The sequence below is a fragment of the Rhodococcus sp. IEGM 1330 genome, assembly GCF_033142445.1.
Taxonomy (GTDB): domain Bacteria; phylum Actinomycetota; class Actinomycetes; order Mycobacteriales; family Mycobacteriaceae; genus Rhodococcoides.
In genome coordinates this window covers 746,336-861,678 of record NZ_JAWLSB010000001.1, presented here as the reverse complement: position 1 = coordinate 861,678, position 115,343 = coordinate 746,336, and the positions used below count along the sequence as shown (strand labels likewise).

The 115,343-nt window shown below is 65.1% G+C and carries 115 protein-coding genes and 1 riboswitch (2 of these 116 running past the window's edge); of the genes, 31 read left to right on the top strand and 84 right to left on the bottom strand.

Going from position 1 to position 115,343, the window contains the following annotated elements; genetic code table 11:
* The 7 genes from R4P57_RS03975 to R4P57_RS03945 form a co-directional block, all read right to left on the bottom strand.
* Positions 1-1,095, bottom strand: the beginning of a protein-coding gene (locus tag R4P57_RS03975) for an NADH-quinone oxidoreductase subunit G (protein ID WP_317801530.1). It extends 1,374 nt beyond the left edge of the window; 1,095 of the gene's 2,469 nt are visible here — the first part of the coding sequence; the start codon lies at positions 1,093-1,095; its stop codon lies beyond the left edge, outside the window.
* Complete coding sequence (nuoF, locus tag R4P57_RS03970; protein ID WP_317801529.1) at positions 1,092-2,393, bottom strand: NADH-quinone oxidoreductase subunit NuoF; 1,302 nt, start codon at positions 2,391-2,393, stop codon at positions 1,092-1,094. The genes R4P57_RS03975 and nuoF overlap by 4 nt, the downstream gene beginning before the upstream one ends.
* Position 2,394: 1 nt before the next feature.
* Entirely contained in the window at positions 2,395-3,288 is an 894-nt protein-coding gene (gene nuoE / locus R4P57_RS03965; protein WP_317801528.1) for an NADH-quinone oxidoreductase subunit NuoE, read from the bottom strand.
* Positions 3,285-4,583 carry an NADH dehydrogenase (quinone) subunit D gene (gene nuoD / locus R4P57_RS03960; protein WP_317801527.1) on the bottom strand — a complete coding sequence of 433 codons (1,299 nt, stop codon included), beginning with the start codon at positions 4,581-4,583 and terminating at the stop codon, positions 3,285-3,287. Before nuoD ends, nuoE begins: the two co-directional genes overlap by 4 nt.
* Positions 4,583-5,245 (bottom strand): NADH-quinone oxidoreductase subunit C, encoded by a 663-nt coding sequence (locus R4P57_RS03955; protein ID WP_411742284.1) that lies wholly within the window; start codon positions 5,243-5,245, stop codon positions 4,583-4,585. Before R4P57_RS03955 ends, nuoD begins: the two co-directional genes overlap by 1 nt.
* Positions 5,242-5,796, bottom strand: coding sequence for a NuoB/complex I 20 kDa subunit family protein (locus tag R4P57_RS03950; RefSeq protein ID WP_032397855.1), 555 nt, complete (start codon positions 5,794-5,796; stop codon positions 5,242-5,244). Before R4P57_RS03950 ends, R4P57_RS03955 begins: the two co-directional genes overlap by 4 nt.
* A 71-nt stretch (positions 5,797-5,867) precedes the next feature.
* A complete protein-coding gene (locus R4P57_RS03945) occupies positions 5,868-6,227 on the bottom strand; it encodes an NADH-quinone oxidoreductase subunit A (RefSeq protein ID WP_032397854.1) in 360 nt (119 codons plus the stop codon).
* A 291-nt stretch (positions 6,228-6,518) separates the two neighbouring features.
* Between R4P57_RS03945 and R4P57_RS03940 the strand changes: the two genes are divergently transcribed.
* Entirely contained in the window at positions 6,519-7,232 is a 714-nt protein-coding gene (locus R4P57_RS03940; RefSeq protein ID WP_317801526.1) for an aquaporin, read from the top strand.
* 1 nt (position 7,233) lies between these two features.
* Here the strand turns inward: R4P57_RS03940 and R4P57_RS03935 are convergent, their stop codons facing one another.
* Both R4P57_RS03935 and R4P57_RS03930 read right to left on the bottom strand, forming a co-directional pair.
* Positions 7,234-7,683, bottom strand: coding sequence for a hypothetical protein (locus tag R4P57_RS03935; protein ID WP_317801525.1), 450 nt, complete (start codon positions 7,681-7,683; stop codon positions 7,234-7,236).
* A gap of 79 nt (positions 7,684-7,762) precedes the next feature.
* Positions 7,763-8,419: a hypothetical protein gene (locus R4P57_RS03930; RefSeq protein WP_317801524.1), complete on the bottom strand. Its 657-nt coding sequence runs from the start codon at positions 8,417-8,419 to the stop codon at positions 7,763-7,765.
* Between the two features lie 100 nt (positions 8,420-8,519).
* On the opposite strand from R4P57_RS03930, the gene R4P57_RS03925 reads away from it, so the two are divergent.
* Entirely contained in the window at positions 8,520-8,795 is a 276-nt protein-coding gene (locus R4P57_RS03925) for a hypothetical protein (RefSeq protein WP_317801523.1), read from the top strand.
* 9 nt (positions 8,796-8,804) lie between these two features.
* On the opposite strand, the gene R4P57_RS03920 is transcribed toward R4P57_RS03925, so the two are convergent.
* Positions 8,805-9,236 carry a hypothetical protein gene (locus R4P57_RS03920; protein WP_317801522.1) on the bottom strand — a complete coding sequence of 144 codons (432 nt, stop codon included), beginning with the start codon at positions 9,234-9,236 and terminating at the stop codon, positions 8,805-8,807.
* Between the two features lie 64 nt (positions 9,237-9,300).
* Between R4P57_RS03920 and R4P57_RS03915 the strand changes: the two genes are divergently transcribed.
* Together R4P57_RS03915 and R4P57_RS03910 are read left to right on the top strand one after the other, a co-directional pair.
* Complete coding sequence (locus R4P57_RS03915; protein ID WP_317801521.1) at positions 9,301-10,065, top strand: 2-phosphosulfolactate phosphatase; 765 nt, start codon at positions 9,301-9,303, stop codon at positions 10,063-10,065.
* Between the two features lie 97 nt (positions 10,066-10,162).
* Positions 10,163-10,906 carry a polyprenol monophosphomannose synthase gene (locus tag R4P57_RS03910; protein WP_314144094.1) on the top strand — a complete coding sequence of 248 codons (744 nt, stop codon included), beginning with the start codon at positions 10,163-10,165 and terminating at the stop codon, positions 10,904-10,906.
* Between the two features lie 19 nt (positions 10,907-10,925).
* Here R4P57_RS03910 and R4P57_RS03905 read toward each other — a convergent pair whose 3' ends face one another.
* Both R4P57_RS03905 and R4P57_RS03900 read right to left on the bottom strand, forming a co-directional pair.
* On the bottom strand, positions 10,926-11,711 hold the full coding sequence (locus tag R4P57_RS03905; RefSeq protein ID WP_317801520.1) for an SDR family oxidoreductase: 786 nt from the start codon (positions 11,709-11,711) through the stop codon (positions 10,926-10,928).
* Positions 11,708-12,382 (bottom strand): lysophospholipid acyltransferase family protein, encoded by a 675-nt coding sequence (locus R4P57_RS03900; protein WP_317801708.1) that lies wholly within the window; start codon positions 12,380-12,382, stop codon positions 11,708-11,710. Before R4P57_RS03900 ends, R4P57_RS03905 begins: the two co-directional genes overlap by 4 nt.
* A gap of 53 nt (positions 12,383-12,435) precedes the next feature.
* Here R4P57_RS03900 and R4P57_RS03895 point away from each other — a divergent pair, with 53 nt between their 5' ends.
* On the top strand, positions 12,436-13,008 hold the full coding sequence (locus R4P57_RS03895; protein ID WP_317801519.1) for a TetR/AcrR family transcriptional regulator: 573 nt from the start codon (positions 12,436-12,438) through the stop codon (positions 13,006-13,008).
* Here the strand turns inward: R4P57_RS03895 and R4P57_RS03890 are convergent.
* From R4P57_RS03890 to R4P57_RS03875, 4 genes are all read right to left on the bottom strand, one after another.
* Entirely contained in the window at positions 12,989-14,275 is a 1,287-nt protein-coding gene (locus R4P57_RS03890; RefSeq protein ID WP_317801707.1) for a pitrilysin family protein, read from the bottom strand. The two genes, R4P57_RS03895 and R4P57_RS03890, sit on opposite strands and share 20 nt — an antisense overlap.
* A gap of 67 nt (positions 14,276-14,342) precedes the next feature.
* Positions 14,343-16,604 carry a polyribonucleotide nucleotidyltransferase gene (locus R4P57_RS03885; protein ID WP_317801518.1) on the bottom strand — a complete coding sequence of 754 codons (2,262 nt, stop codon included), beginning with the start codon at positions 16,602-16,604 and terminating at the stop codon, positions 14,343-14,345.
* A gap of 395 nt (positions 16,605-16,999) precedes the next feature.
* Positions 17,000-17,269, bottom strand: coding sequence for a 30S ribosomal protein S15 (gene rpsO, locus R4P57_RS03880; RefSeq protein WP_027496764.1), 270 nt, complete (start codon positions 17,267-17,269; stop codon positions 17,000-17,002).
* A gap of 124 nt (positions 17,270-17,393) precedes the next feature.
* The gene (locus R4P57_RS03875; protein ID WP_317801517.1) at positions 17,394-18,362 is read right to left on the bottom strand and encodes a bifunctional riboflavin kinase/FAD synthetase; all 969 of its coding nucleotides are present in this window, start codon (positions 18,360-18,362) and stop codon (positions 17,394-17,396) included.
* A 103-nt stretch (positions 18,363-18,465) separates the two neighbouring features.
* Between R4P57_RS03875 and R4P57_RS03870 the strand changes: the two genes are divergently transcribed.
* The 4 genes from R4P57_RS03870 to R4P57_RS03855 are packed head-to-tail and all read left to right on the top strand — an operon-like array spanning position 18,466 to position 21,912.
* On the top strand, positions 18,466-19,428 hold the full coding sequence (locus R4P57_RS03870; protein WP_411742283.1) for a metal ABC transporter substrate-binding protein: 963 nt from the start codon (positions 18,466-18,468) through the stop codon (positions 19,426-19,428).
* Positions 19,425-20,282 carry a metal ABC transporter ATP-binding protein gene (locus R4P57_RS03865; RefSeq protein ID WP_317801516.1) on the top strand — a complete coding sequence of 286 codons (858 nt, stop codon included), beginning with the start codon at positions 19,425-19,427 and terminating at the stop codon, positions 20,280-20,282. Before R4P57_RS03870 ends, R4P57_RS03865 begins: the two co-directional genes overlap by 4 nt.
* Before the next feature lie 3 nt (positions 20,283-20,285).
* A complete protein-coding gene (locus R4P57_RS03860) occupies positions 20,286-21,158 on the top strand; it encodes a metal ABC transporter permease (RefSeq protein WP_317801515.1) in 873 nt (290 codons plus the stop codon).
* A 1-nt stretch (position 21,159) separates the two neighbouring features.
* Complete coding sequence (locus R4P57_RS03855) at positions 21,160-21,912, top strand: metal-dependent transcriptional regulator (RefSeq protein WP_411742282.1); 753 nt, start codon at positions 21,160-21,162, stop codon at positions 21,910-21,912.
* A 14-nt stretch (positions 21,913-21,926) separates the two neighbouring features.
* Here R4P57_RS03855 and truB read toward each other — a convergent pair whose 3' ends face one another.
* From truB to R4P57_RS03840, 3 genes are read right to left on the bottom strand one after another with little or no spacing between them, the layout of a single operon-like run.
* Positions 21,927-22,859, bottom strand: a complete 933-nt coding sequence (gene truB, locus R4P57_RS03850; RefSeq protein ID WP_317801514.1) for a tRNA pseudouridine(55) synthase TruB — start codon at positions 22,857-22,859, stop codon at positions 21,927-21,929.
* A 35-nt stretch (positions 22,860-22,894) separates the two neighbouring features.
* The gene (locus R4P57_RS03845) at positions 22,895-23,560 is read right to left on the bottom strand and encodes a 4'-phosphopantetheinyl transferase (protein WP_317801513.1); all 666 of its coding nucleotides are present in this window, start codon (positions 23,558-23,560) and stop codon (positions 22,895-22,897) included.
* Positions 23,557-24,480, bottom strand: a complete 924-nt coding sequence (locus tag R4P57_RS03840; protein ID WP_317801512.1) for a metallophosphoesterase — start codon at positions 24,478-24,480, stop codon at positions 23,557-23,559. Before R4P57_RS03840 ends, R4P57_RS03845 begins: the two co-directional genes overlap by 4 nt.
* Positions 24,481-24,722: 242 nt before the next feature.
* Between R4P57_RS03840 and R4P57_RS03835 the strand changes: the two genes are divergently transcribed.
* The 4 genes from R4P57_RS03835 to R4P57_RS03820 are packed head-to-tail and all read left to right on the top strand — an operon-like array spanning position 24,723 to position 27,847.
* The gene (locus R4P57_RS03835; RefSeq protein ID WP_243593314.1) at positions 24,723-25,121 is read left to right on the top strand and encodes a molybdopterin-binding protein; all 399 of its coding nucleotides are present in this window, start codon (positions 24,723-24,725) and stop codon (positions 25,119-25,121) included.
* A 10-nt stretch (positions 25,122-25,131) separates the two neighbouring features.
* Positions 25,132-25,929: a molybdate ABC transporter substrate-binding protein gene (gene modA, locus R4P57_RS03830; RefSeq protein ID WP_411742281.1), complete on the top strand. Its 798-nt coding sequence runs from the start codon at positions 25,132-25,134 to the stop codon at positions 25,927-25,929.
* On the top strand, positions 25,926-26,756 hold the full coding sequence (locus R4P57_RS03825) for an ABC transporter permease (protein WP_317801511.1): 831 nt from the start codon (positions 25,926-25,928) through the stop codon (positions 26,754-26,756). The genes modA and R4P57_RS03825 overlap by 4 nt, the downstream gene beginning before the upstream one ends.
* Positions 26,753-27,847 carry a sulfate/molybdate ABC transporter ATP-binding protein gene (locus R4P57_RS03820; protein WP_317801510.1) on the top strand — a complete coding sequence of 365 codons (1,095 nt, stop codon included), beginning with the start codon at positions 26,753-26,755 and terminating at the stop codon, positions 27,845-27,847. Before R4P57_RS03825 ends, R4P57_RS03820 begins: the two co-directional genes overlap by 4 nt.
* Before the next feature lie 7 nt (positions 27,848-27,854).
* Here R4P57_RS03820 and R4P57_RS03815 read toward each other — a convergent pair whose 3' ends face one another.
* From R4P57_RS03815 to rimP, 8 genes are all read right to left on the bottom strand, one after another.
* Positions 27,855-29,183, bottom strand: coding sequence for an MATE family efflux transporter (locus R4P57_RS03815; protein WP_317801509.1), 1,329 nt, complete (start codon positions 29,181-29,183; stop codon positions 27,855-27,857).
* Positions 29,180-30,178 carry a bifunctional oligoribonuclease/PAP phosphatase NrnA gene (locus R4P57_RS03810; protein ID WP_317801508.1) on the bottom strand — a complete coding sequence of 333 codons (999 nt, stop codon included), beginning with the start codon at positions 30,176-30,178 and terminating at the stop codon, positions 29,180-29,182. Before R4P57_RS03810 ends, R4P57_RS03815 begins: the two co-directional genes overlap by 4 nt.
* Position 30,179: 1 nt before the next feature.
* Positions 30,180-30,644: a 30S ribosome-binding factor RbfA gene (gene rbfA, locus R4P57_RS03805; RefSeq protein WP_317801704.1), complete on the bottom strand. Its 465-nt coding sequence runs from the start codon at positions 30,642-30,644 to the stop codon at positions 30,180-30,182.
* 103 nt (positions 30,645-30,747) lie between these two features.
* Positions 30,748-31,038 (bottom strand): DUF503 domain-containing protein, encoded by a 291-nt coding sequence (locus R4P57_RS03800; protein WP_068050194.1) that lies wholly within the window; start codon positions 31,036-31,038, stop codon positions 30,748-30,750.
* Between the two features lie 154 nt (positions 31,039-31,192).
* Positions 31,193-34,099 (bottom strand): translation initiation factor IF-2, encoded by a 2,907-nt coding sequence (gene infB, locus R4P57_RS03795; protein WP_317801507.1) that lies wholly within the window; start codon positions 34,097-34,099, stop codon positions 31,193-31,195.
* Between the two features lie 97 nt (positions 34,100-34,196).
* Entirely contained in the window at positions 34,197-34,529 is a 333-nt protein-coding gene (locus tag R4P57_RS03790) for a YlxR family protein (RefSeq protein ID WP_317801506.1), read from the bottom strand.
* Between the two features lie 96 nt (positions 34,530-34,625).
* Positions 34,626-35,633, bottom strand: a complete 1,008-nt coding sequence (nusA, locus tag R4P57_RS03785; protein WP_121870110.1) for a transcription termination factor NusA — start codon at positions 35,631-35,633, stop codon at positions 34,626-34,628.
* Positions 35,630-36,205: a ribosome maturation factor RimP gene (gene rimP, locus R4P57_RS03780; protein ID WP_317801505.1), complete on the bottom strand. Its 576-nt coding sequence runs from the start codon at positions 36,203-36,205 to the stop codon at positions 35,630-35,632. Before rimP ends, nusA begins: the two co-directional genes overlap by 4 nt.
* A 168-nt stretch (positions 36,206-36,373) precedes the next feature.
* On the opposite strand from rimP, the gene R4P57_RS03775 reads away from it, so the two are divergent.
* A complete protein-coding gene (locus tag R4P57_RS03775) occupies positions 36,374-36,877 on the top strand; it encodes a hypothetical protein (protein WP_317801504.1) in 504 nt (167 codons plus the stop codon).
* Positions 36,874-37,314 carry a ferritin-like domain-containing protein gene (locus tag R4P57_RS03770; RefSeq protein ID WP_317801503.1) on the top strand — a complete coding sequence of 147 codons (441 nt, stop codon included), beginning with the start codon at positions 36,874-36,876 and terminating at the stop codon, positions 37,312-37,314. Before R4P57_RS03775 ends, R4P57_RS03770 begins: the two co-directional genes overlap by 4 nt.
* On the opposite strand, the gene R4P57_RS03765 is transcribed toward R4P57_RS03770, so the two are convergent.
* Entirely contained in the window at positions 37,277-38,731 is a 1,455-nt protein-coding gene (locus R4P57_RS03765; protein WP_317801502.1) for a DHA2 family efflux MFS transporter permease subunit, read from the bottom strand. The genes R4P57_RS03770 and R4P57_RS03765 overlap by 38 nt on opposite strands.
* A gap of 82 nt (positions 38,732-38,813) precedes the next feature.
* Here R4P57_RS03765 and R4P57_RS03760 point away from each other — a divergent pair, with 82 nt between their 5' ends.
* Entirely contained in the window at positions 38,814-39,422 is a 609-nt protein-coding gene (locus R4P57_RS03760; protein ID WP_411742280.1) for a TetR/AcrR family transcriptional regulator, read from the top strand.
* A 9-nt stretch (positions 39,423-39,431) separates the two neighbouring features.
* On the opposite strand, the gene R4P57_RS03755 is transcribed toward R4P57_RS03760, so the two are convergent.
* Both R4P57_RS03755 and R4P57_RS03750 read right to left on the bottom strand, forming a co-directional pair.
* Positions 39,432-41,156: an acyl-CoA dehydrogenase family protein gene (locus R4P57_RS03755; protein WP_317801501.1), complete on the bottom strand. Its 1,725-nt coding sequence runs from the start codon at positions 41,154-41,156 to the stop codon at positions 39,432-39,434.
* A gap of 75 nt (positions 41,157-41,231) precedes the next feature.
* Entirely contained in the window at positions 41,232-42,983 is a 1,752-nt protein-coding gene (locus R4P57_RS03750) for a proline--tRNA ligase (RefSeq protein WP_317801500.1), read from the bottom strand.
* A gap of 70 nt (positions 42,984-43,053) precedes the next feature.
* Between R4P57_RS03750 and yaaA the strand changes: the two genes are divergently transcribed.
* Together yaaA and R4P57_RS03740 are read left to right on the top strand one after the other, a co-directional pair.
* Positions 43,054-43,797, top strand: coding sequence for a peroxide stress protein YaaA (gene yaaA, locus R4P57_RS03745; protein WP_317801702.1), 744 nt, complete (start codon positions 43,054-43,056; stop codon positions 43,795-43,797).
* The gene (locus R4P57_RS03740; protein WP_317801499.1) at positions 43,794-45,002 is read left to right on the top strand and encodes a DUF2786 domain-containing protein; all 1,209 of its coding nucleotides are present in this window, start codon (positions 43,794-43,796) and stop codon (positions 45,000-45,002) included. The genes yaaA and R4P57_RS03740 overlap by 4 nt, the downstream gene beginning before the upstream one ends.
* A gap of 67 nt (positions 45,003-45,069) precedes the next feature.
* Here the strand turns inward: R4P57_RS03740 and R4P57_RS03735 are convergent, their stop codons facing one another.
* The 12 genes from R4P57_RS03735 to mqo form a co-directional block, all read right to left on the bottom strand.
* Positions 45,070-45,486 carry a hypothetical protein gene (locus tag R4P57_RS03735; protein WP_317801498.1) on the bottom strand — a complete coding sequence of 139 codons (417 nt, stop codon included), beginning with the start codon at positions 45,484-45,486 and terminating at the stop codon, positions 45,070-45,072.
* Positions 45,487-45,498: 12 nt separating this feature from the next.
* Entirely contained in the window at positions 45,499-45,972 is a 474-nt protein-coding gene (locus R4P57_RS03730) for a type IV toxin-antitoxin system AbiEi family antitoxin domain-containing protein (RefSeq protein WP_317801497.1), read from the bottom strand.
* A 182-nt stretch (positions 45,973-46,154) separates the two neighbouring features.
* A complete protein-coding gene (locus tag R4P57_RS03725) occupies positions 46,155-47,642 on the bottom strand; it encodes an MFS transporter (RefSeq protein WP_317801701.1) in 1,488 nt (495 codons plus the stop codon).
* A gap of 7 nt (positions 47,643-47,649) precedes the next feature.
* Positions 47,650-48,930: a uroporphyrinogen-III C-methyltransferase gene (gene cobA / locus R4P57_RS03720; protein ID WP_317801496.1), complete on the bottom strand. Its 1,281-nt coding sequence runs from the start codon at positions 48,928-48,930 to the stop codon at positions 47,650-47,652.
* Positions 48,897-50,579, bottom strand: a complete 1,683-nt coding sequence (locus tag R4P57_RS03715; RefSeq protein ID WP_317801495.1) for an ATP-binding cassette domain-containing protein — start codon at positions 50,577-50,579, stop codon at positions 48,897-48,899. The genes cobA and R4P57_RS03715 overlap by 34 nt, the downstream gene beginning before the upstream one ends.
* A gap of 53 nt (positions 50,580-50,632) precedes the next feature.
* Positions 50,633-52,300, bottom strand: a complete 1,668-nt coding sequence (locus R4P57_RS03710; RefSeq protein ID WP_317801494.1) for an alkaline phosphatase D family protein — start codon at positions 52,298-52,300, stop codon at positions 50,633-50,635.
* 37 nt (positions 52,301-52,337) lie between these two features.
* Positions 52,338-52,715 (bottom strand): cobalamin biosynthesis protein, encoded by a 378-nt coding sequence (locus R4P57_RS03705; protein WP_317801493.1) that lies wholly within the window; start codon positions 52,713-52,715, stop codon positions 52,338-52,340.
* A gap of 12 nt (positions 52,716-52,727) precedes the next feature.
* Positions 52,728-54,122, bottom strand: a complete 1,395-nt coding sequence (locus R4P57_RS03700; RefSeq protein ID WP_317801492.1) for a cobyrinate a,c-diamide synthase — start codon at positions 54,120-54,122, stop codon at positions 52,728-52,730.
* Complete coding sequence (cobO, locus tag R4P57_RS03695; protein WP_317801491.1) at positions 54,116-54,736, bottom strand: cob(I)yrinic acid a,c-diamide adenosyltransferase; 621 nt, start codon at positions 54,734-54,736, stop codon at positions 54,116-54,118. Before cobO ends, R4P57_RS03700 begins: the two co-directional genes overlap by 7 nt.
* Positions 54,737-54,746: 10 nt before the next feature.
* The gene (locus tag R4P57_RS03690; RefSeq protein ID WP_317801490.1) at positions 54,747-56,693 is read right to left on the bottom strand and encodes a magnesium chelatase subunit D family protein; all 1,947 of its coding nucleotides are present in this window, start codon (positions 56,691-56,693) and stop codon (positions 54,747-54,749) included.
* 40 nt (positions 56,694-56,733) lie between these two features.
* A riboswitch (cobalamin riboswitch) is annotated at positions 56,734-56,883 on the bottom strand.
* A gap of 50 nt (positions 56,884-56,933) precedes the next feature.
* Positions 56,934-57,410 carry a GNAT family N-acetyltransferase gene (locus tag R4P57_RS03685; RefSeq protein WP_317801489.1) on the bottom strand — a complete coding sequence of 159 codons (477 nt, stop codon included), beginning with the start codon at positions 57,408-57,410 and terminating at the stop codon, positions 56,934-56,936.
* A gap of 11 nt (positions 57,411-57,421) precedes the next feature.
* Positions 57,422-58,942, bottom strand: coding sequence for a malate dehydrogenase (quinone) (mqo, locus tag R4P57_RS03680; protein WP_317801488.1), 1,521 nt, complete (start codon positions 58,940-58,942; stop codon positions 57,422-57,424).
* 191 nt (positions 58,943-59,133) lie between these two features.
* Here mqo and R4P57_RS03675 point away from each other — a divergent pair, with 191 nt between their 5' ends.
* Positions 59,134-60,174: an alpha/beta hydrolase gene (locus R4P57_RS03675; protein WP_317801487.1), complete on the top strand. Its 1,041-nt coding sequence runs from the start codon at positions 59,134-59,136 to the stop codon at positions 60,172-60,174.
* Positions 60,171-61,556 (top strand): mycothione reductase, encoded by a 1,386-nt coding sequence (gene mtr / locus R4P57_RS03670; protein ID WP_317801486.1) that lies wholly within the window; start codon positions 60,171-60,173, stop codon positions 61,554-61,556. Before R4P57_RS03675 ends, mtr begins: the two co-directional genes overlap by 4 nt.
* A 6-nt stretch (positions 61,557-61,562) precedes the next feature.
* On the opposite strand, the gene R4P57_RS03665 is transcribed toward mtr, so the two are convergent.
* Positions 61,563-62,129: an alpha/beta hydrolase gene (locus R4P57_RS03665; RefSeq protein ID WP_317801485.1), complete on the bottom strand. Its 567-nt coding sequence runs from the start codon at positions 62,127-62,129 to the stop codon at positions 61,563-61,565.
* A gap of 106 nt (positions 62,130-62,235) precedes the next feature.
* On the opposite strand from R4P57_RS03665, the gene R4P57_RS03660 reads away from it, so the two are divergent.
* From R4P57_RS03660 to R4P57_RS03650, 3 genes are read left to right on the top strand one after another with little or no spacing between them, the layout of a single operon-like run.
* Complete coding sequence (locus R4P57_RS03660) at positions 62,236-62,598, top strand: GntR family transcriptional regulator (RefSeq protein ID WP_317801700.1); 363 nt, start codon at positions 62,236-62,238, stop codon at positions 62,596-62,598.
* Positions 62,595-63,512: an ABC transporter ATP-binding protein gene (locus tag R4P57_RS03655; RefSeq protein ID WP_317801484.1), complete on the top strand. Its 918-nt coding sequence runs from the start codon at positions 62,595-62,597 to the stop codon at positions 63,510-63,512. The genes R4P57_RS03660 and R4P57_RS03655 overlap by 4 nt, the downstream gene beginning before the upstream one ends.
* Positions 63,509-64,204: an ABC transporter permease gene (locus tag R4P57_RS03650; protein WP_317801483.1), complete on the top strand. Its 696-nt coding sequence runs from the start codon at positions 63,509-63,511 to the stop codon at positions 64,202-64,204. The genes R4P57_RS03655 and R4P57_RS03650 overlap by 4 nt, the downstream gene beginning before the upstream one ends.
* Here R4P57_RS03650 and R4P57_RS03645 read toward each other — a convergent pair.
* A complete protein-coding gene (locus R4P57_RS03645; RefSeq protein ID WP_317801699.1) occupies positions 64,188-65,717 on the bottom strand; it encodes a cobyric acid synthase in 1,530 nt (509 codons plus the stop codon). The two genes, R4P57_RS03650 and R4P57_RS03645, sit on opposite strands and share 17 nt — an antisense overlap.
* Before the next feature lie 40 nt (positions 65,718-65,757).
* On the bottom strand, positions 65,758-66,633 hold the full coding sequence (map, locus tag R4P57_RS03640; protein WP_317801482.1) for a type I methionyl aminopeptidase: 876 nt from the start codon (positions 66,631-66,633) through the stop codon (positions 65,758-65,760).
* A 138-nt stretch (positions 66,634-66,771) separates the two neighbouring features.
* On the opposite strand from map, the gene R4P57_RS03635 reads away from it, so the two are divergent.
* The gene (locus R4P57_RS03635) at positions 66,772-67,644 is read left to right on the top strand and encodes a helix-turn-helix transcriptional regulator (protein ID WP_317801481.1); all 873 of its coding nucleotides are present in this window, start codon (positions 66,772-66,774) and stop codon (positions 67,642-67,644) included.
* 21 nt (positions 67,645-67,665) lie between these two features.
* Here the strand turns inward: R4P57_RS03635 and R4P57_RS03630 are convergent, their stop codons facing one another.
* The 5 genes from R4P57_RS03630 to dxr form a co-directional block, all read right to left on the bottom strand.
* Complete coding sequence (locus tag R4P57_RS03630; RefSeq protein WP_317801480.1) at positions 67,666-69,480, bottom strand: penicillin-binding transpeptidase domain-containing protein; 1,815 nt, start codon at positions 69,478-69,480, stop codon at positions 67,666-67,668.
* Positions 69,481-69,562: 82 nt separating this feature from the next.
* The gene (locus tag R4P57_RS03625; protein ID WP_317801479.1) at positions 69,563-70,399 is read right to left on the bottom strand and encodes a GNAT family N-acetyltransferase; all 837 of its coding nucleotides are present in this window, start codon (positions 70,397-70,399) and stop codon (positions 69,563-69,565) included.
* 122 nt (positions 70,400-70,521) lie between these two features.
* Positions 70,522-71,685 carry a flavodoxin-dependent (E)-4-hydroxy-3-methylbut-2-enyl-diphosphate synthase gene (gene ispG / locus R4P57_RS03620; protein WP_317801478.1) on the bottom strand — a complete coding sequence of 388 codons (1,164 nt, stop codon included), beginning with the start codon at positions 71,683-71,685 and terminating at the stop codon, positions 70,522-70,524.
* A gap of 38 nt (positions 71,686-71,723) precedes the next feature.
* Complete coding sequence (locus R4P57_RS03615; protein ID WP_317801477.1) at positions 71,724-72,935, bottom strand: M50 family metallopeptidase; 1,212 nt, start codon at positions 72,933-72,935, stop codon at positions 71,724-71,726.
* 5 nt (positions 72,936-72,940) lie between these two features.
* The gene (gene dxr, locus R4P57_RS03610) at positions 72,941-74,080 is read right to left on the bottom strand and encodes a 1-deoxy-D-xylulose-5-phosphate reductoisomerase (protein ID WP_317801698.1); all 1,140 of its coding nucleotides are present in this window, start codon (positions 74,078-74,080) and stop codon (positions 72,941-72,943) included.
* 123 nt (positions 74,081-74,203) lie between these two features.
* Here dxr and R4P57_RS03605 point away from each other — a divergent pair, with 123 nt between their 5' ends.
* Positions 74,204-74,725: a DUF1990 domain-containing protein gene (locus R4P57_RS03605; protein ID WP_317801476.1), complete on the top strand. Its 522-nt coding sequence runs from the start codon at positions 74,204-74,206 to the stop codon at positions 74,723-74,725.
* A gap of 16 nt (positions 74,726-74,741) precedes the next feature.
* Here the strand turns inward: R4P57_RS03605 and puuE are convergent, their stop codons facing one another.
* A complete protein-coding gene (puuE, locus tag R4P57_RS03600; protein WP_317801697.1) occupies positions 74,742-75,641 on the bottom strand; it encodes an allantoinase PuuE in 900 nt (299 codons plus the stop codon).
* Positions 75,642-75,855: 214 nt separating this feature from the next.
* Here puuE and R4P57_RS03595 point away from each other — a divergent pair, with 214 nt between their 5' ends.
* Entirely contained in the window at positions 75,856-76,125 is a 270-nt protein-coding gene (locus R4P57_RS03595) for a DUF2631 domain-containing protein (protein ID WP_032377055.1), read from the top strand.
* A gap of 8 nt (positions 76,126-76,133) precedes the next feature.
* Here R4P57_RS03595 and rlmN read toward each other — a convergent pair whose 3' ends face one another.
* Complete coding sequence (rlmN, locus tag R4P57_RS03590) at positions 76,134-77,285, bottom strand: 23S rRNA (adenine(2503)-C(2))-methyltransferase RlmN (RefSeq protein ID WP_317801475.1); 1,152 nt, start codon at positions 77,283-77,285, stop codon at positions 76,134-76,136.
* A 159-nt stretch (positions 77,286-77,444) separates the two neighbouring features.
* Between rlmN and R4P57_RS03585 the strand changes: the two genes are divergently transcribed.
* Together R4P57_RS03585 and R4P57_RS03580 are read left to right on the top strand one after the other, a co-directional pair.
* A complete protein-coding gene (locus R4P57_RS03585; RefSeq protein ID WP_317801474.1) occupies positions 77,445-77,864 on the top strand; it encodes a lipopolysaccharide assembly LapA domain-containing protein in 420 nt (139 codons plus the stop codon).
* Between the two features lie 105 nt (positions 77,865-77,969).
* Positions 77,970-78,812 carry an HpcH/HpaI aldolase/citrate lyase family protein gene (locus R4P57_RS03580; protein WP_411742298.1) on the top strand — a complete coding sequence of 281 codons (843 nt, stop codon included), beginning with the start codon at positions 77,970-77,972 and terminating at the stop codon, positions 78,810-78,812.
* A gap of 44 nt (positions 78,813-78,856) precedes the next feature.
* Here the strand turns inward: R4P57_RS03580 and R4P57_RS03575 are convergent, their stop codons facing one another.
* From R4P57_RS03575 to rpsB, 6 genes are all read right to left on the bottom strand, one after another.
* Positions 78,857-79,555, bottom strand: a complete 699-nt coding sequence (locus R4P57_RS03575; protein WP_317801696.1) for a class I SAM-dependent methyltransferase — start codon at positions 79,553-79,555, stop codon at positions 78,857-78,859.
* A gap of 38 nt (positions 79,556-79,593) precedes the next feature.
* The gene (locus R4P57_RS03570; protein ID WP_317801472.1) at positions 79,594-80,508 is read right to left on the bottom strand and encodes a phosphatidate cytidylyltransferase; all 915 of its coding nucleotides are present in this window, start codon (positions 80,506-80,508) and stop codon (positions 79,594-79,596) included.
* A gap of 36 nt (positions 80,509-80,544) precedes the next feature.
* Complete coding sequence (gene frr / locus R4P57_RS03565; RefSeq protein WP_317801471.1) at positions 80,545-81,102, bottom strand: ribosome recycling factor; 558 nt, start codon at positions 81,100-81,102, stop codon at positions 80,545-80,547.
* Positions 81,103-81,157: 55 nt separating this feature from the next.
* Positions 81,158-81,886, bottom strand: coding sequence for a UMP kinase (gene pyrH / locus R4P57_RS03560; protein ID WP_032397808.1), 729 nt, complete (start codon positions 81,884-81,886; stop codon positions 81,158-81,160).
* Positions 81,887-82,062: 176 nt separating this feature from the next.
* Positions 82,063-82,887, bottom strand: a complete 825-nt coding sequence (gene tsf / locus R4P57_RS03555; RefSeq protein WP_037189637.1) for a translation elongation factor Ts — start codon at positions 82,885-82,887, stop codon at positions 82,063-82,065.
* A gap of 160 nt (positions 82,888-83,047) precedes the next feature.
* On the bottom strand, positions 83,048-83,950 hold the full coding sequence (gene rpsB / locus R4P57_RS03550; RefSeq protein ID WP_314144450.1) for a 30S ribosomal protein S2: 903 nt from the start codon (positions 83,948-83,950) through the stop codon (positions 83,048-83,050).
* 346 nt (positions 83,951-84,296) lie between these two features.
* Here rpsB and R4P57_RS03545 point away from each other — a divergent pair, with 346 nt between their 5' ends.
* Positions 84,297-84,803 (top strand): M23 family metallopeptidase, encoded by a 507-nt coding sequence (locus R4P57_RS03545; RefSeq protein ID WP_411742279.1) that lies wholly within the window; start codon positions 84,297-84,299, stop codon positions 84,801-84,803.
* Positions 84,804-84,806: 3 nt separating this feature from the next.
* On the opposite strand, the gene R4P57_RS03540 is transcribed toward R4P57_RS03545, so the two are convergent.
* The 13 genes from R4P57_RS03540 to R4P57_RS03480 form a co-directional block, all read right to left on the bottom strand.
* Positions 84,807-86,126: a MinD/ParA family protein gene (locus R4P57_RS03540; RefSeq protein ID WP_411742278.1), complete on the bottom strand. Its 1,320-nt coding sequence runs from the start codon at positions 86,124-86,126 to the stop codon at positions 84,807-84,809.
* 67 nt (positions 86,127-86,193) lie between these two features.
* The gene (locus R4P57_RS03535) at positions 86,194-87,120 is read right to left on the bottom strand and encodes a tyrosine-type recombinase/integrase (protein ID WP_317801469.1); all 927 of its coding nucleotides are present in this window, start codon (positions 87,118-87,120) and stop codon (positions 86,194-86,196) included.
* A gap of 69 nt (positions 87,121-87,189) precedes the next feature.
* Positions 87,190-87,972 carry a siderophore-interacting protein gene (locus tag R4P57_RS03530; RefSeq protein ID WP_317801468.1) on the bottom strand — a complete coding sequence of 261 codons (783 nt, stop codon included), beginning with the start codon at positions 87,970-87,972 and terminating at the stop codon, positions 87,190-87,192.
* Positions 87,973-88,069: 97 nt separating this feature from the next.
* The gene (gene dprA, locus R4P57_RS03525) at positions 88,070-89,191 is read right to left on the bottom strand and encodes a DNA-processing protein DprA (RefSeq protein WP_317801467.1); all 1,122 of its coding nucleotides are present in this window, start codon (positions 89,189-89,191) and stop codon (positions 88,070-88,072) included.
* On the bottom strand, positions 89,188-90,693 hold the full coding sequence (locus R4P57_RS03520) for a YifB family Mg chelatase-like AAA ATPase (protein ID WP_317801466.1): 1,506 nt from the start codon (positions 90,691-90,693) through the stop codon (positions 89,188-89,190). The genes dprA and R4P57_RS03520 overlap by 4 nt, the downstream gene beginning before the upstream one ends.
* Entirely contained in the window at positions 90,693-91,049 is a 357-nt protein-coding gene (locus R4P57_RS03515; RefSeq protein ID WP_317801465.1) for a YraN family protein, read from the bottom strand. Before R4P57_RS03515 ends, R4P57_RS03520 begins: the two co-directional genes overlap by 1 nt.
* 355 nt (positions 91,050-91,404) lie before the next feature.
* On the bottom strand, positions 91,405-91,749 hold the full coding sequence (locus R4P57_RS03510; protein ID WP_037189646.1) for a histone-like nucleoid-structuring protein Lsr2: 345 nt from the start codon (positions 91,747-91,749) through the stop codon (positions 91,405-91,407).
* A 428-nt stretch (positions 91,750-92,177) separates the two neighbouring features.
* Positions 92,178-92,483, bottom strand: coding sequence for a DUF2469 domain-containing protein (locus R4P57_RS03505; protein WP_008717288.1), 306 nt, complete (start codon positions 92,481-92,483; stop codon positions 92,178-92,180).
* A 37-nt stretch (positions 92,484-92,520) separates the two neighbouring features.
* Entirely contained in the window at positions 92,521-93,282 is a 762-nt protein-coding gene (locus tag R4P57_RS03500) for a ribonuclease HII (RefSeq protein WP_317801464.1), read from the bottom strand.
* On the bottom strand, positions 93,279-94,055 hold the full coding sequence (lepB, locus tag R4P57_RS03495) for a signal peptidase I (protein WP_317801463.1): 777 nt from the start codon (positions 94,053-94,055) through the stop codon (positions 93,279-93,281). The genes R4P57_RS03500 and lepB overlap by 4 nt, the downstream gene beginning before the upstream one ends.
* A gap of 183 nt (positions 94,056-94,238) precedes the next feature.
* Positions 94,239-94,580, bottom strand: coding sequence for a 50S ribosomal protein L19 (gene rplS, locus R4P57_RS03490; RefSeq protein WP_027496692.1), 342 nt, complete (start codon positions 94,578-94,580; stop codon positions 94,239-94,241).
* 132 nt (positions 94,581-94,712) lie between these two features.
* Positions 94,713-95,567: a hypothetical protein gene (locus tag R4P57_RS03485; protein ID WP_317801694.1), complete on the bottom strand. Its 855-nt coding sequence runs from the start codon at positions 95,565-95,567 to the stop codon at positions 94,713-94,715.
* A gap of 115 nt (positions 95,568-95,682) precedes the next feature.
* The gene (locus R4P57_RS03480; RefSeq protein WP_317801462.1) at positions 95,683-98,037 is read right to left on the bottom strand and encodes a Tex family protein; all 2,355 of its coding nucleotides are present in this window, start codon (positions 98,035-98,037) and stop codon (positions 95,683-95,685) included.
* A 68-nt stretch (positions 98,038-98,105) separates the two neighbouring features.
* On the opposite strand from R4P57_RS03480, the gene R4P57_RS03475 reads away from it, so the two are divergent.
* Positions 98,106-99,059, top strand: coding sequence for a serine hydrolase (locus R4P57_RS03475; RefSeq protein WP_317801461.1), 954 nt, complete (start codon positions 98,106-98,108; stop codon positions 99,057-99,059).
* Positions 99,060-99,064: 5 nt separating this feature from the next.
* Here the strand turns inward: R4P57_RS03475 and trmD are convergent, their stop codons facing one another.
* The 12 genes from trmD to ftsY form a co-directional block, all read right to left on the bottom strand.
* The gene (gene trmD, locus R4P57_RS03470) at positions 99,065-99,745 is read right to left on the bottom strand and encodes a tRNA (guanosine(37)-N1)-methyltransferase TrmD (protein ID WP_317801460.1); all 681 of its coding nucleotides are present in this window, start codon (positions 99,743-99,745) and stop codon (positions 99,065-99,067) included.
* A gap of 3 nt (positions 99,746-99,748) precedes the next feature.
* Positions 99,749-100,291, bottom strand: coding sequence for a ribosome maturation factor RimM (rimM, locus tag R4P57_RS03465; protein ID WP_317801459.1), 543 nt, complete (start codon positions 100,289-100,291; stop codon positions 99,749-99,751).
* 14 nt (positions 100,292-100,305) lie between these two features.
* Positions 100,306-100,548, bottom strand: coding sequence for an RNA-binding protein (locus R4P57_RS03460; RefSeq protein ID WP_027496687.1), 243 nt, complete (start codon positions 100,546-100,548; stop codon positions 100,306-100,308).
* Positions 100,545-101,021: a 30S ribosomal protein S16 gene (gene rpsP, locus R4P57_RS03455; RefSeq protein WP_317801458.1), complete on the bottom strand. Its 477-nt coding sequence runs from the start codon at positions 101,019-101,021 to the stop codon at positions 100,545-100,547. The genes R4P57_RS03460 and rpsP overlap by 4 nt, the downstream gene beginning before the upstream one ends.
* A gap of 188 nt (positions 101,022-101,209) precedes the next feature.
* Positions 101,210-101,971: a type II CAAX endopeptidase family protein gene (locus R4P57_RS03450; RefSeq protein WP_317801457.1), complete on the bottom strand. Its 762-nt coding sequence runs from the start codon at positions 101,969-101,971 to the stop codon at positions 101,210-101,212.
* Positions 101,972-102,036: 65 nt separating this feature from the next.
* Positions 102,037-103,143, bottom strand: coding sequence for an amidohydrolase family protein (locus tag R4P57_RS03445; RefSeq protein ID WP_317801693.1), 1,107 nt, complete (start codon positions 103,141-103,143; stop codon positions 102,037-102,039).
* A 19-nt stretch (positions 103,144-103,162) separates the two neighbouring features.
* On the bottom strand, positions 103,163-104,725 hold the full coding sequence (gene ffh / locus R4P57_RS03440) for a signal recognition particle protein (protein ID WP_317801456.1): 1,563 nt from the start codon (positions 104,723-104,725) through the stop codon (positions 103,163-103,165).
* Positions 104,726-104,855: 130 nt separating this feature from the next.
* Positions 104,856-105,782 (bottom strand): M23 family metallopeptidase, encoded by a 927-nt coding sequence (locus R4P57_RS03435; RefSeq protein WP_317801455.1) that lies wholly within the window; start codon positions 105,780-105,782, stop codon positions 104,856-104,858.
* 201 nt (positions 105,783-105,983) lie between these two features.
* A complete protein-coding gene (locus R4P57_RS03430) occupies positions 105,984-108,515 on the bottom strand; it encodes a [protein-PII] uridylyltransferase (protein ID WP_317801454.1) in 2,532 nt (843 codons plus the stop codon).
* The gene (locus R4P57_RS03425; protein WP_019664269.1) at positions 108,505-108,843 is read right to left on the bottom strand and encodes a P-II family nitrogen regulator; all 339 of its coding nucleotides are present in this window, start codon (positions 108,841-108,843) and stop codon (positions 108,505-108,507) included. The genes R4P57_RS03430 and R4P57_RS03425 overlap by 11 nt, the downstream gene beginning before the upstream one ends.
* Before the next feature lie 72 nt (positions 108,844-108,915).
* Positions 108,916-110,205: an ammonium transporter gene (locus R4P57_RS03420; protein ID WP_317801692.1), complete on the bottom strand. Its 1,290-nt coding sequence runs from the start codon at positions 110,203-110,205 to the stop codon at positions 108,916-108,918.
* Positions 110,206-110,407: 202 nt separating this feature from the next.
* Positions 110,408-111,820, bottom strand: coding sequence for a signal recognition particle-docking protein FtsY (gene ftsY / locus R4P57_RS03415; protein WP_411742277.1), 1,413 nt, complete (start codon positions 111,818-111,820; stop codon positions 110,408-110,410).
* A gap of 104 nt (positions 111,821-111,924) precedes the next feature.
* On the opposite strand from ftsY, the gene R4P57_RS03410 reads away from it, so the two are divergent.
* A complete protein-coding gene (locus R4P57_RS03410; RefSeq protein WP_317801452.1) occupies positions 111,925-112,557 on the top strand; it encodes an MSMEG_1061 family FMN-dependent PPOX-type flavoprotein in 633 nt (210 codons plus the stop codon).
* A 16-nt stretch (positions 112,558-112,573) separates the two neighbouring features.
* Here R4P57_RS03410 and smc read toward each other — a convergent pair whose 3' ends face one another.
* A protein-coding gene (gene smc, locus R4P57_RS03405; RefSeq protein ID WP_317801451.1) for a chromosome segregation protein SMC crosses the window boundary here: on the bottom strand, positions 112,574-115,343 show its 3' portion. Its footprint extends 917 nt past the window's final position; 2,770 of the gene's 3,687 nt are visible here — the last part of the coding sequence; its start codon lies beyond the right edge, outside the window; it ends in the stop codon at positions 112,574-112,576.

Sequence of the window (115,343 nt, the reverse complement as noted above, 5' to 3'; positions counted from 1 at the left end):
GTCGATATCGTTGGTATGCAGCACTGTTCGAGCAAACTTGGCGTACGCGTAGGCGTCTTCGAGGGTCGACCTTCCGCCGATCAGCACCGCGGCTCGGCCGACCGATCCGGCAAGCCCCGCCGCCGCGGCGGCCAGCGCAGCCGACCACGACGTCTCGATCAACTCCCCCGATTCGTCGCGGATCATCGGCGCGGTGATGCGATCGGGTTCGGTGGCGTACTTGAACGCCCACCGTCCCTTGTCGCAGTTCCATTCCTCGTTGACCTGTGGGCCGTCCCCCGCCAGCCGTCGAAGGACCTTGCCGTGTCGATGATCCGTGCGTTGAGCGCAACCACCTGCGCAGTGCTCGCACACGCTGGGCGAGGAGGTGAGGTCGTACGGGCGTGCCCGGAACCGATACTCGGTGTTGGTCAGCGCACCCACCGGACAGATCTGAACGGTGTTGCCCGAGAAGTAGGAGTCGAACGGCTCGTTGCCGAAGATCCCCACCTGTTGAATCGCACCACGCTCCAGTAAGTCGATGGACGGGTCGCCGGCCACTTGAGCCGCGAAACGAGTGCATCGCGCGCACAGGACGCACCGCTCCCGATCCAGCAAGACCTCGGCCGACAGCGGAATCGGCTTGGGGTACGTGCGTTTGGTCTCGACGAATCTGGACTCGACCCGGCCCGCAGCCATCGCCTGGTTCTGCAGCGGACACTCACCGCCCTTGTCGCACACCGGGCAATCGAGCGGATGATTGATCAGCAGCAATTCCATGACGCCTCGCTGCGCCTTCTCTGCCGACTCCGACGTCACCTGAGTGCGCACGATCATGCCCTCGGCCACCGTCGTCGTGCAGGACGCCAGCGGCTTGCGCTGCCCCTCGACATCGACCAGACATTGCCGGCACGCCCCCACCGGGTCGAGCAGCGGGTGATCGCAGAAGCGCGGGATCTGCACGCCCATCAGCTCGGCGGCGCGAATCACCAACGTGCCCTTCGGAACACTGATCTCGTGGTCGTCGATGGTCAGTGTCACCATTTCGACTGGAGTGACCGACTGCTCAGGGGCAGGAGTGGAGCCTGCGGAACGACCATCTGCTGGTGCCGTCATGACGTCAGCTCCTCTGCCATCAGGGTCGATCGGTGTGGATCGAATGGGCATCCCTGTTCAGTGACGTGTCGGATGTATTCGTCGCGGAAGTACTTCAGCGACGACACGATGGGGCTTGCGGCTCCGTCTCCCAACGCGCAGAACGACTTTCCGGCGATGCCGTCCGCGATGTCGAGCAGTGTTGTGAGGTCCGCTTCGGTGCCGGTTCCGCCGTCGAGGCGGCGAAGTATCTGCACCAGCCAGTAGGTTCCTTCTCGGCACGGCGTGCATTTGCCGCAGGATTCGTGTGCGTAGAACTCCGTCCATCGCAACACCGCTCGCACCACGCACGTCGTGTCGTCGAAGATCTGCAAGGCCTTGGTACCCAACATCGATCCGGCGGCGCCGACGCCTTCGTAGTCGAGTGGCACGTCGAGGTGATCGCCGGTGAACATCGGTGTCGACGATCCTCCCGGTGTCCAGAACTTGAGCTCGTGACCGGGCCGGATGCCGCCCGCGTAATCCAGCAGTTCCCGCAGGGTGATCCCCAGCGGGGCCTCGTACTGGCCGGGGCGACACACGTGGCCGGAGATCGAGTACAGGGTGAAGCCGGGTGACTTCTCGCTGCCCATCGATCGGAACCATTCGATTCCCTTGCGCAGGATCACCGGAACGCTCGCTATCGATTCCACGTTGTTGACCACCGTCGGGCGCGCGTACAGGCCTGCCACCGCGGGGAACGGTGGACGCAGTCGGGGTTGGCCTCGTCGCCCCTCCAGCGAATCGAGTAGCGCCGTCTCCTCGCCACAGATGTAGGCACCGGCACCGGCGTGGATCACCAGCTCGAGATCGAACCCCGATTCGAGAACGTTCTTGCCCAGGTAGCCCGCGGCGTAGGCCTCGGCGACCGCGGCCTGCAATCTGCGCAACACCGGTACCACTTCGCCGCGAACGTAGACGAAAGCGTGCGATGCACGAATGGCGTACGCCGCGATGATGATTCCCTCGATCAACGTGTGCGGGCTGGCCATCATCAGCGGCATGTCCTTGCAGGTACCCGGCTCCGACTCGTCGGCGTTGACCACCAGGTAGTGAGCCTTCCCGTCACCCTGTGGAATGAAGCTCCACTTCGTTCCGGTCGGGAATCCTGCACCGCCGCGGCCTCGCAGACCGGAATCCTTGACGAAGGCGATGAGATGGTCGGGGTCCATGGCAAGGGCCTTCTCCAGCCCTTGATATCCGTCGTGACTGCGGTAGACGTCGAGTGTGCACGAGTCCTTCTCGTCCCAGAACTCACTCAGCACCGGCGTCAGGGCCATGTCACTTCCCCTTCGTCGATGGATCGGTTTCGGTGGTGTTCGGCTGCGGTGGAACGGTCGCCGAGGGAGCCGGAGCCGGTTTCTCGCGCACCGTCTCTGCCACCGCTTCGGCACCGAGATCGGGGTGATTGTCCGGGGAGCCCGCGACGGCCTGGGGAGCCGACATCGAGTGCTCTCGGGCGTACCGGAGACCGGCGAGAGTGGCTTCGCCTGCGCTGCCCGATGATTCGAGTGCCCCGGGTCGGTCGTCGGCGAACCCGGCCAGAATTCGCTCGGTCTCGCGGAACGTGCACAGCGCAGCACCGCGGGTCGGAGTCACCTGCGCACCTGATCGAAGCGCGTCGACCAGTTCCCGCGCCGACGCCGGAGTTCTGTTGTCGAAGAATTCCCAGTTGACCATCATCACCGGCGCGAAGTCGCACGCGGCGTTGCACTCGATGTGTTCGAGGGTGATGGCACCGTCGGCTGTGGTGTCGCCGTGGTCGATATCGAGGTGGTCCCGCAGGGCATCCATGATGGCGTCGCCGCCCATCACCGCGCACAGGGTGTTGGTGCACACTCCGACGCGATAGTTGCCGGTGGGCTCGCGGCGATACATCGAGTAGAACGTCGCGACTGCGGTCACCTCTGCTCCGGTGAGATCGAGTACGTCCGAGCAGAATTCGATTCCGGCCGGCGTGAGATAGCCGTCCTCGGATTGCACCAGGTGCAGCAGCGGTAGTAACGCCGATCGGGCCTGAGGATAGCGAGCGAGGACGATGTCGGCGTCGGCGCGCAGGCGGGCCAGGACGTCGGCGGGATAGGACGCGCGTGCGTCGGAGCCGACCAGTTGTACGGCTTCCTCGGGGCGGGCTCCGAGTTGGACGAGCACCGGCTCCGAGCGTGGCGCGGTCATCGGTCCACCCCGCCCATCACCGGATCGATACTGGCGACGGCAGCGATGACGTCGGAGATCATGCCGCCCTCGCACATCGCGGCAACCGCCTGCAGGTTGGTGAACGAGGGGTCTCTGAAATGCACTCGGTACGGCCGAGTTCCGCCGTCGCTGACGATGTGCACACCCAGTTCGCCTCGCGGCGATTCCACCGTGGACAGCACTTGGCCTGCAGGCACTCGCATTCCCTCGGTCACCAATTTGAAGTGGTGGATCAACGACTCCATCGAGGTGTCCATGATGGTGCGTACGTGGTCCTGAGAATTGCCGAGACCATCGGGTCCGGAGACCAGATCGGCCGGCCAGGCGATCTTCTTGTCGTCGATGACGACCGGTCCGGGCCGCAGGCGATCGAGGGTCTGCTCGACGATCTTGAGCGATTCCTTCATCTCCTCGACGCGAATCAGATAGCGCCCGTAACAGTCGCATCCGGTGTCTGTGACGACATCGAACTCGTAGTTCTCGTACCCGCAGTAGGGATCGGACCGGCGCAGATCGTAGGGAAGTCCGGTCGATCGAAGCACCGGACCGGTGACGCCGAGTGCCATGCACCCGGTGAGGTCCAGGTAGCCGACGTTCTCGGTTCTGGCCTTCCAGATCGGGTTGTCGTTGAGCATGAGTTCGAGATCGCGTAGCCGTCCGGGAAGAACCCGCAGTAGCTCGCGGACCTTGTCGATCGCATCGGCAGGTAGATCCTGAGACAAGCCGCCGGGACGGATGTAGGCGTGGTTCATTCGAAGGCCGGTGATGGCCTCGAAGACGTCGAGTATCAGTTCGCGTTCCCGGAAGCCGAACAGCATCGCCGTCACGGCACCCAATTCCATTCCGCCCGTGGCCAATGCCACGAGGTGCGACGAGATCCGATTGAGCTCCATCAGCATCACCCGGACGACCGTCGCGCGCTCGGGAATGTCGTCGGTGATGTCGAGTAGCTTCTCCACCCCGAGGCAGTACGCGGTCTCGTTGAAGAAGGGCGAGAGATAGTCCATCCGAGTGACGAACGTGACGCCCTGAGTCCAGTTGCGATACTCCAGATTCTTCTCGATACCGGTGTGCAGGTATCCGATTCCACACCGGGCCTCGGTGACGGTCTCGCCTTCGATCTCGAGAATCAACCGCAGCACACCATGGGTGGACGGGTGTTGTGGACCCATGTTGACCACGATGCGTTCCGTGGTCGACCCGCGCGCCAGTTCGACCACGTCGTCCCAGTCCTGGCCCGACACTGCATAGATGGTTTCATCCGTTGCGCTCATCAGTTGTACGACCTGCGCTCGTTGGGAGGCGCGACCCGAGCGCCCTTGTACTCGATGGGAATTCCGCCCAGGGGATAGTCCTTGCGTTGTGGGTGACCGACCCAATCGTCGGGCATCTCGATCCGCGTCAGTGCGGGATGACCGTCGAAGACGATGCCGAAGAAGTCGTAGACCTCGCGCTCGTGCCAGTCGTTGGTGGGATACACCGCGCAGAGCGAGGGTGTATGCGGATCTGCATCGGGCACAGCCACTTCGAGTCGCAGGCGGCGTCCGTGTGTGATCGACACCAGATGGTAGACCGCGCGCAATTCCCGGCCGACCTGATCCGGGTAGTGCACACCCGATGCCCCCGTGCACAATTCGAATCGCAGTTCCTCGTCGTCACGGAGAGCACGGGCCACAGCGGGGACGTGCTCCCGCGAGAGATGCAGCGTCAATTCATCGCGAAAGATCACAGCACGCTCGACGGCGTCCTCGAACGGAACGGCCGCGTCACCGGTGTCGAGAGCAGCGGCCAATCGATCGACCAGGGCGTCGAAGTAGCTGCCGTAGGGCCGGACAGCCGTGTCCGCCGACGCCACCGGCGGCTGCAACCGGCCGTAGCCGGAGGTGTCACCGCTCCCCCGAACACCGAACATCCCGCGCGATCCGTTCGCCGTCATCGCAGCAGCCCCTTCAGGTCGATGGTCGGGGTGGACGCCAGCGCCGCAGCCTCGGCAGCCGCGCGCACCTGCTCGCGATTGACGCCCAGCGGCATCTCCTGAATCTTCTTGTGCAGCTCCAGAATTGCGTTGAGCAGCATCTCGGGTCGGGGTGGGCAACCGGGGAGGTAGATGTCGACCGGAACGATGTGATCGACACCCTGAACCACCGCGTAGTTGTTGAACATTCCGCCCGAGGACGCGCAGACTCCCATGGCGAGGACCCATTTCGGTTCCGCCATCTGGTCGTACACCTGCCGCAGTACGGGCCCCATCTTCTGGCTGACACGGCCTGCCACGATCATCAGGTCCGCCTGGCGCGGAGACGCACGGAATGCTTCCATGCCGAATCGCGCGAGATCGAACCGACCGGAGGTGGTGGCCATCATCTCGATCGCGCAGCACGCGAGACCGAAGGTCGCGGGCCACAACGAACCCTTGCGGGCGTAGCCGGCCAACCCCTCGACGGTGGTCAGCAGAAATCCGCTGGGTAGCTTCTCTTCGAGTCCCATCGATCACGCTCTTTCGCATCCGCTTGAGGTGAGAACAGTGCATCGTGCCGTCGCCGATCAGTGTTCGGACGTCAGTCCCATCCGAGCCCGCCTCGCCGCCACTCGTAGACGTAGGCCACCGACACGTTGACGACGAACAGTGCCATGGCAACCAGTCCGAAAGCGCCCAGAACGTCGAGGTGGACGGCCCACGGATAGAGGAAGACGATCTCGATGTCGAAAATGATGAAGAGCATGGCGGTCAGGTAGAACTTCACCGGAAATCGTTGGCCCGTAGGCGCATGCATCGTGGGCTCGATACCGCACTCGTACGCGTCGAACTTCGCTCGGTTGTACCGCGCTGGTCCCACCATGGTTCCGACCATCACCGAGAACACCGCGAACACGACCGCTATGGCACCGAGAACGAGGATCGGAACGTAGGCGTTCATCCCGGCATCTGCTCCCTCGATCGACTACCGCGCCGGCGCGTAGTAAATGCGACGGCCGTACCAATGTGACCTGAACCACACAGTATGGGTTCGGTGTCGATCTCGCGGGATTTCGAGGAGTCCAGTTTCGTAATCCGTTGACGCGCATGGGGCACCCGATCTAGCCCACACCGACAGCACTGTGACTCAGATCACTTCTTGGCCCCATGCGATCCGGTCCGAGGAAAACGACAAACTCCCCGACCATCCCGGGCGGCCGAACGAGGCCGCCGACATGGAACAGGAGAAATGATGAAGTCGATTTCCGTCTCGGCCCTCGCCGCCGAGGGACTGGGAACTGCCCTGCTCGTGATTTTCGGCGTCGGCACCGCCGTCATCGCGGGCGACACTGTCGGAACCCCGGGCATCGCCCTGGCATTCGGGCTCACACTGCTCGCCCTCGTCTACGCGATCGGCCCGATCTCGGGATGCCACATCAGCCCGGCCGTCACGATCGGAGCCCTGATTGCTCGCGCCATCACCCCGATCAAGGCTGCGTTCTACATTGCCGCGCAGGCCGTCGGTGCAGTGATCGGTGCACTGACCGTACTGTTCGTCGCATCCGGCCGTCCCGGATACGACATGTCGTCGGACGGTCTGGGCACCAATGGATTCGGCAGCTCCTCGCCCGGAGAATACGGGCTGGCGTCGGTGGCGGTATTCGAGACGATCGCGACTGGCCTGCTCGTCCTCGTCGTACTGGCCACCACGGCCCCCACCGTTCACCCCGTCGTGGCGGCGGGCATCCCGATCGGCCTGACCCTGACTGTGGTTCACCTGCTGGGCATCGGAATCGACTCGACCTCGGTCAACCCTGCTCGGTCCCTCGGCCCAGCCCTCGTCGCCCACGGACCTGCCCTGTCACAACTGTGGGTGTTCGTGGTGTTCCCCGTGCTCGGAGCTGTCATCGCCGGCTCGATCCACCGGTTCGTGCTGACGGTGCCCGCATCGGAAAAAACGGTCTGATCTACCGCGATCGAGAGACCCGGGCACCGACGCGTACCGAGTGCTGTCTCAGCAGATCGACCACTGCGCTCCCGAGCCGGATCGGATCCAGCGGGTGCGGAACTGCAGCCTCGGCGCGCGACCATTCGGCCAACCACGCGTCGTCCGGACGTCCGATGAGCACCAACACCGGTGGGCAGTCGAGGATCTCGTCCTTCAACTGCTTCGCCAGGCCCAGACCGCCGACCGGGGAGGACTCGCCGTCGAGAATCGCCAACGAGACACCGCCTGCATCCATGTGCTCGATGACGACGGCTGCCGTGGCGATATCGACGTACTCGATGTCACCGAGTGCGGGATCCGGTCGAGTTCCCACCGCAGACCGCACCTGGGCCCGGGTAGAGGCATTGCTGCTGTACACGAGCACGCGCACACGACCGGATGGGCTCTCTCCCGCTGTGGCGTCGGACACACCGAGATGCTACCGCGCGGTCCCCGGGAAATGGATCGAAACAGCCACGGCCGAAGCGCATTCGACGCTGTGGCTCCGGTCAGGACTCGACGGTGACGATCACCGCGGCGGGTTCTTCGGTGGTGGTCACCGTGAACTCGGGTCGATCGGCCGCAACTCCGATGAAGGACTGTGAGATTCCGCCGGGATCGGCCAGGAAATCGACCGAGACGACGGCGGAATCCGCACCGCCTCGGACCCGTTCCGGCCCGGCATACGGAGAGAACGTGTCGCCGGAGTCCGTCGACGTACCCGACAGGTCCACCTGCAACACGGATTTTCCCGGCACTGCCAGCGGTTCACTCGTGGCGTAGCGGACGGCCTCGTCGACATACCGCACCGTGTAGGACACAGGGCCGTTGCCTCCCAACCTGAATTCGACCGTCGACGACTCCTCGAACACCACGTCGGTGACACCGACCGGCGACCCGCTCGGGAACCGCGCGCCGTCGAGACTCTCGGGGAGCTCCGGCACCACCGGCAGCTCCGCAGGCGGCAGAGCTTCGGTGGGCGGACCCGGACCGGACATGTGATCACCGACCACCAACGATCCGGTGACCGTGGTGTAGTTCGTGCCGGCCGAGACCTCGTCGACCGGGCCGCTGCCGTCCGCGCCGGAACAGCCCGTGACAAAACCGAGTATCAGCGATCCGACGGCCGAGAGCGCGACTGAAGCCCTTCGGCGGCCGTCGTACATCGCCATACCGTACTGAAGAAACCGATCGGTTCGATAGTGCTGTCCCGACGCAATTCGGTCACGATTGCGCCGCCCTCCGATCCTGCTAGCGTCGGAGAGTATGGAGCCGAAGAGCTATTCGTCCGGTGAGCGTGTGTTCGGTCCGCCCAAAGGGACTTTCGACGCGGACTGGGCTGCGACTGCACTGCGATCGAACCGCCCCGAGTTGGACCATCCCACCTCGGTGCGCCTGGTCGAACAGGCCTGGGAGCTACTCCGAACGCAGGGGTTGCGCGGAGAACGACTCACAGCTGCACTGGACCTCGAGCCCGGTCTTGCTGCTGCAGTGTCCGCGGTCGCCACCGAGACCGCCGAGCTGTACCTGGACCCTCGGTAGCTCCGGGTCTCAGTTCGGACCGAACTGCTCGACGGCGAAACCGGCCACGAGCACCGCGGTACCGCCGATTTCGCCGACGATCAACGACACCATGAACACATGCGTCCCCGGAACGGGATCCACGAACTGGTTCTCGGTGTCCCGGCGAAACCCGTGGACGGTGTAGCTCGCGACGGCAGCGACGAAGAACACCAGCACCACCGATGCGGCGATCAGGTCCACCGTGGCCGACCACGCGCTGAACTGCGCCAGCACAGCGAGCACCAGGGCGGCGAACGAGTACATCAATGCTGCCCGATGGGCGATGTCGACATAACGATGCGCCGTTCCATCCGGTGACGTCGACATCTGGTGGTACTTCACCACCCCCAACCCCAGTGCCCACAGCAGCATGAGACCGGCCACGAGGACGATCACCTTGGTGTCGAGCTCCAACTGCATGTTTCTCCCCCACTCGATCCCGCGCCGAACGTATCACCGGCACCGGACTTGATACCGTTCCGCCATGCCGGCCGACCCCGTACTGTCCCAGAACGAATTCGGGCTCCGCTTCGACTGGGGTCTGTGTGGTGCCGACGCCATCGTCGACGGCGCAGACATCGCCGTCGTCGTGGACGTCTTGTCTTTCACGACCACTCTCACGGTCGCTGTGGACGCGGGCATCGACGTCATCCCCAGTCAGTGGCGCGACGACCGGGCCACGCAGTTGGCCGAGCAGTTCGACGCGGTTCTCGCAGTGGGGCGGTCGGCCGCCTCACCGGGCCGGATCAGCTTGTGCCCGGCCACCGTACGGGCCGCGCCTGCCCCGGCTCGGCTGGTGCTGCCGTCACCGAACGGGTCCACCATCGCCCACGAGCTCGCGAGCACGGCCCCGCTGTGTGTGGGAGCGTCGCTGAGAAACGCATCCGCAGTAGCGCAGTGGATACGTGCCAGGAACCGGGGTGCGGTGACAGCCGTCATAGCGGCCGGGGAACGGTGGCCTGACGGATCGCTCCGCCCTGCCGTCGAAGACCTGTGGGGGGCCGGTGCAGTCATCGCCGCCCTCGTCGAAGCCGGAGCTGCCGATGCCTCCCCGGAGGCGCGAACGGCCGCGGCTGCGTGGCGAGCCGTCGAGCACGACGTGGGCTTCGAGCTGCGGCAATGCGGCTCCGGTCGCGAGTTGGCCGGAATGGGACACCCGGAAGACGTGGCCATTGCGGCCGAGGTCGATTCGAGTTCCTGCGTCCCGATTCTGCGCGACGGCGTATTCGTCGACGCGACTCGGCCATGACGCGACGGGCGCTCGGAACTGACCGGATATGCCGCCCCGACACGGCCGATCGTGTCCGATATTTGGATCGGAACCCCGAATCACGGATCATACGGTGGTGAGTACGGAACGAGTCGCCCCGAAGACCACCGTCGTTGTACCGACGTACAACGAACGTGAGAACCTCCCCAAGCTCGTCGAGCTGCTGGCCGGGTTGCAGGTAGAAGGGCTCGGCGTGTTGGTGGTCGACGACAATTCGCCCGACGGCACCGGCGACGTCGCCGACAAGTTGGCCATCGACGGCCCCATCGACGTCAGCGTTCTGCACCGCACCGAGAAGAACGGGCTCGGACGCGCATACGTCGCAGGAATGACGCGAGCGCTCGACGAGGGAGCGGACATCGTCATTCAGATGGACGCCGATCTCTCGCACCCCACCGAGGTGATCCCGGCGATGATCGACAAACTGAACACCACCGATGCGGCCGTGGTGCTCGGATCGCGATACGTACCCGGCGGAGCGGTAGCCGCCGATTGGCCCTGGCACCGCAAGGCCCTGTCGGCATGGGCGAATTTCTACGTGAACACGATCCTGCGCCTCGGCGTCAAGGATGCGACAGCGGGATTCAAGGCGTGGCACGCGCGCACCCTGCGCACCATCGATGTGGCCTCGGTCGAGAGCAACGGGTACGCATTCCAGGTGGAGATGAACTACCGAACCGTCAAGCACGGCCTCACTCTCGCCGAGGTGCCGATCACGTTCGAGGAGCGCAGCGAGGGCGAATCCAAGATGAGCCTGTCGGTTCAGCTCGAGTCGGCATTGGTGCCCTGGAAGTTGTTGCTGCGCAAGAAGAAGCTCTGACCGAAGCGTCACGCCGTGATCACGGCGTGAAGCGTCGGAATCCGCCTTCGGCCCCGATTACCTGACCGGTGATCGAGCCCGAATCGGGCGAGAGCAGCATCGCCACGACGGCCGCAGCCTCGTCCGGAGAGTTCCACCGACCGCGCGGCATGTGGCGTGAGACGAACTCGTCCAGATCGGCACTCGCCCAACCGGTATCGGTCGGGCCCGGATTGATCGTGTTGACGGTGATGCCTCGCTCGATCACCGAATCGGCCAGGGCCGGGGTGATCGATGCGATGGCACCCTTGGTCACCGCGTAGGGAATCTCGGTCGGCATCGGCCCCTCGTCCTGCCCGGACGTGAACAGCACGACGCGTCCGCCGTCGGGGTTACCGGCATACCGTTGCGCAAATTCCTGCACCAGAAGCAACGACGCTCGCACGTTCACCGCCCATGTCAGGTCGAGTGTCGTTGCCGTCAAAGAACCCAGGTCGCCCAGCTGTGATCGCGCATGGTTGATCACCAACGAGTCGACGGCACCGAACCTGGATTCGGCAGCATCGAACAGGGCGGCAGGTGCTGCCGGATCGGAGAGATCGATGTCGAGGTGCCCGAGTCCACCTGGTGCGGTGGACAACTCGGTGAGTACCTGTACCGCTCCCGGTGTGCTTGCTCCCCACGGTTCGCTCACGTCGTACTCGTCGCACGATTGCGCGAAGACGCGGGCGCGCTCGTCCTGCAGCAACCTGCGGGTGATGGCGTAACCGATTCCGCGGCGTCGACCGACTCCGGTGACGAGGACGGTACGCCCATCATTGTTCATGCTGCATCCTTGACCGTGGCGGCGTATACGTCGACGTATTCCTGGCCCGACAGGGTGGACAACCCCGCCATCACCTGATCGGTGGCCGCACGCAGAATTGCCCTGTTGTTCTCTCCCCCCGCATATCTCGTGAAGTCCATCGGTTCGCCGACGACCATGCGCACCTTTCCTGGACGCCACATCCGCGAGCCGACCGGATTTACCGTGAGCGTTCCGTGCATCACCACCGGCACGACGGGGACACCCGTTTCGATCGCAACTCTCGCAAGGCCTGTCTTGCCCTTGTACAGTCGGCCGTCGGGAGATCGAGTTCCCTCCGGATATACCGCCCATACTTTCCCTTGTCGCAAAATGCTTTTCGCGGCCTCGAGCGCTGGAGTCGAAGCGTCGGCACCGCGTCGATCGACGGGAACCTGACCTGTCGCGCTGTAGAACCAACGAAGCGCCGCGCCCTTGATTCCCCGGCCGGTGAAGTACTCACTCTTGGCGATGAACGTGATCCGACGACGAACCAGGAGGACGAGAAAGAAGGAGTCGACGACGGTGAGATGATTTCCGGCAACGATCACCGGCCCCGACGTCGGGAAATTCTCCGATCCAACCACCGTCGGCCGACCGAGAATGCGGAGAATCGGCCCGATCAGCACATATTTGAACAACAGGTACCACATCGATGAACCCTCTCGGATGGACAACGTCACGCCCGAGAGTAGACAATGTCTACGTGCCTGACAACCTTCGGACCCGACTGGTCGACGCAGGTATCCGCCTGCTCGAAAGCGAGGGACAGGGCGGGCTCACCATCAGAGCGGTCACCCGTGAAGCCGGCGTCTCACACGGCGCACCGAGGCGCTACTTTCCGACGTTGAGTGCGCTGTCCGCCGCCGTCGCTCGGGTCGGTCTCGTCGACATGGGGGCGACTCTCGACCGCGCAGCGCAGCACTCGACGTCGCCGCAGGCGGCATTGAATGCGATAGCGGACGCGTACGTGGACTTTGCGGCGCAGCGACCGGCGATGTTCGCCCTCATCTTCAGGCACGACCTGCTCGAGGGCTCGGGCGAGAACCTGCGGCTGGCGTCGCGTCCGCTGTTCGAGGCCCTGATCGCCGCAGTCGGTGCCGTCGCCCCGGAGAATCCACAGTTCACTGCCCTGAGACTGTGGACCTCCGTGCACGGAATAGCAGCGCTCAACTCCACCCGCGCATTCGAGCCGATCACCGACGTTTCGGCGGTGACGGAGTTGACCCGCCGCGCAGTGCGCGACGTGATCGCCGACGCTACCGAACCAGGGACTTGACCGACGCCGGCAGCTGGCGAACGTTCTTGTAGGGGCCGACCACCGCGGCACCGAAAGGACGGTCGAGCAACACGGCAGCGACCTCACGTACCTCGTCGTTGCCGACGCTGTCGATCCGCGCCAACGTATCGGTGATGTCGCGGTGATTGCCGTAGTTCAGTTCGCTGCGGCCGATCCGGTTCATCCGAGAGCCCGAATCTTCGAGTCCCAGAACCAATCCGCCACGCAACGAACCCTTGGCCCGCGCACACTCCGCGTCGGTGATGCCCTCGGAGGCGACGTTGGCCAGCACTTCCCTGATCACCGTGGTCACTTCGCCCAAGTTCTCCGGCTGACAACCCGCGTAGACGGAGAAGGCACCACTGTCGGCAAACGTGTCCACCGACGAGTACACCGAATACGCCAGGCCGCGCTCTTCCCTGATCTCCTGGAACAGACGAGAACTGAGCCCGCCGCCCACTGCCGAGTTCAGTACGGACAACGCCCAGCGATGCCCTTCGTGTCGGCCGAACGCACGTACGCCAAGGCACAGATGCGCTTGCTCGCTGTCACGAGTGGTCAGGCTCAACGTGGGCGCGTTACGCAATCGCGCTGTGCCGGACCTTCTTTCGGCCGGCTTCAGGCCCTTCTCCAGATGGCCGGAGAACGCCCGGCGCACGAGCGAGACTATCTGCTTGTGATCGACGTTGCCCGCGACGGCAACGACCATGCGCTGCGGCGTGTAGCGGCGAACGTGGAACGAGTGCAATTGCGCACGGGTCATCGACTCGATGGATTCGACGGAACCGATGATCGGGCGTCCGATCGGATGATCGCCGAACATTGCTTCCAGGAAGGCATCTCCCAAAAGATCCTCGGGATCGTCGTCACGCATGGAGATCTCTTCGAGTACCACCTGACGCTCGACGTCGACATCAGCCGATCGGCACCGGCCACGCAGCACCACATCGCTGACCAGATCGATGGCGAGCGCCACGTCCTCGTCGAGCACGTGCGCGTAGAAGCAGGTGCTCTCCTTCGAGGTGAACGCGTTCAGCTCTCCCCCGACACCGTCCATCACCTGAGCGATCTCGAGAGCACTGCGCGTGGGAGTCGACTTGAACAGCAGATGTTCGAGGAAGTGTGCTGCACCGGCAACACTGGGTTGCTCGTCCCGTGAACCGACTCCGACCCACACACCGACCGAAGCCGAGCGAACGCCTGGCACGAACTCGGTGACGACCCGAAGACCGCCGGGCAGAGTGGTGCGTTGCACGCCGGTGTCGATGCCGGTGCTCTCTGGAACGGCCGAACGGTACGTCCCGAGGGGACGTACCGTTCGGCTCGGTTGCTTCTTACTCAGCGCTGACCTCGGCGGGTGCCTCGGGAGCGTCGGCGGGAGCAGCAGCGTTGTCGTCTTCGACGGGAACGAGGCTGATCTTGCCGCGGTTGTCGATATCGGCGATCTCGACGCGCAACTTGGATCCGACGCTCACGACGTCCTCGACCTTGTTGATGCGCTTGCCGTTACCGAGCTTGGAGATGTGCACCAGTCCGTCGCGGCCCGGGAGCAGCGAGACGAATGCACCGAAAGCCGTGGTCTTGACGACGGTTCCGAGGAATCGCTCGCCGACCTTCGGCAGCTGCGGGTTGGCGATGGCGTTGATCATGTCGATCGCAGCCTGAGCGGACGGGCCGTCCGCTGCACCGACGTAGACAGTGCCGTCATCTTCGATCGAGATGTTGGCACCGGTCTGCTCGGTGATGGAGTTGATCATCTTGCCCTTGGGCCCGATGACCTCGCCGATCTTGTCGACCGGCACCTTGATCGCGGTGACGCGAGGTGCGTACGGGCTCATTTCGTCCGGAGTGTCGATGGCCTCGGCCATGACCTCGAGGATCGTCGTACGAGCGTCCTTGGCCTGCGACAGCGCGCCGGCGAGCACCTTGGAGGGGATGCCGTCGAGCTTGGTGTCGAGCTGCAGGGCCGTGACGAAGTCCTTGGTTCCGGCGACCTTGAAGTCCATGTCGCCGAACGCGTCCTCGGCACCGAGGATGTCGGTGAGCGCGACGTAACGGGTTTCGCCGTCGACCTCGTCGGACACCAGGCCCATGGCGATGCCGGCAACCGGAGCACGCAGCGGCACACCGGCATTGAGCAGCGACAGGGTCGATGCACAGACCGAGCCCATCGAGGTCGAGCCGTTGGAGCTCAATGCCTCGGAGACCTGGCGGATGGCGTACGGGAACTCTGCCTGGCTCGGCAGAACCGGCAGCAGAGCGCGCTCGGCGAGTGCGCCGTGCCCGATCTCGCGACGCTTGGGCGAACCGACGCGGCCGGTCTCACCGGTGGAGTACGGCGGGAAGTTGTAATGGTGCATGTAGCGCTTGGACGTCTCGGGCCCGAGCGAATCGACCTGCTGCGCCATCTTGACCATGTCGAGGGTGGTGACGCCCAGGATCTGGGTCTCGCCGCGCTCGAACAGGGCCGATCCGTGGGTACGCGGGATGATCGCGACCTCGGCGGACAGCGACCGGATGTCGGTGATCCCGCGGCCGTCGATGCGGAAGTGATCGGTGAGGATGCGCTGGCGAACCGACTTCTTGGTCAGTGCGCGGAATGCCGCACCGATCTCCTTCTCGCGGCCGGCGAAGCTGTCGCCGACGGACGTCATGACCTGAGCCTTGACCTCGTCGAGCTTGCTCTCGCGCTCGGCCTTGCCCGCAATCGTCAGTGCCTCGTTCAGCGGGATCTTCGCGGCGTTCTCGACGGCCTCGAAGACATCCGTCTGGTACGCCGGGAAGACCGGGTAGTCGCCGGTGGGCTTGGCTGCCTTGGACGCGAGCTCCTGCTGCGCGGTGCACAGGGCCGCGATGAACGGCTTCGATGCCTCGAGGCCCTCGGCGACGACCGACTCGTTGGGGGCGGTAGCGCCACCCTCGATGAGCTCGATGACGTTCTCGGTGGCCTCGGCTTCGACCATCATGATCGCGACGTCTGCGTCGGCACCGGAGCCGGAGACGATGCGGCCGGCGACGACCATGTTGAACACGGCCTTCTCGAGCTGCTCGTTGGTCGGGAACGCGACCCACTGCTTGTCGATCAGTGCGACGCGAACGCCACCGATCGGGCCGGAGAACGGCAGTCCGGCGATCTGCGTCGAGGCCGATGCCGCGTTGATCGCGACGACGTCGTACAGATCGGCTGGGTTGAGGCTCATGACCGTGATGACGACCTGGATCTCGTTGCGCAGTCCGTCGACGAACGTCGGACGCAGCGGCCGGTCGATCAGGCGGCAGGTGAGGATGGCGTCGGTGGACGGACGGCCCTCGCGGCGGAAGAACGATCCGGGGATGCGGCCCGCGGCGTACATGCGCTCTTCGACGTCGACCGTCAGCGGGAAGAAATCGAATCCTTCACGGGGATGCTTGCCTGCGGTCGTTGCCGACAGCAGCATGGTGTCCTCGTCGAGGTACGCGGCAACTGCGCCTGCGGCCTGCTGTGCGAGGCGGCCGGTCTCGAAGCGGATGGTCCGCTTGCCGAACGTGCCGTTGTCGATGATCGCAGTTGCTTCGTAGACGCCTTCTTCGACGTCCAAGGTTGTGGTTTCCGACATGTGTTCTGTTCTCGTCCTCTCGTCTTTGCCGTGCCCGCGTGGACACACCACGAGCCCTCCTGGCTGTGGCGGCATACCTGTGCCGTCGATCCGACGAGAGTTTCTCTCGGGACGCGGCTGCGCGGAGGCGGCCATCGATCGAAGCCCACCGGATCTCGTATCCGAAAGGCCACTACCGAAGACCGTCACCACGGCGTGACAGGCATACACGGCGGTGTGCGGATGCCGTGCATCCGCTTTCTCGTGCTGGCGTAACTGTTCTTGCGGTACAAACACAGATAGCCAACGAGGAACAGTCTAAGCACTGCCTCGTTGGCTACTGCACTATTGCTGCGAGTCGGGTGTGCACCGGCGCGTCGAACCGTGCGTCGGTGACATCCTCGCGTCGCTGAAGATTATCGACGCAGACCCAGACGCTCGATGAGCGAACGGTAGCGGGTGACGTCGACCTTCGCGATGTACTTGAGCAGGCGACGACGACGTCCGACCAGCAGCAGCAGGCCGCGGCGGGAGTGGTGGTCGTGCTTGTGCATCTTCAGGTGCTCGGTCAAGTCGACGATGCGCTTGGTGAGCATTGCAACCTGCGCCTCGGGCGAACCCGTGTCGGTGGGGTGCAAGCCGTACTCGCCGAGAACGGCCTTCTTCTGTTCGGTGGTCAATGCCACTGGTACTACTCCTGATCAATGACGTCCGCGTGAAAGGAAGCAACGCGCCCCGCGCGCAGAACGCGACGGATTCGAAGCCGGTACAGCCGCCGCGGACCGCAGCGAGCACCGAGGGGATAGCCTATCAGGCTGCGCTGGCCGCAAGAATCGAGCGGGCCCGATCGGCGTCGCGTCCCATCTCCTCCACCAGCGCCTCCATCGAATCGAACTTTTCCATTCCGCGCAGTCGCTCGACGAAGTCGACTGCTACGTGCTGGCCGTAGAGGTCTGCTTCGCCGTCGAGCACAAAAGCCTCGACGGTTCTGGTACGGCCCGAGAACGTGGGATTGGTCCCCACCGACACTGCTGCCGGGTGCCGCTCCCCCGGTGTCACAGTCCCCATGATCGGCCCAGGCCCGAGCACGGTGAACCACGCCGCGTACACGCCGTCGGCGGGAATGGCCGAGTACATGGGCGGCGCGACATTGGCTGTGGGATAACCCATCTGGCGACCTCGGCCGTCTCCGTGCACAACGACGCCCTCGACGCGGTGCGGTCGCCCGAGCGCGGCAGTGGCTGCGGCGACGTCACCGGCGTCCACGCACGATCTGATGTACGTCGAGGAGAACGTCACGGCATGCTCGGCGAGCAGGTTGACTCCGTCGACTGCGAATCCGGACCGTTCGCCGATCTTGCGCAGCATGGGCACGGTACCGAGCGCCTTCTTCCCGTAGGTGAAGTTCTCGCCGACGACGACCTCGGCAACGTGCAGGCGTTCGATCAGGATCTCGTGCACGTATCGCTCGGGGGTGAGCTTCATCAGCTCGGGCGTGAACGGCATCACGCAGAAGACGTCGATTCCCAGTTCCTCGGCAAGTTCGGCTCGCCTCGTCAGGGTGGTCAACTGGGCAGGATGACTCCCCGGCCGCACGACCTCCATCGGATGGGGATCGAACGTCATGAGCACGCTGGGAACGCCGCGCTTCTTCGCAGCGGCCACCGCTCGCCCGATCAGTTGTGCGTGTCCGCGATGAACGCCGTCGAAGACGCCGATCGTGAGCACGCACCGACCCCAGTCGGCAGGTACATCGTCGAGACCTCGCCATCTCTGCACACCGCGAAGCCTACGGCCCGACGGCCGCTCGGTCACTCTCGGCCAGGCGTGTCGCGCGCGGCAGGTATGGACAAAAAGGTATCCCCACGGTAAATATTTCGGGGTGCCTAACTTATTTCTTCGCCAGCGTGGATCTCGCGTCCGGCGGATTCTCGCGAGCTGGGCCGTGGTGGGACTACTGGTAGCAGCGTCGACGGGCTGTGCCCGCGCCGTCGGACAGGACGATCCGACTGTGCCGGGCGACGGCAGACCCTTGGTTCTGACGACCTTCACCGTCCTCGCCGACATGGCCGCCAATGTCGCCGGCGACCACCTTCGAGTGGAATCGATCACAAAAGCCGGTGCCGAGATCCACGGCTACGAGCCGACACCCGGAGACCTACGCACCGCAGAGCAGGCCGAGCTGATCCTGGACAACGGGCTGGGGCTGGAGGCCTGGTTCGAGAAATTCGTCGAGCGCATCCCCGCGCCCCACGCCGTGGTGAGTGCGAACGTGGACCCGATCTACATCCGTGACGACGCCTACGCAGGCAAAGCGAACCCCCATGCATGGATGTCCCCCGTCGTGGCCGAGACGTACGTCGAGAACATCGCCGACGCGTTCGTCGCGCTCGACCCCGCCAATACCGACGACTACCGCGCGAACGCAGTCGCGTACGTCGGACAACTGCGCGAGGTCGGAGCCGAGCTGTACGAAGATCTCTCCGGGCTGCCGGCTCGCCAACGTGCGCTCGTCAGCTGTGAGGGCGCATTCGGTTATCTGGCCCGTGACTTCGATCTGCAAGAGGCCTACCTGTGGCCGGTCAACGCCGAGCAGGAAGGCACTCCGAAGCAGGTGGTCCGCACCATCGATTTCGTTCGTGACAACGACGTACCCGCCGTGTTCTGCGAGTCGACCGTCTCGGACAAGGCCCAGCTCCAGGTCGCCGAGGACACCGGCGCGCGGTTCGGCGGACAGCTCTACGTCGATTCACTGAGCGATGCCGCCGGCCCCGTCCCCACGTACCTGGATCTACTGCGCTACGACGCACGGTTGATCGCCGACGCACTGGTAGGAGAACGATGACCCAGCACACTGGGGCCCCGAACCACAGGGCCCCGAACCACAGGGCCCCGAACCACAGGGCCCCGCACGAGAACGGGGCGGCGCTGACGGTCGATACCGTCAATGTCCGATACCGCGACGTCGTGGCGCTCACCGACGCCAGTCTGACGCTCGCACCCGGCCGGGTGTGCGGGTTGGTCGGCATGAACGGATCGGGTAAGTCGACGCTGTTCAAAGCCGTCATGGGAGTGGTCAAGCCGAACTCCGGCTCGATCACAGTGTTCGGCGGCGACCCGGCCCAGGCGCGAAAGGCCGGCACGGTCAGCTACGTGCCCCAGGCGGAATCCGTCGACTGGACGTTTCCGATCAGCGTGCGCGACGTGGTGATGATGGGCCGATACGGGAAGCAGAATTTCTTTCGCACTCCCCGAGCAGCCGATCGACTGGCCGTCGACGAGGCTCTGCAACGCGTCGACCTGGCAGAACTCGCGAACCGGCAGATCGGCCAGCTCTCCGGAGGTCAACGCAAACGTGCGTTCGTCGCCCGCGCCATCGCCCAGGAGGCGTCGCTGCTGTTGCTCGACGAGCCCTTCGCCGGTGTGGACAAGAAGACCGAAGCCACCATCACCCGGCTGCTCCGCGAACTCGCAGCACACGGTGCCTCGGTTCTCGTGTCCACGCACGATCTTCATGCTCTGCCGGATTTGTGCGACGAGGCGATCCTGCTGCAGCAACGGGTGCTGATGCACGGCAGTCCGGCCGAAGTACTGCGCCCGGAGAACCTGGCGCTGGCCTTCGGCATCGACCCGTCGAAGGTCGACCAACTCGGTGCGGGCACCCGAACTCCGGCCACCCCGACCACGGAAGCGAGCTGAACCGTGTATCTGATCGATTTTCTCGTGGACCCACTCGAGTACACCTTCATGCAGCGAGCCCTCCTGGTGACCGTCACCGCCTCGATAGTGTGCGCGGTCCTCAGCTGCTGGCTCGTCCTCATCGGGTGGTCGCTGATGGGCGACGCGGTCTCACATGCCGTTCTGCCCGGTGTCGCGCTCTCGTACCTGTTCGGGGCACCGTTCGCGATCGGAGCTCTTCTGTTCGCCCTCATCGCGGTCGGTGCCATCGGAGTCGTTCGCAACACCACCATCGTCAAGGAGGACGCCGCCATCGGAGTCGTCTTCACCACCTTGTTCGCGCTCGGCGTCGTCCTGATCTCGAAGTTTCCGAGCCAGATCGACCTCAACCACATCCTGTTCGGCAATCTGCTCGGAGTCTCGCAGGCAGACATGGTCCAGGTCTTCGTCCTCGGCGGCATCGCGTTGGCCGTCATGATCGTCAAGCGTCGGGACTTCACTCTCTTCGCCTTCGACCGCACCCAGGCCCGCGCCGTCGGTATCAACCCGACGGTGATCTCGGCCGTGATGCTGACCCTGCTCGCTCTGACGACCGTGGTCGCGCTCCAGGCCGTCGGCGTCATCCTCGTGGTGGCGATGCTCATCACTCCCGGTGCGTCCGCCTATCTGCTCACGCACAGCTTCGGCCGCATGTTGGTGCTGGCACCGCTCATTTCGGTGGGTTGTGCGCTGGTGGGGATCTACGCCAGCTTCTACCTCGATGTGTCCTCCGGCGGCAGCGTCGTGCTCACCCAGGGACTCGTCTTCGTTCTTGCCTACCTGTTCAGCCCCTCTCAGGGCATCGTGATCCGCGCACTGCGGCAACGCGGACAGGTGCCGGTAGCTCCGGCCGGGTGAGATGTGTTTTTCCATTGGATTGCCTAAGCTCGGCGACGTGGCGCAACGAAAAGACGATCCCGCACCGGCCGACGAGGGCGTCCAGCTGTCCGCGGTTGCGCAGGATTACCTCAAGGTCATCTGGACGGCCAGCGAGTGGAGCGAGGACTCCGTCAGCACCAAGATGCTCTCCGAGCGCATCGGTGTGTCCGCCTCGACGGTGTCCGAGGCGATTCGCAAGCTGGCCGACCAGGGCATGGTCGACCACGCTCGCTACGGAGCCATCTCACTGACCGAGAAGGGTCGCCTGGCGGCCATAGGGATGGTGCGTCGGCACCGTCTGATCGAGACCTACCTGGTCCGAGAACTGGGTTACGGCTGGGACGAAGTGCACGACGAGGCCGAGATTCTCGAACATGCCGTCTCGGATCTGATGATGGATCGAATCGACGCCAAACTGGGCCACCCCGAACGGGATCCGCACGGCGACCCGATCCCGTCGGTCGACGGTGCGATCGAGACTCCGTCCGCGACCCGCCTGAGCGAGTACCTCGACGGACAATCCGGCCGAGTCGCCAGAATTTCCGACTCGGATCCGGCGATGCTCCGCTACTTCGATTCCGTCGGCATCACGCTGGACCTGCCGATCACGGTGGTCGAACGACGCGACTACGCAGGCACCGTCGCCATCGAGCTCGCCCGCACCGACGCCACCGATTCCATCGACCTCGGCCACCGCGCCGCCGAGGCGATCTGGATGGTTCCGGCGAACTGATCGCCGGGATCGCTTCAGTGCCCGCGCAAGGTCGCCGGCCGCACGACCATGACCGAACTGGCGCGCTTGCCCTTCTCCTGGAGCAGAGCGATGGTGTGACCCGTTGGATCGACCGCCGCGTACACCCCGTCGAGTCCGATCGGATCCAGCCACCGTCCCTGGCTCAACGATTCCGCCTCACCTGCGTCGATCTGCCGGTGTGGAAAGGCTGTTCGCGCCGCCTGGTCGATGTCCAGGCTGACGGCCGGGTCCTCGGCCAGATCTTCGAGAGTCCGCGCATGGTCGAGGGTGAAGGGTCCGACGCGAGTGCGGCGCAGCACGGTCAGGTGGCCGCCGACGCCGAGCGCCACGCCGAGGTCGCGCGCCAGGGCCCGTACATACGTCCCCGACGTGCAGTCCACCTCGACGTCGAGGTCGACGAACGTGGCGTCGTTCTCCACCACATCGCGCCTGGCCGTCACGTCGAATCGGGTGACGCTGACCTTGCGGGCGGCGAGTGTGAACTCCTCACCTGCGCGGGACAATTTGTGGGCACGTTGCCCGTCGACCTTGATGGCGCTGACGCTGGCAGGCACCTGCTCGATATCGCCGGTCAGGGCGGCGATCGCGGTCGAGATTTCGGTGTCCGAGACATGCGCGGCCGAGACGTCGGTCAGGACGTCGCCCTCGGCGTCGTCGGTCGTCGTGCTACGTCCGAGCCGGATGGTCGCGGTGTACGACTTGGTGGTCAGCGAGAGCAATCCCAGCATCTTGGTCGCTCGCTCCACGCCGAGTACGAGCACGCCGGTCGCCATGGGATCCAGGGTCCCAGCATGGCCGACCTTCCTGGTGCGCAACAGTTTTCGGCACGACGCCACCACATCGTGGCTCGTCACCCCCGGCCCCTTGTCGACCACAAGCAGGCCGGCACCGACGAGACCGGACGAAATCTTTTCGCGAGCACTCACGAGAGAGCATTGTGCCAGGCTCGCGGAGCCGTTCGTCACATCACCGAGATCGCGGTCATCACCAGACCGCCCGCCACCATCCATCGACCGTCGAAAGCCCGCAACGGCGGCCCGGACACAGTGTCCCCCGGCACCAGCAGCTCGGAATAGAACGTTCCCGAAATGTCGTCCCCGGAGCCGGTGCGCTCGAAGGTGATGTGTGCGTCCTCGAAGCCGAGCCAGCGTCCGGTCAACGGCTCCCAGGCCTTGTACGTCGCTTCCTTGGCGCAGAACAACACTCGATCCCAGTGCACGTCCTCGCGGCCGACGGTCGCGAGCCACTCGCGTTCGGCCTCCAGGCTCACTGCCCCGAGTACCCCATCGGGCAAGGGCCCGTGCGGCTCGGCGTCGATTCCCACCGATCGAACCTGCATCGAGTAGGCCAACACCGCACCGCGATAACCGTCGCAGTGCGTCAACGATCCGACCACACCCTTCGGCCACTGCGGGGCTCCGGACTTACCGCGCATGATCGGCGCCGGCTCCACGCCCAACTTCTCCATTGCCACGCGCGCACAGTGTCGAGCCGAGGTGAACTCACGCTTACGCTTGTCCACCGCCTTGGCCACCAGCGGTGCTTCGAGCGGATGTGGCGTCAAACCCGGTGGATCCGTGAACAATTCGGCCGAGACGACGCCGTTGGGAAGTATGGATTCGATCACTTGCCTGCCCTCATCTTCTCTACCTCTGCCTCCATCTCGGGCGTCACCGTGAAGTGCCCGCCCCACTTGTTCAACGCACCCGGCGGATACTCGGGGACCGGAAGAATCTGGCGCAGAACGTTCTTCGGCAGGCCACGGCGCTGCCATTCGCGCGGGTAGCCCACCGACACCTCCTCGAAGCGAACGCCGTCGTAATAGGTCGTCCGCGGGATGTGCAGGTGCCCGTACACCGAGCAGATCGCGTTGTACCGCGTATGCCAATCCGCCGTCAGCGTGGACCCACACCACAGCGCGAACTCCGGATAGAACAGCACCTCGGTCGGCTGCCGAACCATCGGGAAGTGGTTGATCAACACGGTGGGAACGGAGGTGTCCAACGCATCGAGACGCTCCCGGGTGGCGTCGATCCGCGCATGACACCAGGCGTCGCGCGTCGCGTACGGCTGCGGGGACAGCAGGAATTCGTCGGTGGCGACGACGTTCTTCTCACGTGCGATCGCCAGTCCGTGTTCCTTGTCTCTCGCTCCCCGCGGCAGGAACGTGTAGTCGTAGAGCAGGAACATCGGCACGATCGTCGCCGGGCCACCCTCACCCTCCCACCGCAGATACGGGTCCTCGGGGGTGACGACGTCGATCTCGCGGCACAGGTTGACCAGGTACTCGTATCGAGCTGCCCCGTGGATCTGGACAGGATCTTTCACCGTCGTCCACAGCTCGTGGTTTCCGGGAACCCAGATGACTTTCGCGAAACGGCTACGGAGCAGTTCGAGCGCCCACTTGATGTCGTCGGTCTTCTCCGACACGTCGCCGGCAACGATCAGCCAGTCGTCGGGCGATTCGGGAAAGATGTCCTCGGTCACGGGTCGGTTGCCCCGATGTCCGACGTGAATGTCGCTCACTGCACACAGCTTCGCTGCCACTGAAAATTCCTTCCGATGCGCTCGGCCGCCGGCGTCGAATCGCCAGAACCGTCCGAGAACGTACCAACGTCCAATACTCCATGCAGATTCCTCGGCGTATCCGGGCGGGGTGAATCGGCAACCCGGCCAACGGGCGGACGTTGCTGCTCACCGAACACAGGATCGGGTCCAAACGTCCGCAGATTCGGGTATAGGGTGCCGATCATGACTTGTTTGCGGATGTTTGCTCGGGCGGCGTGTCGATGACAGTGCCCCCGGTCCGCGTTCGAGACGCCGCAGCGCTCCTCGGCGTCAGTGACGACACCGTACGCAGATGGATCGACAGCGGCGCGCTCCCCTCGCTCGAGGACGAGACCGGACGCAAGGTCATCGCCGGCCGGGACCTGGCCGACTACGCACGCGAACACGCCGTCCCCCCGCCGGAGATCTCGTCGGGCGGCAGCTCCGCCCGCAACCGGCTCGTGGGGTTGGTCACCGAGGTCGTCTCGGACGCGGTGATGAGCGAGGTGAGCATGCAGTGCGGGCCGTTCACGATCGTGTCCCTGATGAGCACCCGATCGGTTCGCGAACTGGGGCTGGAGCCCGGCAAGGTCACCGTCGCTGTCGTCAAGGCGACCACCGTCATCGTCGAGACACCGTAGAACACAGGAGATGCTCGTGAAGACACTGCGCCCGGCAACCGCGCTGGTGGTTGCAGCCACCCTGATGCTCGTCGGGTGCAGCTCGCAGGCCGATTCGAGAACACCCGATGTGGACTCGGGCGGCAACGCAGTCGAAGGCGAGATCACGGTCTTCGCCGCAGCATCGCTTCGGTCGACGTTCACCGATCTCGGTACTCGATTCGAGGCCGAACACCCCGGCATCTCGGTGGAGTTCAGTTTCGCGGGCTCATCCGATCTTGCCGCGCAGCTGAGCTCCGGCGCGCCTGCCGACGTCTTCGCCTCCGCGGATACGAAGAACATGACCCAGACGGTCGACGAGGGCCTGGTGGCGGGCAATCCCGTCGACTTCGCGTCCAACACTCTGACCATCGTGACCGCCCCCGGAAACCCGGACGGCATCACATCGTTCGCCGATCTGGCGAACCCCGACGTCCTCACCGTGATCTGCGCCCCCCAGGTGCCGTGCGGCGCGGCGACGGCAGCGGTCGAGACCGCCACCGGCACGCTCGTCCCGGCCGTGAGCGAGGAATCCTCGGTCACCGACGTGCTGGGCAAGGTCACCTCGGGGCAGGCCGATGCCGGACTGGTCTACGTCACCGACGCTGCCGGAGCAGGCGAGGCCGTGACCGCGGTGCCCTTCGAGGAGTCGAGCGAGGCCGTCAACACCTACCCGATCGCAACACTGAGCGGTTCCGGCAATCCCGACACAGCACGCGCGTTCACCGAGTTCGTCACCGGACCCGTCGGGCGAGACGTGCTCGGTCGAGCCGGCTTCGCGGCACCGTGACCGCTCGAGCCGCCGACGGCGGGCGGTCCACGGCAGAGCCCCGTCCGACCGTCGGAGTACCGCTGTGGATATACGCACCGGCCGCCGTGGGCGCACTGCTCGTCGTGTTGCCGCTGGCCGCGATGTTCACCCGAATCGATTGGTCGAATTTTCTCGGGCTCGTCACCTCCGAATCCGCTGTCGCGGCGCTGATCCTCAGCCTGAAAACGGCGACGGCCAGCACCGCAGTGTGCGTGCTTCTGGGTGTGCCGATGGCAATCGTGCTCTCGCGCAGCTCGATTCGAGGGCTCTCGATCCTTCGCTCTCTCGTCGTCCTGCCCTTGGTTCTGCCCCCGGTGGTCGGCGGCATCGCGCTGCTCTACACCTTCGGACGCCAAGGGCTGCTCGGCGAACATCTCGATGCCTTCGGGATTCGGATCGCATTCACCACCTCGGCCGTCGTATTGGCGCAGGTGTTCGTGTCGCTACCTTTCCTCGTCGTCAGCGTCGAGGGCGCGTTGCGCACGGCCGGTGACCGGTACGACGTGGTGGCTGCGACCCTGGGTGCCACCCCCACCACCGTCCTACGGCGAGTCACCGTTCCGTTGATTCTTCCCGGACTGCTATCAGGAATCGTTCTCGCCTTCGCACGCGCACTCGGAGAATTCGGAGCGACGTTGACCTTCGCCGGCTCCCTCGAGGGCGTGACCAGGACGCTGCCTCTGGAAATCTATCTGCAACGCGAGAGCGACCCCGATGCCGCGGTGGCGCTGTCACTGGTGCTGATTCTCGTCGCGGCACTCGTCGTCGTCACCGCGCGCGGCACACGGTCGTCGGGATCGCTGTGAATTCACTACACGTCAGAGCCACCCTCGGCGTTCGCGGCGTCGATCTCGAACTGGATGCTCGCGAGGGTGAGACGGTCGCCATCCTCGGGCCGAACGGGGCAGGCAAATCGACACTGCTGCAGCTCGTCTCGGGCGTGGTGGCACCCGACGACGGAATCGTCCGACTCGGCGAGGACGTGTTGACCGACACCGCCTCGAACACCGTCGTGCCGATTCACGCGCGAGGCGTCGCGACCCTCGCGCAGGAAGCTCTGCTGTTTCCGCACATGGACGCTCGCACGAACGTGGCCTTCGCACCACGCAGCACCGGCGCGAACCGCGCCACCGCGCGAGCGGTCGCCGATACCTGGCTGGACGCGGTCGGAGCCTCCCACCTGGCCGATCGCCGCCCTGCACAGCTGTCCGGCGGTCAGGCCCAACGTATCGCCATCGCGCGCGCTCTTGCGGCCGATCCGCGCCTGCTGTTGCTCGACGAACCCCTGGCCGCACTGGACGTCGATACTGCACCGGGCATTCGGCGAGTGCTGCGCACAGTGTTGCGCGAGAGCGGCCGCACGGCCTTGATCGTGACCCACGATCTGCTCGACGTCGTTGCCCTCGCCGATTCCGTCGCGGTCGTCGATGGTGGGCGCGTCGTCGAGCGAGGGTCGGTCACCGACGTCCTGACCGCCCCTCGCAGCGAATTCGGTGCCCGCATCGCCGGGGTGAACCTGATGTCGGGACGGGCTGTCGATGCCGACGACTCGACGTCCCTGACCACAAAATGGGGAGTGACGGTCCACGGCTCCGGGCGTCATTCCACTGGAACTCCACTGGTAGCGGTGTTCTCCCCCGCCGCCGTGTCGATACACCCGACTGCCCCACACGCCAGCCCCCGGAACGTGTTCGAGGTGGTGATCGAGGAGATGGAGGTGCAGGGCTCCGGCATTCGTGTTCGGTCACGTCCGCAGCCCGACGGGTCTCCCGGCGTGGCCGCCGACATCACCCCTGCTGCGGTATCGGATCTCGGGCTCGAGCCCGGCCGCAGCGTGTTCTTCGTCGTCAAGAGCCGTGAGGTGGCATTGCACCCCGCTCTACCCTCGCAGCCCTGACCGATAGTCAGTGGCGTAGTTGGCGGTCGCTGCCGATCACCAGCCACTTACCGGACAGCACCCGGCCCGCGACCGCGAGCATGCGCAGGGCGACGAAGACGCCGAGCCCTATCCAGATCCCGACCAACCCCCAGTCGAACACCAGAGCCGACCAGATGAACGGCAGAAAGCCCACGACGGCGCACGCCATGGTCGCATTCCGCAGAAAAGCAGCGTCACCACTGCCGAGCAGCACTCCATCCAACGCGAACACCACTCCCGCAATGGGAATGATTGCGACGAAGATCCACCAGATCGCATGCATCTCGTCGATGACCGACGCGTCGGTGGTGAACAACTCCGGGACGAACGAGCGCCCGACGGCGAACACGCCGGCGAGGACTACCGCGAACACCGTCGACCATGCCGTCAATCGCCACGCCAGTGCGCGTGCATCATCGATCCTGCTTGCGCCCAGGGCGGCCCCGACCAGCGTCTGAGCGGCGATTGCCAAGGAATCGAGCATCAACGACACCAGGTTCCACATGTGCAGCACCACCTGGTTGGCGGCGACCGAGGCTGCTCCGAAGCGCGACGCGACGGCGGCGGCCGAGAGGAAGCAGGCCTGGAAGGCCAGGCTGCGCACGATCAGGTCGCGGCCCAGCACCAATTGCGCGCGCATCACCGACCAGCGCGGGCGCAATTCGGTGCTCGCTCGCACGACTGCGCCGACGAACAGCGCACCGGCGACGCCTTGCCCGATCACATTGGCCACGGCCGATCCCACCAGCTCCAGACGCGGGAATCCGAGCAACCCATGAACCAGAAGTGGGCACAGAACCGCCGACACACCGAAGCCGAACACGACGAAACGCAATGGGGTCACCGTGTTCTGGACTCCGCGCATCCATCCGTTTCCGGCCAGAGATACCAGGATGAACGGGACACCGAGCAGAGCCACCCGCAGCCACGCGACGGCCTCGGGGGCGATGTCGCCGCCGCCGGTGAGCACCGACACCACGGGCTCGGCCGCGAGCTGCATCACCGCGACGATGGCGATACCGATCGCGAAGGCCAACCAGGTTGCCTGCACACCCTCGCCGACGGCATCACGTTCGCGACCGGCACCGTGCATGCGAGCCGCTCGCGCGGTCGTGCCGTAGGACAGAAAGGTCAGCTGGGTGCTGACCTGGGCCAGCACGAGCCCGCCGATCGCCAGGCCTGCAAGGGCCACGGCACCCAGCCTGCCGACCACGGCGGCATCGAACAACAGGTAGAGAGGTTCGGCGGCGAGGACGCCGAGGGAGGGCAGCGACAGACCGAGAATTTTTCGAGCGGTGACCGGAGTGGAGCTCACGACGCCGAAAGGGCCCCGCGCAGCGCATCGATCACGTCGGGCAGGTCGCCGGTCGCGGTGTAGCCGGCTGCATTGCGGTGCCCGCCGCCGCCGAGTTCACACGCCACTGCCGAGACGTCGACCTCGGTCTTCGAGCGCAGGGAGACCACCCAGACAGAGCCGAAGTCCTGTTGCTTGAGCACTGCGGCCACCTCGGCTTCGGAGGTGGTGCGCACGATGTCGATCACGCTCTCGATCTCCTCGGACCGCAATCCGGCCGAATCCTCGCTCCGAATGACGGCGTACACCAGACCTCGTCCGTCCGCTGCGTCGGGAATCAAGGATGCCGAACCGAGCACGGACCCGAGCATCGGCAGCCAATCGAACGGGTGAGTGTCGAGTAGCTTGCGGGCGATGTGAGCGCCGTCGATGCCCGTGGCCAACAATCTCTCGGCCAGCAGATGAGAACCCGGGCGAACCCAGCGGAACGAACCGGTGTCGGTGACCAAGCCCGCGAACAGCAGGTGAGCGAGATCGGCATCGATCTCGACGCCCCACTGATCGAACAGACGCGCGATCACGGCGGTGGTGGATTCGGCGGATGCATGCACCACGTTCAGCGTTCCGAATCGAGTGTTGCTGCGGTGGTGATCGATGACGAGGCTGGCCGACGCCGTGTCGAGTCGGTCACCCAGCGAACCCAGCCGACCCCGACTTCCGGCATCGACCGTGACCACCAGGTCTACGGTGTCGGTGACCTGGTCGGCGTCGACCAGAAGGTGCCGACCGGGCAGTTCGTCCATCGACTCGGGCAGGGACGCCGGTGCAGCGAACGCCACCTGGACGGTCGCGCCGCGACGTTCGAGTACCGAACCGAGCGCAAGCCCACTACCGATCGTGTCGGCATCGGGCTGGACGTGACACAGCACGGTCACCGAGGATGCCCGTTCGAGCATCTCGATCGCCTGAGCCAGATCCTCGTCGGTCTCCGACACCGACCCCGAACCATCGGACATGTCAGTCGGCTTCGGCGGGCTCGACGTCTGCGGCTTCGCGCGGAGCTTTGTACGGGTCCGCGTCCCCGGCGGGCTTGGCGTTCGCACGGGCACGGGCCAGTTCCTCGTCGGCCACGCGGGCGCGTTCGAGAAGATCTTCCATGTGGCGCGCGGTGTCGGGCACCGTATCGGTCACGAACGTCAAAGTCGGTGTGTACCGCACGCCCGTTCCGGCTCCGACCTTCGAGCGCAGCACACCCTTGGCCTTCTCCAGCCCTGCCGCGGCAGCCTGCAGATCGGGCGGAGTATCGAGATCTTCACCCATCACGGTGTAGTAGACCGTGGCATCGTGCAGGTCGGCGGTCACCTTGGTATCGGTGATGGTCACGAATGCCAGCCGTGGATCCTTGATCTCGTGATCGATCGCCGTTGCAACGATGGCGGCGATTCGCTTGGACAACTTACGAGCCCTGGCCTGATCCACCACGACAATCACACTCCTCTTTCATGGCCGAACGTCGATTCTGTTCCGACGTAGCGGCGGTTGTGCACTTCACGTCTGCCGAGCAGTGCTCGGCGGACTTCCCGGATCAATCCTCGGGTCCGAAGATTCTCCGGCGTACTGCCAACAGTTCCAGATCGTGGCGTTCGGCGACATGCCGTTCGCACTCGTCCAGTTTGTCGTGCAGTAGGTCGACATCGGTACCGGCCGCGGCAACCCCCAGCAGGGACCGCCGAATACGTTCTCGCTCACCGGTTTCGGCAGCCGAGACTCCCAGCCGTTGCAAGTCGCCGAGTACCGGTTCCACCATCGACCGTTTCTCGGCGAGCGAACGCACATCCCCCAACAACACGTCCAACTCCAGAGCACCCAGATACACGCTGACGTCCTTCGATCAGCTTCGACGACAAAGCCGGTGGCGGTACATCTGTCGTACCACCACCGGCTCGAAAGTCGGAGCGCAGTGTCACTCCCCTGGCTTCACCACCGAGCCGACGCGACCGGATGCGGAGCCGAACGGCTCCGCATCTGTTCTAGTCGCGCGGCTTTTCACGGAGTTCGTACGCCTCGATGACATCGCCCACCTTGATGTCGGAGTACGTCACCGTCAAACCACACTCGTAGCCCTCACGGACCTCCGTCGCGTCGTCCTTCTCGCGGCGGAGCGAGGAGATCGTGACGGTTTCCGCGACAACGGCACTGTCTCGGATGAGTCGCGCCTTGGCGTTGCGACGGATCGTACCGGAGGTGACGAGGCAACCGGCGATGTTTCCGACCTTGGAGGAACGGAACAGCGCGCGGATCTCGGCCTGCCCGAGGGCAACCTCTTCGTACACCGGCTTGAGCATGCCCTTGAGGGCCTTCTCGATCTCGTCGATGGCCTGGTAGATCACCGAGTAGTACCGGATGTCGACGCCTTCGCGGTTGGCAAGCTCGGTGGCTTTGCCTTCCGCTCGAACGTTGAAGCCGATGATGATCGCGTTGGATGCCGACGCCAGGTTGACGTTGGTCTCCGTGACGCCACCGACACCGCGGTCGATCACGCGCAGTTCGACCTCGTCGTCGATCTCGATACCGAGCAGCGCCTCTTCGAGCGCTTCCACGGTTCCCGAGTTGTCACCCTTGAGGATCAAGTTGAGCTGCGAAGTCTCCTTCAGAGCTGCATCGAGATCGTCGAGGCTGATGCGCTTGCGGCTCTTGGCTGCCAGAGCATTGCGCTTACGTGCGTTTCGACGGTCGGCGATCTGACGGGCGATCCGGTCCTCGTCGACGACCAACAGGTTGTCGCCTGCACCGGGCACCGACGTGAAGCCGATGACCTGCACGGGACGGGACGGCATCGCTTCGGTGACGTCCTCGCCGTGCTCGTCGACCATCCGACGAACGCGTCCGTATGCGTCACCGGCGACGATCGAGTCACCGACACGCAACGTTCCGCGAGCGATGAGCACGGTCGCGACCGGGCCACGACCACGGTCGAGGTGCGCCTCGATGGCGACACCCTGAGCGTCCATGTCCGGGTTGGCGCGCAGATCGAGCGACGCGTCGGCCGTCAGCAGCACCGCTTCGAGAAGAGCATCGATGTTGGTGCCCTGCTTGGCGGAGATGTCGACGAACATCGTCTCGCCGCCGTATTCCTCGGCGACCAGACCGTATTCGGTGAGCTGCTGCCGGATCTTGTCCGGGTTCGCGCCTTCCTTGTCGATCTTGTTCACCGCGACCACGATCGGCACGTCGGCTGCCTGGGCGTGGTTGATGGCCTCCACCGTCTGTGGCATGACGCCGTCGTCGGCTGCGACCACCAGGATCGCGAGGTCGGTGGCCTTGGCACCACGGGCACGCATGGCCGTGAAGGCCTCGTGACCGGGGGTGTCGATGAACGTCACGAGACGTTCGTTGCCTTCGAGCTCGGTCAGCACCTGGTAAGCACCGATGTGCTGCGTGATTCCGCCGGCCTCGCCTTCGCGCACCGTGGTGTTGCGAATCGAGTCGAGCAGTCGCGTCTTACCGTGATCGACGTGGCCCATGACGGTGACCACCGGGGGACGCTGTTCCAGATCTTCCTCGCCGCCGGCATCCTCGCCGTAGGTGAGGTCGAACGAGTCGAGCAGCTCACGATCTTCGTCCTCAGGACTGACGACCTGAACAACGTAGTTCATCTCGCCGCCGAGAAGCTCCAACGTCTCGTCGTTGACGGACTGCGTCGCGGTGACCATCTCGCCGAGGTTGAACAGGGCCTGCACCAGTGCGGCCGGGTTCGCGTCGATCTTGTCCGCGAAGTCCGACAGCGATGCGCCGCGGGCGAGACGGATGGTCTCACCGTTGCCGCGGGGCAGCCTGACGCCGCCGACTGCGGGAGCTTGCATGCTCTCGTACTCGGCGCGTTTCGCCCGCTTCGACTTGCGGCCACGACGAACTGCTCCGCCGGGACGACCGAATGCACCTGCTGCTGCGCCGCGCTGACCGGGGCGTCCACCGCCGCCGGGACGACCGCGGAAACCACCTGCGGGGGCACCGCCTGCGGGGGCACCACCGGGAGCGCCGGGAGCACCGCCGCCGCGGTAGCCACCGCCACCGGCACCGCCACCGGGACGTCCGCCCGGAGCGCCACCCGGACGACCGGGACGACCTGCTGCGGGGCTGGGACGTGCCGAACGGGTCGGCATGGCACCGGGGTTGGGGCGAGGAGGCATCGAGCCGGGGCTCGGACGAGGTCCGGCCTGGCCCGGTGCGGGACGAGGCCCACCCTGCCCGGGAGCCGGACGACTGCCACCGGACGGTGTAGCGGGACGAGGCCCACCCTGTCCGGGAGCGGGTCGTCCGCCACCGGGGCGCGGAGCACCGGGAGCGGGCCGGGGAGCCGGTCGCTCCACGGGAGCCGAGGAGTACGGGTTGTTACCGACACGCGGAGCCTTCGGGCCGGGCTTGGGGCCGGGACCTGCGGGCTTGGGAGCTGCCGGGGCCGGTGCAGCGTCGCTGGTAGCAGCCGACGCGGCCGGAGCCTGCTCGACCGGAGCGGCGGGCGCTGCAGGCGCAGCGGTGGGCGCTGCTGGGGCCGGAGCCGGTGCGGCAGCCGGAGTTGCGGGTGCAGCCGGTGCTGCCTCCACGGGGGCTTGCGCTGCGGGTGCTTCCGGCTCTGCCGGACGGGATACCGGCTTGGGGCCGGGACGGGGTCCGCCCGGTTTCGCTGCGCCCGGCTTCGCCGTGCTGCCTGCTGCGCGATCGGCCGCTGCGCGACCGTTCGGTGCAGATGCGGCGGGTGCCGACGCGTCCGTGTTCTCGGACGGGAAGGATTCACGCAGTCGACGTGCCACAGGGGCTTCGACTGTGGATGATGCGGACTTGACGAACTCGCCTTGCTCTTTGAGCCGTGCGAGTAGTTCCTTGCTGGTGACACCGAGTTCTTTAGCCAACTCGTGCACGCGGGCCTTGCCTGCCACTGCTCTCCTCACTGAGAGGCCGAGCGAGGCTTGGTGCCCGCACGACCTCGGGTTATCTCCGATGGACGTTCATCGTTGGTGCTTCACGGTGTGCTCATCAGTGCTGTTGCCTGTTCTTGTCGACGGGTGTTGCTCTTGTCGTGTCCTCGGCCTGCAGCTGTTCGTACTCGTCGAGCACGACTGTCACTGCGGACGATTCCACATTTCCCGATATCCGAAACGCGCGACCGAAGACTCGGCGTCGTTCCGCATTGTGCAGGCATTCTCGGCTGTAGTGCAACCACGCACCACGGCCGGACATCGAATGCCGGACGTCGGGGACGAGAGCGAATTCGTGCGAACCAGCTTCTCGAACCACGATCCTCAACAGATCGGTGGCCGGCACTCGCTCCCTGCACCCGATGCATGTACGAATCGGCCGGCTTGTCACTACCGGATACTCGCGTTCATGCCCCTGGGCGGAGAGGTCGTTACCGAACCATCGACCACTCTACCGCTGTATTGCCCCGAACTCCGCATTCCGGCCCTACGCGCTGGTCGTCTCGGGTGCCGCCGCATCGCTGCGGATGTCGATGCGCCAACCGGTCAATCGGGCGGCAAGTCGAGCGTTCTGCCCTTCCTTGCCGATGGCCAGAGAAAGCTGGTACTCGGGAACCACGACACGGGCCGCACGAGCGGCCGCGTCGACGACGGTCACCGAGACGACCTTCGACGGGGAAAGAGCATTTCCGACGAACGTGGCCGGGTCCTCGTCGAAGTCGATGATGTCGATCTTCTCGCCTGCCAGTTCGCTCATCACGTTGCGCACGCGCTGCCCCATCGGTCCGATGCAGGCACCCTTGGCGTTCAGACCGGACACGGTGGACGCGACGGCGATCTTCGAGCGGTGTCCCGACTCACGGGCCACTGCCACGATGTCGACCGAACCGTCGGCGATCTCGGGCACCTCGAGGGCGAACAGCTTGCGCACCAGATTCGGATGGGTGCGCGACAGCGTGATCTGCGGGCCCCGGTTGCCCCGGGCGACTCCGACGACGTAGCACTTGATGCGTTCGCCGTGCTCGTAGCTCTCACCCGGCACCTGCTCGGCGGGCGGCAGGAGGCCGTCGGCTCCGTTGGCGTCACTGCCGATGCGGACGATGACGGTGCCCTTGGCGTTGGCGCGCGTGTCGCGCTGGATGACACCGTTGACGATCTCACCCTCGTGCGTGGAGTACTCGCCGAACGACCGCTCGTGCTCGGCGTCGCGTAGGCGCTGCAGGATGACCTGACGCGCCGTGGTCGCCGCGATGCGTCCGAAGCCTTCCGGGGTGTCGTCCCACTCGGAGATCAGATTGCCGTCGGCGTCGAGCTCCTTGGCCATCACCCGAACGGATCCGGTCTTGCGGTCGACGTCGATCCACGCGTTGGACTGGTGCCCCTCGGTGTGCCGGTAGGCCGTCAGCAATGCGGTCTGAATCGTCGAGATCACCATCTCGATCGGAATTCCCTTGTCCGCCTCGATGGCACGCAATGCGGCGATGTCGATATTCACTTGTCCGACCCTTCTTCCGGTGCTTCCACGTCCACGATCTCATCGGTGTTCGCGGGTGACGGCCTACTGCCGACCACGCCACCCGCCAGGTCCATCTCTTCGGCACTGGGCCGCGAGAACTCCACCTGTACAACAGCTTTCACAACATCGGACAGCGCAACGGAGCGCGTCGACAGCACACCCTTCTCCTTGATCACCACGGTGACCGAATCACCGTCGAGCACACCGACGCGACCGTCGAACTTGCCGTCGGCGAGTTCGATACGCACCTTGCGTCCGCGGGAACGACGCCAATGTCGAGCCTCGGTCAGCGGGCGGTCGATTCCGGGGGTGGTCACTTCGAGGGTGTACGGAGCTTCCCCGAAGTCCGTCACGGCATCGAAGGCATCCGAGATCTCGCGGCTCAGTTCGGGGAGCGCGTCGAGGTCGATTCCCTCTTCGCGATCGACCATGATCCGGACTGCACTGTGCTTTCCTGCGGCGACAACGTTCACGTCTTCGAGGTCGTAACCCCGTTCTCGAACGAGGTCGGCGAGCAGTTCGACAACCCTTTCCTTGGACGGAACAGGCATGTCGCGAACTCCTCGTGTGTAGTTGTGGGCGATCCGGCGTACGGCAGCCGGACTGCGTTTGGTGAACCAACAGCCTACCGCCCCGCAGACACTGCTCGTGACCACGATCGGCCGACGCGACACCCGGGCACGGCACGTGCGAGGGCTGCGGTCTGGCACGATATCGGAGTGCCAACGCCGACCGTCCCCTTCGCGCTCAGTCGCCGCGGGTTGTTCCGACTCGCCGGTGTCGCTGCTCTGTCCGCGGCCACCGTGTCGAGTGTTGCGGCCTGCAGCCAAGAGACGATCTCGGGTCCTGCCCTCGATACCCTGACCGCACAGTTGCGCGCAGCCCGCGCCGATGCCGCGGATGCCACCGCGGCATCGACGGTGATCCCCGAGTACGCAGCCGCACTCGGGATCGTTGCGGCGCAGCGGACCGAGCACGCCGATGCGCTCGACACCGAGATCGCCCGCGCCACCGGTGCCTCGACCGATACGTCGTCGGTTACGGCCACCACTACACCCGCTCCCACGACGCCGCCGCCCGATCTCGCCGCAGTGCGGGAGATGTTGACCTCCTCTGCTCGCAGCGCAGCAGATGCGGCGCGCAACGAAAGCGGTTACCGGGCCGGCCTTCTCGGTTCGATCAGCGCCTCGTGCACTGTCTCGGCCCTGGTGGTTCTGGCATGAGCGATCTCGGTCCGGAACAGCAAGGCCTCGTCGATGCACTCCACGCCGAGTACGCGGCGGTGTTCGCCTACGGCGTCGTCGCGGCGTTCTCCAACCCCACTCGCGCCGAGGTGGTGGCGTCGAACACTGCCGCTCACCGCACGCGCCGAGACGCGACCATCGATGCACTCCAGGCGGCGAGCGTCACTGTGCCACTGCCTGATCCGGCGTACGCCTCCCCGTTCCCGGTGACCGACGCGATCTCGGCTGCGCAGTTGGCCGCGCAGGCCGAGATCGACACGAGCATCGCGTGGCGTTCGCTGATCGAACGCAGCCGGTCGGGAGCGACCCGCGACATGGGAGTGCAGGCGTTGACCGACGCTGCGGTTCGCCTCGCGACGTGGCAGCAAATTCTGGGCGTCATTCCGTCGTCGACGGCATTTCCCGGCCAACCGTGAGCGCTTCCGCCGGTCCGGCGGAACGTCCCGGCATGAACAGCGCCGCCACGAGTCCGATCGCCACCGCCCCTGCGCCGACGAGCAGGGCGGGTGCCAAGGCGTCGGTGTAACCGGTGGGCGTCAGTGATCCACCGGCTCCGATGAACACTGCTGTCAGTACTGCGATGCCGAGCGCGATACCCACCTCTCGCACGGTGGAGTTCGCACTGCTCGCGGTGGCGTGATCGTCGTCCTTCATGTCCCGCAGCACTGCGGTGGCGGACGGAGCGAACGTCAGTCCCATGCCCACTCCGGCCATCAGCAGCGCCGGGACCATCGACAGGTACTCGGTGTCGGGTCCCAGAATCAGTGCCATCCACACGAGCGAGACCGACTGCAGCGACAGACCGCCGACCAACAACCCACGCAGTCCGACGCGCTCGGCGAGCAGACCTGCGATCGGTGCGACCACCATCGGCGCGGCAGTCCACGGCAGCGTGCGTAGGCCTGCCTGGAACGGCGTGTAGTTCATCACGATCTGCAGGTACTGCGCGAGGAGGAACACCGCCCCGAACATGCCGAGCGAGAACGTGATTCCGATGATGTTGGCGAGGGTGAAGCTGCGCGAACGAAAGAGTGCAAGCGGCAGTACCGAGTGCCGGGTGCGCGAGGCACGCAGAACGAAGACGACGAGCAGCACCGCCGAGCCGATGAAGCCGGCGAGCACCGTGGCCGACGCCCACCCGTCGTCGTTGCCGTGCACCACCGCCCACACCAGGAGGAAGACACCGCCACCCGCGAGGACAACGCCGAGCAGATCGAGCGGTTGGATACGCCCTGCGGTTTCCTTCAGCGCGATGTACGCCAGCGGAACTGCGACGAGGGCCACCGGTACGTTGATCCAGAAGATCGCCTGCCAGGAAATCCCGTCGACCACGGCTCCGCCGACCACCGGCCCCAGCGCGACGCCGAGTCCGGAGACTCCACCCCAGATCCCGATTGCCATCGCGCGCTTGCCCACCGGCACCACCGCGGCGAGCAGCGCCAGCGACAACGGCATGATCGCGGCGGCACCGATTCCTTGCACGGCGCGCGCCGCAATGAGCATCGCTGGAGTGGCAGCGAGCGCACTGGCCACCGAGGCGGCGGTGAAAACAGCGATTCCGCCGAGGAACACCGCGCGTCTGCCCCATCTGTCGCCGAGCGTCGCCGCCGTGAGCATGAACGTGGCGAAGCTGAGGGTATAGGCGTTGAGGAACCACTGCAGTTGTCCGACGGAGGCGTTCAGATCCTGCTGAATGACCGGGAGTGCGCTGGTCATCACCAGATTGTCGAGCGTTGCCATGAACATCGGCAGAGATGCCGCGAGGATGCCGAGCCACACGGGAACGTTTCGAGTGGCGGGCTGCACTGCAGGTGGAGAGGCTGTGGCGGTCATTGGGGTCGTCCCGTCTCAAGCTTGTAAGCATCGAATGATTACTTATTCGACACCGTAAGTTATCGACTGATAACCTGTCAACATGTCCGACGCCTCAGTGCCCAAGCCCAAAGCCACCCGTATGGATGCGGCCGACCGCCGAGAGCTCGTCCTCGACGCGGCGATGCGCGCGTTCGCGCGCGGGGGCTACGCCGGCACCAGTACCGATGCAGTCGCGAAGGAAGCAGGTGTCTCTCAGCCGTACGTGGTCCGAATGTTCGGCACCAAGGTCGAGTTGTTTCTCATGGTGTTCCAACGCTCCGTCGACGGCATCATGGCCGCGTTCGATGCCGTGCTGGCGGCGGGCCCGCTCGACCCCGACGACGACAGCACCTGGGCGAGTCTCGGTTCCGCCTACGCCGATCTGGTGGCCGATCGCGACCTGCTGATGGTCATGATGCACGGATTCGGCGCAGGCGCGGTACCCGAGATCGGCCGGGCGGCCCGGGAGGGAATGGGTGCCATCTACAGCCAGATACGCGACGGCACAGGTTGTTCCGAGGATCAGGCACGGCAGTTCATCGCGCACGGGATGCTGCTCAACGTCCTCATGTCGATGCAGGCACTCGAGCATCCGAACGACAGCGCCGGACTGCAGGAGATGACGATGTGCGCGTTCGGAACCACGCTGGTTCCGGCCGACCCCGGCTGAGCGTCAGAGCTAGGGACGCATCTCGTACCGGCCGTCGTAAGAGGCGACCTCGTTCCACACCGCATCGAATCGACCCGTATCGACCACCGGCTTGCGTATCGCGTCGAGAGCCCACTTCTGTTGCGCCGCAGACGATGAGGGCTTTCCGTACAACGCGACGGCGTAGCCGGAGAAGTCTCTGATCTGGAAGTCGAAGATCTGGTCCATCATCTCGGGCGAGATCTCGTCGGCTTGTTCGAGCACGAGATGGCCGTAGACGACGAGTGAGAACAGGTGCCCCACCACGAGAAGAAAATCGAGATCCTTCTGCTGCGCTTCGTCGGGCGCACAGTCCTGAAGAAACGATCTGAACGCCTGTGCCTGCTCGTAGAACCGTCCTACGTTGGGTATCCCGGAGTGCTTGCGGTACAGCGGGTTCCAATCATGGAACCGGACAGAGCTCGCGCCACGGGCCGGCCCCTGCGCGAAGAAGAAGCTGTCGTCGATCGGCTCGGTCAGGGTACCGACGTCCGGGTAGTCGGTGGGCGAGAACATGTACGCCGGCATGAATTTGAGCATCAGCGCCACGTTGACGTGCACCGTGCCTTCGAGCTTCGGCAGTGTTCCGATCAGCTGGGCGGCTTCACGGAAGTAGGTGTTCTTTTCGTACCCTTTGGCCGCGATGACGTCGTGCAACAGACGAACGACCGTTTCGCCCTCGGAGGTCACCTTCGCCTTGGTCATCGGATTGAACAGCAGGTATCGCCGGTCTTCGGGTCCCGCGGCACGGAAGTAGTCCAGCGCCCGCGCGCTGAACAGCTTCATGGCGATCAGCCGGGAGTATGCGTCGACGAATGCGCTGCGGACGTGCGGGAAGTCGGTGACGCGATTGCCGTACAGAATTCTGTTGTTCGCGTGTGTGATCGCCTCGTAGAACGCGTGCTCACAGATGCCGATGGATCCGGTGCACAGGTTGAACTTTCCGACGTTGACGGTGTTCAGTGCAGCCGAGAATGCGTCGGCACCGGTGTGCAGGATGTCCTGTTTCCGGACGGGGTAGTTCTCGAGCGCGAACGTGCTGACGTACATCTGCCCGTGGACGACGCTCTCGCGAAGCCGATAGGCCGGGTGCGCGCTGTCGGCCACGAAGAACACATACGAGTCGGATCCGTCGACGTCGGTGCGTCGGCCGAACACCGAGACCATGCCCGCCACGTTGCCGTTCCCGATGTAGTACTTCTCCCCCGACGCGGTGAACTCGAGCTCGGAGTCCTCCGACGCGGGCGTCAACAGCATGTCGGTGGAGTAGACGTCGGCTCCGTGTGCGCGCTCGGACAGCCCGAACGCCATCACACCGCCGCGGTCCAGCTCGCGCGCGGCGCGGCGTTTGGCGTCGTCGTTGGCACTCATCCAGATGGGGCCGAGACCCAGCACGGTGACCTGCCAGGTGTACCAGTAGGCCAGACCGTAGAACCCGAGAACCTCGCTCAGCGCTGCATTGCGAGCAGCGTCCCATCGCGTGTTCGCCGATCCGTCCGCATAGGCGGCGGGCGTGGAGAAGGTTGCGAACAGCTTCTGCTCGGCGACGAACTCGATGAAGTCCGCGGGCCAGACTGCATCGAGATCGTCCGCGAGCAGCCTGGCCTTGCCTCGATTCTCGAACCACTCGATCAAGGCGCGCAGCTGTCGACGAGAGTCGCCGTCGAGCTCGGCCGGATCGAAGGTTGTGGGATCGAACAGCGCATAGTGAGACACGTGGTGACCTCTCATAGTCGTTGACCCGAAGCTACCAGCGGGTAAACGACCGCGCAGAGAGATCGCGAGACTCTCCTACGGTGTGTGCCGCACAGCCTTCACGATCTCCTCGACCGCCGAGTCGATGTCCAGCTCGCGACTCTCACCGGTGAAGCGATCACGGATCTCGACCTTGCCGTCGGCCCAGCCGCGGCCGAGAACGACCACGAGCGGAACACCGATCAGTTCCGAGTCCTTGAACTTCACTCCTGGCGAGGCCTTGCGATCGTCGAAGAGAACCTCGATGCCCTGTGTATCGAGTTGTGTCGCAATGGATTCCGCGCCTTCGCGCGCTGCGTCGTCCTTGTTCGCGATCACCAGGTGGACGTCTGCAGGCGCAACTTCGGAGGGCCACCGTAGGCCCTTGTCGTCGTGCATCTGCTCCGCGATCACAGCGACCAGACGCGAAACACCCACTCCGTAGGAACCCTGCGTCAGACGAACCGGCTTGCCGGCCTCACCGAGGACGTCGACCGAGAACGCATCGGTGTACTTGTAGCCGAGCTGGAAGATGTGTCCGATCTCGATTCCGCGGGCGCTGACGAGCGGCCCGCGACCGTCGGGAGACATGTCGCCATCGCGCACCTCGGCTGCTTCGATGGTGCCGTCGGGGACGAAATCGCGACCGGCGACGAGGTTCACCACATGCTTGCCCTGGACATCCGCACCGGTGATCCACGATGTCCCGTCGACGACCCGCGGATCGACGAGGTAGCGAACTCCGTTGGCCTGCAACGCGCGAGGCCCGATGTACCCCTTGATCAGGAACGGATTGGCAGCGAAGTCCGCGTCGGTCAGCAAGACGAACTCGGCAGGCTCGAGCGATGCTTCGAGGCGCTTCTCGTCCACCTCTCGGTCACCGGGCAGCCCGATCGCGAGCAGCTCCCACTCCCCCTCGACGTTACGCACCTTGAGCAGAATGTTCTTGAGTGTGTCCGCCCCGGTGACGGTGCGTCCGAGATCCGCGGAGTTGGCCCACTCGACGAGGGTCGCGATGGTCGGGGTGTCGCCCGTCTCGTGGTCGACGGCAGCGGGCTGCCCCTCGATGGGCAGCGGCGCAGGCGCCGGCGTGGTGACGGCCTCGACATTGGCCGCGTATCCCGATTCGATGCAGCGCACGTAGGTGTCCTCACCGATGTCGCTCTCGGCCAGGAATTCCTCGGAGGCGCTGCCTCCCATGGCACCGGACGTCGCGGCGACGATGACGTAGCTGACACCGAGGCGGGCGAAGATGCGCTGGTACGCCTCACGGTGGGCGGCGTAGGACTTCTTCAGTCCGTCCTCGTCCATGTCGAAGGAGTACGAGTCCTTCATCACGAATTCGCGGCCGCGCAGAATGCCGGCGCGGGGGCGCTCCTCGTCGCGGTACTTGGTCTGAATCTGGTACAGCATGACCGGCAGGTCCTTGTACGAGTTGTATTCGGCCTTGACCGTCAGCGCGAACAGTTCCTCGTGGGTGGGACCGAGCAACATGTCGTTGCCCTTGCGATCCTGCAACCGGAACAGCGCGTCGCCGTATTCGGTCCACCGATTGGTGGTCTCGTACGGCTCGCGCGGCAGCAGTGCGGGCAGAGATATCTCCTGCGCGCCGATGGCGTTCATCTCCTCGCGCACAACACGCTCGACCTGCCGCAGCACACGCAGACCCAACGGCAACCAGGAGTAGACGCCCGGCGCGATACGACGAACGTAGCCGGCGCGGACCAACAGCTTGTGGCTGTCGACCTCGGCGTCGGCCGGGTCATCGCGAAGGGTACGAAGGAACAACTGCGAAAGACGGGTGATCACGGGTTGTCAGACTAGTCGCTCACGCAGTGCCTGTGAGCAGGCGGCCGTACAGTGAGTAGCCTTGACCATCGTGCTGATTCTGCTGCCTCCCTCCGAGACGAAGTCCGACGGCGGTTCCGGAGCACCTCTCGATCTGGACCGACTGTCTTTGCCCTCGCTGACGCCGCTTCGTCGAAAGCTCGCCGAGGCGCTGGTAGAACTCTCCGCCGACATCGACGCGTCGATCGCGGCGCTCGGCCTCGGACCCACTCAGGCGGACGAGATCGAACGCAACGCCCGGTTGTGGACCTCACCCACCACACCTGCACTGCAGCGATATACCGGCGTGCTCTACGACGCCCTCGACGCGTCGTCGTTCACCCGGGCCGGTCGCGCCCGAGCGGACGCGAGGCTGTGGATCGGCTCGGCTCTGTTCGGGGCCGTCCGTGCCTCCGATCCGATTCCGTCCTACCGACTCTCCGGTGGATCGACCGTTCCGAATTTCGGGACCCTGCGATCACACTGGAAGCCCGAACTCTCCGACGCCATCGAAGCCGAGGACGAGGGGATCGTCTTCGACCTCCGATCCGGCACCTATCAGCAGCTCGGTCCCGTCCCCGGCGCGATCACCGCAACGGTGCTCACCGAGAAGCCCGATGGCAGCCGATCGGTGGTGAGCCACTTCAACAAGCATCACAAGGGTCTGCTGGCGCGCGCGTTGACCCTGACCACCGCCGAGCCGAAGGACGTGAAAGCCGTTGCGCGCGTTGCATCCAAGGCCGGCCTCCGGGTCGAAGTGGCGTCGAGCACCGAATTGATCGTGCTCACCGAATGAACGAGATTCCGGAACTGCTCCGCCGCGGCGCCGACGCATCGGTCGGCAAGACCAAGAGCCAACGCGTCGCCGACGACGTCGCAGATCGACTGGTGTCGATGGACGCGACCGAACTCGGCTCTCGGGCGCTGACGAACATGATCGAGACGATGTACGAAAACGGCTGGCAGCCCATGGATCTGGTGCACGTCGTGCGGCGTCAGCACACGGTGGCCGTGGCCAATCTCGCTGCCGCGATACTGCTGCATCAGGCCGATCTCACCGACGCCGACTCGCGGGCCCCGCAGGACTGGGTGGATCAGATGTCCACGATCTGCGAGCAGTTTCCCAGGGTTGCGGCCCGGGTCGAGGCCACGCCCGATTTCCTGACCGCATACCTGACCTCCTCAGGTAAGTCCGATTACATCGCGGCCAGTGATCAGTGGCTCGACGTGCTCACCTTGCTCGGTCAATGGCAGACACTCCCCCGGTGGCCTCAGCTCGGCCCCAAGCCGTCCCAGTGGCCGCGCACTCGTCCCACGGTGACGGGTGTCGCCGGCAACGACTCACCGAACACCAAGATGCTGAGCAAGATTCGCGGTCTGCTGGCCAAAGCCGACGCCACGGACTTCGAGGAGGAGGCCGAGACGCTGACGGCCAAGGCGCAAGAGTTGATGACGCGCTACTCCATCGACACCATGCTGCTCTCACACGGCCACATCGATATTCACGGCCGACGCGTTCACGTCGACGGCCCGCACGCCCCAGCCAAGGCGCAGCTGCTGCACGTCGTCGGAACCGCAAACCGCGTCAAGGCGATCTGGGATCCGGAGTTCGCCGTCGCAACCCTGGTCGGAGCTCCGGTGGACGTGGAACAAACCGAATTGCTGTTCACCTCCCTGCTGGTTCAGGCGACCCGCGCCCTCGGGCACTCACCGCAGGCGAAGAAGCGCAAGAAGGCCGGTTCGGCGGCGTTCGGCAAGGCGTTCCTCTACGCCTATGCCGTCCGCATCGGAGACCGCCTCACCGACGCCGATGCACACGCACTGGAGGAGGTCGCGGTCGAATCGGCCGATCTGCTCCCTGTTCTGGCTGCGCAGACCGTCGCCGTCGAGGCCGAATTCGATCGACTGTTCCCGACGGCGAAGCCGATGCGCGGTCCACGCCTGGACGCCGAAGGATGGGATTCGGGCCAGGCCGCGGCCGACGACGCCCACATCGGTTGACGATTGCCCACAGGATATTCGGTTGCCTACCTGGACAGGTGCGCAGCCGACCATTCCGTGGGCACACTCAGCGACGACGCTCGGCCCTGGCGCACGCACGATCGAATCGCTCGCGAACCTTTCCGAACTGCCAGAGGTCTTTCCACGTCCACCGGAAGACCTCCAGCCCTCGATCCCGTAACTCGTCCTCGCGCAACTTTTCCAGCGCCAACGTCTGACCGGTCGCGTACTTGCCCATGCCGTCGAATTCACCGACCAACCGCCACCGTTTCCAATAGAAGTCCACCCTCGCGAGAAACTCGGTGCCCACCCGCAGCACCTGCTTCAGCGCCGGTTCCGGGAAGCCGTACTCCTTCATCCTCAGCCTGCTCAGGGATTCTCCTGGACTTTCACTGAGCCCGCTCATGGCTGCGACCGCTCGACGGGCAGCACCGATTCCGTTCATGCGCGCCGATACCTCCAACGCTGCTCGCAGCCGATCCATCGACACCTTCTTCTATCGCAGTGCCGAATCACCGATCACCACGGCATGGTCGAGGTCGAGCAGTCGCGCGCAGTCGACCACCGTCCGATCGAGGGCCGTCACCGAAATTCCCTGTTCCACGGTGACGAAAGGTGCCGGGAGCGAGGCAGAGTGCACGTGCAGTCGCGACGTCGTACGCCCTTTTCCCCCGGGGGTCGTCAGGTGCACACGGTCCAGATCGGTGTTCCACAGGTCGAGTCCGTGCAGCACAGCGGCAGACACGTGGCTGACTACGGCGGCTTCGGCATTGGTCGACGTGGCGGCAATCGCGGTCAGCCGGTGCATTCCTCGCGGATCGAGCGTCGAACACAGCTGCCGCTGCGCATACATCCCAGGAACGATTCGGATCAACTCCCCTCTGGCACAGAGTCGTTGCAGCTCGGTGTTGGTATAACCGGCACTCATCGCTGCCGTGCGGGAAATCAGACCGTGTCGATCAGGATCCATGCACCGATACTGAGCCGAAATGGAGTCCACAAACCGAGCAGCACAGCAATTGTGGACAACTCGGGCCCTGTGGATCATTGGTGGGACGCCGATACCACACCTGTATGCCCACAAATATTCAGCTGCCTACCTGTACAGCTGGGTAGCTGAATATTTCGTGGGCAAAGGCAAAGGCACAGATTTCAGCCTTTTTGCGCGTCTTCCTGAGCTGCCTGGGCCTGAGCGACCTGCTGCGGGGTGAAGCGGATGAACACCGCAGCGATTCCCGCGACCACGGCGCACACGGCGCAGCAGAACAACGCGAACATGTAGCCGGAACTCAGTGCATCGAGCTGATTGTCGTTCATCAGCGTCGCCGGTCCGGAGATGCCGCCCAGCGAGAGGGTGCGCGAGGTGACCAACGCGCCGATCACGGCCAGGGCAAGCGGCCCGCCGAGAGTCTGGGCAACCAGGGCGATGGCGGTCAACGGGCCGATCTCGGTGGGGCTCACTCCGGCGATGGCGCACAGCGGTAGCGGCACCACCGTCAGGCCGACACCGAATCCGATGCCGATGACGGGGAAGAACAGGCCGGGGAAGTACGACGAGTCCGCGTTCATCGTCGCGACCGACACCATCAGCCACCCGACCATGATGACGGCACCGCTCAGAATCAACCAGCGGGGAGCGATTCGTGTCACCAGCTGCGAGGCCAGGAACGCCGCGGCACCGAGTCCGAAGGCGAACGGCACGAACGCCAGGCCCGCGTGCAACGGGCTGTATCCCAGGATGTCCTGGACGAACAGTGCCACGTAGGCGGCGAGGCAGAACATCACGCCACCGGCGAAGAAGATGGCCACGAACGTCGCCACTCGGTCTCTGCTGCCGAACAGCGAGAACGGGAGCAGCGGATTGTCGGCGCGTCGCTCGACCAACAGGAACAGCCCGAGGAAGAGCAGTCCGGCGAGCAGCGAGACGATGACGATCGGATTGGTCCAGCCCAGTTCGGTGCCCTCGCTCAGAGCCAGCACCACCCCGGTGCAGCCGAGCGTCGCGAGAATCGCTCCCGGCACGTCGAGCGGCAACTTCGCCCCCACCGTCTCCTGCAGCGACACGACCGCGAGCACCACGATGACGACACCGATCGGCACGTTGATCAGGAAGATCCACCGCCACGACACCTCGGTCAACGCACCGCCGATGATCAGGCCGGCAATGGAGCCGACACCCGTCATGGCCGCGTAGATCGCGATGGCCTGATTCCGAACCGGGCCCGGCGCGAACGTGGTCGCCACCAACGCGAACGCAGTGGGCGACGCCACCGCAGCTCCGACACCCTGGAGCGCGCGAGCCGCTACCAGCGTCGCCTCGTTGACTGCGAGCCCGCACAGCAGGGATGCGATGGTGAACAGCACGACGCCGGCCAGGAACATCTTCTTGCGGCCGAAGGCGTCACCGAGTCTGCCGCCGAGGAGCATCAGCCCGCCGAAGGCGAGGGCATATGACGTGAGCACCCAGTTGCGTCCGGCATCGGACAGACCCAGATCGGCCTGCAACGGTGCCAGAGCGAGGTTGGCGACCGTACCGTCGAGCACCACCATCAACTGCAAGCCGCTCAGGACGATGATCGCCAACCCGAACGCTCGGGTCGTCACCGGGTACTTGATCTCGGTGCTGGAGGTATCGGACATCGATGATTCAGGCACGGGCGTTCACGTTACCGGCGTGTACAGAGAAACCGGCAACGGTTCCGATGACCACGATGGCCGGGGGCCGGATCTCCGCGTCGCGAACCGCATCGGCGACCGTGCTCAGAGTCGCGCGCACTTCACGCTGGGTGCGCATGGTGCCTTCCTGAACGACGATCACCGGGGTGTCGGACGGCCGGCCACCGGCGATGAGTACGTCGGCGAACAGACCGATGCGTTCGACGGCCATCAGCAACACGATGGTGCCCTTGAGCTTGGCCAGCGCGTTCCAGTCGACGAGCGAATCGGGATGGTCGGGTGCCACGTGGCCGCTGACGACGACGAACTCGTGGGTGACGGCGCGGTGCGTCACCGGGATCCCGGCGGACGAGGGCACCGAGATGGCGCTGGTGATGCCCGGTACCACGGTGACCGGGATTCCCTCGGCGGCGAGCGCTTCGAGTTCTTCGTATCCTCTACCGAACACGTAGGGGTCGCCGCCCTTTAGCCGGACGACGAACTTGCCTGCCTTCGCGCCGTCGATCAGCGCCTGGTTGATCGCCTCCTGCGCCATCGCGCGACCGTACGGAATCTTCGAGGCATCGATGACCTCCACATGCGGACCCAGTTCGGCCAACAGCTCGGGCGGTGCGAGCCGATCGGCCACCACGACGTCGGCATAGGCGAGCAGCCTGCGCCCGCGGACGGTGATGAGGTCCGGATCACCGGGTCCGCCGCCGACCAGCGCGACGCCCGTCAACGGCGCATGGGCCGAGTCGGCGACCACACCGGACTGCAGAGCTTCGACGACGGCATTGCGGACCGCGGCCGATCGACGGTGCTCGCCGCCGGCGAGGACACCGAGGGTCAGCCCGTCCCATTCCGCCGACGCCGGGGTGACCGCGGTGCCGTCCTTGGCGATGTCGGCTCGCACGCAGAAGATCTTGGACGCGGTGGCCTCGGCGACGATGGCGATGTTGGTGTCGGCCTCGTCGGTGCACGCGACGGCGTACCAGGCGTCGGCGAGGTCGCCCTCGCGATAGTCACGCAACTCGATGGTCACCTGACCGGCCGTCGCCATCGCCTCCACGGCGGGCGTCGCCTCCCGAGTGATGACGTGCACCACGGCACCACAGGAGATCAGCAGCGGCAATCGACGCTGCGCGACGGTGCCGCCACCGACCACGACGACGCGTCGACCTTCCAGATTGAGGCCGACCAGATAGGGAGAGTCAGTCGCGTTCACGAGAGGAAACGCTACCGCGCGCGCTGCACCCGCTTTTCGTCCCATACGGGCTCATCGGATTCGTAGGCCTGACCGGTGCTGCCGAACACGAGGAATCGGTCGAAGCTGCGGGCGAACCAGCGGTCGTGGGTCACGGCGATGACGGTGCCGTCGAACGCTGCGATCGCGTCTTCGAGTGCGTCGGCGGACATGAGGTCGAGGTTGTCGGTGGGCTCGTCCAGCAGCAGCAGGGTGGCGCCGGACAGTTCGAGGAGCAGAATCTGAACACGCGCCTGCTGGCCGCCGGAAAGATTGTCGTACGACTGTTCGGCGGCTCTGGCCAGACCGTAGCGGTCCAGTGCCCTACCGGCGGCCTCCCGGCCCATGCCGTCGCGGTGTTCGTTGCCCATGTGCAAGATGTCGAGGAGCGTGTTGCCCGCGAGATCCGGCCGAGTGTGGGTCTGCGCGAACAGGCCGGGCCGGACGCGAGCACCGAGCACCGCGGTACCGGTGTGCGGAACCGGATCGAGTGCCAGTTCCTGAACCGGCTCGTGCTCCTTCTCGGGATCGGTGCCACCATTGGCCAGTAACCGCAAGAAGTGCGATTTGCCGGAACCGTTGGAGCCCAGCACGGCGACGCGGTCTCCGTACCAGATCTCGGTGTCGAAGGGCTTCATCAGTCCGGTCAGTTCCAGAGCCGTACAGACCAACGCGCGCTTGGCTGTTCGTCCACCACGCAGACGAACGGTGACGTGCTGCTTCAACGGCACCGCCTCCGGCGGTCCGGCTTCCTCGAACTTGGCCAACCGAGTCTGGGACGCGTGGTAGCGAGCGGCGACCCCGTCGTTGAATTTGGCCTTCTCCCGCAGGCGCAGCACCAGTGCCCGGAGTTTGACCAGTTCCTCGTCCCATCGCCGTCGCAGTTCGTCGAGCCGAGCATTACGGTCCTCGCGCGCAGCGTGATATGTCGCGAACCCGCCACCGTGCACCCAGGAGGTCGCACCGCTGACGCCCGGTTCCAGCGTCACGATCCGGTTCGCGGCATTGGCGATGAGCTCCCGGTCGTGGCTGATGAACAGGACGGACTTGTCGGAATCACGAATGGTCGCTTCGAGCCAGCGCTTGCCCGGCACATCGAGGTAGTTGTCCGGCTCGTCGAGAAGCAACAGATTGTCCGAGCCGGCGAACAACGCTTCGAGTACGAGACGCTTCTGCTCACCGCCACTGAGGGTCGACGCAGCGCGCCACTTCGCGCGGTCGAACGGCATTCCGAGTGCTGCCGTGGTGACCTTGTCCCAGAACGGCTCGAGGTCGTAACCGCCGACATCGCCCCAATCGGACAGGGCCTGCGCGTATTTCATCTGGGTCTTCTCGTCGTCGACCTCGATCATCGTGTTCTCGGCTGCGTCGAGTGCCGCAGCGGCCGTCTGCACGTCCGGGGACGCAACCGACAGCAGCAGATCACGCACGGTCGAGTCGTCCCGCAGCTGGCCGACGAACTGCCGCATCACCCCGAGCGAGCCGGAACTCGACACCGACCCCTCGTCGGGAGTCTCGTCCCCCGCGATGATGCGCGTCAGCGTCGTCTTGCCCGTTCCGTTGGGCCCGATCAGGGCCGTCTTGGCACCGTCACCGACGCGAAACCCGACACCGTTGAGCAGCTGCCGCCCGTCGGGCAGGAAATAGACGATGTCGTTCAGTTCGAGGTGGGCCACAACGAACCAGCCAACCTCATCGGCCGGGTGATGGCCAATCGTTTAATTGTTCACTAGGCGAGGGCCAGGACCGAAGTCTCGGTGAGAACCTGTTTGCCAGCATCGTCGACGTGGGCGTGGTGCACCCGCAACCGAGCGGAGTCGCCGTGCAGGGTCAGCAGCATGACGCCGTTGTCGAACCAGGGTCCTGCCTCGGCTTCCCATTCGACACCGGACGGGCCCACGTGTGCCGCGCGCGCCAGCTTCGACAGAATGCGTGCGGCGGGCCGTTTGATGGCCAGCTTGTTGACCGCTCGAATCGGCAGATCGAGCGGATTGCGAAACGGCGACATGGTCAGCTGATACGTGGCCGGTACTTCGCGCCCGCCGACCCCGAAGTCCGCGTTCGCCACGTACGAGCAGTGCACGTCGCCCGAGAGCCACATGATCGAGGCGGGTGCGTTCTCGCCGCGGGAGAGCTCACGCGTCAGGGCAGCCATGTCGTTGAACGAGTTGGTGAAGGCAGCCCAGTGTTCGAGGTCGAGGCCGATTCGCATCTTCTCGGCCACCTTGGCCGACATCGACCCCCAACTTCCCTGCGCCACAGCCTCGTTCCACTGTTCGAGGTAATGCAGGGCGGGCAGCATGAGGTAAGGCAACGACGAACCGAACAGCAGATGCCGTGGGCTGGCTTCGAGTGCGCGGTCGCGTACCCACGCCCACTCCTTCTCGTCCACCATTTCTCTGTTGTCCGGATCCAGGTTTCGAGAGCAGCGTGAATCGATCATGATCAGCCGGGTATCACCGAAATCGCGATAGAAGCTCCAGCGTCCGGTTTCGGGCTTGCGGTCGACGCGTAACGCGAAGTCGGACAACAGCTTCTCTCGATCTGCATCGGTGTCGGCCGATCGTACCGCGGCGTACATTTCGTCCTGCGCCAATTCCTTGGGCGAGAGGTTGCCGAGGTGCTGGTACACCCAGTACGAGGAATACGCGCCGACCACGCGATCGTTCCACCACGGCCGTGTCACGATGTCACGACGCCACGAGGCGGACGAGTTCCAGTCGTCGCGCAGATCGTGGTCGTCGAGGATCATGCACGACGGGATACTCGCCATCAGGGTCCGTACCGGCTCGAGTCCCCACGATTCCCGGTACAGCCAGGAGTACTCCTCGAAATCGCAGATCTCGTTCTCGGCGTCGGTCCCGATCGCGCTGGAGGGACCCTCGCCCGAGCGTCGGCGCGCCTGGAGCCGTTCGACGATCTCCGGCGACGGGTCATCGGCGTAGACCTGGTCACCGAGGAGCAGCAACGCCTGCGGCCACTGACTCGGATCCTGCTCGATTAGCGCGTTCCCCAGCCCGGCCAAGGCGTCGGCTCCGATCTGCTTCAAGGATTCGTCGCTGTAGTTGTCACCCCGCCGACACGATCCGAAGGCCAACGTGACGGGTCCGTCGGCATCGACGGTGTGGATGGCGGCCGTCCGACCCTCCGGGGGCCACACGCGACGCTCGTCGACGAACACCTCGTAGTGCACCGTTGAGTTGGCCGGTAGTCCCTCGAGTGGCACCAGCGCGTAGTGGTGGCCGTGCACTCCCCACGTTCGTTCGGAACCGCGGACGCCGGCGTCGGTCACGACCGAAATGTTCGCCGATTCGGCCATCTCGAACCACAGGGTCGCCGTCTCGGTGCCGACGTACCGAACGATCGGACCGAGTAGGACGGTGCTGTCGGATGTCATTGGTTCCACATTGCCCGCGTCGGCCCGCTTTCGCCAGTCAGTCGACCGGATTCGCCGCGACCTCGCTCACCGCGGCGACAGCAACGGTGACGTGTCCGCCGACTGTTCGCGGGATCAGCAGCTGCCGCGCCGAGCCTGCGAGCAGCGTCGCGGCTTCGGCCACGCTCGCAGTCCCCACGGCGTCGTGTACCCGCCGCGACGTGTGGGGAGTCGACACCGACGAGAGTTCCTCGGCCGAGTAGGTCACTCCCCGAACCCCCATGCTCGACGCCACCGCCGCAACCAGTTCTGCTTTTCGGTCTATCGAGGCGATGGCCTCGATAGACCAGTCCGGTTGCAGCACTGTGGAGATCGCGGCTACGACGTCGGCGGCGTCGACGCCCGCTCGGGCACCTATTCCCACGACCACCCGCATTCTGGGTCGGCTCTACACGCGCGCGTAGTCGACGGCAGCGGAGACGAATCGGGTGATCGACTCGGGATTGCCTGCGGCGTGGGTGTGCAGGTACGACGCGTGGACGCCGCCCTGCACGAAGCCCTCGCGCGCCGCAGTTCTGCCGTCGGGGCTCTGCTTGTGCCAGCCCCAGGCGGCCGGAGCGCTCTCACGGACGTCCACGAGTTTCGTTCGGTGGAACTCGTGGCCGGTGACGCGGGTGCCCGCGTCGAACAGTGTCGACGATTCGAGGGCGACCGCATCTCGATATCCCAGAGTGAGGGTGTTCCCGAATTCCGCGTCCACGTCGACGACCCCGGCCATGGCATGACCGTCCAATCGCCGTGCCAGATACAGCAATCCGGCGCATTCGGCGTGGATCGGCAATCCCTGGGCTACCGCTGCTCGAATGTCCGCGAGCAGTAGTTCGTTCGCCGACAATGCGGCCGCATGTTCCTCCGGGAATCCGCCGGGGAGAACGACTCCTGCTGTGCCGGGTGGCAATCCGTCACGCAGCGGGTCGAACACGGCCACGTCGGCCCCGGCTGCGCGGAGCAGTTCGACGTGTTCGGTATATCCGAAGGTGAAGGCGGGGCCACCGGCCACCGCGACGACGGGCGATCCCTCGGAGGTGCGTACCTCGTTCTCCGGGGACCACTGCGGCGCTGTCACCGACGAACGAGCCAGCGCGCTCACTGCCTCGATGTCGACGAACCGGGAGACGAGGGCGCTCATCGCGTCGACGGCATCGGTTGCGGCACCACCGTGTTCGACTGCGGTGATCAGCCCCAGATGCCGTGACGGAACGACCAGTTCGCTCATGCGCGGCAACGCGCCGAGTACCGGAACACCCACCCGTTCACATGCTTGACGCAACACGTCCTCGTGCCGCTGACTGCCGACGCGATTGAGAATCACACCGCCGATGCGGACGCTGGCGTCGAACGTCGAGAACCCGTGCACCACAGCGGCAAGCGACTGACTGTGTCCGCGGGCGTCGACCACCAGGATCACCGGGGCGCCGAGCATCGCGGCCACCCGTGCGGTCGAGCCCTCGGCTGAGGCCTCCCCCGGGCCGGTCATGTCGATCTTGCCGTCGAACAGTCCCATGACGCCCTCGACGACCGCGATGTCGCAGCCCCGACTGCCGTGTCGGAACAGGGGCCCGATGCGGTCGGCACCGACCATCACGGCGTCGAGGTTGCGGCCGGGGAGCCCGGCCGCGAGTGAGTGATATCCGGGGTCGATGTAGTCCGGCCCCACCTTGAACGGTGCGACGGTGCGGCCGGCGTTGCGCAGCGCACCCATCAGCCCGGTGGCCACGGTCGTCTTTCCGCTGCCCGACGCGGGGGCCGCGATCACCACGGCCGGGCACGACGTGTTCACCATTCGATGCCTCGCTGTCCCTTGCGTCCTGCGTCCATCGGATGTTTGACCTTGGCCATCTCGGTGACCAGATCCGCGGCCTCGATAAGCTCACGGGGAGCATCCCGGCCGGTGATGACGACATGCTGGTTGCCCGGTCGGTGCGTCAGCACGTCGACCACCTCCGCTACATCGACCCAACCCCACTTGAGCGGGTAGGTGAATTCGTCCAGTACGTAGAAACGATGCGACTGCTGCTCGATTCGCCGAGCGATCTCCTGCCAGCCTTCCGCCGCGGCCTCGGCGTGATCGACCTCGCTACCCTGCTTGCGAGTCCACGACCACCCCTCGCCCATCTTGTGCCACTCGACGGCTCCGCCGACGCCGGTGCTCTCGTGCAGGTCGCCGAGTGTGCGAAACGCCGCTTCCTCGCCGACCTTCCACTTTGCGCTCTTGACGAACTGGAACACTCCGACGTCGAAACCTTGATTCCACGCCCGCAATGCCATTCCGAACGCGGCGGTCGATTTCCCCTTGCCCGGTCCGGTGTGTACGGCGAGCACGGGCTGGTTACGGCGCTGACGCGTCGTGAGGCCGTCCTGCGGAACGGTTCCGGGAGCCGGTACACCCTGAGGCATCGCGTACCCCCTACGCCGCTGCGCGAACGACTGCGGCGACCTGCTCCGCCGACAGATCCGCGAGGGCCACGTAACCGCCGCCGAGGCAGGAAGCGAAATCGGAAGCGAGTCCGAGGCGGACCATTCCCGATTCGCAGTCGACGACGACGGTGGCGATCTTGTCCGACGCGATGCGCCGGGCGGCAATGCGGGCCCGGCCGACGGGATCGGTACCTCCGGTCGCCCGTCCGTCGGTCAGCGCTACCAGCAGAGCGCGGCGCAGCGGATCTCGAACACGCTCTCGCAGAACGAGTTCACGTGCCTGCAAAAAGCCCTGCGCCAGTGGCGATCTGCCACCGGTCTTCATCTTCCGCAACCGCGTCACGGCCACGTCCACCGACGAGGTCGGTGGCAACACCGTCTCGGCTTCCGTCCCGCGCACGGTGATGACGGCGACCTTGTCGCGGCGCTGATACGCATCGCGCAGCAGCGACAGCACCGCACCGGTCACCGCGGACAGTCGATCTCGCGCAGCCATCGATCCCGAGGCATCGACGACGAAGACGATCAGGTTGCCCTCGCGCCCCTCCTTGATCACGCCCCGCAGATCCGCAGGCTCGAGCTTCAACCGGCCGGACGTGCGGCCGCGGACGAACTGCTGCTCGGCAGCGGCGAACAGAGTGCCCACCAGATGCAGACCCTTGCCTGCCTCGACAGTGGGCCGTACCGACCGCCCGTGCGAGGACCGTGACCGCGAGCGCCGACCCGGCGCGCCCTCGCCCACTCCCGGAACCTCGAGCAACCGCGCTCTGAACTGTGCTCCTGGAGTGCCTGCCTGCTTCTCGCTGCCCGCACCCGAGGGTCGCGGCACCGAAGACTCGGTCTCGGGCGACGACTGGGTTGACTCCGAAGCGTCGGCTTCCTCGGCACTGTCCGGTCGAGGCGCTCCCCCGTCACCGTCCCCGTCGGGGGTCGGGTCTGGCTCGGGATCGGGGTCGGATTGCTGGTCGGCCTGTTCAGCGGCATCCCGCATGGCCTCGTCCAACTGCCTGTCGTCGATGCCCGGCTCGTCGAAGGGGTCGCGCCGACGCCGGTGCGGCAGAGCCAGTTCGGCGGCAATCCGCACGTCTTCCTCGGTGACGTCGCTCGCGCCTCGCCAGGCGGCGTGGGCGGAGGCGGTACGAGCCAGCACCAGATCGGCGCGCATGCCGTCGACGTCGAAGGACGCGCACAGCGCGGCGATACGCCGAAGTTCCTTGTCGCTCAACACCACATCGTCGAGAATCTTCCGGGCGGCCAGAATCTGCTCGGCCACGGCGATATCGTCGTTGCGGAATTCTGCGGCGAACGCGTGCGGATCACGCTCGTAGTTCATCCGGCGGCGGACGACGTTCATGCGCACGTCCACGTCCCGCGACGCCGTCACCTCCACTGCCAGACCGAACCGGTCGAGCAGCTGCGGGCGAAGCTCGCCCTCCTCGGGATTCATCGTGCCGACGAGAACGAATTGCGCTGGGTGAGAATGAGATACACCGTCACGCTCGACGTGCACCCGGCCCATCGCGGCCGCGTCGAGCAGCACGTCGACCAGATGATCGTGCAGCAGGTTCACTTCGTCGACGTAGAGAACACCACGGTGTGCGGCCGCGAGGAGACCGGGTTGAAACGCACGTTCGCCATCGCGCAGAACCTTCTCCAGGTCGATGGACCCGACCACTCGATCCTCGGTTGCCCCCACCGGAAGTTCGACGAGCTTTGCCGGGCGCGAGCCGTCCTCGTCCTCCACAGCGGGAAGCAGTGTCGCGAGGGCGCGCACCACCGTCGATTTCGCAGTGCCCTTTTCTCCTCGCACCAGTACACCGCCGATTCCGGGGTGCACGGCGCACAGAATCAACGACAACCTCAGCTGATCCTGACCGACGATCGCACTGAACGGATATCCCGGTTCGGGAACACTCCCACTTCGCTGCACAGCCAATTCCCTTCGTGCCCGGAGTTCCGCGCCGGACGTTCGGTCGAGATACGCGAAGCCGAGCGGCGATCTGGCTGACAGGGGAATCTCCTGCTCGAGAGTCTCCTGAACACAGTGGCGGGACCGCGCCTGATTGACACAGGACTTCTCCGCGACCGACTTCGAACGGAACACTACCGCCGAACGAACGAATGCCACACACGGTAGTCCGTGTGTGGCATTCGTTTCATCGAGTCCTGCAGGAGGTCAGACCTCGCTCCAGGCGGTGCCGCCGCCCCGACGCATCGGCGTGTGCGGAATGCCGTCCTCGAGAACTTCCTCGCCGTCGGGCAGGAAGCCGTGCTTGGCGTACATGTCGACGAGGTAGCTCTGAGCGTTGATCCGGCACGGCGCCGAACCGACCTCGGCAAGCGCGGCCCGCAGAATTCGCGTGGTGTGGCCCTGTCCCCTGGCCGAGCGCTGCGTGCAGAGTCGGCCGATACGGAACGCCTTCTCGCCGTCGTCGTGCTCCTCGAGCAGGCGGAGTGTGCACACCACTTCGCCGTCCCTTTCGAGCCAGAAGTGCCGTGTCTCGGTCAGCAGGTCACGCCCGTCCAACTCCGGGTACGCACATGCCTGCTCGACCACGAACACCTCGACACGCAGCTTCAACAGGTCGTACAACGTGCTGTTGGACAGGTCTAATGCCCATGATCGTTTGAGAGCTGCTGCTTGCGTATTCATACCTTTTGCTATCACACACCCGTGGGCTGTGCGAGCTCACGAGCATTTTCGAGTTCCAGTGTCTTCGACGTCCAGCCCCAGACCTCGTCGAACAACGAGCTGTTCTGCGCCAGCTTGACCCCGAGCGACGGGACCATTTCCTTGAGCTTGGGCTGCCATGCGTCGTACTTGTCTCCGAAGCACCGCTGCAGCACGTCCAGCATGGCCGGAACAGCGGTGGATGCGCCGGGAGAGGCACCGAGCAGTCCGGCGATCGTGCCGTCCGCAGCGTTGACCACGGCTGTGCCGAACTCGAGCACGCCGCCGCGACCCTTCTTGCGGATCACCTGGACACGCTGACCCGCGGTGACGAGCTCCCAGTTCTTGCCGATCACCGAGGGAGCGAACTCGCGCAGCGTCTCGACACGATCCGCCTGTGACTGAGCCAGCTCACTGACCAGATACTTGACGAGTCCGAGTTCGGTCACGCCGACGCCGAGCATCGACATCAGGTTGCCGGGCTTGACCGAGGAGGGCAGGTCGGTGATCTTGCCCTGCTTGAGGAACTTGGGCGACCAGCCGGCGTACGGGCCGAACAGCAGACCCTGCTGGCCGTTGATCACGCGGGTGTCGAGGTGCGGCACCGACATCGGCGGAGCGCCGACCGACGCCTTGCCGTACACCTTGGCCGAGTGCTGCTCGATCAGTGCGGGATCGGTGCATCGCAACCACTCGCCGCTGACCGGGAAGCCGCCGAATCCCTTGATCTCCGCGATCCCGGACTTCTGCAACAGATGCAGTGCGCCGCCGCCGGCACCGACGAACACGAACTTGGCGTTGACGGTCTTCTTCGCTCCGGTGCGCTGATTGGCGACCTTGACGTCCCAGGTGCCGTCGGACTGCTTGGTGATGTTGCGCACATCGTATCCGAAGTGCACGGTGCCGCCCGCGGACGACAGGTAGTTCAGCAGCTGCTTGGTGAGCGCACCGAAGTCGACGTCGGTGCCCTCTTGACTCCAGTTCAGTGCCACGGGATCGGAGAAGTCACGGCCCTCGGCCATCAACGGCAGTCGCGCCGAGAACTCGTCCTTGGAGTCGATGTACTCCATGCCTGCGAACAGTGGGTTACCCACGAGCGCCTCGTACCGCGCCCGGAGGTACTTCACGTTCTGGGCCCCGTGCACGAAGCTCACGTGCGGAATGGGGTTGATGAAGTTCTTGGCGTCGGAGAGAACACCGGTCTCGATGCCGTGTGCCCAGAACTGACGGGACACCTGGAACTGCTCGTTGACGTTGAGCGCCTTGGCGATATCGACGCTGCCGTCCTTGTTCTGCGGCGTGTAGTTCAGCTCGCACAGTGCCGAGTGGCCGGTGCCCGCGTTGTTCCACGCGTCGCTGCTCTCGGCCGCGGCAGCGTCGAGCCGCTCGTAGACGTCGATCGACCAGTTCGGTTCGAGCTGACGGAGCAGCGCACCGAGGGTGGCGCTCATGATTCCGGCACCGACCAGAACGACGTCGGTCTTGATCCGCTTACCCTGCTCATCTTTGGACACTGGAGAATCGACTTCCTTGTCTGTGGAGGTCTCGGCCGGTGGCGGTATCGACCGGAGAACTCTGCTGTAGAGGGCTACTCACCCGATGCGGTCAGGTTACTAGCTGGGCCTACCCCATCGGACACCACGTCAACCCGGTCTCGATTGTGCTCCTCGGACGCCGCCCGCGGCGCCCACTACAGTTGTGATCTGTGACTACCTGGGTGCCCGATGTCCTCGGCGACGGCTACGAACAGACGACCATTCCACTCGGTGACGATCCGGACGGCGAGGGGCAGGTAGAGGCCACTCTCGTGCGCTATCAACCGTCGGGCGCTGCGAACTTCGAGCGCGCGGTGATCTACGTCCACGGTTTCACCGACTACTTCTTCCAGAGACACATCGCCGAGCACTTCGCCGCCGAGGGGTACGCGTTCTACGCACTGGACCTGCGTAAATGTGGCCGCTCACGCCGTGAGGGCCAGACCGCGCACTTCGTGACCGATCTGGCGATGTACGACACCGAGTTGAACGAGGCTCTTTCCCTGGTCCGCGCAGAACGCGCCGGAGCCCCCGTGCTGCTCATGGCGCACTCGACGGGCGGGCTCGTACTGCCGCTCTGGCTGAACCGCCTCAACCGCCGAGAAGGCGGGTCCGCAGGCCTCGGCCTGGCAGGCGTGGTGCTCAACAGCCCCTGGTTCGACCTGCAGGGTCCGCCCGCCATTCGCAGCGTCGGCACCGCAGCGATCGACGTCATCGGCCGATTCCGGTCCAAGACGCAGGTCCCCGGCGGCGGCCTCGACACCTACGGGCTGTCGCTCGCTGCGTCCGAGAACGGCGAATGGGACTACGACCTCGACTGGAAACCACTTGCCGGCTTCCCCATCACCTTCGGCTGGATCCGCGCCGTCCGCCACGGTCATGCCGAACTCCATCGCGGCCTCGACATCGGCATCCCCGCACTGATTCTGCGCTCGAAAGTGACGCACTTCTCACGCCGGTACAGCTCCGCCGTCGACGCCGCAGACGCCGTACTGGACGTTCGCCAGATCGCCCGCTGGGCCGGTTGCCTGGGCGACCGCACCACGATCGTGCCCATCGAGGGAGCTCGTCACGACGTGTTCCTGTCCACCGAGGCTCCGCGCGCGCGGGCCTTCGAGGAAATGGACGAGTGGATCGAGTGGTTGCATCGAAGCGAGGGCACCGACCACGCGTCGGGCAAGGACCACACCGAGAGCGGGCACATTTCATGACCGAGCATTTCGACGTCGCGATCATCGGCTCCGGATCCGGCAACTCCATCGCCGATTCGCGCTTCGAGGACAAGAAGATCGCTCTGCTCGAAGAGAACTCCACCTTCGGAGGTACCTGCCTCAACGTCGGCTGCATTCCCACGAAGATGTTCGTCTATGCCGCCGAAGTTGCTCGGACGGTGCGCGATTCCGCAAAATACGGTGTCGACGCCCACGTGGACGGCGTGCGCTGGCCGGACATCGTCGACCGCGTCTTCGGCCGCATCGACCCCATCTCGGAGGGCGGCAAGCGCTATCGCGCCGAGGGCAGCCCCAACGTCACCCTGTTCGAGGGTCACGCACGCTTCGTCGGCCCGCGCACCATCGATACCGGCACGGGCACCGTCATCACCGCCGACCAGATCGTCATCGCTGCCGGATCCCGGCCGGTGGTGCCGCAGTCGATCGCCGATTCGGGAGTTAGGTACCACACCAACAGCGATGTGATGCGTCTGCGCGAGCTGCCCGAGCACCTGGTGATTCTCGGATCCGGTTACATCGCAGCAGAATTCGCGCACGTGTTCTCCGCACTCGGTTCGAAGGTGTCGATCGTCGCACGCAAGGACACCTTGCTCCGCGCACTGGACGCCGACATCTCGAAACGGTTCACCGATCTCGCCCGCGCCAAGTGGGACGTCCATATCGACTCCGGTGATACCCGCGGCGTGTCCGAGGGCGCGCTGCACGGCGTCGAACTGGCCGACGGCACCAAGGTTCTCGGCGACGCCTTCCTCGTCGCAGTGGGCCGCGAGCCGAACGGTGACCGTCTGGATCTGGACACGGCAGGCATCGAGCTCGACGACGACGGCCGCATCGTGGTGGACGAATTCGGACGCACCACGGCCGAGGGTGTGTTCGCGCTCGGCGACGTCTCGTCTCCGTACCAGCTCAAGCACGTGGCCAACCAGGAAGCTCGGGTCGTCCAGTACAACCTGCTGCAGGACGCGTGGCACGGCGATACCTCGACACTCCGGGCCAACGATCACCGATTCGTTCCCGCGGCGGTGTTCACCGATCCCCAGATCGCCGAGGTGGGCATGACCGAGAAGCAGGCCCGCGACGCCGGGTTGGACATCACCGTCAAGGTCCAGAACTACGGAGATGTCGCCTACGGCTGGGCGATGGAGGACAGCGAAGGGCTGTGCAAGATCATCGCCGAGAAGGGCACCGGAAAGATCCTCGGCGCGCACATCATCGGCGCTCAGGCCCCGACCCTGATCCAGCCCCTCATTCAGGCAATGAGCTTCGGCCTGTCCGCCCAGGACATGGCCCGTGGCCAGTACTGGATTCACCCCGGCTTGCCCGAGGTTGTCGAAAACGCCCTGTTGGGACTCGAACTGTAGTTCTGGTTACCAGGGGCTGGTGCGGAGGACGATTTCCGTGGCCAGCGCCGCCGGCTCGTCGGCGACGACATTCGCGCTACTGTCGAGTTGGACCACGCGGAAGTCCGAGTAGACGAACCTGCCGCTCGCGTCGGCGGATGCGCGGCCCAGCGAGGACCCGACGACCAGTGTCGTCGGCAACTCGACCGGGGGGCAGTCCGCGGCACGCACGGTGCCCTGCTCGTCCGCGATCGCGGGGTGGCAACGGTTCACCGCGATCAGACTGGCGAAGCGCCCGAAGGTCGTGGCAGCCAACGTCCACGCCGACTCTGCTCCCGCGCCGCTGCCGACGAGATGCACCCACGACAATTTGAGCTCGTCGAGAACCGCCAGGATCGCGTCGTCGCTGACGCCGTCGATGCTGTCCAGCGCAACGGTTTTGAGATCCGAATTGTGCAGACGTTCACTGACGGCGTCGTACACATCCACCGGATCGCCTGCATCGGGAAGCAAGAGAACGGCGTGCCTGCTGTCCGGGCCTGCGACTCGCACCGAACATTGCCCACCCGCAGCACTCACATGCGTGAACTCCATGGGGACGACGGTACTGCCTCTTGCGTCGACCACACATCGGTTCTATGGTTAGTTACATGAGTAATGAACCAGCGAGGCAACTAACCTCGACGCCCCGGCGGTGGTTCTGATGGACGAGGGCAGGCCGATCTTCCTGCAGATTGCCGAGATGGTCGAGAACTCCATCATCGACGGCTCCCTGGCAGAGGAAGACCAGGTTCCCTCGACCAACGAACTGGCCGCCTTCCATCGAATCAACCCGGCCACCGCAGGCAAGGGACTCGCCAAGCTCGTCGCCGACGGCGTCGTCTACAAGAAACGAGGAATCGGAATGTTCGTCACCACAGGGGCTCGCGACGCTCTTCGATTCCGTCGCCGCGACCTCTTCGCTCGCCAGTACATCGACCCGCTCGTCACCGAGGCACGCAAGCTCGGCATGACCGTCGACGAACTCAAGACAATGCTCGACAACTGGGAGGCAGCGCGATGAGCATCCATGAATTCGATCCGACCGGCGAAGGTGACCGCGTCATCGCGTCGGCCACCCACCTGACCAAGAAGTTCGGCTCGTTCACCGCCGTAGACGACGTGAGCTTCGAGATCGAGCAGAACAAGATCTACGGCTTTCTCGGCCGCAACGGCGCAGGCAAGACCACCGTCATGCAGATGATGACCGCCCAGATGCGCCAGAGCGCGGGCGAGATCTCGGTGTTCGGACAGCGGCCGTGGGAGAACCCGTTCGCGCTGAGTCATGTGTGCTTCGTCAAAGAAAGCCAGAAGTACCCCGACGACCTCAAGGTCAAGCACGCCGTTTCGCATGCCTCGCAAATCCTTCCACACTGGGACGGTGCCTTCGCCGCCGATCTGCTGCGCGACTTCGACCTGCCCCTCGGCCGCAAGATCAAGAAGCTCTCCCGCGGAATGACGTCGGCTCTGGGCATCGTCATCGGACTCGCGTCACGGGCACCACTGACCTTCTTCGACGAGCCGTACCTCGGACTGGACGCAGTCTCTCGGCACCGGTTCTACGACAGGTTGCTGGCCGACTACTCCGAGAACCCCAGGACGGTGATCCTGTCCACCCACCTCATCGACGAGGTCAGCGATCTGATCGAACACGTGATTCTCATCGACAAGGGCAAGATTGTGCTCGACGACGAATCGGATGCACTGCGCGAGAGCGCATTCGAGATCACCGGACCGACGGGCGCCGTCGACTCGTTCGCGGCGGAACATCGTACGTTGCACCGCACCGCACTCGGTGCCAGCGCGCGCACGACGATCGACGGCCGTCTGACCGAGCAGCAGAGATCCGACGGCGCAGCCGCAGGACTCACCATCGAAGCCGTTCCACTGCAACAGTTGATCATCGAACGCACCACCGCCGAGGAGGCGTTGTCATGAAACGGATACTGAACGTAGCTCGCATCCACAACACCTCGTGGGCAACGACATTCGTATGGCCGATGGCGGTTCTCGCGATCGCCTTCGTGATCACTTTCGGCATATTTCTGGTCATCCCGACCACAGACTCCGAATACAACTTCACCGGTAGCGTCTTCTCGATCTATGGATTCGCCATGGCGTTCTACATCACCGCGATCACTCAGTGCTTTCCCTATGCCCTGGGGCTGAGCGTCACCCGCCGCGAATTCCTCACCGCCACAGCGTTGGTAGGTGTTTGCCAGTCGATTGCATTCGGCACGATCATCTACGCGCTGTCCGTGATCGAAGCGGCCACGGATGGATTCGGCCTGAAACTCAGAATGTTCGGCATCGCTCGGTACGCGACCGACAATCCGTTGGTACAGTGGGCCGCACTCGTTGCCGTCATGCTGCTCCTCGGCGGCATCGGGGCGTTCATCGGCGTCGTGTATCGGCGATATCGCATCAACGGACTGTTCACCCTAGGCCTCGGTGCGCTCGCATTCTTCGGCGGCGGATCGATTCTCGTGACCTGGCAACAGTGGTGGCCGAACATCGGCAGCTTCTTCACCGACACCCCGCGCATACTTCTGCTCGTGGTGATCCCGTTGCTCATCACCGCCGCACTGTCCGTGGCCAGCTGGTTCGGTCTTCTCAAAGCAACTGCGTGACAACCTTTTTCGTCACAGGATCGACGCCGTGCTCGATGAGGTGGAGCACGGCGTCGACGTCCACGTTGTGCTCCACCAGATCCGCCAGCAAGTCCAACTGTTGCTCTCGCAACGCCGCAACCGACGTATCGGATGCCACCTCGAATCCCGTACGACCCGATTTCTCCGCCACCCAGGTGAGAAACGAACGCCGGAAATCGTCGGACTCGAGCAGGCCGTGCCAGTGGGTACCCAGAACGCTGCCGCGCAGGCTACCTTCGGACATGCCCGACGCGGAAGTCAACAACGCATCGTCGCCGTTCCGCACAACCCGCCCGTGGTGAATCTCGTAGCCCAACAGGGAATTCGAGCCGAACTGTATCGATCGACCCGCCACCTGCGCGAGCACTTTGTCGGCCGCGAACTCGACCGAAAGATCGAGCAGACCGAGCCCCTGGACCGAACCGGCTCCGGATTCGACGGTGTCGTCGATCGTTCGGCCCAACATCTGATACCCACCGCAGATCCCCAGAACCGGAAGTCCCGCAGCCCCGCGTGCCACGATCGCATCGGCAAGACCGGTGCGCCGCAACCACTCCAGATCCGACACGGTGGACTTACTGCCCGGGACGACCACCAGATCCACGTCCTCGAGCCGGGACGGTTCGGTGACCCAGTGCACCGACACCCCGGGCTCGCAGGCCAATGCCTCGACATCGGTGGTGTTGGAGATTCTCGGCAAACGCACCGCCGCGACGCGCAACCACTGCGAGCCGTGTGGTGGACGCGGCCGTCCCACCGGAGCATCGGGGACGGTTCCGAGTGAATCCTCGGCGTCCATCCACAATCCGTCGGCGAACGGAACGACACCGTAGGTCGGACGTCCCGTCAATGCGCGCAACTGATCGAGACCGGGCGCCAGCAGAGAAGGATCACCGCGGAACTTGTTGATCACGAAACCGGCAACGAGCGCCTGATCCTCTGGAGACAGCACCGACACGGTGCCGAACAAATGAGCCAGCACTCCCCCGCGATCGATATCCCCGACCACGATCACCGGAAGAGACGCCGCCGTCGCCAACCCCATGTTGGCCAAGTCGGTGGCGCGCAGGTTGATCTCGGCGGGCGAACCCGCCCCCTCGCAGATCACCACATCGAATTCCGCACGCAGAGAGGCCAATTCGTCTGCCACCACGGCGCGCAACGACTGCCGGTGCTCGATGTAATTGCTCGCACTCACCTGCGCCACGGCCCGCCCCCGCACCACCAACTGCGAGGTCCGATCACTCCCCGGCTTCAGCAACACCGGATTGAAACGCACACTCGGCTCGAGGCCACAGGCTGCGGCCTGCATCGCCTGCGCCCGCCCGATCTCGCCGCCGTCGAGCGTGACCACAGAATTGTTGGACATGTTCTGCGCCTTGAACGGAGCCACCCGGACGCCTCGTCTCGCCAACATGCGACACAGACCGGCAACCAACACACTCTTACCCGCATCCGACGTCGTCCCCGCAACCAGCAGGGCACCTTTCAGACTCACGGCATCATATTTCTGTTCACTCCGCAGGCTCCGCTCACGGCAGGGTCAGAATCTCGCTGCCCGTCTCGGTCACCACAAGGGTGTGCTCGAACTGGGCGGTCCACTTCTTGTCGTGCGTGACCACCGTCCAGCCGTCGTCCCACATCTCGGCGTTGATCGTGCCCAGGTTGATCATCGGTTCGATGGTGAACGTCATTCCCGGCTCGATGACGGTGTCCACCGACGGCTGGTCGTAGTGCAGAACGACGAGACCGTTGTGGAAGGTGGTACCGATGCCGTGTCCGGTGAAATCCTCCACCACGCCGTACCCGAACCGATGCGCATACGACTCGATGACGCGGCCCACCACGTTCAGTGCGCGACCCGGCTTGACCGCCTTGATGGCACGCATGGTGGCCTCGTGTGTGCGCTCGACCAACAGGCGGGCTTCCTCGGAGACGTTGCCGGCCAAGAAGGTTGCGTTGGTGTCGCCGTGGACGCCGTCGATGTACGCGGTCACGTCGATGTTGACGATGTCGCCGTCCTGGATCACCGTGGAATCCGGGATGCCGTGGCAGATGACCTCGTTGAGGGAGGTGCAGCAGGACTTCGGAAACCCTTTGTAGCCCAGCGTGGACGGGTACGCACCGTGATCGATCATGTACTCGTGGGCAATTCGGTCCAGCTCGTCTGTGGTGACTCCCGGTGCAACTGCCCGGCCCGCTTCCTGCAACGCCCTGGCCGCGATCTTCGACGCCACCCTCATCTTCTCGATGACCTCGGGGGTCTGAACCCAGGGCTCACTACCTTCGGCCACGGTCGACTTCCATGCGTATTCGGGGCGCTCGATCGACGTGGGCACCGCGAGGACGGGCGATACGACGCCTGGTACGACTGGCTGACGGGGCTTGCTCTCGGCGGTCACAGACATGGCATCCACAGTAGTCGGCTCGTATTCGGCCCCGAACCGCAGCGCAGTGCCCGAACCAGTCGAAACAGCGCACGCGGTTGTGGATATGATCTGGATCACGTTCGTCGCTGGTGCAGCCGACACGAGAAAGGAAGCACCGTGGTCCATTCGAGTCTGTTGCGGCCCCGTGACGGCGATGCTCTGCGCGCCGAACTGCGCCAGGTGGCAGCGATGTCCGACGTGCCCGTCGTATTCGGCGGTGAGGTTTCCTCGGAGACCCTGCACCTGAGTGAGTTCCACGGGACCAGAACCCGCGGCCTGGACGGACTCGCCATCCCACCCAGATCCGGCCTCGGCGGGCGGGTCATGGAACAGCGCAGGCCCGCGGCCGTGAGCGATTACGGCGCATCGATGTCGATCACCCATCACTTCGATAGACCGGTGCTCGGCGAGGGTCTCAAATCGATACTGGCGGTTCCGGTGGTCGTGGCCGGTGTCGCGCGAATAGTGATGTACGCGGCGCTACGCGAACGCGGCCCCCTCGGAGATCGCGTCGGCGACATCATGACGACTGCCGCCAGACGTCTCGGTCAGGAGATCTCCGTGCGTGACGAGGTCGACCGCAGGGTCCGTCTGCTGGCGACCACCCGTTCGATGCTCGACTCGGACCTCTCGCGTACGGCAGAGTTGCGCAGCGTCCACGAGGAACTGTCCGATCTGGCCCGATCGATCGGTGACGCAGCGATCCGGCGCAGACTCGACGCAGTCGCCGCGCGGGTGGCCTCGTCATTCGGTCAGGAGATACCCCACGATCCACCGGCCCGAGACGTGTCGCAGTCGTTGACACCACGCGAGATAGACGTCATCTCGCAGGTTGCCTTGGGCTGCACCAACATCGAGGTCGCGGCGCGCCTGTCGATCGGTGCCGAGACTGTCAAGTCGTACCTGCGCAGTGTGATGCGCAAAACCGAGTCGCACACCCGCTACGAAGCCGTGGTGGCATGCCGTCGGCTCGGCGTGCTGCCCTCCTGAACCAGGTATACCGCAGCGCGGTCAGTACCCGGGCGGCAGTTGCTCGAACATCTCTCGGGTCACCGCGACCGCGTTGTCCGAGCTGCCGCCGCGCACCACGAGGGTGGCGAAGGCGATGTCGCCCCGATAACCGACGAACCACGAGTGCGAGCCGCCGTCGACCTCTGCCTCGCCGGTCTTGCCGTAGACCTCTCCCTGATCCGCGATGCGTTCGGCCGTACCGCTGGTGACCACCGAACGCATCATCCCGCGCAGTCCGTCGACCATCGCAGGCTCGATCGGCGGATGCTCTCCGGTGATCACGGTGTCGCGTCCGACAAGGAGGTTCGGCACCGGCGTCGAGCCATGAGCCACCGTCGCGGCGGCCAGGGCCATACCGAACGTCGACACGACCACTCGGCCCTGCCCGAAACCGTCCTCGGTGCGCTGGACGAGCTCGTCGGCCGGTGGCACCGAACCGGAGTCGGTCGGCAGTCCGACGACGTCGTAATCCGGGCCGACGCCGAACTGAGAGGCCGCGACGTTCAATGCGTCGGGTGCCATCTCACTGGCCAGCTTCGCGAACGAGGTGTTGCACGAACGGGTGAACGCAGTACTCATCGTCACGTCACCCAGTGCGAACTCGTTGTAGTTCGGCACACTGCGCTCACCGATCACGATGCGACCCGGACACGGGACCGTGCTGCCCGGAGTTGCGAGTCCGCTGGAGATGGCGGCACCGGCGGTGACGATCTTGAACGTCGATCCGGGTGGGTACAGGCCGGCCGACGCGACCGGCCCGTCCCGATCGGCGGCCGGGTTCTGTGCCACCGCCAGGATGGCACCGGTGGACGGCTGGATGACCACCGTCATCGCCTGTTCGGTGCGCGCATTCACCGCTCGCTGAGCGGCGACCTGAATGTTGCGATCGAGACTGATCGAGAACGACGGAGAGGGCTCCGGCGGGGTGTCGGTGAGGACATCGATGTCGACGCCGTTGCGGTTCGTGGTCACCACGCTCCACCCCGCCTCGCCGTCGACCTCGTCGATGACGGCCTTCTTGACCTGGCCGACCAGGTCCGGTGCGAACGTGGGGTCGGTGGACACCAGATCCGACTCGTCGGACGCGGTGACCCCCGGGATCTCGGTCAGTGCGGCCGAGATCGGCTGGTAATCGCTGTCTCGAAGCAACACCACCGGGTAGTCGCCGTCGACCGAGGTGGCGGATTCGACGATGGACTGCGCGGTGATGGACGCATCGAACGGCGTCAGCAACGTCGACAGCGCCGTCGCCGAGGCCACCACGTTGTTCGCATTCGCCGCGTCGAACGTGATTCGGTGCACCACCCCGGGCACCAACACGTCGGTCCCGGAGCGCTCGTTGACTCGTGCGCGCGGAGCCGCCGTGGACCGCAAGGACATCGTCTGGGTGTCGCCGAGCTTCGGATGGATGTCCGACGCCGTCCAGCGCACCACCCACTCACCCTCACTGCGGCCCATGTTCAGTTGCCCGTCGTACGTCCACACCCGATCCTTCGGCAACTGCCACCGATAGGTGTAGCCGACCGTGGCCGTGTCCCCCTCGACCTGCACCGACGTCGTCTCGGCATCCAGAGCCTCGGCCTGGAGATTGGTCCACGCCTCGGTCAGTGCCGTGGCCGCCGCATCGGGCTTGTCGGTGTCCGCAGACGCGGCGGCGATGTCGTTGGACTCGAACGCGGCGAGAAACGCCTGGGCGGCCGGCTCCGGGCCGTCGGGCTTTGGGGTACATCCGGTGAGGGCGGCAGCAATGACGGCTGCGACCACCGATACCGCTCCGACTCGATACCGCACTTCGGTTGCACCACGTGATCTCATTGCGCCCCATCGTAATAGGGCGCTGCCTCCGGCTGCGGCAACGAATCGCGGTTCGCCACAACCCGATCGAGCGACGTCCGAACTAGTCGAAGAGCACCGTCGTGAAGGTCGCCACCTGGGTCAGGCCGATCTTCGCGTATGCGCGCCGGGCGACGTAGTTGAAACTGTTGACGTACAGACTTGCGGTGCGGCCCTGGCGGACCACCGAGTTCACCACCGCCGCGGTACCGGACGCGCCGAGACCGTGCCCGCGTCGATCGGGATGAACCCATACTCCCTGGATCTGCCCCACCGTCGCCGACTGCGATCCGATCTCGGCCTTGAACACCACCCGACCGTCCTCGAATCGAGCCCACGCACGCTGCGCGGCAATCAGACTCGAGATCCGTCGCCGGTATCCACGGCCGCCGTCGTTCTGTCTCGGGTCGACTCCGACTTCCTCGATGAACATCGCCACTGCCGCAGTCAGATACACGTCCAGTTCCTCGGGGCGAACGAGCCGTACGTGTGGATCGGGCGTGATGGACGATCGAACCGACGTGGCCAGCAGCGGCTGCTCACCGCGAACCTCGCGGGCAGGCCCCCAGTCGGTCTCGAGCATCTCCCACAGCGGCAGTGTCAGTTCGGCTCGACCGACCAGTGAGGAACACAGCCGTGGGCCGCGGCACGCACGATCGGCGAACGACCGCAGATCGTCACTCGATCCGAGCAGAGGGACGAGGTTGGCTCCGTAGAAACACAACGACTCGTCCGGTCCGCCCCTGCTCCACATCTCACCGTGAAACGACCTCGGATCCAGTCCCGATTCCTGCACCCGAGCGGCGACCATGCAGGTGGCAACCGGGTCGGAGTCGAGGACCCGCAGGACATGCGCAACGTCCCGATTACCGAGAGGCTTCGCACCGAGGAGCTTGAGCACCTACCGACCTCCTGACCCACCTACCGCATACACACCGACCGAGCGTGTACCGAATCATTCCAGAGAACCTGTTTCCGCCGGTGGCAGAGCGGCAAACCGGACACCGAACCGGTCGAACCTGCTCAGCTGACAGTCACGACCGGTGCGCCACCGTCTGCAGACTCATCCTTCTCGTATTCCTCGGCGATGCGCATTGCTTCCTCGATCAAGGTCTCCACGATCTGCGCCTCGGGCACCGTCTTGATGACCTTGCCCTTGACGAAGATCTGACCCTTGCCGTTGCCCGACGCCACGCCGAGGTCGGCGTCGCGCGCCTCGCCCGGTCCGTTGACGACGCAGCCCATGACGGCGACGCGAAGCGGAATCTCCATGCCCTCGAGTCCCGCTGTGACCTCGTCGGCGAGGGTGTACACGTCGACCTGCGCACGTCCACAGGACGGGCAGGAGACGATTTCGAGTTTGCGGGGCCGGAGATTGAAGGACTGCAGAATCTGGTTGCCCACCTTGATCTCCTCCGCAGGCGGTGCCGACAAGGAGACACGAATGGTGTCGCCGATCCCCTTGGACAGCAACGCGCCGAAGGCGACTGCGGACTTGATGGTCCCCTGGAACGCGGGCCCGGCCTCGGTGACGCCGAGGTGCAGCGGGTAGTCGCACTGCGCAGCGAGTTGCTCGTAGGCGGCGACCATGATCACGGGGTCGTTGTGCTTGACCGAGATCTTGATGTCGCCGAAACCGTGTTCCTCGAACAGGCCTGCCTCCCACAGCGCGGATTCGACGAGCGCCTCGGGCGTGGCCTTGCCGTACTTCTTCATCAGGCGGGGGTCGAGCGATCCGGCATTCACGCCGATGCGGATCGGTATGTTCGCGTCTCCGGCAGCCTTGGCAACTTCCTTGACGCGGCCGTCGAACTCCTTGATGTTGCCGGGGTTGACGCGCACCGCAGCGCAGCCGGCGTCGATCGCAGCGAAAATGTACTTGGGCTGGAAGTGGATGTCGGCGATCACCGGAATCTGGCTCTTCCTGGCGATGATCGACAACGCATCCGCGTCATCCTGTGTGGGGCATGCCACACGCACGATGTCACAGCCCGACGCCGTCAGCTCTGCGATCTGCTGCAGCGTCGCATTGATGTCGTGGGTTTTCGTGGTGCACATCGACTGCACCGAAATGGGGCTGTCGCTGCCCACTCCCACCGATCCGACCTGGAGTTGCCGCGTCTTACGGCGAGGCGCGAGTACGGGCACCGGCGGTGCCGGCATTCCCAATCCGACTGACACGGTCACGAGTGGCCTTCTTTCCTAGCTACGACTGACGAGTCTACTTAGAACAATTGAATCGGGTTGACGATGTCCGCCGTGAGCGTCAACAAGGAGAACCCGATGAAAACGACGATGACCACGTAGGTGACGGGCATCAGTTTCATGTAGTCCACCGGTGCACCGTCGGGCAGGCCGCGGCGGTTGCGGAAGAGGTTGCGGATGCGCTCGTAGATGGTCACCGCGATGTGGCCACCGTCGAGCGGCAGCAGCGGCACGAGGTTGAACGCGCCGAGGAAGAAGTTCAACGACGCGAGCAGACCGATGAATGTCGGCCAGTTGTTGCTCTCCGCGGCCTGGCCGCCGATGACACTGGCACCGACGACGCTCATCGGAGTGTCGAGACCGCGCTCACCGCCGAAGATCGACTCCCACAGCGCCTGCACCTTCGTCGGCAGTTGGACGAGAGCCTTGCCGGTCTGTACGAAGATGTCTCCGGTGAAGGCAAACATCTCGGGTACCGCCTCGATCGGGTTGTACCGAATGTTCGGCGGTTGACCGCCGGTGACGCCGACTGCTCCCACGGTCGTCGAATTCTTCGCATTGGTTTCAGGATCGACCACGTAGCGCTGAACCTGGAGGATCGGAACGCTGAGAGTCTGCGAAGCACCGTCGCGATCGACCGTCAGCTCGACCGACCCGGTCGAGTCCCGGATGGCGAGAACGACGTCGGACCAGACCTCTGTCGGCTCACCGTTCACCGCGGTGATGATGTCGCCCGTGCGCAGGCCGGCCGCAGCAGCCGGACCGTCTCCCGAACACGGCGCAAGTTCACCGTCCTGCGTCTGTGTCGTGCTGACACAGACGACGCCTTGGACCGTTGTCGTCGGCGTCACCCGATCGGGTGTACCCCACCCGAGGACGAGCGCGTAGATCAGAACGATTCCCAGAACGAAGTTCATCGCGATACCGCCGACCATGACGACGATGCGCTTCCACGTCTTCTGGCGGTACATCGCTCGTTCGACCTCGTCGGGTGCGAGTTCGTCGATCGCCGTCATTCCGGCGATGTCGCAGAATCCGCCGGCCGGGATTGCCTTGAGCCCGTATTCGGTCTCGCCGCGTCGGAAGGAGAATATCTTGGGGCCGAACCCGATGTAGTACCGGCGAACCTTCATGCCGAGCGCTTTCGCGGTCCACATGTGTCCCGCCTCGTGCAGTGCGATCGACACACCGATGCCGACGGCGAACAGCACCACACCCAGAGCGAACAGCATGTGAGTCAGTGGCCCTTCTGTTTCAGGAGCTCACGCGCATGTGCGCGAGCCCAGGAATCCGCCGCGAGGACGTCGTCCACGGTAGTCGGCACCGCCGACCAGTCCGCGCCGCCGTCGCTCACAACCGCCCGCACCGTGTGCACGATCTCGGGGAATTCGATGCGGCCGGCGAGGAAGGCGTCGGCGGCGATCTCGTTGGAGGCGTTGTACACCGCCGTCATGCACCCGCCCATGATTCCGGCCTCGCGGGCGAGCTGCACGGCAGGGAACACTCGATCGTCGAGCGGCTCGAAGTCCCAGGAGAACGCTGCAGTGAAATCGAGTGCGCGCGCAACGTCGGGCACGCGATCCGGCCACCCGAGCGCCAACCCGATCGGCAGCTTCATGTCCGGCGGGCTGGCCTGGGCAATGGTGGAGCCGTCCACGAACGTGACCATCGAATGGACGATGGATTGCCGATGCACGGTGACGTCGATCTTCTCGTACGGCACCCCGAACAGCAGATGCGCTTCGATCAGCTCGAGGCCCTTGTTGACCAGGGTTGCCGAGTTCAGCGTGTTCATCGGACCCATCGACCAGGTGGGATGAGCCGCGGCCTGGGCAGGGGTCACCGACTTCAGTTCCGCTTCGCTCCAGCCCCGGAACGGTCCACCCGATGCGGTCAGGATCAGTCGATCCACCTCGCTTCGGTGGCCACTGCGAAGGCACTGCGCCAGCGCCGAATGCTCCGAGTCCACCGGAACGATCTGTCCTGGCGCGGCCGCAGCGAGCACGAGTTCGCCGCCTGCCACCAGCGATTCCTTGTTGGCCAACGCCAGCCGGGCTCCGGTTTTCAGCGCCGCCAACGTCGGTTCGAGACCGAGCGAGCCCACCAGCGCATTGAGAACTACGTCGGCCTGCGTCGACTCGACGAGCTCGGTCACCGCACGGGGCCCACTGAGAACACCGGGAAAGCCGAGCTCGGCGGCAGCGGAGGGGTCGGCCACGGCGACACGCCGAACACCGGTCTCGGCGATCTGACGGCGAAGAAGGTCGATGTTCTTACCGCCGGCCGCAAGACCGACGACGACGAAACGGTCGGGGTCGGCGGCGATGACGTCGAGCGCTTGGGTTCCGATCGAGCCGGTGCTCCCCAACAGCAACACGCGAATCGGCTCGGGACGATCCGAGAAGGTCGTTCGCTCACGATGGTCTGGCACAGGTCCATTGTTGCCTACCGAGCCTGAGAAACCCCTATGCGCGCCGCCGCAGCTGGCACGCTGGAGGGCATGGACGTCTCGAAGTATCACGCGGCATCGCTCAACTACGCCGATGTAGGGGCAACGAGCGGCAGGCTCCCGGCCGGCTACCACCACGTCGAGAAGTCGCGGGTCATCGGATCCGGACTCGAGGACTTCGTGGCCGCAGCCGACGCGCTGATGCGCTGGGACATGCATCGCGACACCGGACTGAAGGTCCACTCCAGCGACGAACACGCCGTCCCCGACGCCGTGGTCGTTCTCACGCTCGGGCCCGTCCGCATCCCGTGCCGGGTCGTCTACGTCATCGACGAAGCCAACCGACAGGGCTTCGCCTACGGCACGCTCGACGGCCATCCCGAATCCGGCGAGGAACTGTTCCACGTGGACTACTCCCCCGAAGACGGGACGGTCTCCGCGCACATCACCGCGTTCTCGAACCCTGGCCGCTGGTACACCAGGCTCGGTGGTCCGGTGGGCAAGCGAGTCCAGGCCCTGTTCACCGACCGCTATCTGACTGCGTTGGAAACAGCGTGCCGGTCGCCGCGCTGAGCGAGAACTCCCCCGCTCAGGAGACGGGTGGGTGCACCGCGCGCCAGTGCTCGGCGATGTCGATTCGCTTTGCGACCCAGACTTTGTCGTGAGACTGAACGTGATCGAGAAAACGCTCGAGGGCGGCGATGCGGGCCGGCCTGCCGACCAGCCTGCAGTGCAGTCCGACCGAGAGCATCTTCGGGCTGCCGTTCTCACCCTCTGCGTAGAGCACGTCGAACGCGTCCCGCAGATGCGCGTAGAACTCGTCCCCGGTCGAGAAGCCGCCCGGCGAGGCAAATCTCATGTCGTTGGTGTCGAGGGTGTACGGCACCACCAGATGATCGACCACCTCGGAGCCACGAGTGACCTTCTCCCAGTACGGCAGATCGTCGGCGTAGGAATCGGAGTCGTAGACGAATCCACCGTGCTCGACGACGAGTGACCGCGTGTTCGGTGAATCGCGGCCGGTGTACCAGCCCAGTGGGGCCGCGCCGGTCAGCTCCGTCAGGATCGCCACCGCTTCGGCCATGTGCTCACGCTCGACGTTCTCGTCGATTTGCTGATAGGACAGCCACCGCAGCCCGTGGCAGGCGATCTCGTGGCCCAGCTCTCCCAGTGCGGCAACCACTTCCGGATTTCGCTCCATGGCTTTGGCGACGGCGAACACCGTCAGCGGTAGATCTCGCTTCTCGAATGCCCGGAGTACTCGCCACACACCGGCCCTCGATCCGTACTCGTACAGGGACTCCATACTCATGTGGCGGTTCGGAAACGCTTGTGCCCCGATCATTTCCGACAGGAAGGTTTCGGACTTGGTGTCGCCGTCGAGCACATTGTTCTCCGCGCCCTCCTCGTAGTTGAGGACGAACTGGACGGCGATGTTCGCCTCGCCCGGCCACTGCGCGTGCGGTGGTGTTCGGCCGTACCCGACCATGTCACGGGGGTAGCTCAGCGGAAACTGGGTCAGCGGGTGCGGAAGGCGCTCGGACGTCACCGAGGCAGTCTCTCACCGAAGTCGACACTCGCGCCGGGTGAGCGCAACCCTGATGGCTACGACGGGCGGTCGTATGCCAATATTGTCCACACGCGGCAACCTCGACGCCTCGTGCGCACGTCAACGTGAATCATCACCCGAGAGGACCGACCCGGTGGCAAACAACGAACTGGAAACCGCTTCGTACGACCAGGTCGTCGATACCCGTCACGAGGTTCCGGACGTGCCGTCCGCCGAGTGGGGGTGGAGTGGCGAATCGAACCGCGCGATGCGAGTGGCCGCCATCGTCGTTGCCGCGTTCCTGCTGTTCATGATCATCGGCAACCACACCGGCAAGGTCGAGGATCTGTGGCTGATCGGATTCGCCGTCGCTCTGGTCGGACTGGTCGTGCGTGACGTGATCGTCCGCCGCAAGCCCCGCTAGCAACCGACTCAGTTCTCGGCTGCCAGCTGACCGCACGCCGCGGCAATCTCCTGACCGCGGGTATCGCGGACGGTGCACGAGACACCCTGTGCGATCACCCGTCGAACGAATTCTCGCTCCACCGGCTTCGGGCTGGCGTCCCACTCGCTGCCCGGAGTCGGATTGAGTGGAATCAGGTTCACGTGGACCCGTGATCCGAGTGCCTTGTGCAACTTCTTGCCCAGCATGTCCGCTCGCCACGGCTGATCGTTGACGTCCCTGATCATCGCGTACTCGATCGAGACGCGTCGACCGGTCTGATCGGCGTAATACCGGGCCGCCGAGAGAACTTCCGCCACCGACCACCGGTTGTTGACCGGAACCAACGTGTCACGGAGCTCGTCGTCGGGCGTGTGCAACGACACCGCCAACGTCACGGACAATCCTTCGTCGGCCAACTTACGAATGGCCGGAGCCAAACCGACCGTCGACACGGTGACCGAACGCTGAGAGAGTCCCAGACCGTCGGGTGCGGGCGAGACGATCTTGCGTACCGCGTCCACGACACGCTTGTAGTTGGCGAGGGGCTCGCCCATGCCCATGAAGACCACGTTGGACAGTCGGCCTTCGCCGCCGGGCACAGCACCGTCGCGCATGTCCGCTGCGGCCGAACGGACCTGATCGACGATCTCGGCCGTGGACAGATTTCTCGTCAGGCCGGCTTGACCGGTGGCGCAGAAGGGGCAGGCCATTCCACAGCCGGCTTGGCTGGAAATGCACAACGTCGCCCGGTCCGGGTATCGCATCAGAACGCTCTCGAGCAGCGTTCCGTCGTTGGCCTTCCACAGCGTCTTGCGGGTGTCACCATCGTCACATGCCAGGTGTTTGATCGCCGTCAGTAGCGGGGGAAACAGGTCCGCTCCGACCTTCTCGCGTGCCTCGGCAGGAAGATCCGTCATTTTCGTGGTGTCGGCTTCGAGGCGGCCGTAGTAGTGCCGGGCCAACTGGTCGGCGCGGAACGCAGGCAGACCGAGCGCCTTCACTGCCTCGCGCAGACCCTCTTTGTCCAGGTCGGCGAGGTGACGCGACGGCATACCGCGCCGCGGCGCAGTGAAGACCAGGGGAAGGTTGGGCCTCTTCTGCTCGGTCGACGTGTTCGTCGCCTCGGCGGACTCACTCATACTCCACCCCACATCTTTCGCTGACGCTGCATATTTCCATTGTCCACCCGATTGCCTTGCAGTCCTATTCGCGCCGGTTTCCGTCCGTTACCCGATGGGTATCGAGGCCGTGGCCGGATGCGCGTGCATTCGGCCTTCACGTGCGGAAGGATCATCGACATGGCCACCAGAGCTGACGACAGTCACGAGACATCGCTGGACACATCAGGTGCGGTTCACCCCGGCGAACACAGCGCCTCGGGTGACCTCGCTCCCATCACGACTCCGGATTCGGACGGTCATTCCGCGCCTGATCCCGAATTCGTCCCGGGGCCCCAGGCAAGCAGCTCGACCGACATCGCCCACACCCGCACCGCTGCGCTGTGGACCGGCCTGGTGGTCGGAGCCGTGGTCCTGGTCGTTCTGCTCGTATTCATCGTGCAGAATCTCGACTCCGTCACCGTACAGATCTTCGCCTGGCAGCTCGATCTGCCACTGGGCATCAGCATGCTGCTGGCAGCGATCGCAGGCGCACTGGTGATGGCGATGGTCGGCGGGGCTCGAATCCTTCAGGTCCGACGCGCAGCGAAGAAGAAGTAGCGGCACACATCGTGAACACTATGTACAGAAGGTGGCGCTGAGCGACTGAATCGATCAGGCTTGGGGTGCCCCACTTCACTCGAGGAGCATGACGTGACAACTTTCATGGAGACACCCGTGGCATCCGGCGTTGCCCCCGACCGCGCACGGTCGTGGCTGCTGGTACCGGCCACCAAGCCCGAAACCTTCGGCGACGCCGTTGCGTCGGGAGTCGATGCCGTCATCCTCGACATCGAAGACGCAGTCGCTCCGGCCAAGAAGCCGGCCGCGCGCGACGCCGTCGTGCGGTGGCTCGGCGAAGGAAACTCTGCGTGGGTCCGCATCAACGATGCAACGACCCCGTACTGGGCCGATGACCTCGCCGCGTTGTCCGGCCTGCCCGGACTGGTCGGTGTCATGCTCGCCAAGACCGAGAGTGGCGGCCAGGTCGAGGCCACAGCTGCTCGCCTGGTACCCGGCACCCCGATCCTGGCACTGGTGGAGTCGGCGATGGGCCTCGAAGCCGCAACGGAAATCGCCCGCGCAGATTCGACGTTCCGTCTCGCCTTCGGCAGTGGCGACTTCCGCCGCGACACGGGCATGAGTGACGACCCCCTGGCGATGGCGTACCCCCGTTCGCGCCTCGTCGTCTCCTCACGCGCAGCGCGCATTCCAGGTCCGATCGACGGACCGACGCTGACAGCCAACGACAGCATCCTCGGACGCGATGCAGCTCTGACCCTGTCGATGGGCATGACGGGCAAGTTGTGCATGCATTCGGAGCAGGCTGCCATCGTCAACCGCGAGCTCGCTCCGTCGCCCACGGATGTGTCGTGGGCCCGAGACGTCATCGATGCCCTCGGTGCCGACGGAGCGCACGTCAAGGACGGAAGCGACCTGCCTCGTCTGGCGAAAGCACTCAAGATCAACGAACTGGCCGAGATCTTCGGGATCTCCGCCGCCTCCTGACACCGCCCGCAGTCGAGGTGCGCCCGCCGAGTCCCACCGGCTCGCTAACGCAGCTCGATTCCGGTCGGCTTGTATCGGACGTGGACTCGGTACCGCACGTCGAACGAGACACCGTCCACCGACTTCATGGCATTGCGCGCAACGCGCGGTCCGAACTCGATTCCCAGCACGTCGCGCAGTATGCGTCGATTCGGAAACGTCCACCGCGTGTCGACGCGAGTGAGTGCAAAACCCTGTGCATCGAAGAACGCCTCGACCGTCGACGGGTCGTAGTGCGGTAGATCGGCCCGCATCCAATCCCCGTACGGCGACGCGGTCGCGTCCAGATCCACGACGACCAACGCTCCTCCCGGCCCGAGCACTCGCATGGCGTCGACGATTCCCGGCCCGCAGCCCGGTCCGAAGAAGTACGCGGTGCGCGCGTGGACGACGTCCACGGTGCCGTCGCCGATCGGGAGAGAATCCGCCTGCGCAGCTTTCACCTCGACGTTCGGCAGGTCCGCGACTCGCATTCTCGCCGCCGCAGCGAGTGGTTCGTGCGGCTCGATGCCCAGAACCCGGTCGGCGTCGGCCGCAAATATCGGAAGATGAAAGCCGCTTCCGCAGCCGACGTCGACGACCGTCTTCGCCGTCCAGTCCGCCACCGACCGGATCGCATCGAACAGAGCACCGTCGACGTCCTGAGCGCGGTTCTCCGCCTCGTACAGGTGCGGCCAGTTCCAGATGTTCGGGCTGGGGATCACCCCGGTGAGATCACTGCGCACGCCCGAGAGCCGTCTGCTCAGAGAAGCACGGTGAAGACGAGCCATGCCACGAAAGCCGAGGGCAACAGCGAATCGAGCCTGTCCATGATGCCGCCGTGCCCGGGCAACAGGGTGCCCATGTCCTTGATGCGGAGATCACGCTTGACCTGCGACTCGATCAGATCGCCCAACGTGCCGGTCACCACCAGCACCACACCGAGAAGGATGCCGATCAGCGAGTTGGCCTCGAGGATCAGCGTCACCGTCAGTAGACACCCGATGATGCAGAAGATGAGCGACCCGACGAGCCCCTCCCAGGACTTCTTCGGGCTGATGGCAGGGGCCATCGGGTGCTTTCCGAACAACACACCCGCGATGTAGCCGCCGATGTCCGAGCACACGACGCCGATGACGAACACCAGGATGCGGCCCGCGCCGTTGTCCTGCAGCACCATCAGCACGGTGAACGAGGCCAGCAGAGGTAGCCAACATGCCACCAGGACGGTCACGGAGAGTTCTTCGAGGTAATTCTTCGGAGCGGTGCCGAATCCCTGCCGCAGCAGCAGCCACACCATGCAGACCACGATGGTGCCGACCGCTGCACTGAGTACGCCGACTGCCCCGAACGGCCAGCCGAGCCAGATCATCGCCTGACCACCGATGATCAGGGGAATGCGGGGCACGAGTACGCCGCCCTCGCGCAGGCGCTTCGACACCTCGTAGGTGGCGACGGCCAACGCGACGGCCACCACCCCGATCCACACCAGCGGCACGAAGACGAGGACGAGAATCAGACCGATTCCCAACGACCCGCCGACTCCGATCGCGGCGGGCAGATTGCGGCCTGCCTTGCCTGTCGACTTCGCTGCGGCGACCCCGGACGAGGCAGCGGGCGTACCGCTGCCCTCCTGCCGATCCGGTCCCACCACTGTCGTCATCTCCTCGAAATTCATCGTCGTCCGTCGTGAAAAGCAGCTGTCGAGGTCGGGTCAGACCTCCATCAGCTCGCCCTCTTTGCGCTTGACGAGTTCGTCCACGGAGGCGGTGTACTTCGCAGTGGTCTTGTCCAGATCGTTCTCCGCGCGGACGACCTCGTCCTCGCCTGCTTCGCCGTCCTTCTGGATTCGCTTGAGCTCTTCCATCGTCTTTCGGCGGACGTTGCGAATCGACACCTTCGCATCCTCACCCTTGCCCTTGGCCTGCTTGACGAATTCCCGGCGACGTTCCTCGGTGAGCTGCGGAACACCGATTCGAATGAGGTTGCCGTCGTTGGTGGGATTGACACCGAGGTCGGAGTTACGAATGGCGGTTTCGATCGGTCCGAGCTGACTGGCCTCGTACGGCTTGATGACCACGAGGCGCGCTTCGGGGACGCTGATACTGGCCAGCTGGGTGATCGGCGTCAGAGCACCGTAGTACTCGATGACGATGCGGGAGAACATTCCGGGGTTGGCACGTCCGGTGCGAATCGAGGACAGGTCGTCACGTGCAACCGATACGGCCTTTTCCATCTTCTCTTCGGCATCGAAGAGAGCTTCGTCAATCACGATCTGTCCTCCATCGTCTTCGTCTTCGATTCGCTCACGTCACTGTCGGCGACGATCACGACGTGACCAGCGTGCCGATCTTCTCACCGGACACAGCGCGAGCAATATTTCCCTGAATCAGCAAATTGAACACCAGCATCGGCATCTGATTGTCCATGCAAAGGCTGAAGGCCGTCGCGTCGGCAACCTTGAGTCCCTGTTCGATGGCCTCGCGGTGCGTGATGGTGTCGAACATCGTCGCATCGGGGTCGAGGCGCGGATCGGCCGAATACACGCCGTCGACTGCCTTGGCCATCAACAACACCTCGGCACCGATTTCCAGCGCGCGCTGCGCAGCCGTGGTGTCTGTGGAGAAGTACGGCATGCCCATGCCGGCTCCGAAGATCACCACGCGACCCTTCTCCAGGTGCCGTCGCGCGCGTAGTGGTAAGTACGGCTCAGCGACCTGGCCCATCGTGATTGCCGTCTGCACTCTGGTTGCCACTCCCTGCTTCTCCAGGAAATCCTGCAGCGCAAGGCAATTCATGACGGTACCGAGCATGCCCATGTAGTCGGAACGCGATCGGTCCATCCCGCGCTGCTGGAGCTCGGCACCACGGAAGAAGTTTCCGCCGCCGATCACCACGGCGACCTGAACTCCGGTGGCCACTACCTCGGCGATCTGTTCGGCAACGTTGTTCACGACATCCGGATCGAGCCCCACTTGGCCGCCACCGAACATCTCCCCACCCAGTTTGAGCATCACGCGTCGGAACCCGGGACGGTCAGGGGCCGGATCGGTCATAGCTCTCCTCGGTACTCGTCGAACACTACGGTTTACTCACCGATCATCCTGCCCTATCGGCACCCGATCGGTGGACACGGCTCCGGCCTGCACACCCACCTGCCCTGCGCACGAACGATGCCGCCCACTCGATGGAATCGAATGAACGGCATCGCCTCGACCGACAGGTGCGCAGACTAGCTGGCGCCGACCTCGAATCGAGAGAAGCGAGTGATGGTCACGCCGGCCTCGTCGAGAATGGCCTTGACGGTCTTGTTGCCGTCCTGCACCGACTTCTGTTCGGTGAGAACGACGTCCTTGAAGAATCCGTTGACGCGACCTTCGACGATCTTCGGCAGTGCCTGCTCCGGCTTGCCTTCTTCGCGAGCGGTCTCCTCGGCGATGCGACGCTCGGCGGCCACGAGGTCCTCGGGGACCTCGTCGCGCGTGACGTACTTGGCCTTGAGGGCTGCGATCTGCATCGCAGCTGCGCGCGCGGCGTCGCCTGCGGCGTCGCCGTCACCGGTGTACTCGACGAGTACGCCGACGGCAGGCGGCAGGTCCGCGCTGCGCTTGTGCAGGTACGTTGCGGTGTTGCCGTCGTAGGACACAACGCGGCGCAGCTCGAGCTTCTCGCCGATCTTCGCCGACAACTCGTTCAGAGCCGTTTCGACAGTCTTGCCGTTCAGGTCGAGCGCCTTGAGGGCATCGACGTCGGCCGGCTTGCCTGCTGCAGCCGTCGCCGCAACGGACGCGGCGAACGTCTGGAACTCGTCGTTCTTGGCCACGAAGTCGGTTTCGGAGTTGATCTCCACGAGCACTCCACCCTCGGCGACGACGAGGCCCTCGGCGGTGTTGCGCTCGGCGCGCTTGCCGACGTCCTTGGCACCCTTGATACGCAGGTACTCGACGGCCTTGTCGTAATCGCCGTCGTTCTCGGCGAGCGCGTTCTTGCAGTCCATCATTCCGGAGCCGGTGAGCTCACGGAGCCGCTTGACGTCGGCGGCAGTGTAGTTCGCCATCGTGGGCGAGCCTCCTCAAAAGTCTGGGTACGGGCGTTGACGAGAAATGCTGTTCTCAGGGCGTGATCGACGGGCTCACTGCGGAGCCGTAACGACCACAACCCTGACATACCGAAGCGGCCCCGGCCCACCCCTGAGGGTGAACCGGGACCGAATTCGATCAAGCCTGAGCGGCCGGTGCTTCTTCTGCTGCCGGGGCATCGGCTGCGGGAGCCTCTGCTGCGGGGGCATCGGCTGCGGGAGCCTCTGCTGCCGGAGCGTCCGCTGCGGGAGCCTCTGCTGCCGGTGAAGCCTGAGCGAGCTGCTCGAGCTCCCACTCGGCGAGGGGCTCGCCTGCGCCGACCTCGGGCTTGGCGTCGGATGCAGTGTTCTGACCTGCTCGCGCCTGCACGCCCTCGGCGACTGCGGATGCGACGACCTTGGTCAGCAGCGCAGCGGAACGGATCGCGTCGTCGTTACCCGGGATCGGGTAGTCGACCACGTCGGGATCGCAGTTGGTGTCGAGGATCGCGATGACCGGGATGTTCAACTTACGAGCCTCGGCAACCGCGAGATGCTCCTTGTTGGTGTCGACGATCCAGATGGCCGACGGAACCTTGGACATGTCCCGGATGCCACCGAGGGTGCGGTCGAGCTTGGTCATCTCACGCGTGAGCATGAGGATTTCCTTCTTGGTGCGTCCCTCGAAGCCACCGGTCTGCTCCATGGCCTCGAGCTCCTTGAGGCGGAGCAGACGCTTGTGCACCGTCTGGAAGTTGGTGAGCATGCCACCGAGCCAGCGCTGGTTCACGTAGGGCATGCCCACGCGGGTTGCCTCAGCGGCGATGGACTCCTGCGCCTGCTTCTTGGTGCCGACGAACAGAACCGTGCCATTGTGGGCAACGGTCTCTTTGACGAACTCGTAGGCCTTGTCGATGAAGGTCAGAGTCTGCTGCAAGTCGATGATGTAGATGCCGTTGCGGTCGGTGAAGATGAATCGCTTCATCTTCGGGTTCCAGCGACGGGTCTGGTGTCCGAAGTGTGTGCCGCTGTCGAGCAGCTGCTTCATTGTTACTACAGCCATGGCTGAAGAACTCTCTTTCGATGGTGCGGTTGACGCAGAGTGTCGGTGACCTCTGCCCTGGCGGCCGCTGAAGTTGCCGGACCCGACATCACGAAGATCTCAGGACCGCCGACAACCGGTTCTCGTATCGGTGATTCTGCTCGAAGCAGACGACACGATGACGCGGACGCGCGAAGTCGACCCGTGCACGCACAGGCCGCAAGTGACGAGTGTAGACCTGCCACCGCCCCCGTCATAACCAGGCCCGACTGTCAAGAGTTTCCGGGGCCTGTGGACAAAGAAATTCCTTGTCCACAAATCACCTCCGGGTTCGTTCGGTCGCTCCGATCCAGGAGATGGTCGACGGGTGAACATCTCTCTCCCGCGCCGCACACTCGCGATGTGCCTCGCGACCGCGGTAGCGCTCTCGACGCCGGTCGCATCGGCGCAGACAGGCACATTCGCCTGGCCGCTGCAGCCGAGGCCGCAGGTCGTCACCCCGTTCGACCGTCCCGAGCAGAATTGGCTACCCGGTCACCGTGGTGTCGACCTCGCCGCACAGGAAGGCCAGTCGGTTCTGGCCGTCGCCGACGGCACCGTGGTGTTCGCCGGGTCGGTCGCGGGAAAGCCCGTCGTATCGGTGGATCATCCGGGCGGACTGAGATCGACGTACGAACCGGTGCTGGCCTCCGTTGCCACCGGCGCGCGGGTTCGACGAGGGGCGGTAGTGGGTTCGTTGACATCGGGGCACGAGAGCTGCTCGTCGACGTGCCTTCATTGGGGCATCAGACGTGGCCGCGACTATCTCGAACCCACGGCGTTGGTGCGCGCAAGTCCGATCAGGTTGAAGCCCCTCGACGAGGAAGGCAGATGATCGTCAGCGCTGTGGGCCGGAGTGTCTGCCGGACGCCGCGGGAAAATCGTCGGCCACCATCGCGGCGAGTTCGACGAAGGCGCTTCGAGTCTGGGGACGCAACAGGTCGAGATCGACCACGGCACCCTCGGCCAGGTGCTCGTCGAACGGAACCACCAGCACGGCGCGACAGCGCTCGAGGAAATGCTGCTGGAGCAAGTTCATGTCCACCGCCGACGAACCCGGGCGAACCGAACTGATCACCACTACGGTCCGCTCGACCAAATGGCCGTAGCCGTGCAGCTCCAGCCAATCCAGCGTCGCCGCAGCACTGCGCGCACCGTCGACCGCCGGCGAGCTGACCAGAACCAGCGCATTCGCCAGTTGCAGCACCCCGTTCATCGCCGAGTGCATGATCCCGGTACCGCAGTCGGTCAGGATCAGGTTGTAGTACACCTGCAACATGTCGATGACGGCGCGGTAGTCCTCCTCACCGAACATCTCCGACGCGGCGGGGTCGCGCTCGCCGGCCAACACTTCGAGTCGACTCGGCGCCTGCGAGGTGTGCTCGCGGATGTCGGAGTAGCGACGAATGTGCGGTGCGGCGGCCAGCAGATCACGCACGGTCGACGACGTCTGACGCGGAACTCGCTCCCCCAGGGTGCCGAAGTCGGGGTTCGCGTCCACGGCGATGACGCAATCTCCGCGCAGCGACGCGAAAGTCGAGCCGAGGCCGAGAGTGGTCGTCGTCTTGCCGACGCCACCCTTGAGTGACAGAAACGCGATCCGGTAGTCGCCGAGCACCGGCTGCCGAATACGTTCGACCTGGTTTCGGTACCGCTCTTCCGCCGTCGACTCGCCAGGGTTGATGACACCGCCGGTGAGCCGGTGCACCCCTCGCCGCCAGCCCGAGTTCGACGCTCGCTTGGGGCGCTTGAGCAACGAATCCGCGCCCAGATCCTGGCTGTTGGGTCGATAGGCGTTGGGTGCCCCCGACCACGGTTGCGGCGACCATCGATCGCGCTGAGTCGAAGAATCCTCGGTGTGCGGCGGCACCGGCAGGTATCGGTCCGGCTGCACGGCCGGCGGCCCGGGCTCGAGCGGCACCGGCGGGTTGTACCGCGGCGGCAGAGGCTGCCGGTCGCCCGAGTCGGGTGTCTGCCAGGGTGGCGGCTGCCGAGGTGTCGAGCGGGGAGTGGACATCGAGTCCGACGATACGGGCCCGCTGCCGATGTCGCGTGAGCTGTCCGATCGACCTGGGGGACTCTGATGGTCAGCGGCAGAGCCGTTAGGGACATGCATGGACCACGTCTCCGAAGTACCTTGCGGTCGGTCGCGGTCCACGGTCCCCCGTATTCGGTGTAGTCAGTCGGACACGACGCTATCAAACGTTGTAGCGCCGACGCTCAGGTCACGCTCGGGGATGAGCCTGATCGTGCACGGCCCGCAGCCGTTCCACCGACACGTGTGTATAGATCTGAGTGGTCGCCAGCGAGGCGTGGCCGAGCAGCTCCTGCACCACCCTCAGATCGGCTCCTCCTTCGAGCAGGTGAGTTGCCGCTGTATGACGCAGGCCGTGCGGGCCGAGGCTGGGACCACCGGGGACGGTGTCGAGTACCGCGTGCACCGCCGTTCTGGCCTGCCGTTGATCGAGCCGTCCACCTCGACGTCCCAGCAGCAATGCCGCACCGGACCGATCGGAGGCCAGTTCGGGCCTACCGCTGACCAGCCAGTTCTCGACCGCATGCGCTGCCGGTGCACCGTACGGAGCCGAGCGTTCCTTGTTGCCCTTGCCGATCACGCGGATCAGGCGGCGATCGGTGTCCACGTCGTCGACGTCGAGTCCGCACAGCTCCCCGACGCGCACCCCGGTCGCGTACAGCAACTCGACGATGAGCCTGTCCCGCAGCGCGATGGGGTCGAGCTCGGCGGCACCCGATTCGGCAGCGGCCAACGCGTGCGCCGCCTGGCTGTGTCGAAGAACACCGGGCAGCGTGCGGTGGCCGGCCGGACCGGCCAGGCGTTCCGCCGGTGCCGCCGTCACAGCTCCTACCCGTTCGAGCCACTTCCCGAAGGTCCTCGCCGACGAGGTTCGCCTCGCCATCGACGTTCTGGCCGATCCGGCGGCCGAGTGCGTGGCCAACCACGAACGCACCGCGCGGAGATCGAGGTCGGCGATGGTCGCATCCGGCGAGGACTCCGCGAAGTGCGCGAGCAACGAACGAGCATCGGAGACGTAGGCCCGGATGGTGTGCTCGGATCGCTCTCGACCGAGTCGAAGGTGCTCGGCGAACTCCTCGACGTGAATGCCGAGGTGAGGCGGCAGCGAATCGGTCATCGGCTCAGCTTGAGCGCTGGCAGGCCCCGCGACAACCGGACACGCCGTCCGAGGCGGGTTGTCGCCGGATCAGGCGTCGACTCCGGATTCGGCCTGTGCGAGTTCGCGCTTCCACACCCGGAAGGTCTCCTCGGTTCGGCCGCGACGCCAGTAGCCCGAGATCGAGGCCCACTCGGCACCGACCCCCCGCTCCTTGCGGATGTAGGGCCGGATGTTGTGCATGACGGCCTGCGCTTCTCCGTGCACGAAGACCTGCGCTTGCCCCGGCAGCCATTCCGTCTCCTTCACCGCTGCGATCAACGGCGCGTTGTCCCCGGCCCGGTCGTCTCCGACCTCGTTCGAGGATGCACCGCGGTGAACCCAGGTCACATCGACGACGGCGAGCGTTTCCATGTAGATCTCGTCGTGCCGATCGGCAACTTCGATGAAAACCTTGGCGACGGCGTCTTCCGGCAGCGCCTCTACGGCGGCCGAAATCGCGGGAATCGCCGATTCGTCCCCTGCGAACAGATGCCAGTCCGCGTCGGGTCGCGGGGCGTACCCACCGGACGGGCCGAAGAAGGACATCTCGTCCCCCGGCTTCGCCCGGGTAGCCCACGGCCCGGCAACTCCTTCGTCGCCGTGCACCACGAAGTCGATGGCTATCTCCCGCGCGCGTGTGTCCACCGAGCGAACGGTGTACGTGCGCATGATCGGTTCTTCATCGGTTCCGAGGAACAACTTGACGTAGGCGTCGGTCTCGTCGATCGCATCGAAGTCGTCGAAGTTGGCCCCACCCAGGTAGACCCGGTGCATGTGCGGGGTGAGCGCTTCGGTGCGCAGGACGGACAGGGTGGTTTTCTTGCGTGGCACTTCGGAACCCCTCTTCGAGCGAACGACGCCGATACCCGGTGCATCGACTAAGCATTACCTAACACCCTACCGGTCGGGCTCGTGCATCATGGTGCGCTCACCCACGCACCACGCGGAACCATCCGGTCTCGTCGCTGGCCACGAATCCGTCCATCTCCAGAACCGGCAGGGATGCGCGCACCTTCCTCAGCGGCACGCCGGAGTGCTCGGACAACTCTCGACTCGACAGTGATCCGGTCGCCGGCAACGCGTCGTAGATCAACAAGGCAGTGTCCGAGAGCGCATCGGTCTCGCGAAAGAGGTCGGGCCGAGACTCCTCCGGAGACCCGAGAGCGCCCGCCTCGGCGACCACGTCGTGAGAGCTCGACACCAGCACGGCCTCCCCGTCCCGGATCATGCGGTGACAACCTGTGGACGTGGGCGACGTGACCGGCCCAGGGACCGCCAGCACCGGCCGACCCAGTTTCGCTGCCCATGCCGCCGTGTTCCGAGCACCGCTGCGCCACCCGGCCTCGACGACCACCACGGCCGATCCGAGTGCCGCGACGAGCCTGTTGCGAGCGAGGAAACGATGCTTCGCCGGGGTCGTGCCCGGCGCGTATTCACTGAGAACCAAACCGCGAGCAGCGATCTGCCGCAGTAGCCGCGAATGGCCCGCGGGATACGCACGATCGACGCCACAGGCGAGTACCGCCATCGTCGTCCCCTCGACTCCGAGAGCAGCCCGATGTGCCGCGGCGTCGATGCCGAACGCCGCTCCCGAGATGATGGTCCAGCCATCGAGCGCCAGATCGGAGGATATCTCCGCCGTCACATGATCACCGTAGGGACTCGATGCCCGTGTCCCGACGATGGACACCGACCGCTCGGTGATCGTTGCCACCGGCCGAGTTCCCAGCGCCCACAACGCAATCGGTGGACAGGTGTCCACCCCTGCGGTCATACCCGGTCCGTCGAATCCGAGGAAGCGCCACGCCGGCCACTCGTCGTCGTCCGGGGTGATCAACCGGCCACCGAGCGCAGCGATGTGATCGAGATCTGCTGCCGCGGTGTCGATGTGGGCGCGAACCGCCAGCCGCTCCCCCAACCCACCCGCCCGCACTGCTTCTGCCGTCGATTCGGGACCGTGAGCTGCAGCATGATCGACCATCGGTCGATGCGGGCCCTGCGCCACGCGAGAAAGATACGCCCAGGCGAGTCGGCGTGTGTCGTGCGTCATGCCACTCCCCTGTCACGGAAGTCCAAGGCGGCTCCGACCTCTTCGGCACCGGGGACCGAGCCACCGGCGAGATCGTTCAGCGTCCACGCCACCCGAATGGCGCGGTCTGCGCCGCGCGCGGTCAACGATCCGTTGCGCAACGCGCGCTCGACCGGAGCGAGCGTCGAGCGTGCCAATCGAAATCGTTGGCGCAGAGCGGGTCCTGGAACCTCCGCATTGGTCCTCCAGCCGAACTCCCGCCACCGCTGCGCCGCGGCGTCTCTGGCCCCGGTCACGCGTGCGCGAATCTCGCTCGTACCCTCGCCCACCTCGTCTACCAGTGCACCTGTTGCGACACCCATCATCTGAATGCGCAGATCGACGCGGTCCAGCAACGGCCCGGACAGCTTGCCGAGATATTTGCGTCGCGCGGTGGGCGGGCAGACGCAGTCGACTTGCCGCGAGGGCGCACACGGGCACGGATTGGCTGCGAGAACCAACTGAAATCTGGCCGGATACCTGGCCACACCGTCGCGTCGAGCAATGCGAATCTCGCCGTCCTCCAACGGAGTACGCAACGCCTCGAGCACCCGAACGCTCATCTCGGCGCACTCGTCCAGAAACAGGACTCCGCGATGGGCTCGGCTGACCGCTCCCGGTTTGGCCATTCCCGTTCCGCCCCCGACCAAGGCGCTCACCGAGGTCGAATGGTGTGGTGCGATGAACGGCGGCGACGTGATGAGAGGCCGCGCCGTGGTCAACAGGCCCGCCACCGAATGGATCGCTGTCACCTCGAGGGCTTCCGATTCGGTCAGCGGCGGCAGAATTCCCGGAAGACGTTGCGCGAGCATCGTTTTTCCGATTCCCGGTGGCCCGGTCAGCATGATGTGATGTGCGCCTGCGGCGGCGACCTCCAGGGCCCATCGCGCATCCGCCTGTCCGGCGACATCACTGAGGTCCGGGTAGATCTCCTCGTGCCATTCGGTCGGGATGGGTGATTCGAGGGCATGCTCACCACGAAGCCAGGCCACCACGTCCCCGAGCGAACCCGCACCCAGCACCTCGATTCCGTCCACCAGCCCCGCTTCGGGTAGGCACTGCAGCGGAACGACCACCCGCTGCCAGCCCGCACTCTTGACCGCGAGCACCCCGGGTAGGACCCCACGAACTGCGCGCAGCCTGCCATCGAGTGCCAACTCACCCAGAAACACGGTGTCGGAAAGGCATCCGCGCGGAATCGCCTTCGCGGCATCGAGAACCGACAAGGCGAGTGCAAGGTCGTACACCGATCCGCCCTTCGGCAGGGTCGCGGGCGACAGCGCGAGAATCACCCGGCTGTCCGGCCACGTGCCGCCCGAGTTCTTCACCGCGGCTTTGACGCGATCTCGCGATTCGTTGAGAGCAGTGTCGGGCAACCCGACCAGATGCGTACCGGGCAGGCCCTGCCCGATGTCTGCTTCGATTTCCACCAGCACACCGTCGACCCCGTTGACTGCAACCGAATGCGCTCTCCCGAGTGGCATCAGAACGCAGCCCGGATGTGAGTGATCACCGGATTGTCGTCTCGCCCGACCACGATCGCAATCACGTCGAATCTGATCTGCACCCACGGACCCTGTTGCAGGGCGAGCCAAGACAGTGCGAGTCCTCTGATCCGCACCTGCTTGGTGTACGTCACCGCCTCGGCCGGCGTTCCGTAGCCGATTCCCGAGCGCGTCTTCACCTCGACGAAAACCATGGTGTCGCCGTCGCGCGCGATGATGTCGAGTTCTCCGGATCGGTGTCGCCAGTTCCGCTCGATCACATCCAGGCCGATGTCCTCGAGATGGCGCACCGCGAGTTCCTCACCGCGCGCACCGAGTTCTTGGTTGGTTGCCATGTCCGCCATTCCTCCACTCTCCGACCGTGCATTTGCGGCCGATTCGGTCGTCTCGACGGTGGCACGACCGAAAGAGGAGAAGCGAAGAAAGCGCAGGTGGGGAATTGCCCTGTGGACAACTACTCGACTGTGGACCAACGGTCCGATTGTCGGCGGCGGTTCGTCCGCTGTGTCGGACTGGCGTGCTAGGGCACGAGCGTGTCCGAGTTGCCGGGTGAGAGCAGACTCGATATGCAAAAAGCCCCGCCCGGATAAAAAATCGGACGGAGCTGATGCGATGTATCGGTACCGACAACGAAAGTACCGTTACGTAAAACGTGCTGCCGAGACGTCAAGCCTCGGTTCGGAAGGACGGTCAGTGAGCAGCCTCGTAGGCCGCCTGCACATCCTGACTGATGCGGCCACGGGCACTGACCTCGTGGCCGTTCTCGCGTGCCCACGCTCGAATGTCCTGCAGATCGACCTTGCCGCGAACCGGTGCTGCTGCAGCGCCGCCCTTACGGGTGCGGCGTCCGGAAATCTTCTCGGCATGCTCGATCCAGAATGCCAACTGTTCGTGCAATTCGTTGGCATGTTTGAGATTCAAATCGATGCGGTACTGGTTTCCACCGATGCCGAATTCGATGGATTCACCTTGGCCGTCTTTGATGACCGATCCGTCTACATCGTCGATCATCTGCACAAGTGTCTTGCGTGCCATCTCGTACCTCTTACACGTCTGGGGGATGTGATATTCAAGTTCTACCACCCATTCTCGTATCCACGCAAAGAACTGCAGGCGTTTCGCGACGTGTCGAATCGACGAATATCGGTGCAGAAATTGATCAGCTTTTCGAGTGAGTAATCGTTGGAATCGAATAACACTGTTGCGCAATCGGTTTCACACGCGCAACCCACGTGCACCATTCGACCGTGAACAACTTTCCGTGACACCGAACACGAAAACAGGACATGAGGACCGATTTGGCCGGCTGTCCAGTTTTTCGTGTGGCAATACAATCGGAACAGCAGCGATCACATCGAATCAGGCGGTTCGCAGCACGCAGCTTCGACGCCGGATGTGGGGCACGTTCACTCGTGTCCGACGCTCGGGCGACTCCGTCACGCCGCACCGTCGGACCAGGTGGGCTATTCCGGCAGACGAAGATCTGGTTTGTCCAACTCTTCGATGTTGACGTCCTTGAAGGTGATCACCCGGACATGCTTGACGAAACGGGCGGGGCGATACATGTCCCACACCCACGAGTCGGACATTCGCAATTCGAAGTAGATTTCACCGTCGGCGTTGTGCGGAATGAGTTCGACGGAGTTCGCCAGATAGAACCGACGCTCGGTTTCGACGACGTAGTTGAACTGACCCACGATGTCCCGGTACTCGCGATACAGCGAGAGCTCCATCTCGGTTTCGTACTTTTCGAGATCTTCGGCACTCATCGGTCTCTTTCATCCTCCAGTCGGGCGTGAGAAGCAATCATCGCGCACGTGCGTCTGGGCAGTCCATTCGCCCCAGGGCGTCGACTCTCTCGCGTGACATTCCTGCGGCCGCCGCGGCGACGTTGGCGTACGACATGCGATGTTCCCTGCTCGGGCCGAGTGCCGTCATCGCGGCGGAATGCGCGCGCGTGCTGTACCCCTTGTGCACGGCAAATCCGTAGCCGGGAATCGTCTCGTCCAGCTGCACCATCAATCGGTCCCTGGAGACCTTCGCCAGCACGCTCGCCGCGGCGATGCACGCTGCGGTGGCGTCGCCGCCGATCACCGGTAAGGACGGAACCGGAAGACCGGGTACTCGAAAGCCGTCGGTGAGTACGTAGCCCGGGGTCATGCCGAGCCCGGCAACCGCACGTCGCATTCCTTCGATGTTCGCCACGTGGACTCCGATGCGGTCGACCTCGGCCGCATCGATCGACACCACGCACCACGCCAGCGCCAGCCTCTGGATCTTGGGGAAGAGCTCCTCGCGTCGTCGCTCGGTCAGCTTCTTCGAGTCGTCCAGGTCCACGAGAGCTGCATGAGCCCGCGCACCGAGAACACACGCCGCAACCGTCAGCGGACCGGCGCATGCTCCTCTTCCCGCTTCGTCGACTCCCGCGACCGGTCCGAGACCACCCCGCTCCAGCGCCGATTCCATCGTCCGTAGGCCGGCCGCTCGTCGGATGATCGGACGCGGCGGCCACGACGACCGAGTCAGAGTTGCGCGCGCACGCGGCGCACGTCGGGGGGTTGCCGTCATCGACCCTGGATGTCGGGAGAATCCAGGATGCCGGTTCGTGACGGCGGCAGCGCGATGAACACGGCCTTACCGATCACGTTGTCGAGGGGAACGGTGCCGGTGAACTCGTCGGTGACGTGATACCGGGAATCTCGCGAGTTGCTCCGGTTGTCACCCATGACCCAGATGTTGCCTTCCGGCACGGTGACGGGGTCGAAGCATCGTCCGGACTTCAACTCGGTGTCGCACGTCATCGTCCCCGGGGTGAACGGAAAATCCATCTGGATGTACGGCTCGTCCAACGGCTGTCCGTCGACGAGAACTCGACCCTGGTCGTCGCAGCATTCGACGGTCTGTCCGCCGGTGGCGATGACACGCTTGACCAGATCGTTCTCGTCGGGAGCGACAACGCCGATCAACGAACCGACTTCCTGTGCCCCACGAATCACCGAATTGTCGGACCGCTGTGACACGAATTCGTCGTTCCACGAATCTGGTCCACGGAAGACGACGATGTCACCGGGCTTCGGATCGCCGAACCGGTATCCGATCTTCTCCACCACGATGCGGTCACCGGTGCAGCCGGTGCAGCCGTGCAAGGTCGGCTCCATCGATTCGGACGGGATCAGATAGACCCGGGCAACGAATGTCTGGAGCAGGAAACTCAGTACCAGCGCTACCAGAATGAGAATGGGAAGCTCACGCCAGAACGATCGGGGCTTGCGTTCCCGACGCTTTTTCCGTGAAGACTCGTCGTCGGGCTCGTCGGTTGGATCCTGTGGGGACTGCGTCACGTGATCAGGTTAGCCGGAACAGTCGCCCGCACGGCCGGACGGTCTACGCATGGGCGGTTCGCGGCTGTCGATCCGCTCGTCGGCCGGGTGAAACGCGGGACGACAGTGGGGAGAAAGCACCATGCCGCGTCGCCCTGACGGGCGACGCGGCATGGTGTGAACTGATGTGTCCGGGAGAACCGGTCAGCGCTTTTCCTTGATCTTGGCGGCCTTGCCACGCAGATCGCGGAGGTAGTAGAGCTTGGCGCGACGGACGTCACCACGGGTGAGGACCTCGAACTGCGCGATGTTGGGGCTGTGCACCGGGAAGGTGCGCTCGACGCCGACGCCGAACGAGACCTTGCGGACCGTGAACGTTTCGCGAACGCCACCGCCCTGACGTCGGATGACGACGCCCTTGAAAATCTGAATGCGCTCCTTCGAGCCTTCGATGACCTTGACGTGCACGTTCAGTGTGTCGCCGGGGCGGAAATCGGGGATGTCGCTACGCAGCGACTGATTGTCGAGAAAGTCCAGAGTGTTCATCGGTTGTGCCATCCTTGCGTTCTGCGCATGAGTAGAGGAACCGAGCGGCTCGCTGATACAACGGCTCGACTGGTTCGTACTCCGAGTGAGGTCCGTGCCTGCTAGAGGCAACCCGACCATTGTGCCAGACCATCAGGCGTTCGACGAAATCGGCGCTTCTCGGCTTGCAGCCGTCCCGCTCGCCATCGGCGCAGGTAATACCGTCCGCGCCAATTCGTGCTCGGTGGCCTCACGTGCATGCACGATGCTCGGCTTGCCGGCGATCGCGTCCTGGAGATAGATCTTGGCCCGGATGATCGGACGCCGCCACCGCTTCTCCCGGCGCAGAGCGCGTTCCATCTTCTTCGGCCTGGTGGTGTAGCGCCACCTCGCCCACGGTGCGCTCGGCCTGCTCAACCGCACTGCGGCCAGAACCAGAATCGGCAGCACGAACAGCCCGAGCAGTCCGGTCCAGATCTTGCCCTTGAGCAGGACGACGACGCCGAGCGCCAGATTGGCCAGCGCCAACGCGGCCAACGCTCCGCGAACCCACGGATCAGGATCGGCCCGGAAATCGGCCGGGCTCAACAACTCGAGAGGGTGGAAGCCGAGCAGCAGCAGGCCGGTGAACGCCACTGCCGCGAACACGGCGTCCACCGACGTGCGGCCTTGTTCGGACCAGTAGACATCACGGAGATAGAAGATCAACGCGAACTCGTCGAGGACGAGAGCAGCGCCGATACCGAAGATGGCCGCCAGCACCGCCCCGACCGACTCGGAACCGTCGACGTACACCGCGATCAAGCCGATTCCCGCCAGCAGCATCAGCACGATTCCGAACACGACATGGTGGATGTGCTGCCCGCCGGGCGTGATGTTTCCCGGCCACCACTTCACGTCTGCGCGAATCATCCTGACGCTGAGTCGGATCAGCAGGAACCCCACCAACAGTCCCAGCAGAAAACACAGCAGAGGCAGGCGGCCGTGATCGATGACCCCGTGTTGCAACCACCTCACGTGTGCCTCACGTCCTTCCTGCCGAACCGCCGAACGACCGGTGATCGCGTTTCACACTATTCGCGTGCGGGACCGCCCAGGGCAGCATCGACCGAGGAACCGCTCGCTACTTTCCGAATCCCGCCTTCCGAAGCGCTTCGGCCATCGAACCGGCAGCCGGTGTCGCCGCGCCTGCGCCCCCGGCCGTTCGGCGATCCCGTTGCGGGCGTGCGTCTCGCCCGCGACCGGTCTGATTCGCGCCCGCGGCCCGTCCCTGGCCTCGAGGCCGGTCGCCCTGCTGCCCGCGGGCGGCGTCCTTGCCGCCGGTCACTCCGGGTTCGTCGTCCAGCCGCAGACTCAGACCGATGCGCTGACGGGGGATGTCGACCTCCATGACCTTGACGCGCACGACGTCGCCGGACTTGACGACCTCGCGCGGGTCCTTGACGAAGTTGTGCGACATCGCCGAGACGTGCACGAGCCCGTCCTGATGCACACCGACGTCGACGAATGCCCCGAACGCCGCCACGTTGGTCACGATTCCCTCGAGCGTCATGCCCGGCTTCAGGTCTGCGACCTTCTCGATACCGGCGGCGAAGGTCGCGGTCTTGAACTCGGGACGAGGGTCGCGTCCCGGCTTCTCGAGTTCGGAAATGATGTCCGTGACGGTGGGCAGACCGAATCGCTCGTCGGCGAGTTCGGCAGGGTCGAGTCCGCGCAACAGTGCCGTGTTGCCGATGACCTCCCGCACTCCGACGCCGGCCTTGCCGACGATGCGCCGCACGACGGGATATGCCTCAGGGTGAACACTCGAGCGGTCCAGCGGATCCTCTCCCCCGGAGATGCGGAGGAATCCGGCGCACTGCTCGAAAGCCTTGGGGCCCAGGCGCGGTACGTCCTTGAGTGTGCTGCGGGTGGAGAACGGACCGTTCTGGTCGCGGTGCGCCACGATGCTCTCGGCAAGAGAGCCGGCGATTCCGGAGACCCGCGAGAGCAACGGTACCGACGCGGTGTTGACGTCGACACCGACGGCGTTCACCGCGTCCTCCACGACGGCACCGAGTGATCGGGCCAGCAGGGTTTCGGAAATATCGTGCTGGTACTGCCCGACGCCGATGGACTTGGGATCGATCTTGACCAGCTCGGCCAGCGGATCCTGCAACCTGCGGGCAATCGAGACGGCACCGCGTATCGACACATCCAGTTCGGGCAGCTCGCTCGAGGCGTACGCGGAGGCGGAGTACACCGACGCTCCGGCCTCGGACACCACCACCTTGGTCAGGTTGGCGGCAGGGAACTTGGCGATCAATTCTGCTGCCAGCGAGTCGGTTTCACGCGATGCGGTGCCGTTGCCGATGGCGATCAGTTCGACCTTGTGCTTGGCGGCCAGGCCGGCGAGGGTGGCCACCGCCTGATCCCACTTGCCCTGCGGCTTGTGCGGGTAGATGGTGTCGAAGTCGACGACCTTTCCGGTGGCGTCGACGATGGCGACCTTGGTGCCGGTACGGAAGCCCGGGTCCAGGCCCATCGTGGTGCGGTTGCCCGCCGGCGCGGCGAGCAACAGGTCCTTGAGGTTGCTCGCGAACACGTCGACGGCATCCTTCTCGGCGGATTGGCGCAGTCGCATACGAGTATCGAGGGAGACGGTCACCAGCATCTTGGTGCGCCACGCCCATCGGACGGTATCGAGCAGCCACTTGTCGGCTGGCCGTCCTCGATTCGCGATCCCGAACTTGGTGGCGATCCGACCCTCGTAGACGCTCGGCACCCCGGGGGTCGGTTCGTCACGCTCGGGCTCGAAGCCGAGCGAGAGTACTTCTTCCTTCTCGCCTCTGAGCGTGGCGAGGATGCGGTGCGAGGGCAGGCTCGTGAACGGTTCCGAGAACTCGAAGTAATCGGAGAACTTGGCACCCTCCTCCTCCTTGCCCTTGCGAACCGACGCGACGAGCTTGCCGGACGTCCACATCAGTTCACGCAGTTCACCCACCAGGTCCGCGTCCTCGGCGAAACGCTCGACGAGAATCGCCCGCGCGCCGTCGAGTTGCTCCTGATCGAACTGCGCCGGGTCGGTGGTGGGATCGGAGAACAGGGCGTCGGCGACGGGCTCGTGCCCGGCCTCACGCGCGATCTGAGCCTTGGTTCGACGCTTGGGCTTGAACGGCAGGTAGATGTCCTCGACGCGCGCCTTGGTGTCGGCCGCCATCAACGACTGCTCGAGCGCGTCGTCGAGCTTGCCCTGCGAGCGGATGGACTCGATGACGGCGTCTCGGCGCTCGTCGAGCTCGCGCAGGTACCGCAGCCGCTCGTCGAGGTGACGCAGCTGCGTGTCGTCGAGGGTGCCGGTGACTTCCTTGCGGTAGCGCGCGATGAACGGGACCGTCGACCCGCCGTCGAGCAGTTCCACGGCGGCACGAACCTGTTCTTCACGAACGTCGAGTTCTTCGGCTATGCGCTTGTTCACAGATTTCAGAGCAGTGGTCACGGCGATGGACCCTACCGCTACTGTGGGACAAGTCGGTCAGCGGTTCAACGTGTGGGAGAGATACGCGGATGGTCAGGGGGTCTCGATTCCTGGCTGCAGCCTGCGCCTCCCTGTTGTTGGCCGGGTGCTCGGTTCCTCCCGACGATCAGATCGGTGACTCCGTCTCGAAGGAAACCGCCGAGACGTCGGCATCGCCCTTTCCCGATATGAAGAAGGTCGACGGCGTAGCCCTCGAAGCTCGTATCCCGATGGCGATCGCGTCGGCGCAGGCCCGTGGTGCCGATGTCGATTTCGCGCTGCTGGATCGTCGGACAGGCTCGTTCTACAGCAGCAATGCCGATGTTCAGGTCGAAACCGCGTCGGTGTCCAAACTCTTCATAGCCGACGAGGTGTTGTTCCGGGCGCAGTCGGAGAACCGTCCGGTGTCTGACGACGACCTGGCCACCATGAGCAGCATGCTCGAGTTGTCCGACGACAACGCCGCGTACACGCTCTGGTACCGCTACGGCTCGTCCGAGATCGTGCGCACGGTTGCAGCTCGCTACGGCTTGACGAGCACCACAGCTCCCGGCGACGACCAGTGGTACAACACCGAGACCACTCCCAGCGACCTGGTCGGTTACTACGCTGGGTTGCTGGGCGGCAGCGGCGGTCTGACGACTGCCTCGACAGACGTGGTGATCGGAATGCTGCGGCGTTCGGCACCGATTGCCGCGGACGGCTACAAGCAACATTTCGGGATCGTCGACGGTTTGCCGGGCGAGAGCGTGCACGCTGTGAAACAGGGCTGGATGTGCTGCGTGTCCGATCGGTGGGTACACCTGTCGACAGGCACGATCGGTGTCGACAACCGCTACGTTCTGGCTCTGTCGTCACGCGAGGACATCTTCTACGCAGACGACATGGAACGCTATCCTGACACCGCCGTCGTCGACGTCAGCGACGACGCCAGCGCACTGCATGCCAGGGAAACTCTCACCGGCTTCGTCTCGATGCTCTTCCCCGAGGGCACCGTCAGCTGAATTCGTCAGTCCTGCAGCAGGTCCGGACGACGCTCGGCGGTCCTGTCCAGTGATTGCTCTCGACGCCACGCAGCGATCTTCGCGTGATCACCCGAGAGAAGCACCGACGGAACGTCGAGATCGCGCCACTGTGCGGGGCGCGTGTAACTGGGTCCTTCGAGCAGACCGTCGGAGAACGAATCCTCCTGGTGCGACTGCTGATTGCCCAGGACCCCTGGCATCAGTCGCACCACGGCCTCGGCCATGACCAGGACGGCCGCTTCGCCGCCGATGAGCACGTAATCGCCGATGCTGACTTCCTCGACCCGGACGCGACGTGCGGCGTCGTCGAACACGCGTTGATCGATGCCTTCGTATCGGCCGCAGGCGAATACGAGATGCTGTTCGGAGGACCATCGCTCGGCTGTCCGCTGTGTGAACGGCACACCGGCCGGAGTCGGAACGACGAGGAGAGAATCGTCGGTCAGCACGTCGTCGAGTGCGTCTCCCCACACTGTCGGCTTCATGACCATTCCCGGCCCACCGCCGTAGGGCGAATCGTCGACGGCCTTGTGCACATCGTGAGTCCACGATCGCAGATCATGAACCTCGACCGAGACGAGGCCGCGGTCGATTGCTTTGCCCAGCAGGGCAGTTCGGAGCGGCGTGAGGTATTCGGGAAAGATGGTGACGACGTCGAGGCGCACGATCTACTCCGGATCCAGCAGACCCTCGGGCGGATCGATCTCGATCGTCTTGTCGGCCAACGACACCGACGTCACGATGGCCGCCACGAACGGCACGAGAATTTCGGCGCGGGTCGCTTCGCCGAAACCTGGACTCGGCGTGATGGAGAGCAGCTCCCCAGCTGCAGAGTGGAGGACTTCGCGGACCGTTCCCACGACGGTGCCATCGGTCAGGATCACCGTGAGGCCTTCGAGTTCGTGGTCGTAGTACTCGTCCGGGTCGTCGGAGGGAGGAAGGTCGGTGGATTCGACGAAGAACAAAACGCCACGAAGTTGGTCTGCGGCCGTCTTGTCGTCGATACCGTTCAGACGCAGCAGAAGCCGCCCGGAGTGTTCCCGGACGGCGTCCACTGTGTACGAGGCTGGTTCGGCATTCGATCGAGGCTTGCGGCCCGAGAGAACGGTTCCTTCGGCGAAGCGATCGTCGGGGTTGTCGGTGCGAACCTCGACGACGACTTCGCCTTTGATGCCGTGCGACTTTGCAACACGGCCGATGACCAGCTCCATGATGGGTGCGTGACCTACTGGTCCGTGTCGACCACGTCGACACGGATGCCGCGACCACCGATTCCCGAGACGAGCGTGCGCAGCGCCGTGGCGGTACGACCGCCACGTCCGATGACCTTGCCCAGATCGTCGGGGTGCACGTGGACTTCCACGGTGCGGCCACGACGGCCGGTGATCATCTCGACGCGAACGTCATCGGGATTGGCGACGATGCCGCGAACGAGGTGTTCGACAGCATCGGCGACAACGGCACTCACTTCTCAGCAGCCTCGGCGGCCGGCGCGTCTGCCGTCTCGGTTGCTGCAGCGTCGGTGGTCTCCGCAGCGGCGTCGTCGGCCTTCGGGGCCTTCTTCTTCTTGGCGGTGGTGGCCTCGCCCTGGGGCTCGGAGTCTGCCTGCGCCAGAGCGGCGTTGAACACGTCGAGCTTGGACGGCTTGGGCTCGGCGAGGCGGAGGGTTCCCTCGGCGCCGGGGAGGCCCTTGAACTTCTGCCAGTCACCGGTGATCTTGAGCAGTACCTCGACAGGCTCGGTCGGCTGTGCGCCGACGCCCAACCAGTACTGAGCCCGCTCGGAGTTGATCTCGATGATGCTGGGGTCCTGCTTGGGCTCGTACGTGCCGATGGTCTCGATCGCACGGCCGTTACGACGGGTGCGGGCATCGGAGATGACGACGCGGTAGTGCGGGGTGCGGATCTTGCCGATACGCATGAGCTTGATCTTGACAGCCATGTTCTGGTGGAGCCTTTCGAAAGTTGGTCACGGCGCAATTCAGCGGTTCGCACGGCATGCGAACCCGGTTTTGCGTTGAGGTTTGTCGTGACCGCCGCGCGGTACGTAACCGGATGACGGGCGAACAGCTGTTCATTGTGCCAGACAGGCAGCACGATCGGTGAATCGGGCCTGCCGAACCACTCCCGTCACGCCAGCAGGATCACCAGCGCAGGGAGGGTGTTGTTCACCGAGTGTGCCGTGGTCGACGCGACGATCGAACCGGAGCGCATTCGTGCGATACCGATCGCGAATCCTCCCCACAGCAGCACCACGAAGCGCCACCACTCGCGGTGCCAGATCGCGAACAACACCGCGGTGATCACCAGCACGACCCATCGATTGCCCAACCAGGCCATGGGCATCGGGCGGGTGCGTTTCTCGAGTGCCCCCCACAACATGCCGCGGAACATCGTTTCCTCGCAGATCGGTGCACCGATCCAGATCCACACGGCCAGAGCGATTTTCCAGCCGACGGCCGCATCGGTGACGTTGCCCAGCGGCGTCGGGTCGTCCAACTCGATACCGGACAACAGAATCAGCGCCAGCAGGAGGCCACCGACCACCGCAACGCCACCCCACGCCAACCCGGATCGGAGGTGACCGAGGAATTCGGGGATGGATCTGGGGAGGCCGAAGTCGACGACGGGTCCGTTGCCCCGCGACATCGAGATCGCCACCGCCAGTCCCGCAGCGAGCAGGCTCGGAATCATGATGCCCACCACGAAGACGGCCGAGGCGTCCGACGTCACGACGAGCCCGAGCATCAGGAATCCCGCCAGATTGAGCCCCAGCACCAGCGCCGCGGCCGGTAGTCCCCACCGCTGACCGCTTCTACGTTCGAGCGCGGCCTGCTCGGCTCGCCAGTAGGTTTCGGACAATCCCGATCCTTGCTGCTGAACATGATTCATCGGTGCCATTCCAGCCCAGCTGGGGCGGTCCGGATCAGATTGTCCTGCAAAGCTTCTCGGATTGGTCACCCTCGGGCCGTCGATCCACTCGTCGTGCGGCCGCGCCGGTCGGTCACGCGTCCGCGCAGGATCACCAGATCCGGGTTGGACAGCACATCCGGTCCCCCTCGAGGATCTTCGTAATAGAGGACGAGATCAGCGGGCGCGCCGTGCTCGAGCCCCTGCCGACCCAGCCATGAGCGGGCGTCCCAGCAGGCAGCACCGAGCGCGTCGGTCGGTGAGAGTCCGACGGCAGCGAGTGCGGCGACCTCGTCGGCGATGCGGCCGTGCGCGATCGAACCACCGGCGTCGGTACCTGCGTAGATGGGAATGCCTGCGTCGTGAGCTCGTCCGACGGTATCGGCGACGCGTTCGTGCAGCGCCCGCATGTGCCGGGCGTAGACCGGATACCGGGTGGCGGAATCGGCGATACCGGGGAACGTCTCGATGTTGATCAGCGTCGGTACCAGAGCGGTGCCGTGATCGACCATCATCTCGACCGTTTCGTCGGTCAGGCCGGTGCCGTGTTCTATGCAGTCGATTCCCGCCGCGATGAGTCCGGGCAGGGCATCCTCGCCGAACACGTGGGCGGTCACCCGCGCGCCCTCAGCGTGAGCAGCGGCGATGGCGTCGACGAGGATCGAGTCGTTCCACAGCGGTCGGAGATCTCCCACCGAGCGGTCGATCCAGTCGCCGACGAGCTTGACCCAGCCGTCGCCGAACCGAGCCTGCTGAGCCACCGCCTCAGGCAGTTGCGATTCGTCCTCGATGTCGATCGCCAGACCCGGGATGTATCGCTTGGGTGATGCGATGTGGCGGCCCGCTCGGATGATCCGAGGAAGGTCCTCGCGCTCGTCCAGCGCTCGCGTGTCGACCGGGGACCCGGCGTCGCGCAGCAGCAGCGCGCCGACGCCTCGCTCGGTCTCGGCCTGCCGGATCGACCCCATCAGGTCGGTGTGTCCCCCGCCGTATTCGATCCCGACATGGCAGTGGGCGTCGACCAGACCGGGCAGAATCCAGCCGCCGTCGTGGACGAAATCCACGTCCGCAATCGGCTCGGTCGACAGAACGCCGCCGTCGATCCAGAGGTCGATCTCCGTCCCGTCCGGCAGTCCGCGGCCCCGCACCCGCATGGCCGACACGTGCGCGCGCTTACTTCTTCGGCAGTTTCAGCTGAGAGAGGTCGATTCCCTCGAGCCCTGGCGGCAACTGATCGAGACCCTTGGGCATCGACGACAGGTCGGGCATTCCCGCGGGCATGCCGCCCGGCATGCCGGGGAATCCGCCGCGGATCTTCGGCTGGGTCGGGCCGCGAGCACCCTTCTTGCCTTTCTTGCCCTTCTTGCTGTTGTTCCGCACCTGCTTGCGCGCGCCCGACATGCCCATTCGACCAGCCATCGCAGACATCATCTTGCGTGCCTCGAAGAACCGATCGACCAGCTGATTGACGTCGGAGACCTTGACTCCCGAACCGTTCGCGATACGCAATCGCCTGGAGGCGTTGATGATCTTGGGATCGGTACGCTCCTGCGGCGTCATGCCACGGATGATCGCCTGCACTCGATCGAGTTGCTTCTCGTCGACGTTGGCCAGCTCTTTCATCTGACCGGCACCGGGCAGCATGCCCAGCAGGTTTCCGATGGGACCCATCTTGCGGACGGCCATCATCTGTTCGAGGAAGTCGTCGAGGGTGAGCTGCCCCGAGCCGATCTTGTTGGCGGTGGCCTCGGCCTGCTCGGCGTCGAAGTGCTGTTCGGCCTGCTCGATGAGGCTCAGCACGTCACCCATGCCAAGGATGCGGCTGGCCATGCGATCGGGGTGGAAGACGTCGAAGTCCTCGAGCTTCTCACCGGTCGACGCGAACATGATCGGCTGGCCGGTGACCTCGCGGACGCTCAGCGCGGCACCGCCGCGAGCATCGCCGTCGAGCTTGGTGAGAACGACACCGGTGAAGCCGACGCCGTCACGGAACGCCTCGGCGGTGCTGACGGCATCCTGACCGACCATCGCGTCGAGAACGAACAGTGTCTCGTCCGGCTGGACCGCGTCACGAATTCCCGCGGCCTGACTCATCAGCTCGGTGTCGATGCCGAGGCGGCCTGCAGTGTCGACGATGACCACGTCGTACTGCTTGCTACGAGCCTCGGCGATGCCGGCCCGGGCAACCTCGACGGGATCCGCTGCCGAGACTCCGAGTGCATTGTCCCCGCCGCCGATGGACGTGCCCGGATGCGGCGCGAAGACGGCGGCACCGGCGCGCTCGCCCACGATCTGCAGCTGGCTCACGGCACCGGGACGCTGAAGGTCGCACGCGACGAGCAGTGGGGTGTGGCCCTGGCCCTTGAGCCATTTCGCGAGCTTGCCCGCCAGCGTCGTCTTACCCGAACCCTGCAGACCGGCGAGCATGATCACTGTGGGCGGGTTCTTGGCGAAGACGAGCCTGCGGGTCTCGCCGCCGAGGATGCCGACCAATTCCTCGTTGACGATCTTGACTACCTGCTGGGCGGGGTTGAGCGCGCCCGAAACCTCGGCACCCTTGGCCCGGACCTTGATGCGGTTGATGAACTCACGTACGACGGGCAGTGCCACGTCCGCTTCGAGCAGGGCCAGACGGATCTCACGGGCCGTGGCGTCGATATCCGCGCCGGACAGTCGACCTTTGCCACGCAGGTCCTTGAGAGTCCCGGTCAACCTGTCTGAAAGGGATTCGAACACCGATTGCACTCCTGAGCTAGCCGATCACCGAAAACGAGCCGAATCCGGCACGGTCTCCAGACTAGCGGCAGCACGCCGCGTCGTCGCTGGGGCGTTCGACTGTCGTGTCGAACGTGCCGATGCCGACCGGTCAGGCTTTGCGCGCGGAATCACTCCACGTCACTGCCACACCCCGCGTCGCGAGCCACAGCGAGGGGTCGACCTTGACGCCGGAAGGATCGTGCACCTCGAAGTGCAGATGTGGGCCTGTCGACTGGCCACGGTTGCCCACGGTGGCAATCTGCTCGCCGGCCGACACGCGCTGGCCGGGATGAACGGAGAAGTCGTTGACGTGTCCGTAGACCGTCTCGGTGCCGTCGTCGTGCCGCACCTTGACCCAGAGACCGAAGCCGGAGGCCGGTCCTGCGTCGGACACGGTGCCGTCGGCGGCGGCGTAAATGGGCGTCCCGATGGGTGCCGCGATGTCGAGGCCGGTGTGCTGAGTGCCCCATCGCGAGCCGAAGTTGGACGTCAACACCCCTGCCACGGGCTGCACTGTGCCCTTCTTCAGCGAGCGCAGGCTCTCCAGGGGGGACTCCGCACCCAACTGCCCCAGGCCGACATCGTCGAGCCACTGTTGGGCGGCGGCACCGGGATCGGTGACTCCGAACGCGGCAAGTGGGTCGGTGGCCGGCGCCGGTGCGGATTCCGCAGCAGGTGCGGCTTCGGTAGGCGCGGCCGCCGGCGGTGCGGGCTGTGAGGGTGCAGGCGGGGGCGCGAACTGTGGGGGTAGGAGCTGCGGGAGCTCGAACTGGGGCAGCTCGAATCCGGCGGGCAGTAGACCCTCCGGTACGGCGAACGGGAGTCCGGCTGCGGGTGCCTCCGGGATCGGCGCGGCCGCGGCGGTACCGGCACCCATCGTCGTCGCGCCGACGACGATCGCGCCGGTCGCTGCGACGATGGTTGCCGCCCGTCGACCGAGGTCGGGGGTGTCCTGCACGGCGCGGTGTCTGCCGCGCGTCGGACGCGCGGCGATGTCGGTCGATGTATGGACGGTCGACCGTCGGTGGGATCCCACAGTTCGTGCCTCTCGAATGATCAGGAGTGGAGCCTGCTGGAACGTGGTTCGAGCAGTGTGGAGCCTGCAGGAACGGATGAGAGTGTCGTTTCTGCGTTGGCGACGAATGTAACAAATCGGCATCGGCGGCAGGCCCGTCGGCCGGAAGTTCGTGAAAAGTCACCAGCGCGAGTCGGTCTGCTTTCGCATTCCGACCCGCGGTCAGGTGCCTTCCGGCTTCTCCGGGGGCTTGGGCGGTTCCGGGGCAGGTACGACTGCGAGGATCGCTCGCTCGAGGTCTTCGCGGACCGCCCTGCTGTCTGCTCCCGCCAGGTCGATGCAGAAGGAGTCGACCACCGAGCTGCCCAGAGTCGAGACGCGGGCCCACCGGATGTCCGATCCCTGCTGTTCGATTGCACTGGCCAATCGGCAGAGCAGACCGAGCCGGTCCTCTGCTCGTAGCTCGAGCACCACCTGACCTGGTTCGTTGTCGTCGAACCAGAGCACCCGAGGCGGCGCTTGAGCGTAGAGAACCGGGACGGCCGAATCCTCGGCGTCGTCCTCGACGGTTTCGGCTCTGGCGTCGCGTTCCTTGGCGTCCAGCACGGCGACGAGGTCGAGTTCGCCGGCCTGGGCGCGGATGATTTCCTGCCGCAGTAGACCGGCCTGCGGCGGGGATCCGAAGAGCGGCGCGACGTCGAACGAGTTGATCGCCGACCCCTCGTGACTCCCGAGGGAGGCCGAGAGCACGCGTAGCGAATGCAGTGCGAGGACTCCCGCGGCGTCGGAGAGCAGCCCGGGCGTGTCGGGCGCGATGACGGTGACGACGAAGGTGTGCAGCCCGTCGGTCGGCGCGATGTCGACGTGGACGCCTCCCCGCGCTGCAAGTTCGATGTGCGCCGGGTCGAGTGGATCCGGGGAGGGCAGACTCTCCCCCGCCATCACCAATCGGCAGCGACGCACGAGCTCGCGGATGAGCGAGGCCTTCCAGTCTCCCCACACCCCGGGGCCGGTGGCGAGCGAATCCGCCTCTGCCAGTGCGTGAAGCAGCTCGAGCAGAATGGTGTCGGCACCGAGTGCGTCGACGACGGTTTGCACGGTTGCGGGGTCGTCGAGGTCGCGTCTGGTGGCGGTCTCCGGCAGCAGCAGGTGGTATCGCACCATCGCCGTCAGCAGTGCCACGTCGGACGGCCACAGTCCGAGCCTGTTGCCGATCTGGATGGCCAGGTCGGCACCGACGACGCTGTGGTCGCCGCCGCGCCCCTTGCCGATGTCGTGAATCAACGCGCCGAGCACCAGCAGATCCGGCCGTGCGACGCGAGTGGTCAATGCGCTTGCGTAGGAAGCAGTTTCAACCAGGTGCCGATCGACCGTCCACGTGTGCACGGCATCTCGCGGCGGAAGATCGCGTACCGCGCCCCACTCCGGAATGAGCCTGCCCCACAGTCCGGTTCGGTCGAGCGCTTCGATGGCCGCGATGGCTTTGCGACCCGATCCGAGCAACACGAGCAGATCGTTCAGAGCTTCCTTGGGCCAGGGCTCACGGAGTTCGGGGGCGCTGTCGGACAGCCGGTTCAGGGTCGAGGCAGACATCGGCATTCCGGTCTGTGCCGAGGCGGCGGCGACGCGCATGATCAGGCCGGGGTCCTTGTTCGGTCGAGCGTCGCGGGCGAGAACCACCTCACCGGCATGTTCGACGACTCCCTCGTCCAGTGGACGACGGACCGGAACTCGACGAAGGCGCGAAAGGCCCTTTCGAGGAAGCGAATTGCCGGCGGTACGCAGTCCGACGTCGACCGAGTAGCTGATGGTGCGAGCCGAATCGCTCAGTACGCGAGCGAGATCGAAGCGGTCACCGATTCGCAGCGCGGCACCGATCTCGTCGGCGTCCTGGGCCCGCAGTTGATCCCGTGCTCGACCGGCGACGCGGTGCAGTTCGGTGCGCACGTCCAACAGGCGTCCGTGCGCGAACGCCAAACCGCCACCGGGTGATTCGGGTCCGAGCCCGGGCATACCGTCGGTCAACTGCGCGATGGAGAGGGCGTCGAGCAACTGGACGTCGCGCAGTCCCCCGCGGCCGCTCTTGAGATCGGGTTCGGCGCGGTGTGCGATCTCTCCGCTGCGCGACCACCGCCCGCGGGTCTGCTCGATCAGCTCGTCGAAACGCCCTCGAATACCGTTGCGCCACTGGCGACGTACGCCGCCGATGAGAAGATTGCTCAATTCGACGTCACCGGCGATGTGACGCGCCTCGAGCATACCGAGCGATGCCGTCATGTCGGCTGCAGCGACCTGCAGAGCCTGCGGCACCGTTCGCACGCTGTGGTCGAGCTTGATGTGCGCGTCCCACAGTGGGTACCAGAGCTTGTCGGCGACATCGGAGACGATGCGTGGTTCGAGATCGTCGTGCAGCAGTATCAGGTCCAGATCCGAATACGGCAGCAGTTCACGACGAGCAAGACCGCCGACGGCGACGATCGCGAAACCGGAGTCCGGTTTGATCCCGAGCTCGGCACCTTTGGTGGTCAGCCAGAACTCGTGGAGATCGACCAGAGCCTGCCGGAGCGAGGGTGCATCGAGACGACGATTGCGTGTTCCGCCGTCGAGTAGTTGTTTTCTGGCCCGAGCGAGATCTGCTGCAGCATCGCTCGTGCCCTTCGATGCGGAGCCCGTGGAGACCGAAGGCCCCGATCCTGACGCTTTCGCGCCAGAACCGGGGCCCACGGCCCGAGACCCTTTGGGGTCAGAGTGCATCAGCGCCACGTTCTCCGGTGCGGACTCGGATGACCGAATCGACCGGGGAAACCCAGACCTTGCCGTCACCGATCTTGCCGGTGCGCGCAGCCTCGACGATGACCTCGACGACCTTCTCCACTGCGGCGTCGTCGACGACTACCTCGACCCGCACCTTGGGCACGAAGTCGACCGAGTACTCCGCACCTCGGTAGACCTCGGTGTGCCCCTTCTGGCGGCCGTAACCCTGAACTTCACTGACTGTCATTCCGAGTACGCCGGCCTGCTCCAGCCCCGTCTTGACGTCCTCCAGGGTGAACGGTTTGACGATTGCCGTGATCAGCTTCATTTTTGCTTCCCTTCACAAGACCTCGAGTGCCCGTTGTCGTACGGTGCAGCGTTCACGTCTATCTCTACCTTGTCAGGCGAAATCATATGCAGTCTCGGCGTGCTCGGCTTCGTCGATGCCGTTCGCCTCCTCCTCGTCCGACACACGCCAGCCGAGAGGCTTGAGCGCGAGCGCGATGACCGCGGTGACGATTGCGGTGAAGATCAGCGCGAACAGTGCGATGACGATCTGCACGACGAGCTGCTTGTAATCGCCGCCGTAGAACAGGCCGGTCTCGGATGCGAGGAAGCCGATTCCGATCGTTCCCCACAGGCCTGCGACCAGGTGAACGCCCACGACGTCGAGCGAGTCGTCGTAGCCGAACTTGAACTTCAGGCCGACAGCCAGCGCGGAGAGCACGCCGGCGATGACGCCGAGGATCATTGCGCCGACCGGTGTGAGTGCGCCTGCGGCCGGGGTGATGGCGACGAGACCTGCGACGATGCCCGAGGCAGCGCCGAGGCTGGTGGCGTGGCCGTCACGAATGCGCTCGGTGATGAGCCAGCCCGCGATGGCAGCTGCGGTAGCCGCAGTGGTGTTGACCCAGGCCACGCCTGCGATGCCGTCGGCTGCGAAGGCGGAACCGGCGTTGAACCCGAACCAGCCGAACCACAGCAGCGCTGCGCCGAGCATGACGAACGGAAGGTTGTGCGGGCGGTAGGCGACCTTGCCGAAGCCGGCGCGCTTGCCGATGATGATCGCCAGAATCAGGCCCGCGATACCGGCGTTGATGTGCACGACGGTGCCACCGGCGAAGTCGATCGGAGCGACGTTGGCGACGAGTCCACCTTCACCGTCGTCGGTGGTGCCGAAGATCATTGCGGCAAGACCGTTCTCGGATCCGGAGAGCAGTCCGCCACCCCAGACCATGTGCGCCAACGGGAAGTAGGCCAGAGTGACCCAGATGCCGGAGAAGGCGAGCCAGGTGCCGTACTTGACGCGACCGGCGATCGAGCCGCTGATCAGTGCCACCGTGATGATGGCGAAGGTGACCTGGAATGCCACGTCGATGACGTTGGCGTAACCCCATGCGCCGGCGATGTAGTTGCCGTCCGCATCGGTGATCGAATCCTTGAGTCCGAAGAACTCGAACGGGTTGGCGAAGACTCCGCCGATGTCCTGGGTGCCGTAGGACATCGACCAACCCCACAGGAAATAGATGATCGAGACGACGGCCATAGCTCCGAACGACATCATCATCATGTTCAACACGGACTTCGACTGCGACATACCGCCGTAGAAGAACGCCAAGCCCGGCGTCATCAGCAGTACCAGCGATGCTGCCATCAGCATCCACGCGGCGTTGCCGGAGTTGGCCAACATATCCTCGGGACTCACGTACACCCTCCATTCTCCTGCACACCGGTTGGCGCGCCGTTACGCAAGAAGAGTGGTTTCACGAAGTTTCATCCGTGACACTCTGGTGTTTCGGATATGTGAACGCATGACCGAATTCTGTTGCAAAAAGGTTTCGTGCTGGCGTTTGTGCTTTTGCCCCGGTTTGCGAACTACCCGGGAGTCGCCATCAGCCCAGCAGTGCGTCGACGAACGCCCCCGGCTCGAACGGAGCAAGATCGTCGGCACCTTCACCGAGACCGACGAGCTTGACGGGCACTCCGAGCTCACGCTGCACCTGAAAAACGATGCCACCCTTCGCGGTTCCGTCGAGCTTGGTCAGCACGACTCCCGTGATGTTCACGATTTCGGCGAAGACGCGGGCCTGTGTCAGTCCGTTCTGGCCCACAGTTGCGTCGAGAACGAGAAGTACGTCGTCGACGTGGGCACGCTTCTCGATGACTCGCTTGACCTTGCTCAGCTCGTCCATCAGACCCGACTTGGTGTGCAACCGTCCCGCGGTGTCGATCAGAACCACATCGACACCGTTCTCGATCCCCTTGCTCACCGCGTCGAAGGCGACAGCGGCCGGATCCGCGGCCTCCTTGCCACGAACCACCTCGGCACCCACTCGCTCGGCCCAGGTCTGCAGCTGATCGGCCGCAGCTGCGCGGAACGTGTCGGCGGCACCGAGCAGCACCCGCCGCCCGTCCGCGACAAGCACGCGAGCGAGTTTGCCCGTGGTCGTGGTCTTGCCGGTGCCGTTGACTCCGACCACCAGCAACACAGCGGGCGCGCCGTCGTGTGGCAGAGCACGAATCGACCGATCGAACTCGGGGTGCAGCTGCGCGACGAGAATCTCGCGCAGCAGGGCCCTGGCATCGGCTTCGGTGCGAATACTGCGCGCCGCCATCTGCTCACGCAGCGTGCGCATGATCTCCGCGGTGGTGGCCGAACCGATATCGGCGATCAGCAGGGTGTCCTCGACCTCTTCCCACGAGTCCTCGTCCAGGTCGCCACCGCCGAGGAGGCCGAGCAGGCTCTTGCCCACCGCGGACTGAGATCGCGCCAGCCGGCCACGGAGACGGTCGAGCCGCCCCTCGGTCGGGTCGATGGTGTCCAAGCGGCGAGGCGCAGAGGCGACGGTGTCGGCCACCGGGGGCTCGGGCGCAACAGGCTCGGCGACGGTGACATCGGTCGCCGGGGCCTCTGGTTCGAGCACCTCCGGCTCGATCCAGACGGTCTCAGATTCGACCGGTTCAGGGGTGGGTACCAGCGGCGGAGGCTCGACCGGCGTGGACTCGACGGGGATGTTCTCGACCGGCTTCGGCTCGACCGGCTTCGGCTCGACCGGCTTCGACTCGGCAGGCTTGGGGGCCTTCGGGACTACAGGCTCGGCTGTCGCCGTTCCCTGACTGAACGAGAAACCGCTGCCCGCGGTGTAGCCACCGGATCTGTCCTTGGTGGCCGCGTCCTCGATTCGCGCTGCCTCGTCCGACTTGAGGGACACTCTCCGACGACGGGAGAGGACCAGCCCGACGACGAGGACGACGAGCAGGACGGCAGCGATCGCCGCGACGATGATCCACGCTTGGTTACTCACGTAGAACATCCTCTCAGGCGATCGCGGCCGTTCGTCACCGGTGGTGCACCGACCGTGAAAATGCGCTTCCCGCCCGCAAGTCCGTGTCGATAGCATTCACGGTCATGGAGTGGACCACGGTGCGCGACGCCGACGAACTGACCGAGATGTTCGGAGAGCCGAGCTTCCGAGCCGCCAACAAGGACCGACGCACGCTGCACCCTCTGGACGTGCAGTGGCTCGCTGCCTCACCGTTCTGCCTCCTCGGGACCTCCGACGCGAGCGGGCGATGCGACGTCTCGCCCAAGGGCGATCCGCCCGGCAGTCTGGTGCACGTCCTCGACTACGCCACGATCGCTCTCGCCGAACGGCCGGGCAATCGCCGGATGGACGGCTATCGCAACATTCTAGAGAACCCGTTCGTCGGGCTGAACTTCTTCGTCCCCGGCCGTGGCGACACCCTCCGCATCAACGGTCGCGCCTCCCTGGTCACCGACGCCCCGTTCTTCGACGATCTTCAGGTCAAGGGTCATCGCCCGATCATGTGCCTGGTCGTCGACATCGAGCAGGTGTTCCACCACTGCGCGAAGGCGTTCATGCGATCCAAGCTGTGGCAGCCCGAGACCTGGGATGCAGACGCCATTCCCGACGTCGCCACGCTGACGAAAGCGTTGATTCCGCAGGCTCCCGAGACGGTGGAGGAACTGCGCGAGTACTACGGCCCGTCCTACGCCGAACAGCTCTACCCGAAGCAGTAGCTCCGGAGGACGAACCTCAGGAGACGGTGTCGGGTTCGGCGACGACAGGTACCGCATCCGACTCGGTTGCCTCCGGCTCGGCTGTGTCCGGCTGCGGTGCGTCCACTGCGACGCGTTCTCGGTTCAACCGCTGCGAGATGACCGTGGTGATGCCGTCGCCGCGCATGCTGACGCCGTACAGCGCGTCGGCCACTTCCATCGTCGGCTTCTGGTGGGTGATGACGATCAACTGCGATTTCTCGCGGAGCTGCTCGAACAGTCCGATCAGTCGACGCAGGTTGGTGTCGTCCAATGCAGCCTCGACCTCGTCCATGACGTAGAACGGTGACGGTCGGGCGCGGAAGATGGCTACCAGCATGGCCACCGCGGTCAGCGATTTCTCGCCACCGGAGAGCAGCGAGAGCCGCTTGACCTTCTTACCGGGCGGGCGTGCCTCGACTTCGATTCCGGTGGTGAGCATGTCCGACGGGTCGGTCAGGATCAGTCGTCCTTCGCCGCCGGGGAAGAGCTTGGCGAATACCCCGGTGAATTCTCGTTCGACGTCGAGCCAGGCCTCCGTGAAGACCTGCAGAATCCGTTCGTCGACGTCGGCGACCACGCCGAGCAGGTCCTTGCGCGCGGACTTGACGTCCTCGAGCTGTGTGGACAGGAAGTTGTAGCGCTCCTCGAGGGCCGCGAACTCTTCGAGGGCGAGCGGGTTCACCTTGCCGAGTGTGGCGAGGTCACGCTCGGCGCGTTTGGCGCGCTGCTCCTGAGTGGCGCGATCGAACGGCATCGGGGCCGGTGCCACCACCTGCTCGCCCCGCTCCTTGGCCGCCTCGTACTCGGCCATCTCTAGTTCGGTGGGGGGCAGGGCCACATCGGGCCCGTACTCGGCCACCAGATCGTCGAGGCCGATGCCGTGCTGTTCGAGAATCGTCGTCTCGAGTTGTTCGATCCGCAGCGCGGCCTGTGCGCGGGCTACTTCGTCCCGGTGCACGGCGTCGGTGATCGACGCAAGCTGACCCTGCAGGGCTCGAACCTGTTCTTTCACCTTGTCGAGTTCGATTGTGCGCGTTGCTCGTTCGGCGGACAGCTCGTCGCGCCGACGTGCAGCGGCTGCAACGACCGTGGCCAACCGCGCGGCGACCTCCTCGCCCGATTCTCCGACCGCCGCAGCCACTGCGGCCGCGTGCCGACGCGCTGCGCTCTCGCGTTCGGCTCGCGCCCTGGCCTCACGCTCGGCTCGCGCCGCTCGTCGAAGCGAATCTGCCCGGCCTCGCACGGACTGAGCGCGCTCTTCGGCGGTCCGCACGTTCAACCGAGCTTCGACCTCCACGGCACGCACTTCGGTCAGTGCCGCCGCCGCCATCTCCCGTTCCATGGTGGTGGCCGCGTCACCGCTCGCGCCGTCTCCTGCGAAGCCGGATTGCTCGTCCTCGGCCGTCCGCAGGTTTTCCTCGAGCTCGGCCAGCCGCGCAATCGCTTCTTCTCGACTGGCCTCGGCAGAGCTACGCTGCGTCGTCAATCGCGCCGACTCCGCGTGCGCCGAACGCGCCAGTTGACCCAATCGGCCCAACTGCTCGTATACCGCGGCCATCGCAGCGTCGGATTCGTTCAGTGCTGCGAGCGCTTGCTCGGCCGATTCACGGCGGTCCCGTTGTTCTTCCAACGCTCCCGACAGCGCTGCGTCGAGCTCCTCCGCGCGGCGGACTGCCGCGGCCAACTCCACTGTCGACGTGTCGATTGCCGACTGCACCTCGAGGGTGCTCGGGCGACGGTCCGAGCCGCCGGTGACCCAGCCTGCTTCGACGACGTCGCCGTCCTTGGTCACCGCCCGCAGCTCACCGGAATCGGAGACGAGACGGTGGGCAGCGTCGAGCGAATCGACGGCGACCACACCGTCGAGCAGGGCCGCCATGGCCCCGGCCAACCGGTCCGGATACTTGATCAGGTCCAGCACCCATCGCGCGCCGCTCGGAAGGTCAGGGCGTCGAATCGATTGTGCTGCAACGACACTGCCGTGCACGATGGACGCGCGGCCGCCGTCGGCCGCACGCAGTGCCAGCACGGCATCACGCGCGGCATCGAACGATTCGGCGTGTGCGGCATCGGCGGCCGGACCCATGGCCACTGCCACCGCGATCTCGTATCCCGGCTCGACCGTGAGATGGCCGGCGAGCAGCCCTGACAGACCGTCCTGCTGATTCTCCACCAGCCACCCGGCACCGTCCTTGCGTTCGAGGCCCATCGTGAGTGCCTCGATCCTGGCTTCGAACGACGCCACCCTCTTACCCGCGATGCGTTCTTCTGCCTGCAGCTCCGTGACTCGTGCGTCGGCATGCCGCAGCGCGGCGACGGCTCGCTCGTAGTGGGTGTCGAGGCTCAGTTCACTCGCGTCGAGGGTGCCGATCTGATCCTGCACGCTCTCGAACTCACGCTGAGCCGATTCGCCGCGCTCGCGGGCCTCGTCGATGGCCACCGACAAGCGCGCCACCTCCGCGTCGATCGACTCGACCTTGGTTCGGAAGGTGTCGACTCGGCCGGACAGGCGCGCAAACCCTTCGCGCCGGTCGGCCACGGCGCGCACCGCCGCGAGGTGGGCACGCTCGGCGGCCGATGCCGCAGCCTCGCGCTCGGCCAACTGCTCTCGTGCAGCCTCGAGGGTTTCGCGTGCCATCTCGACTGCTTCGACGAGTTCCATCTCTTCTTCGGCGACCCGCTCGGCCTGCGCTTCGAGCTCGTCCGGGTCCTGTCCCCGACCGGTGGATTGCACGGCGTCGAGATGCCGAGCCCGTTCGTGTGCG

Excerpts from the sequence above, each read along its gene's own strand:
- nuoF (WP_317801529.1), bottom strand. The coding sequence starts at position 2,393 with ATGGCCCTGACGCCGGTGCTGAGTGAGTTCTGGGACGAGAAGGACTCG.
- nuoE (WP_317801528.1), bottom strand. The coding sequence starts at position 3,288 with ATGACCGCGCCACGCTCGGAGCCGGTGCTCGTCCAACTCGGAGCCCGC.
- nuoD (WP_317801527.1), bottom strand. The coding sequence starts at position 4,583 with ATGAGCGCAACGGATGAAACCATCTATGCAGTGTCGGGCCAGGACTGG.
- R4P57_RS03955 (WP_411742284.1), bottom strand. The coding sequence starts at position 5,245 with ATGACGGCGAACGGATCGCGCGGGATGTTCGGTGTTCGGGGGAGCGGT.
- R4P57_RS03950 (WP_032397855.1), bottom strand. The coding sequence starts at position 5,796 with ATGGGACTCGAAGAGAAGCTACCCAGCGGATTTCTGCTGACCACCGTC.
- R4P57_RS03945 (WP_032397854.1), bottom strand. The coding sequence starts at position 6,227 with ATGAACGCCTACGTTCCGATCCTCGTTCTCGGTGCCATAGCGGTCGTG.
- R4P57_RS03940 (WP_317801526.1), top strand. The coding sequence starts at position 6,519 with ATGAAGTCGATTTCCGTCTCGGCCCTCGCCGCCGAGGGACTGGGAACT.
- R4P57_RS03930 (WP_317801524.1), bottom strand. The coding sequence starts at position 8,419 with ATGTACGACGGCCGCCGAAGGGCTTCAGTCGCGCTCTCGGCCGTCGGA.
- R4P57_RS03925 (WP_317801523.1), top strand. The coding sequence starts at position 8,520 with ATGGAGCCGAAGAGCTATTCGTCCGGTGAGCGTGTGTTCGGTCCGCCC.
- R4P57_RS03920 (WP_317801522.1), bottom strand. The coding sequence starts at position 9,236 with ATGCAGTTGGAGCTCGACACCAAGGTGATCGTCCTCGTGGCCGGTCTC.
- R4P57_RS03915 (WP_317801521.1), top strand. The coding sequence starts at position 9,301 with ATGCCGGCCGACCCCGTACTGTCCCAGAACGAATTCGGGCTCCGCTTC.
- R4P57_RS03905 (WP_317801520.1), bottom strand. The coding sequence starts at position 11,711 with ATGAACAATGATGGGCGTACCGTCCTCGTCACCGGAGTCGGTCGACGC.
- R4P57_RS03900 (WP_317801708.1), bottom strand. The coding sequence starts at position 12,382 with ATGTGGTACCTGTTGTTCAAATATGTGCTGATCGGGCCGATTCTCCGC.
- R4P57_RS03885 (WP_317801518.1), bottom strand. The coding sequence starts at position 16,604 with ATGTCGGAAACCACAACCTTGGACGTCGAAGAAGGCGTCTACGAAGCA.
- R4P57_RS03865 (WP_317801516.1), top strand. The coding sequence starts at position 19,425 with ATGACCCAGCACACTGGGGCCCCGAACCACAGGGCCCCGAACCACAGG.
- R4P57_RS03855 (WP_411742282.1), top strand. The coding sequence starts at position 21,160 with ATGTGTTTTTCCATTGGATTGCCTAAGCTCGGCGACGTGGCGCAACGA.
- R4P57_RS03835 (WP_243593314.1), top strand. The coding sequence starts at position 24,723 with ATGACAGTGCCCCCGGTCCGCGTTCGAGACGCCGCAGCGCTCCTCGGC.
- modA (WP_411742281.1), top strand. The coding sequence starts at position 25,132 with ATGCTCGTGAAGACACTGCGCCCGGCAACCGCGCTGGTGGTTGCAGCC.
- R4P57_RS03810 (WP_317801508.1), bottom strand. The coding sequence starts at position 30,178 with ATGTCCGATGGTTCGGGGTCGGTGTCGGAGACCGACGAGGATCTGGCT.
- rimP (WP_317801505.1), bottom strand. The coding sequence starts at position 36,205 with ATGCCTGTTCCGTCCAAGGAAAGGGTTGTCGAACTGCTCGCCGACCTC.
- R4P57_RS03770 (WP_317801503.1), top strand. The coding sequence starts at position 36,874 with ATGAGCGATCTCGGTCCGGAACAGCAAGGCCTCGTCGATGCACTCCAC.
- R4P57_RS03765 (WP_317801502.1), bottom strand. The coding sequence starts at position 38,731 with ATGACCGCCACAGCCTCTCCACCTGCAGTGCAGCCCGCCACTCGAAAC.
- R4P57_RS03760 (WP_411742280.1), top strand. The coding sequence starts at position 38,814 with ATGTCCGACGCCTCAGTGCCCAAGCCCAAAGCCACCCGTATGGATGCG.
- R4P57_RS03740 (WP_317801499.1), top strand. The coding sequence starts at position 43,794 with ATGAACGAGATTCCGGAACTGCTCCGCCGCGGCGCCGACGCATCGGTC.
- R4P57_RS03735 (WP_317801498.1), bottom strand. The coding sequence starts at position 45,486 with ATGGATCGGCTGCGAGCAGCGTTGGAGGTATCGGCGCGCATGAACGGA.
- R4P57_RS03730 (WP_317801497.1), bottom strand. The coding sequence starts at position 45,972 with ATGGATCCTGATCGACACGGTCTGATTTCCCGCACGGCAGCGATGAGT.
- R4P57_RS03725 (WP_317801701.1), bottom strand. The coding sequence starts at position 47,642 with ATGTCCGATACCTCCAGCACCGAGATCAAGTACCCGGTGACGACCCGA.
- cobA (WP_317801496.1), bottom strand. The coding sequence starts at position 48,930 with ATGGGACGAAAAGCGGGTGCAGCGCGCGCGGTAGCGTTTCCTCTCGTG.
- R4P57_RS03710 (WP_317801494.1), bottom strand. The coding sequence starts at position 52,300 with ATGACATCCGACAGCACCGTCCTACTCGGTCCGATCGTTCGGTACGTC.
- R4P57_RS03705 (WP_317801493.1), bottom strand. The coding sequence starts at position 52,715 with ATGCGGGTGGTCGTGGGAATAGGTGCCCGAGCGGGCGTCGACGCCGCC.
- R4P57_RS03700 (WP_317801492.1), bottom strand. The coding sequence starts at position 54,122 with ATGGTGAACACGTCGTGCCCGGCCGTGGTGATCGCGGCCCCCGCGTCG.
- cobO (WP_317801491.1), bottom strand. The coding sequence starts at position 54,736 with ATGCCTCAGGGTGTACCGGCTCCCGGAACCGTTCCGCAGGACGGCCTC.
- R4P57_RS03685 (WP_317801489.1), bottom strand. The coding sequence starts at position 57,410 with ATGAATACGCAAGCAGCAGCTCTCAAACGATCATGGGCATTAGACCTG.
- mtr (WP_317801486.1), top strand. The coding sequence starts at position 60,171 with ATGACCGAGCATTTCGACGTCGCGATCATCGGCTCCGGATCCGGCAAC.
- R4P57_RS03665 (WP_317801485.1), bottom strand. The coding sequence starts at position 62,129 with ATGGAGTTCACGCATGTGAGTGCTGCGGGTGGGCAATGTTCGGTGCGA.
- R4P57_RS03655 (WP_317801484.1), top strand. The coding sequence starts at position 62,595 with ATGAGCATCCATGAATTCGATCCGACCGGCGAAGGTGACCGCGTCATC.
- R4P57_RS03650 (WP_317801483.1), top strand. The coding sequence starts at position 63,509 with ATGAAACGGATACTGAACGTAGCTCGCATCCACAACACCTCGTGGGCA.
- map (WP_317801482.1), bottom strand. The coding sequence starts at position 66,633 with ATGTCTGTGACCGCCGAGAGCAAGCCCCGTCAGCCAGTCGTACCAGGC.
- R4P57_RS03630 (WP_317801480.1), bottom strand. The coding sequence starts at position 69,480 with ATGAGATCACGTGGTGCAACCGAAGTGCGGTATCGAGTCGGAGCGGTA.
- R4P57_RS03615 (WP_317801477.1), bottom strand. The coding sequence starts at position 72,935 with ATGCTGTTCGCTCTGGGTGTGGTGCTGTTCGCCGTCGGCATCGGTGTG.
- R4P57_RS03605 (WP_317801476.1), top strand. The coding sequence starts at position 74,204 with ATGGACGTCTCGAAGTATCACGCGGCATCGCTCAACTACGCCGATGTA.
- puuE (WP_317801697.1), bottom strand. The coding sequence starts at position 75,641 with ATGGTCGGGTACGGCCGAACACCACCGCACGCGCAGTGGCCGGGCGAG.
- rlmN (WP_317801475.1), bottom strand. The coding sequence starts at position 77,285 with ATGAGTGAGTCCGCCGAGGCGACGAACACGTCGACCGAGCAGAAGAGG.
- R4P57_RS03585 (WP_317801474.1), top strand. The coding sequence starts at position 77,445 with ATGGCCACCAGAGCTGACGACAGTCACGAGACATCGCTGGACACATCA.
- R4P57_RS03580 (WP_411742298.1), top strand. The coding sequence starts at position 77,970 with ATGGAGACACCCGTGGCATCCGGCGTTGCCCCCGACCGCGCACGGTCG.
- R4P57_RS03570 (WP_317801472.1), bottom strand. The coding sequence starts at position 80,508 with ATGAATTTCGAGGAGATGACGACAGTGGTGGGACCGGATCGGCAGGAG.
- pyrH (WP_032397808.1), bottom strand. The coding sequence starts at position 81,886 with ATGACCGATCCGGCCCCTGACCGTCCCGGGTTCCGACGCGTGATGCTC.
- tsf (WP_037189637.1), bottom strand. The coding sequence starts at position 82,887 with ATGGCGAACTACACTGCCGCCGACGTCAAGCGGCTCCGTGAGCTCACC.
- rpsB (WP_314144450.1), bottom strand. The coding sequence starts at position 83,950 with ATGGCTGTAGTAACAATGAAGCAGCTGCTCGACAGCGGCACACACTTC.
- R4P57_RS03535 (WP_317801469.1), bottom strand. The coding sequence starts at position 87,120 with ATGACCGATTCGCTGCCGCCTCACCTCGGCATTCACGTCGAGGAGTTC.
- dprA (WP_317801467.1), bottom strand. The coding sequence starts at position 89,191 with ATGACGCACGACACACGCCGACTCGCCTGGGCGTATCTTTCTCGCGTG.
- R4P57_RS03520 (WP_317801466.1), bottom strand. The coding sequence starts at position 90,693 with ATGCCACTCGGGAGAGCGCATTCGGTTGCAGTCAACGGGGTCGACGGT.
- R4P57_RS03515 (WP_317801465.1), bottom strand. The coding sequence starts at position 91,049 with ATGGCAACCAACCAAGAACTCGGTGCGCGCGGTGAGGAACTCGCGGTG.
- R4P57_RS03510 (WP_037189646.1), bottom strand. The coding sequence starts at position 91,749 with ATGGCACGCAAGACACTTGTGCAGATGATCGACGATGTAGACGGATCG.
- R4P57_RS03505 (WP_008717288.1), bottom strand. The coding sequence starts at position 92,483 with ATGAGTGCCGAAGATCTCGAAAAGTACGAAACCGAGATGGAGCTCTCG.
- R4P57_RS03500 (WP_317801464.1), bottom strand. The coding sequence starts at position 93,282 with ATGACGGCAACCCCCCGACGTGCGCCGCGTGCGCGCGCAACTCTGACT.
- rplS (WP_027496692.1), bottom strand. The coding sequence starts at position 94,580 with ATGAACACTCTGGACTTTCTCGACAATCAGTCGCTGCGTAGCGACATC.
- R4P57_RS03475 (WP_317801461.1), top strand. The coding sequence starts at position 98,106 with ATGGTCAGGGGGTCTCGATTCCTGGCTGCAGCCTGCGCCTCCCTGTTG.
- rimM (WP_317801459.1), bottom strand. The coding sequence starts at position 100,291 with ATGGAGCTGGTCATCGGCCGTGTTGCAAAGTCGCACGGCATCAAAGGC.
- rpsP (WP_317801458.1), bottom strand. The coding sequence starts at position 101,021 with ATGGCTGTCAAGATCAAGCTCATGCGTATCGGCAAGATCCGCACCCCG.
- R4P57_RS03450 (WP_317801457.1), bottom strand. The coding sequence starts at position 101,971 with ATGAATCATGTTCAGCAGCAAGGATCGGGATTGTCCGAAACCTACTGG.
- R4P57_RS03445 (WP_317801693.1), bottom strand. The coding sequence starts at position 103,143 with ATGCGGGTGCGGGGCCGCGGACTGCCGGACGGGACGGAGATCGACCTC.
- R4P57_RS03430 (WP_317801454.1), bottom strand. The coding sequence starts at position 108,515 with ATGCACTCTGACCCCAAAGGGTCTCGGGCCGTGGGCCCCGGTTCTGGC.
- R4P57_RS03425 (WP_019664269.1), bottom strand. The coding sequence starts at position 108,843 with ATGAAGCTGATCACGGCAATCGTCAAACCGTTCACCCTGGAGGACGTC.
- R4P57_RS03420 (WP_317801692.1), bottom strand. The coding sequence starts at position 110,205 with ATGTTGGCCAACTCCGGCAACGCCGCGTGGATGCTGATGGCAGCATCG.
- R4P57_RS03410 (WP_317801452.1), top strand. The coding sequence starts at position 111,925 with ATGGAGTGGACCACGGTGCGCGACGCCGACGAACTGACCGAGATGTTC.